The sequence below is a fragment of the Geodermatophilus sp. SYSU D01105 genome (assembly GCF_054050095.1).
Genome location: NZ_JBJGYR010000005.1, coordinates 57,315 through 170,181, shown reverse-complemented (window position 1 = coordinate 170,181; position 112,867 = coordinate 57,315). Strand labels below are relative to the sequence as shown.

Here is a 112,867-nt window from a genome sequence, read left to right as displayed (position 1 = left end):
TGCGCCCCGGCCTGACCCCCTCACGCGAAGGAGCCCTGATGTCCTCCCTGTCCCCGGCCGCGCTGCTCGACGTCGTGCAGCGCCCCGGCCGGCCCCCGCAACTCGACGTCGACGGTGCGGGGAACCCGGCCGGCTGGGTCGCCGCCCACCGGGACGCGTTGCGTGCGGCCGTCACCGAGCACGGCGCCCTGCTCGTCCGCGGGCTCGGGCTGCCCGACGCCGGCACGGTCGCGGCCGTCTCCGACCGGCTGTCCGACCGCCTGATGCCGGAGCTGGAGGCGTTCGCGCCCCGCGAGCCGGCGACCGGGGGCGTGTACTCGGCGACGCCGTGGCCGGCGAACCAGCAGATGTGCATGCACCACGAGCTCAGCTACGCCCAGCAGTTCCCCGGCCTGCTGCTCTTCGCCTGCCTGACCGCCCCGACCACGGGCGGGGCCACCGGCCTGGCCGACGCGCCCTCGGTCCTGGACGCGCTGCCGGCGGACCTGGTCGCGCGCTTCGAGCGCGAGGGCTGGCTGCTGGTGCGCAGCTACACCGACGAGATCGGCGCCTCGGTGGCCGAGGCCTTCGGCACCGACGACCGGGCCGCGGTGGAGGCCTACTGCCGCGCGCAGGACATCGAGTTCGAGTGGCAGCCCGACGGCGGCCTGCGCACCCGGCAGCGGCGCAGCGCCGTCCTGCGGCACCCGGTCACCGGCCGGCGCTGCTGGTTCAACCAGATCGCCTTCCTCAACGAGTGGACCCTCGCCCCCGAGGTCCGCGAGTACCTCGTCGACTTCTACGGTCCGGACGGGCTGCCGTTCACCACCCGCTTCGGCAACGGGGACCCCATCGGTGAGGACGTCGTCGCGCTGCTCAACGAGGTGTACGAGGCGGCGGCCGTCCGGGAGCCGTGGCAGGACGGGGACCTGCTGCTGGTCGACAACGTGCGCACCGCGCACGGGCGGGAGCCCTACGAGGGCCCGCGCGAGGTCCTCGTCGCCCTGGCCGACCCGATCCGCCGCTCCGAGGTCGACGGGAGCAGCCGGTGACCGCCGCCGTCCCCCCGTTCGCTGTGGTGCCGGGGGCCCAGGTCAGCGGGGTCCTCCAGGGCCGGGAGAAGCAGGTCGTCGAGCTGGTCGAGGCCACCTACCGGCTGCACGGGGCCGGGGACTCGGTCAACCCGCCGTCGTACTTCCTGCGCTTCCCCGACCGGCCCAGCGCGCGGATCATCGCGCTGCCCGCCTCGATCGGCGGCGACATCCGCGTCGACGGGCTGAAGTGGATCTCGAGCTTCCCGGAGAACGTCGCCGCGGGGATCCCGCGGGCCTCGGCGGTGCTGATCCTCAACGACCACGACACCGGCTATCCGTTCGCGTGCATGGAGGCCTCGGTCATCAGCGCGACACGGACCGCCGCGTCGGCGGCGTCGGCCGCGGACTGGCTCAGCCGCGGCCGGCCCCGGCCGACCCGCGTCGGGTTCTTCGGCGTGGGGCTGATCGCCCGCTACATCCACACCTTCCTCGCCGGCACCGGGTGGTCGTTCGACGAGGTCGGCGTGTTCGACCTGTCCCCCGACAGCACCGCCGGGTTCACCGCCTACCTGGACGCCGCCGGCACCCCCGGCCGGGTCACGGTCCACGACAGCGCCGAGGAGCTCATCCGCGGCAGCGACCTGGTGGTGTTCGCGACCATCGCCGGGGAGCCGCACGTCACCGACCCGTCCTGGTTCGACCACTGCCCGCTGGTGCTGCACGTGTCGCTGCGCGACCTGGCGCCGGAGGTCCTGCTGCGCTCGGTCAACGTCGTCGACGACGTCGAGCACTGCCTCAAGGCCGACACCTCGCCGCACCTGACCGAGCAGCTCACCGGCAGCCGCGACTTCCTCGCCGGGACGCTCGCGGAGGTGATGGAGGGGCGGGTGGAGATCCCGGCGGACCGGCCGGTGGTCTTCTCCCCGTTCGGGCTCGGCGTGCTCGACCTCGCCGTGGCCAAGCACGTCTACGACGAGGTCGCACGCTCCGGCGAGCTGCGGGTGGTGGACGACTTCTTCTCCGAGCTGCGTCGGTACGGATGAGACTGCCGGGCCGGGGGGTCGCCGCTCTGGCCGCGGGCGGCCTCCGGCCCGGCGTGTGCCAGGTGTGGTGGGCGTCGACGGGCGACCTGCGGCCGCAGCACGACGCCCTCCTCGCGCCCGCGGACCTGGAGCGGCGGGCACGGCTCGCGGAGGACGACGACCGGCGGCACAGCACCATGGCCGCGGCGGTGGTCCGCGCGGTCCTCGGCACCGCCCTGGGCGTGTCCCCGGCCGGCCTGGTGGTCGACCGCACGTGCCCGGGGTGCGGGCGCCCGCACGGTCGGCCGCGGCTGCCGGCCCTCCCGGACCTCGGCGTGTCGGTGACGCACTCGGCCGGCTGCGTCGCCGTCGCGGTGCTCCCCGGCGGCGCGGTGGGCATCGACGTCGAGGAGGTCGTCCGGCCCGGCACCGACCTGGACGAGCTGGCCGGCGTCGTCCTCGCCCCGGAGGAGCGGGCCGAGCTCGCCCGGGCACCGCTCGGCTACCGCCACCGGGCGTTCACCACCTGGTGGACCCGCAAGGAGGCCCTCCTCAAGGCCACCGGCGAGGGGCTGGCCACCCCCCTGGAGACCGTCGTCCTCTCCCCGCCGTGGACGCCCGCACGGGTGCTGCGCTGGAGCGGGACCGGCCCGGCGTGGCTGTCCGACCTCCGCCCGCCCGCGGGTCTGGCCGGGGCCCTGGCCGGCCTCGGCCGTCCGCCCGTCGCGATCGAGGAGCGGGACGCCGGCCCGCTGCTGGATCAGACCAGCCGGCGACTGTTCGGCGCGACCACGCGCAGCCAGCGGTACCCGTAACCGTCGACGGCCAGCTCCACCCCGCCGTCCTCCCCGACCCGCTCCTCGCCCGGCTGCAGGAGGTCCACCAGGCGGTGGTCGGGGCCGCAGTCGGCCAGCGTCAGGGGGACCTTCCGCGGCTCGGGCCCGACGTTGTGGACGGCGACCAGCGTGCCGTCGTCCCAGCTGCACAGGTGGGCCAGCACCGCCGGGTGCGGCTGGTCGAGGACCGTGAAGGTGCCCCAGCCCAGCTCGGGTGACTCGCGGTACCGCCGGATGAGCAGCTTGAGGAACGACAGCAGCGAGTCCGGGTCGTGCCGCTGGTCGGCGACGTTGACGAACTCCGGGGCGAAGCCCCCGTCGACGACGGGGCCGGGGAGCCGGTCGGGGGCGGCCGTCGAGAAGCCGCCGTTGGGGCCCGAGGTCCACTGCATCGGCGTCCGGACGGCGAGCCGGCCCTCGGCGTCGAGGTCCTCCCCCATGCCGATCTCCTCGCCGTAGAAGAGGACCGGGGTGCCCGGCAGGGAGAACAGCAGGCTGTAGACCATGCGGACCCGCCGCGGGTCACCGTCCAGCATCGGCGGGAGGCGGCGGCGCAGGCCGCGGCCGTAGACCTGCATCCGTTCCTCGGGCCCGAACGCGGCGAAGACCTCCTGGCGCTCCTCGTCGCTGAGCTTGTCGAGGGTCAGCTCGTCGTGGTTGCGCACGAAGGTGGCCCACTGGCTGTCCGGGTTGACCGCGGGCCGCTGGACGAGCGCGGTGGCCAGCGGCCCGGCGTCCTCCCGGGCGAGGGACAGGTAGAGCGCCTGCATGCCGACGAAGTCGAACAGCATGGTCAGCTCGTCGCCGTCGGCGCCGCCGAAGAACTCCACCTGCTGCTCGTGCGGCAGGTTCACCTCGCCCAGCAGGATCCCGTCGCCGGTGCGGCGGCCGAGGAAGGAGCGCAGCGCGCGCAGGTACTGGTGCGGGTCGGGCAGCTCCCCGGCGTCGTCCGGCTCCACCTCGAGGAAGAAGGGGACGGCGTCGACGCGGAAGCCCGACAGGCCCAGCTGCAGCCAGAAGCCCATGATCTTGGCGACCTCGTCGCGCACCCGCGGGTCGGCCACGTTCAGGTCGGGCTGCTCCTTGTAGAAGCGGTGCTGGTACCACTCGCCGGTCGGCTCGTTGAAGGTCCAGGTGCTGTCCTCCTGGTCGGGGAAGACGACCTGGCCGGAGGTGTCCGGCGGCTCGTCGTCCCGCCAGACGTAGAACTCGTGGAACGGCGAGTCCTTGCTCTGCCGGGCCTGCTCGAACCACGGGTGCCGGACCGAGGTGTGGTTGACGACGAGGTCGGCGATCACCCGCATGCCGCGGTCGTGGGCCGTGCGGATGACCTCGACCAGGTCGCCGTGGGTGCCCAGCCGCGGGTCCACGCCGTAGAAGTCGGTGATGTCGTAGCCGTCGTCGCGCTCGGCGGTCGGGTAGAAGGGCATCAGCCACAGGCAGGTCACGCCGAGGTCGGCGAGGTGGTCGATGCGCTGGGCGAGGCCGGCGAAGTCGCCGCAGCCGTCGCCGTTCCAGTCCAGGTAGGTCTCGACGTCGAGGCAGTAGACGACGGCGGTCTTCCACCAGAGATCGCTCGTGTCGGTGATCCGCATGCCGGCGTCCCTACCGCAGTTCCGCCTCCGGGTCGACCCAGGCCTCGTTGACCAGCTGGAACAGGACGTGGTCGCGCCACTCCCCGGCGATGCGCAGGTAGCGGGGAGCGAGCCCGAACCGCTCGAAGCCGTTGCGCTGGAGGACCCGCTGGGAGGCGAGGTTGTCGACGAGGGTGCCGGCCTCCAGCCGGTGCAGGCCGGCCTCGCCGAACGCGACGCGCACCATCGCGGCGACGGCGGCCGTGGCGACGCCCCTCCCGTTGACCTCCTCGGCGACCCAGTAGCCGAGGGTGCCGGACTGCAGGGGCCCGCGGACGACGTTGGTCACCGAGATCCGGCCGACGACCTCGCCGTCGAGCACGATCACGGCCGGGATGACGGTGCCGGCCTCGGCCTGCTCGAGGAGGCGGGCGGTGTCCCGGCGCTGGAACTCCTCCGTGCCGTACTCGTCGGGGCGTGGCGGGCTGGTGGGGGCGAGGAACGCACGGTTGGCGACGAGCAGCCGGGTCAGGGCCGGGACGTCGTGGTCGGTCAGGGGGCGCACGGTCACGGCCACGCCGACGCACCCCAGGCGGCTCCGGTGCTCACTCGCCGAGCGCCTCCAGCCGGACTGCCACGCGCACGCGGGCCTCGGCGAGCCCCGGGAGGCCGGACCACGCGTGGTGGTTCAGCAGCGCGGCCACCTGTCGCAGCTCGGGAGCCGACATCGCCTCACCGGTGTTGACCCGCCGGATCACGTCGTCCACCTCGGTCATGCCGCCCCGTCCCCCCGCCGTGGCCGCGCACCACGGTGTGCGCGGCCCGCCTCCTCTTCGACGTGTGGGGCGCGGGCGGATGCAGGCGGTGGCGGTGGCGTCGGTGTGCCGCGCGGCCGGGTCCATCGGGGGGCCGTGCTCCCGGGCGGTCAGGGCAGGACGGCGGGTTGCGGCTCCTGGTGGGGGCGCAGCGGCTCGGCCGGGCCCGGCGGGTCGATGGCCACCGCTGGGGCGGGGGCGGTGACGTCGAGCTGGGGCAGGACGTGCTCGCCGAAGGCGTCGAGGAAGCCGATCTGCTCCTTGCCGACGTGGTGGAGGTAGATCTGGTCGAAGCCCAGCTCGACGTACTCCTGGAGCCACGCCACGTGCTGCCCCAGGTCGGCGGAGATGCGCACCGCCTGTCCGACCGCCTCCGGGGTCACGTGCGCGCTGGCCTGGTCGAAGGCGCGGGTCGTGTCGAGGTCCCAGCACAGCGGCGGCGGAAAGACGTTGCTGCGCCACTGGTCGTGGGCGATGGCCACCGCGCGGTCGGCGTCGGGGTCCCAGCTGACGTGGACCTGGAGGGTGAGCGTGCCCTGCCCGCCGGCGTCGCGGTACTCGCTGATCACCTCGCGGAGGGTGTCGTGCGGCTGGTTGATGGTGACCAGGCCGTCGGCCCACTCCGCGTGCCGGCGGGCGGTGGCCGCGGTCACGGCGGGCGCGATGAGCGCCGGCTGCTGCTCCGGCAGGGTCCAGATGCGGGCCCGGTCGACGGTGACCAGCCCCTCGTGGCTGACCTCCTCCCCCGCCAGCAGCGCGCGGATGACGTCGACGCACTCGCGCAGGCGGGCGTCCCGGATGTCCTTGCGCGGCCAGACGTGCCCGGTCACGTGCTCGTTCATGGCCTCCCCCGAGCCCAGGGCGACCCAGAACCGGCCGGGGAACATCGCCCCGAGGGTGGCGATGGCCTGCGCGACGATCACCGGGTGGTAGCGCTGGCCCGGGGCGTTGACCGCGCCGAAGGGCAACCCGGTGGTGGCCAGCGCGGCGCCGAGCCAGGACCACGCGAAGCCGGAGTGCCCCTGCCGCTCGTTCCACGGCTCGAGGTGGTCGGAGCACATCGCGGCGGTGAACCCGACCTGCTCCGCGTGCTGCACGGCGCGCAGGAGGTCCGCGGGGTGCACCTGCTCGTGCGAGTTGTGGAAGCCGATCACCGTCATGCGCGCCCCACTACCCCCGTGCTCAGGCGCTCTACCAGCGCCCTCCTCCTGCGGCGCGTGCTCGGTCGCAGGTGGTGGATGCCGAGCCTCCCGTCGAGACCCAAGCACGCTCGACCGGACCGGCCCGAGGCGTCGGGCGTGCCGCTCCTCTTCGTCGACCGGGCCGGCCACGCCCGTCCGGCCTCGCGGCGTGGGTATCGCCGCGAGGCCGTGGACGTGTCGCGCCGTCGGGTCAGAAAGGTGGGGGGTCGTCGGTGGGGTCGGGTGCCGGTGGGGGCTGGGGTGGGGGTCCGGCCAGGACGCGGGGGCCGGTGAGGGGCAGGGCCGGTCGCAGGCCGGGTGGGCGGCTGGTCCGGGTGATGCCGCTGGGGGTGGTGACGGTCAGGACGCCCTCGGCGGTGAGGGCGTAGAGCCAGCCGCGGGCGTGGGTCTTGAGCCGGTGGTGGCGCCGGCACAGGCAGCACAGGTTCGCGCAGGCGGTTGCGCCGCCGCGGGGTGCGGGAGGACGTGGTCCAGGTCGGCCCAGCCGGCGGTGTTGGCGCAGCCGGGATGGCGGCAGGTGCGGTCGCGGGTGGTCACCCACCTCCGCTGGGCGGCGGTGGGCGGGTAGGCGCCGGTCGGCGGCGGTCGGTCGAGCACCGGACATCCGCAGCCGGGATCGCCGGTGGTGGCGTCGGCGTCGGGGTGGGTGGGGCAGCGGCGGCGGGCCAGCCGCTCGGCCTCGCGGTGGGTGGTGGTGGCCAGCAGCGCGCCGCCCGGGCCGGTGATCGCCACGGTGAGGGAACCGCCGGCCGGTGCCTGCAGGCCGCCGGGGCAGATCGCGTCCAGCTGGGTGAGCAGCTCGCGCAGGTGGGCGGCGGTGATCGGCTGCCCGTCCACCTCACCGACCCGTGCCGGCACCGACCCCCGCGCCGCGAAGCCCGCCGAGGCGTCGTGGGCAGGAGATCGGGCGGGGGTGAGCGCATCGAGCGGTGCGGTGATCGTCAGCTGCGCGCCCACCGGGTCGCGGTCCTCCCAGGGGCGCAGCACCAGATCGGCCAGCGCGCCGACCCGCAGCATCCCCAGCGGCCGCTCGTCGCCGGCCTTTGCGCGGCGCGGGCCGCGCCGTCGAGCACCTGCCGGCAGGCCGCGGCCAGCTCGTGCGGCATGGTGGCCACCAGCTCCGAGACCCCGTCACCGACCGGGCGGACGGCCACGTTCGCCCCCCGCGCGGCATCGGCCCGACGGCGGTCGGCCGCGGCGGCGTCCCGGGCGGCCAACTCCGCGGCCACCGCCGCCTTCAGCCGGCGCACCGACAGCTCGGCGGCGTGCGGCAGCACCGCGGCCTCCACCGCGGCCAGGATGCGCGGATCGGTGGCCCGGGCCTTCCAGCCCAGCTCCGCGGCGATCGCCCGCGCCCGCGGCCAGTCCAGCCGCCCCTCGGCCAGTGCGGCGCGGGTGGCCGGCAGCACCTCGGTCAGCGCGGCCGCCTGGTCGATCAGCGTGCTGGCCGCGGCGCGGGAGGTGTTGAGCACCAGCGCCAACTCGTCGGCGAAGAACTCCGACACACCCTCGGGCCGGCCCGGCCCACCCCGCTCCCCGGCCGCCGCACCCGGCTGGCCGGGCTTCCGGTCGTAGGTGTCGGGGCGGTCGGCGGCCAGCCCGGCGATCAGATCGAGTTCGTAGGCGGCCAGCATCGCCTTGAGCTGCTGCAGCCGCTGCAACTCCAGCGCCTTCTCCTCCGCCGAGCGCGCATGAACGGGCAGGGCGTCGGACAGCTGCACCGGTACCGGATCCACCGGCACCCCGGCAGGCGGCTCCAGCAGCGCGACCATCAGGCCGACTCCGAACCCGCTGCCTCCGAACACACCCCGAACCTAGGCCGCAGGTACGACACTTCCAGGCCCCTGAACAGCACAGATACAGAAGAACCCACCGCGACCGAGGCCCAGCGCCGGCCAAGGACCGGCACTCCCGGCGAGCTCTCGCACGAGCACCGACCGCGAACGAGCAGGAGCCCGGAATCCTCAGGCCTGCAGCCACCTCGGCACGGGCCAGGGGCCGGCACCGACGCGAGCCCTGCCTCAGCGCAGGCCGGCCACCGCCGGTCACGCGAGCAGGTCCGCCACCCGGGCCGGATCGGTCCCCACGTCCAGGTGCGCGCCGCTCCCATCGCCCCGCACGTCCCACCCCCGGGCCCGCGCCGCCGCGGCGTCCCGGTCGCACGCCGGCGAGAGCTGCACGTACCGGACGTCCCTGCCGGCCACCGGTCGAGCACCGGGACGGCGACGTCGAAGAAGTCGGCCGGCAGTTCGTGGCCCTCGGCGAGGATCGCGGCCCGCACCCGCTGGTCGGGCAGCAGACCGGTCATCGCGTCGGGGCCCCACCACGTCGTCCAGTCGGCGATCCGCCCGTCGCGCACCAGGGGCGCCACCGCCTCCCGGATCTCCGGAGGCCACTCCCCCGACGGCCCGGGGCACCACGGCGTCCAGCCACACGGCCCGGACGGCGCGCGCGGCGGCAGCGACCGCGGTGAGGACCATCCCCGCCCCGGAGAACCCGACGACGACGTCCGCCGGACCGGCCTCGGCTGCTGACGCGACCCGGCGCTCCGGCCACCCGGGTGCCGTCTCCACCGTGGCGCGCAGGTCCGGCACCGCGAGGGTCCCTCCTCGCCGGCGCAGCTCCGCAGCCAGCGGCGCGAGCACTGCCGGTCCGAGGAGCGGCGGGTGGACCAGCAGCCAGGTCGTCACCCTGGTCACTCCGCCGCGCGGAGGGCGCGGATCCACCACTCGACCGCGGGCACAGACGGCTCGAACCGCGCCCACCCGTTGAGGACGCCGAGCAGCTGCCAGTAGCGCTCGACGCGGGCGTCGGTGAACGTCGCCAGCCGGTCGGCGAGCTCCTGGCGGCGGCCCGGGACGGTCGGCCGCCCCTCCGACAGCCAGGTCCGCGACCAGCGCCTCGGCCTCCGGCGTCCTGGGCAGCACGTCCGACGCCAGCGCCCGCCGTCCCAGCAAGACCATCCGTGCGGCGTCCACCCCGGTCGCGTCCGGGTCCTCCGGCGTGGCCGCCGCCCCCGCCACCGCCATCTCGCGGACCCGGTCGGCGAAGGCCGGGTCGGCCACCAGCCGCGCCAGCTCCAGCCACGCACCCACCTGCTCCGGCGTCGGGTCCTCGGGCAGCTCGGCGGGCAGCGTCCGCATGCCGGCGGCGATGCCGGCGCCGGGCGCGTCCTCGGGCACGCCAGCGAACGCCCGCGCCACGAAGTCGTCGATCAGCTGCTGCCGCTCCCGGGCCGAGAGCGCCGCCAGCTCGTGCACGATCCTCATCTCCTCCGTCGTCGTCCCCGCCGTCGCCACCACGCGCGGCAGGGTGCGGCGCAGCCGCAGCAGCCGGATCTCGGCGGCCAGCGCGCGCACGTGCTCGTCAGCCACCTCGGCCACCGTCCGGCGCCGGGCCAGCAGCTCCCGGACCGCCGGCAGGCCCAGCCCCAGCTGCCGCGGCGTGCGGACCAGGTCCTGGCGGGCGACCGCCGCCGCGTCGTAGAGGCGGTAGCCGCCGGCCGACCGCGTCGGCGGGTCGACCAGCCCCTCGTCGGACCAGAACCGCACGGTGCGCACCGGGACACCGAGCCGGCCGGCCGGCCGGCCGATCGCGAGCGCGTCGTCGTCCATGGCGCCACCCTGCACCTCCAGTCGCTGGAGGGTCCGCAGCGAGAGCGGCACCACTCCGCAGCTGCTGTGTGGGCCGGGGGTGCGCTGGGGAGTATCGGGACGTGACGCGCACGCCGACGACGGACGAGTGGGGCATCGACGCCAGCTGGCTCGACGCCCTCGACGAGGAACACCAGGTCGCCCAGGCCACGATCGATCGACTCCGGGAGGTGATCGGTGCCCCACCGGCCGACCTGGAGGACCGCGCGCCGATCGTGGCCCGCCCCGGCGACGCGCTGGAGGTGGACGAGGCGGAGGTGACCCTCGAGGACGGCTCCACCCGGCACGTCGACGGGGAGCTGCCCGAGGACTTCCCGCTGGGCTACCACTGGCTCCAGGTCCCCGGCGGGCACCGCCGGCGGCTGATCGTCTCCCCCGGCCGCTGCTGGCTGCCCGACGAGCGCGCCTGGGGCTGGGCCGTGCAGCTCTACGCCACCCGCAGCCGCGCGAGCTGGGGCATCGGCGACCTCGCCGACCTGCGCGCCGTCCGGGAGATGGCGGCGAGCCAGGGGGCCGGCTTCGTCCTGATCAACCCGCTGCACGCCGTCGCCCCCACGCCGGGCCAGGAGGCGAGCCCCTACCTCCCGGCCACCCGCCGGTTCCGCAACCCGATCTACCTCCGCGTGGACGAGGTGCCCGGCGCCGACCGGGTCGACGCCGAGGCGGACGCCGGCCGTGCGCTCAGTGACGGCGACCTCATCGACCGGGACGCGATCTGGGCCCGCAAGCGCGAGGCGCTGCGCCGCGTCTTCGACGCCGCCGGCCGCGACGACCCCGCCTTCCCCGACTGGTGGTGGCACCAGGGCCAGAAGCTGCAGGACTGGGCCACCTGGTGTGCCCTCGCCGAGGTCCACGGCGGGGACTGGCACACCTGGCCCGAGGAGCTGCGTGACCCCCGCAGCGAGGCCGTCGGCCGGTTCGTGGCCGAGCACGAGCGGGACGTCGCCTTCCACGCCTGGCTGCAGTGGGCGCTGCACCTGCAGGTGGAGCGGGCGACCGAGGGCATGACCGTCATCCAGGACCTGCCCATCGGGGTCGCCGGTGGTGGCGCCGACGCCTGGACCTGGCAGGACGTGCTCGCCGACGGCGCCTCCGTGGGCGCGCCGCCGGACGCCTTCAACGCGCAGGGCCAGGACTGGGGCTCGCCCCCGCTGGTCCCGTGGCGGCTGCGGGCTGCGGACTACGAGCCGTTCGTGCAGTCCATCCGCGCCACGATGGCCGGCGCCGGGGGCCTGCGCATCGACCACGTCATGGGCCTGTTCCGGCTCTGGTGGGTGCCGCGCGGCGAGAGCCCCGCGGACGGCGCGTACGTGCGCTACCCGGCCGAGGACCTGCTCGACATCGTCGCGCTGGAGAGCTCCCGGGCGCAGGCGGTCGTCGTCGGCGAGGACCTCGGCACCGTCGAGGAGGGCGTGCGCGAGGCGCTGGCCGACCACGGCATCCTCAGCTACCGGCTGCTGTGGTTCGAGGAGGACGACCCCGCGCAGTGGCCCGAGACCGCGATGGCCGCCGTCACCACCCACGACCTGCCCACCGTGGCCGGCCTGTGGACCGGGGCAGACGTGGAGGAGCAGCGGGAGCACGGCACCGGCACCGACGAGGAGCTCGAGCAGGGCCGCGAGTCGCTGCTGGAGAAGCTCTCCGGCGTCCGGAAGAACGCCAAGCCCGAGACCGCGGTGAAGCGGGCGCACGAACTGCTCGCCAGGGCGCCGTCCCTGCTGCTGTCGGCCACCCTGGACGACGCCCTCGCCGAGCGGCGCCGCCCCAACATGCCGGGCACCACCGACCGGCCCAACTGGTCGCTCCCCCTGCCGGTCCCGGTGGAGGACCTGCCCGACCACCAGCTCCTGCAGACGGTGGCCCGCACCCTCGGCGACGCCGTCTCCGGCCGGTCCTGACCCCTGACGGCGGGCGCTCCGCGCGCACGACGCGGAGCGCCCGCCGCCGCCTCCTGTCGAACAGGCGTTCGACCTCGTGCGACACTCCCGGGGTGGCTGGCGGCATGCACCCCGGGCGGTCGGGCCGCTCCCTCGGGGAGCGGGCGGCCTCCTCCGGGGTCCCCCCGCCGCAGCCGTCCCGCTCGGCGACGCCCGGGCGCGGGGAGGGCCGCGGGCGGCACTGCTGGGTGCACGACCCGCCCGGCGCGCCCGGGGTGTGGCCCGGGCTGCTGGTCGAGTGGCGGCAGGGGGAGGGTGGCTGGCAGGGCCGGGTGGCCTACGCCGTGGCCGGTCCGCACGGTCCGGTCCTGGTCGAGGGCTGGGTGCCGGCCGCGCTCCTGGAGCAGCGCTGATCACGGGTTACGGCGGGAGCGGGCTGGCTATGGCTCCGGGGAGCGACATCCCCGACGAAGCGGAGAACCCCATGAGCGAGCCCGACCGCCCCACGCTGGACGACGTCATGGACACGACGGAGTCCGCGCCCCGCGACCGCCAGCAGCACGCGGGGGGCTACGACCGGCCCAACGACGACGCCCTCCAGCACCGCACCGAGCAGGAGCGGCAGCTGGTCGACTCCGACGACGCCGACCCGGCCGGCGCGGAGCAGCACTCCGCCACGGACTAGGTCATCGCCGGCCGGGTGCCGTCCCCTGGGAAGGAGACGCAGTGACCCGTCTCGTCCCGGGGGACGTCGCCTGCTGGGTGCTCAAGTCCACCCGGCCGCCCACGGCCATCGACCCGTCGTGGCGGGCGAGGGCGAGCCGCACCCTCACCCGCTGCCTGCGCCGCTCCTACCGGCTGGACCTCATGGGCCCCGGCCAGGCCTGCCTGCTGTGGGTCAGCGGCCGCACCGAGCCCGGCGTGCACGCCGTCGGGGAGCTGACCGGGGAACCCGAGGAACGGGACGGCGGCCCGGTGGTCGCCGTCCGGCTCGCCCGGCTGGCCGTGCCCGTGCCGCGGGCCGACCTGCTCGCCGACCCCGCCGCCCGCGACGCCGAGGTCCTGCGCATGCCCGCCGGGAGCAACCCCTCCTGGCTCTCGCCCGGCCAGCTCGCCGCCGTCGTGGCGCACCTCCCGCCCGGCGTCCACCCCCGGGCGGGGCTGGGACCATGGCCTCCGTGACTCCCACCCGCCACCGCCGGGGCGCGATCGCCTGGCTGCTGACCCTCCAGTTCTTCGTCGTCGAGACGGTCGTGCAACTGCAGGCCACCGGGTACTCGCGTGCCGACGACCTGATCAGCGACCTCGGCACGGCGTTGTCCCCCGCGCACCTGCTGATGAACGCCTCCTTCGTCGTGCAGGCCCTGCTCATCGGGGTGGGCGCCTGGCTGCTGCGCCCGGCGCTGACCGGCGCGGGGGGCAGGGCGGCGCCGGTGCTGCTCGGCGCGGCGGCCGTCGGGGTGCTCCTCGTCGGGGTGTTCCCCCGGGACGGCCAGGCGGCCCTGCACGAGGCCGGGGCCGGGCTGTACCTGGTCGGCGGGGGGATCGGGCTCATCGCCCTGGCCTACGCCGTCCGCCCGAGGTCGGAGGCCCTGGGGACGACGCTGGCCCTGCTCGGCCTGGTCGGCACGGCGATGACGGTCTTCTTCGTCGCCGGGATCACCGAGTACCTCGGCGAGGGGGGCACCGAGCGGGCCGCCGCCTACGTGCTGCCGCTCGGGCTCGCGCTGGCCGGCGGCGGCCTCTGGCTCCTGCGGGACCGCCCCCGGGCCGAGCGGGCGGGGAGGCCCTCCCGCCGCGAGCTGCGCGAGCAGGAACGGGCGGCGCGCGCCGAGCGCGACCGACAGCGGGACGCGGCCCTGGAGGCCGCGGCGTCACGCACGGAGGCGTCCCGGCCGGCGCCCGCAGCCGACCTCGACGACGACTTCGACCCCGACGACCCCTGGGCCTCGCCCGGCCGCCGCGGCTGAAGGAGGACCCCCGGGGGGTCGCCCGTCAGCCGGCCGCCGGCTCGAAGCGCAGCACGTCCTCGACCGGACGGCGGCCCGAGTGCGCCGTGCCCGCGGTCGAGGGGTAGCCCATGCGCAGGAGCATCTGCGGATGGCCCACCAGCGACAGCCGGCCGCGCATCCGGGTGCGGGTGGACGGCCAGTCCAGCGCCTGGGTGAGGGGTGAGGCGGCCACCCCCTCGGTGGTCGCGAGCAGCAGCAGCCGGCCCAGCGCCTGCCCGGCCAGCAGCCACGCCGTCCGGTCGTCGTTGTCGGTGCCCAGCAGCAGGACCGTGGGCCGCTCCACGGCGGGCGGCGGCGCGTCGGCCGCGCCCTCCGGCAGGAACGCCGAGTGCCGCCCCCGGCTGCCGACGACGAAGTCACGGATCAGCCAGTTCGACGGCCGGGTGGCCGGGTCCTCGCTCAGGACGGCGTCGACGGGGACGCCGTCCAGCGCGGTGGGGTCGGTGCGCACCCAGCGCTCCAGCTCGGCCACGTACTCGGGGTCGCCCTGCTCGATCTCCTCGGCCCGCGAGATGAGGAAGACGGTCGCGACCTCCTCCTCGGACTCGGTGATCTGCTTGACCCACACCCCGAGCCGGCCGGCGTCGGACTGCATGCGGTCGACCAGGTCGGCCGGGACCGCGCGCGGGAGGAACGGCGCCCGCTCGGTGTGCCGCCGGCCGATCGCCTCGGCCAGCGCGCGGTCCTCCGCCGTCCTCTCGCGGGAGGCCCCCACCCGCACCGTCGCCAGGTGGTCGGGGTCGTCGTCGTCGGGCAGCAGCTCGACCTCGGCCTCGACCCCCGAGGCGCGCAGGGCCACCGCGGCGAACTCGACCGCCACGCCGCAGCTGATCACCTGCTGGCGCCCCGTCGGGTCGAGGACCGGCAGCGCGCGGTCCCGGTCCAGGTGCACCTGCAGGTGCTCGGGCGTGGCGGCGAAGCGCCAGGGCTGGGTGTTGTGGATCGAGGGCGCCCGGATGGCGGCCGCCACGACCGCGGTCCAGTCCTGTTCGTCCATCGGTGCACCTCCGCTGCGGGGTCGGCCGCCCGGCGCGGGCGTCCCCGTCCTGCCTACCCCATCGCCGTCCGGGACCGCACCCGGCGTCCGCAACGGGGCCCCACCGCGGAACCGGGCCCTGCCGACCCCCCGCGCCGCCCCGGTGGTCGGGGAAGATGAGGGCATGAGCGCCCCAGACCCCGGACGGCCCCCACGCGTGCTGGTCGGCTACGACGGTTCACCGAGCTCGGTCAACGCCATCGAGGCGGCGGCCTGCCTCGTGCCGTCGGCCTCGGCCACGGTCCTGCACCTGTGGGAGCCCCCCTTCACCTCCCCGGAGCTGCGGCAGCGGCTGGCCGGCCGCGCCGGGCACCTGCAGGCCCTCGGTGACCTGCTCGAGAAGGAGGGCCGCGCGGAGGCCGACCGCCTGGCCCGCAACGGCGTCTCGCTGGCGCGTGCCGCGGGCTGGGACGCCGAGCCGCTGGTCAAGCGGACCTTCGGCGGCGACGGCTACCAGTTCGCCCGGACGGCGGAGGAGCAGGGCACCGACCTCGTCGTCGTCGGCACCCGGGGTCTCGGCGGCATCCGCGCCGCCCTCGGCAGCGTCTCGGAGCTGGTCGTGCACGTCAGCCCGGTGCCGGTGCTGGTGGTCCCCTACCCGCTGACCACCGTCGAGTGGTCCGCGGCCGCCTCGGGCCCGGTGATGGTGGGCACCGACGGCTCGCCCGGCGCCCAGGAGGCCATCGCCGCCGCGCGCCGTCTGTTCGCCGGTCGCGAGCAGCTGCTGGTCGCGGTCGCCGAGCCGGGCGACGGCCCCGGACCGACCGCGCCCGACGGCGCCGAGCTGTTGACCGTGCCCTGTTCCGGCCGTCCCGGCAGCGCCCGGGCCACGGCCGCCACGCTGGCCGAGACCGCGGCGCACCGCGGCGCGGCGGTCGTCGTCGTGGGCAGCCGGGGCCGGTCGGCCAGCCGCGAGCTGCTGGTCGGCAGCGTCCCCCGAGCCCTCCTGCACTGCGCCCACCGGCCGGTGCTCGTCGTCCCCCCTGCCCCCGCTCCGGAGGCCTGAGCCGGACCGCCCGCTGACCGGGCGAGGGCCCTCCCGCGCCACGCGGGAGGGCCCTCGCCCGCGCCCGGGGTCGGCTGCCGGCGAGTCGCCGGCCGGCGCGGACGACGGCCCCCGCGTGTTCGGCGGGGTCAGACCGCCGCACCCGCCTCCTGCGGGAGCGGGGCCGGGCGGACCCGGGCGCAGTGGCGGGCCAGTGCGACACCGGCCAGGCACACCGCGCCCCCGACGACGGCGAGCGCCGGCGGCACCTCGTCGAGCAGCAGCCAGCCGAGCGCGATCACCAGCGGCGGCACCAGGTAGGTGGTGACGGCCAGCGTGCCCGCGTCCGTGCGGGCCAGCGCGTACGCCCACGTGCTGAACGCCAGCGCCGTCGGGACCACGCCCAGGTAGACCATCCCGGCGACCGACCCGGCCGGCGCGGCTGCGAGCTCACCGGCGAGGGTGCCGGCCCACGGCAGGCAGCACAGCGCGCCGATGCCGCAGGCGGTGAGCGTGACCTGCAGGGGCGGCAGCCGGCGCAGCACCGGCTTCTGCGCGACCACACCCGCGGCGTAGGTCAGGGCCGCCACGAGGCAGAACAGCACGCCCACCGGGTCGGCGTCGGCCCCACGGGTGGCCAGCCCGATGAGCACCACCCCGGCGAAGGCGACGGCGATGCCGGCCAGCAGCCGGCGCGGGAACCCCTCTCCCAGCAGCAGGCCCGCGAGGACGGCGATGAGGATCGGCCCGATGTTGACCAGCATCGCCGTGGTCCCGGCGTCCAGGTGCTGCTCGGCGGCGTTGAGCGCCACGTTGTAGACGCCGAACCAGCCCACGCCGCAGACCGCGAGCAGCCCCCACTCCCGTCCGGTCGGGGCCACCCAGCGGCGGACGGAGACCGCCCACAGCAGCGCGAGGACCGCCGTCCCGACGGCCAGCCGGCCCAACGCCAGCGCCCCGGGGGAGAGGTCGGCACCGACGCCGCGGATCCCGACGAAGGCCGACGCCCACGCCAGCAGGGTCGCGGCGACGGCGGCGAGGACGGGCAGCGGGGAGCTCTTCACGCGCCGACCCTAGGGCCGGGCACCGCCCCCGATCCGGCGGTTCCCGGACGCCGTCCTCCTCGTTGCGGGATCGGGCAGGAACGCCGCGGTCGGTCAGCCCCGGAGGTGTTCCCCGTACGTGCGCCGGCCGCGGTCACCGCGGGTGGGCAGCGCCGCGCCGTCCCGGAAGGCCGACGACAGCCGCCCGGGGACCGGCGTGGCGACCACGCGGGCATTGGGCTCCCGCGCGGCCGCCCAGGCCCGTGCCATCTCGGCGGCGGTCAGCTCCTCGGGCCCGCCGTACTCGACCACGTCCCCCGCCGGCGACCCGGTGGCGACCGCGGCGGTGTACTCGGCGGCCTCCGCGACGTCGACCGGCTGGGCCCGCCAGCCCATGGGCACCGGCAGCACCGGTCCGCGCTTGGCGGTGGACAGCAGCTCGTCCACGAAGTCGTGGAACTGGGTGATCCGAAGCAGCGTGACGGGCAGCCCCGAGGCCATCAGCACCTGCTCGGCGGCGAACTTGGCGTGGTAATAGCCGTAGGGGATGCGGTCGACGCCGACGATGGAGACGAAGACCAGGTGGCGCAGCCGATCGCGGTCGACGGCCTGCACCAGGCGCCGCGTGCCCGCGACGTCGGCCTGCCAGTAGTCCCCCCGCGCGTCGCTGGCCGCGTGCACGACCACCTCCGCGCCCGCCAGGGCCGCCGGCAGGTCGCGGCCGGTGGCGAGGTCACCGCGCACCCCGCCGGGCCCGGTGCCGCGGCGGGACAACTGCCGCACCCGGTGGCCCGCGCCCTGCAGCCGCTCGACGACCCTCCGGCCGAGCCGCCCGGTTCCTCCCGTCACGAGAACGTCCATGCCCGCAGTCTGGCCGGACCGGTTCGTCCCGCGCACGCGGCGCGCCTGCACCTTCCGTATCTCACATGCGAGATACTCCCGAGGTGACCGCTCTCGACCCGGCTCCCCCCGACACCGCGAGCGCCCCGGCGCACGAGTCCAGCGCCAGTCCCCCAGCGCACGAGTCCAGCGCCAGCACCCCGGCGCACGAGTCCAGCGCCAGCACCCCGGCGCACGAGTCCAGCGCCAGCACCCCGGCGCACGAGTCCAGCGCCAGCACCCCGGCGCACGAGTCCAGCGCCATGCACCGCATCGGGCTCCTCGTCCGCGACGCCCGCCGCCACCACGGGCTCACCCAGCAGCAGCTCGCCGACCGCCTCGGCACCAGCCAGAGCGCCATCGCCCGCATCGAGCAGGGCGGCCAGAACCTCACCCTCGACCTGCTGGGCCGGCTCTCCGAGGCCCTGGAGCGCGAGCTGTTCAGCGTCGGCCCCGCCGGCCCCACCCACCTGCGGGTCACCGGTGGCGCCCCGCTGCGCGGCCGGGTCACGGTGAAGTCCTCGAAGAACGCCGCCGTGGCCCTGCTGTGCGGCGCGCTGCTCAACCGCGGCCGGACGACGCTGCGCAACGTGGCCCGCATCGTGGAGGTCGAGCGCATCCTCGACGTGCTGCGGTCCATCGGCGTCTCGGCCACCTGGGACGGCACCGGGCGGGACCTGACCCTCCAGGTGCCCGACGAGCTGGACCTGGCCGGCATCGACGCCGACGCCGCCCGCCGCACGCGCAGCATCATCATGTTCCTCGGCCCGCTGCTGCACCGCGCCCCGCGCTTCGACCTGCCCTACGCGGGCGGGTGCGACCTGGGCACCCGCACCGTGCAGCCGCACATGATCGCGCTGCGCCCGTTCGGCCTCGAGGTGGAGGCGCGCGCCGGCGAGTACCACGCGACCGTCACGCCACCGACGACCGCCGACCGCACGATCGTGCTGACCGAGCGCGGGGACACCGTCACCGAGAACGCCCTGCTGGCCGCCGCCCGCACCGACGGGACGACGACCATCCGCAACGCCAGCTCCAACTACATGGTCCAGGACCTCTGCCTGTACCTGCAGCTGCTCGGCGTCGGCGTCGAGGGCCTGGGCACCACCACCCTCGTCGTCCGCGGGAAGCCGGTGCTCGACGCCGACGTGGACTACACGATCAGCGAGGACCCGGTGGAGGCGATGAGCCTGCTCACCGCCGGCATCGTCACCGGCTCGGAGCTGACCGTCGAGCGCGCGCCGATCGAGTTCCTGGAGATCGAACTCGCCGTCCTCGCCGAGATGGGCCTGCGCTACCGCCTCTCCCCCGAGTACGTCGCCGACAACGGGCACACCCGCCTCGCCGACGTCACGATCTCACCGTCGGAGCTCCTGGCGCCCATCGACAAGATCCACCCGATGCCGTTCCCGGGCCTCAACATCGACAACCTGCCCTTCTTCGCCGTCATCGCGGCGGCCGCCGGCGGGTCGACGCTGATCCACGACTGGGTCTACGACAACCGGGCGATCCACCTGTCCGACCTGACCCGCCTGGGCGCCGACGTCCGCCTGCTCGACCCGCACCGGGTGCTGGTGAGCGGGCCGACCCGGTGGTCGAGCGCGGAGGTGGTCTGCCCGCCCGCGCTGCGGCCGGCGGTCTGCATCCTGCTGGCGATGCTCGCGGCCAAGGGGACCTCGGTGCTGCGCAACGTCGACATCATCGCCCGCGGCTACGAGCAGCTCTACGAGCGCCTGGTGGAGATGGGCGCCCGCATCGAGGTCTTCCACGACTGAGGCGGGGTGCCAGGGCACGGCTCCCCGCGCCCTGGCACCCCGCTTCAGCGTTCCTGGTCCGTCGGGCGGACCAGCACCTCGTTGACCGCCACGTGCGGCGGCTGGCTGACCACGTAGAGGATCGCCCGGGCGACGTCGTCGGACTGCAGCGTGCGCATGCTCTCGGCCATCCGCCGGGACTCCTCGCGGGCCTGCGGCTGGGTGATGTGGCTGGACAGCTCGGTGGCCACCGCGCCGGGCTCGACCAGCGAGACGCGGACCCCGCGGGCGGTCACCTCCTGGCGCAGCGACTCGCTGAAGGCGTTCACCGCCCACTTGCTGGCGTTGTAGACCCCGGCGCCCTTGCGCGCGGTCCGGCCCGCGACGCTGGAGATGTTCACGACGTCGCCGGAGCCCTGCTCGAGCATCCCGTCGATCGCCGCGTGGGTCATGTAGAGGACGCCCATGACGTTGGTCTGCACCATCCGGCGCCAGTCCTCGGGGTCGGCGCCCACGATCGTGCCCAGCAGCATCACGCCGGCGTTGTTCACCAGGACGTCGAGCCCGCCGAGCTCCTCGCGGGTCCGTCGGACGGCGTCGGCGCACGCGGCCTCGTCGGTGACGTCGAGGTCGAGGGCCAGCACCCGGGCGCCGTCGTCGCGCAGCTTCCCGGACAGCGCGTCCAGGCGGTCACGACGCCGGGCACCGAGGGCGACGGCGGCACCGGCCTGCGCCAGGGCGAGCGCGGTGGCCTCGCCGATGCCGGACGACGCGCCGGTGACCAGCGCGACCTTGCCGGCGAGCGGGCGGGCGGCCTCGGTCATGCGTTCTCCCCCCTCCGGGCCGCCGGGTGCGGCCCGGACCCCAGCCTCCCCGATCCGGACGCCCACGGCGCGCGGAGGGATCAGGCGAGCCGGACGCCGAAACCGCGGACGGCCAGCCGGAGCAGCACCGGCCCGGGCCGCAGCAGGTCGCGCACCCGGGCCGCGGCGGCGTCCTCCAGCTCGGCCACCCGGCGGGCGTAGTCGTCGGGCCCCCGGCGCCGGGCGCGGTCCAGTTGGGCGGCGTTGGCCCACACCTTCCGCCGGGACTCGCGCAGGAACACCTGGCTGGCCGTGCGGTTGGCCGGGGACAGCAGCCGGTCGACGACGGTGCGGCGGCCGCCGGCCCGGTGCAGCTCGGCGTCCTCCACGGCCACCCGGGCGGACAGCACCCGGTCGATCCGCCCGTGGTCGCGCCGCCGCCGGTCGAGCACCTCGGGGTCGGCGAAGTCGGCCGGCGGGATGACCCGCACCAGCGACTGCGGCAGGTCGTAGTTGATGTGCGCGTTCATGCCCAGCAGGACGTGCGCCTCCGGCGGCAGACCGGGCCGCGCGCCGAAGGCCAGGCGCCACGGGCGGGGCGGTGCGGCCGGGTCGCGGCGGTGGGCGGCGAGCGCGTCGAGGTAGAGCCCCGCGAAGTCGACGTCCCACTCCTCGACCCACGCCGGGTCCTCGAACTCGCCCCCGCGGATCGCCGCGGCGACCGCCTGCGTGGTGCGCAGGTAGACGCCGTGGAAGAAGCGGGCGGGGTCGCGGTCGGCCTCCAGGGGCGCCTGCAGCTCGGTCATCCGGCCGATGAGTGCCGCCACGCTCGTGCCCACGCCGCAGACCCTGGCGGGCTCAGATCAGCGCGTCCAGCCCTTCGTCCGGGGGCAGCCCCAGCACGGCGTCCACCGGCGGCCGGTGCGGCTGGTCCAGGCCGCGCATCCGGGCGGCGTGCAGCGCCAGCAGCAGGTTCAGTCGCAGGGTCGGGTCGGTCGTGAAGGGGCCGAGCAGCCGCTCCAGCTTCCCGATCCGGTAGCGCATCGTGTTGTAGTGGAAGTGCAGCCGCCGGGCGGACTCCGCGACGTTGAGGTTGGTCTCCAGGAGCACCCGCAGCGTCTCCCGCAGGTCGGCGGAGTCCGGGTCGGCGGCGTCGGCCAGCGTCCCCAGCACCTCGTCGACGTAGTTGCGCAGCTCGGTGCTGTCGGGGATCAGCGACAGCAGCCGGAACACCCCCAGCTGGTCGAAGTGCGTGACCGCCTGCGACCCGTGGATCTCCTGTCCCACGCTCAGTGCCCGGGAGGCCTGCTGGTGGGCCTCCCCCAGCGCCGACAGCGACCCGGCCGGCCGGCCGATGCCGGTGCCCAGCACCCGGCCGACGCGGCGCACCCGGGCGTTGACCCGCGAGGTCACCGCCGACACCAGCGAGGAGATCTCGTCGGGCGTCCGCCCGTCCAGCGGGAGCACGGTGACGATCTCGGTGGACAGCCCGGCGACCGCCGCGCCGGAGACCTCCGTCTCCAGCGCCGAGCGCCAGCCGTCGGCCAGCCGGTCGAGGACGTCGAGGGCACGGGTCGGGTCGGCCTGCGGGTCCGCAGCGGTCTCGGTCGCGGTCACGAGGACGACGACCGGCCCGTCCAGCCGCCAGCCGAACGAGCGGGTCTGCGCCAGCGCCCGCTCGGTGTGCCGCAGCGACCCGGCGACCAGCCGGCGGACCAGGTCACCCTGGAACCGCAGCTCGACCGAGTGCACCGCCTGCTGCCGGATCACCGAGAGGGCCGAGACCACCGCCGCGCGCTCGAGCACACCGCCGGCGCCGACCATCATCGGCCCGCTCCGGTGGACGGCGACCAGCCAGCCGTGCCGCTGGTCGCCGGCCATGATCGGGGCGACCGCGTACTCGCCGACGCCGCCGGGCAGCTCGTGGTGACCGGGGACGAGCAGGATGCCGTCGGCCGGCGAGAGGTCGGCGTCGGCGAGCACGTCGGCGGGGGTCACCACGGTCTGGTCGGCGCGCAGCCCCGACAGCCGCCGCGAGGGCGCCATGAGCGCCAGCTCGTCCTCGGCCTCGGCGTCCAGCAGCCACAGCCAGTCGCTGATCTCGGACACGTCCTCGGCCGGCCCCGCGGTGGTGACGATCTCCCGGTCGGGTCCCAGACCCAGGACGGCGGCGCCCTCCAGGGCGTGCGCCAGCTGCTCGGTCACCTCGGCCAGCCCGCCACCGCTGAGCGCGACGTCGATGAACTGGTCGTGCATGCGGTAGGAGAGCGCCAGCGCCTCGCTCTGCTTGCCGACGACCGCCCCGAGCACCTCGGAGACCAGCTCCTCCGGTCGCGCGCCCGCGGGCAGCGCCAGCACCGGGAACGACCGCCGGTCGGCCTCGGCGAGCACCTCGTCGGGCACCGGCGCCGGACCCTCGCTGCGCCGGAACGCCAGGCCCGCGGTGCCCATGGAGTCCAGCCGCTCGACCAGCGCGCGGCAGTTCGCGGCGTCGGCCTGCGGCAGCCGGGCCCCGAGGACGACGAGGACGTCGGGCCCGGCCAGGGCCAGGGGGTCGGCCGGGTCGTCGACGACCATGTGCCGCAGGACCCGGTCCAGGCCCCGGGCGCCTGCCACGACGTCGGTACCCTCCAGGGCCGGCAGCTGCAGGGCCTCCTCGAGGGTCAGCCCCATGCGCTCCAGCCAGCTGGGCCGCTCCGGGCGGTTCTCGGTCACCGGCGCCTCCGCTGCCGACAGGTGGCGACGAACCGGAGTCGCGCCGTTACGTTCAGTTCGAGCGATTGGCGTGGCCTCACTCCGGGTCACGGCATCCACTGTTCCAGTCGCCCTTCCCTCTGGCCATACCACGGCATCCTGTCAGGAGTGCCTGGACCAACGACCCCATTCTTGGCGACTTCCGCCATACAGGGGCATGCGACGCGCCGCTTAGGTTCGACTCCCGGATCCATTCCGCCCGCTGGATGGTAGGCCGACCACCGCACCGCGGTGCCGCCGAGTCCCTCCGGCGGAGGAGCGGGACCGGGCGGGGGGTCTCGAGCCGACGGTTCCTCCCGTTGCTCCCACGGTGAAGAGGCCACCATGCGCACCATCGACGAGACCGCCGGCTCGGGCGACACCCGTCCCGGAGCCCCGACCTCCCCGCGCGGCCGCGCCGCACAGGCCGGAGTGCCGACCATCCCCCTCCCCCGCGAGTCGGCCCAGGCGACCGCCCGCACCGCGCGCCCGGCACGAGCAGCAACGGCGGTCCCCGCCTCCGCCAGCACCGGTGTCGCGGCCCTGCTCCGCGGCCCGGTCCGCCCGGCGCGGGTGCTGATGAGCGTCCCGGCCGCGGTCTACCTGCACGTCCCCGGCGAGCGCGGGGGTGACGTCGTCGGGGTGCTCACCAGCGACGCGGCCCGCTTGCCGCTGGGGTGTGTCCTCTTCCGCCCGAGCAACGGCCGCCCGCTGGTGGCCCTGCCCAGTGACGCACCGGCCGAGGTCGGCGGTGGCCGGATCGTCGTCGGCGACCTCGCCGTCAGCGCGGCCGCGTGGTGGGATCCCCACCCCCGGCTGCCCAGCCCCCGCCCCGCACTGCTCCCCGAGGGCGTCCGCCAGCTGCGCAACGCGCTCTACGGGGAGGGCGTCCCGCACAGCGCGTTCACCCTGCCCGGCCTGCCGGCCGGTCCGGGCGGTCCGCTGGCCGCGCTGCGCGGCGCCGTCCGCCGGGCCGACCTGGACGCCGCCCTGCGCACGGCCGCCCGGCTGGTGGGCCTCGGCCCGGGGCTGACCCCGGCCGGGGACGACGTCATGGCCGGGACCATGGCCGGTCTGGTGCTGCTGGGCCACCCGGCCGCGGAGCGGTTCGCCGCCGGCGTCTACGCCCTCGCCGCGGGGCGCACCACCGAGCTGTCGCGGGCGCTGCTGCGGCACGCCGCCGCCGGGCGGGTCAGCGGCGAGTACGCCGCCGTCCTGCACGGCCTGGTCGGCGAGCGGCCGCTGGGCCCGGCGATCGCGGGCCTGCTGGCCACCGGCTCCACCAGCGGGCGGGCCATGGCGCTGGGGCTGTGCACCGCCATCGACCTGGTGGACCGCACCACCCGCCAGCGCTGAGCGAGCCCTGACCTGGGAGGTCGGACCCGTCGCGGGGCCCGGAGGGCTCCCGACGGGTCCTCCCTCAGATCCGGCAGGCGTGGATGCTGGTGACCAGGATGGCGCGGGCGCCGAGCTCCCAGAGCTCGTCCATCACCCGGTTGGTGTCGGTCTGGGCGACCATCGCCCGCACCGCCGACCAGCCCGCGGTCTGCAGCGGGCTCACCGTGGGGCCCTCCAGGCCGGGGGTCAGCGCGGTGGCCTTCTCCAGCAGCTCGTTGGGGCAGTCGTAGTCGAGCATCACGTACTGCCGGGCCACCAGCACACCGCGCAGCCGGCGGCGCAGCTGGGCCACGGCCGGGATCTCCTCGGCCCCGGCCCGCCGCACCAGGATCGCCTCGCTGGTCAACACCGGCTCGCCGATGATGTGCAACCCGGCGGCCCGCAGCGTCGTCCCGGTCTCCACCACGTCGCACACGGCGTCGGCGACACCCAGCCGGCACGCGGTCTCCACCGCGCCGTCGAGCTTCACGACACCCGCGCGGATGCCCTTCTCGTCCAGGTAGCGCTGCAGCAGCACCGGGTAGGCGGTGGCGATCCGCTTGCCGGCCAGCTGCTCGACGGTGGCGATGTCGGACTCCACGGGCGTGGCGAACCGGAACGACGACCGGCCGAAGCCCAGCGGCATGACCTCGACCGCGGCCGCTCCCTCGCCGTCGGCCGGGGCGGTCTCCAGCAGCATGTCGCGGCCGGTGATGCCGACGTCCAGCGTGCCGGCGGCCACGTACACGGCGATGTCGCGCGGGCGCAGGTAGAAGAACTCGGTGTCGCTGTCGGGGTCGTAGACGGCGAGGTCCTTGGTGCTGCGCCGCTGCCGGTAGCCGCTCTCGGCGAGCATGGCGGCCGCGGGCTCACTCAGGACGCCCTTGTTCGGCACGGCGATGCGCAGCACGGGGGTCTCCTTCGGTCGGTGTGTCTGCCCTCCTGCCGGGTCCCGCCGCGAGCCTGCGAGCGGTGGGGCGCAGGAGGGTCCTCGTTCAGAGGGTGGCGGCGTCAAAGGTGCGCGTAGACGTCGTCCAGCGTCAGGCCGCGGGCCAGCATGAGGACCTGCACCCGGTAGAGCAGCTGGCTGATCTCCTCCGCCGTCCGCTGCTCGCCCTCGTGCTCGGCGGCCATCCAGGACTCCGCGGCCTCCTCCACGACCTTCTTGCCGGCCGCGTGCACGCCGTCGCGGACCGCCGTGACCGTGCCCGAGGCGGGGTCACCGGCGGCCACCTTGGCGGCGAGCTCGGCGAACAGCGAGTCGAAGGTCTTCACGCCCGGCCCCCGTCCGCGGCGGGGGTGACGGAGAAGCCGGTGGGCCGGGAGGGCCCCCGCAGCGAGCGGAGGGTGAGCGCGGTGGCCAGCGCGGCGATCGCCGCCTCCCAGCCCTTGTCCTCCGCGGAGCCGGGCAGCCCGGCGCGGTCGCGCGCCTGCTCCTCGGTGTCGCAGGTGAGGACGCCGTTGCCGACCGGCGTCCCCGCGTCGAGGGCCACCCGGGTCAGGCCGGCGGTGACCGCGTCGCAGACGTACTCGAAGTGCGGCGTCCCACCCCGGATCACCACGCCCAGGGCCACGACGGCGTCGTGCCGCTCGGTCAGCGCCTGGGCGACCACCGGCAGCTCGACCGCACCCGGCACCCGGGCGACGGTCGGCTCGGGGACGCCGGAGGCGACGGCCGCGGCGATCGCACGGTCCAGGAGCGCCCCGGTGAGCTCCGCGTGCCAGGTGGTCGCGACGATGCCGAGCGTGAGGCCCGCGGCGTCGACCGGCTGCGCCTGGGGTGCGCCCGTGCCACTCACAGCTGCTGCTCCCGCTGGCGGAGGGGCACGTCGGTGCCGGGGACGGTGGGGACGTCGGCGGGACCGGACTCGGTCTCGGGCTCGATGATGTCGAGGAGGTGGCCCATGCGGTCGCGCTTGGTGCGCAGGTAGGCGAGGTTCTCGGCGGTGACGTGGCTGGGCAGCGGCACGCGGCCGGTGATCTTCAGGCCGTAGCCCTCCAGCCCGGCGCGCTTGGCCGGGTTGTTGGTCAGCAGCCGCATGGTGTGCACGCCCAGGTCGACCAGGATCTGCGCGCCGGTGCCGTAGTCGCGGGCGTCGGCGGGCAGGCCCAGGTCCAGGTTGGCGTCGACGGTGTCCACTCCGGCGTCTTGCAGCTGGTAGGCCTGCAGCTTGTGCAGCAGGCCGATGCCCCGGCCCTCGTGCCCGCGGATGTAGAGCACCACGCCGCGGCCCTCCTGGGCGACGGCGGCCAGCGCGGCCTGCAGCTGCGGGCCGCAGTCGCAGCGCAGCGAGCCGAACACGTCTCCGGTCAGGCACTCGGAGTGCACCCGGACCAGCACGTCCTCACCGCCGGAGATGTCGCCGTAGACGAAGGCCACGTGCTCGCGCTCGTCGTAGGAGGAGCGGTAGCCCACCGCGGTGAACAGCCCCGGAGCCAGCGGCACCGCGGCCTCGGCGACCCGCTCGACGAGCTTGTCGAACCGCTTGCGGTAGGCGATCAGGTCCGCGATCGACACCAGGCACAGGTCGTGCTCGTCGGCGAAGACCCGCAGCTCCTCTCCGCGCGCCATGCCGGTCGGGTCCTTCTCGCTGACCAGCTCGCACAGCGTGCCCGAGGGGCGCAGCCCGGCCAGCACCGCCAGGTCCACCGCGGCCTCGGTGTGCCCGGGCCGGCGCAGCACGCCGCCGTCGCGGGCGCGCAGCGGCACGATGTGCCCGGGCCGGGCCAGCTCGGCCGAGGTCGTGTCGGCGCCGGCCAGCAGCCGGATGGTGTGCGCCCGGTCGGCGGCGGAGATGCCGGTGCTCACCCCCTCCCGGGCGTCGACGGTGACGGTGTAGGCCGTGCCCCGGCGGTCCTGGTTGACCCGGTACATCGGCGGCAGGTCCAGCCGGTCGGCGTCGGCCTCGGTGACCGCCACGCAGATGTAGCCCGACGTGTAGCGCACCATGAACGCCACCAGCTCCGGGGTGGCCAGCTCCGAAGCGAAGATCAGATCGCCCTCGTTCTCCCGGTCCTCGTCGTCCATCACCACCACCGGGCGGCCGTCCTTGACCGCCGCGATCGCGGCCTCGATGGTGTCCAGGCGCAGCGTGGACTCACTCACCGGCGTGCTCCCAACAGGCGTTCCACGTACTTGGCGACCACGTCGACCTCCAGGTTGACCGGGCTCCCCGGAGGCACCGAGCCGAGCGTGGTCTCGCGCAGGGTGGTGGGGATGAGGCTGACCTCGAACCACGGCTCGGGGTCGTCGACCGCGCTGACCGCGCTGACCGTGAGGGAGACGCCGTCGACCGCGACGGACCCCTTCTCCACCACGTAGCGGGCCAGCTCGGGCGGCAGCGAGACCCGGACGACCTCCCAGTGCTCGCTGGGGGTGCGGGTGAGGACGGTGCCGACGCCGTCGACGTGGCCCTGCACGAGGTGGCCGCCGAGCCGGGTGTGCGGGGTCACCGCGCGCTCGAGGTTCACCGCGTCACCGCCGGCCAGCGCGCCGAGGCTGCTGCGCCGGAGGGTCTCGGCCATCACGTCGGTGCTCCAGACGCCGTCGGCTCCGTCCACGCCGGTGACGGTGAGGCAGACGCCGTTGACCGCGATCGAGTCACCCAGTGCCACCCCCTCCAGCGCCCTGCGCGCGCGGATCCGCAACCGGGCGGCGTCCTGCTGGTCCTCGCGGACGAGCAGGGTCCCGATCTCCTCGACGATCCCGGTGAACACGATCAACTCCCTCCGGTCGCGGCCGGGCTGTCCGCGGACCGACCTGCCCCAGTGTGCCGGTCGGCGCGCAGCCGCATGCCGACGTCCCCGCCCAGGAGGGTGACGTCGACCAGCGACAGGGTCAGCGCGTCGCCGATCGAGGTGATTCCCAGGTCCCCGACCAGGCACGCGCCGGCACCCAGCAGCTTCGGCGCGAGGTGGACGACGGCCTCGTCGACCAGCCCGTCGCGGAGGAACGCCGCGGCCAGGGTCGGGCCGCCCTCCAGCAGCACTCGCCGCACGTCGCGGTCGAACAGCTCGGCGAGCAGGGCGCGCGGGGTGGCGGCGGCACTGACCAGCGTCGGGGCCGCGCCGTCGCGCACGCGGGCGGTCGCCGGCAGCCGGCCGCGGCGGTCGAGGACCACCCGCAGGGGCTGCCGGTCGGCGTCCCGGCCGTCGGCGTCGCGGACGGTGAGCTGCGGGTCGTCGGCCAGCGCGGTGCCCGAGCCGACCACGACCGCGTCGCAGGTGGCGCGCAGGCGGTGGACGGCGGCGCGGGCCTCGGGCCCGGTGACCCACCGGCTGCTGCCGTCGGCGGCGGCGACCCGGCCGTCGAGCGTGCCGGCGGCCTTCCAGACCACGTGCGGCCGGCCCTGCCGGACGCCGGTCAGCCACCCGGCCAGCGCCCCCTCCTCCGCCCGGTCCTGCTCGACGCCGAGCACGACCTCCACCCCGGCCTCGCGCAGCCGCCGGGCACCGCCCCCGGCCAGCGCCGTCGGCTCCGGGACGGCGACGACGACGCGCGCGACGCCCGCCGCCAGCAGGGCGTCGGCGCACGGGCCGGTGCGGCCGGTGTGCGCGCACGGCTCCAGGGTGACGACGGCGGTGCCCCCGCGGGCCCGGTCGCCGGCCGCGGCCAGGGCACGGACCTCCGCGTGCGGGCCACCGGGCGGGGCGGTGGCCCCCTCCCCCACCGGCGTCCCGTCGGCGGCCAGGACGACGGCACCGACCGGCGGGTTGGGGCTGGTCGTGCCCAGGACGCCGTCGCCCAGCTCGCGCGCCCGCGCCATGGCGGAGAGCTCGGCCGCCGAGACGCTCATCCCTGCTGCGCCGCGGCGGCCTGCGCGCGGAGGCCGGCGATGGCGCGGACGGGGTCGTCGGCGCCGTAGACCGCGGAGCCCGCGACGAAGACGTCGGCACCGGCCGCGGCCGCCTGCTCGATGGTGTCGGCGTTGATGCCGCCGTCCACCTCGACGAGCAGGGTGAGGTGCCCGGTGTCGACCAGCTCGCGGGCGCGGCGCACCTTGGGCAGCACCTCGGCCATGAACTCCTGGCCGCCGAAACCGGGCTCGACGGTCATGACCAGGAGGGTGTCGAAGTCCGGGAGGACCTCGAGGTACTCCTCCAGCGGGGTGGCCGGCTTGAGGGCGAGACCGGCCAGCGCCCCCGCCGCGCGGATGTCGCGGGCGACGGCGCGCGGGTCGGCGCACGCCTCGGCGTGGACCGTGACGTTGCGCGCGCCGGCCTCGGCGTAGCCGGGAGCCCAGCGGTCGGGGTGGTGGATCATCAGGTGGCAGTCCAGCGGCACCGGGCTGACCGCCTGCAGCGCCTGCATGACCGGGAGGCCGAAGGTCAGGTTGGGCACGAAGTGCCCGTCCATGACGTCGAAGTGCAACCAGTCGGCGTCCTTGACCCGCTCGGCCTCGTCCGCCAGCCGGGCGAAGTCCGCCGACAGCAGGCTGGGCGCGATCATCGGGGTGCGGGACACGTCTGCCGAGTCTAGGCGGGGGCGAACCGCCCTCCGCCCCGGGAGCCGATCACCGCCGGGCGCGCGACCGCCGCACCCACAGGCCCCCGGCCACGGCGGCGACCACGAGCACCCCCAGGCCGACCAGCCAGCCGGTGGCGACGCCGCCGTCGTCCTCCTCGGCCGCCGCGGGGGTGGTGGCCGGGGCGGCCGCCGTCTCCGCCGGCGACGGCTCCGGCGTCGGGGACGGGGTGGGCTCGATCGCGGGGGTCGCCGGCGCCGGGGCGCCCGGGGCCACGGTCAGCACCGGCGCGGGCTGCTGGGGCTCCGGCGCGCCGGGTGCGGCCTGCTCGATCCAGGCGTCCTCGGCACCGTCGGCGTAGCGCTGGATGGTGGGGAAGGCCAGCTCGGTGACCTCGAAGGGCAGTTGGGTGACGGTGACCGCGAACTCGGCGTCCTCGCCGGGTGCCAGGGGCGGTCCGCCGACCTCGAAGCCGTCCGCGGTGGGGGTGAGCGTCCAGCCGACCGGGCCGGAGGCGAGCGAGACGGTGGCCGGGTCGATGCCCTCGGGCAGCCGCGTGCGCAGGCCGGCGACCCCGGACGGGTTCTCGGCCGCGGCGGCGAAGGTCACGGTGACCGGCCCGGTGCCGGCGGTGGCGCCGGGCGCGCTCACCTCGACGTGGGCGGCCGCCGTCCCGGTGCCGGCTGCGAGCAGGACGGCGGCCAGGGCGCCGGTGGCCAGGGAACGGCGCACGGCCGCGCTGCGGGTCCTCACGGCGCTGTAGTCGTCCTCCCGGCGCCGCTGGTTCCCGGACCCGGCCCGCGCCGGCACTCAGTCCCGGTCGGGCAGGGCCACCCACTCGGCCCAGGTGAGGTCCCGGCCCACGTAGCGCGGACGGCGCAGCGGCCAGCGCTCCGCGATCCACCGGGGCACGAACTCGTCGAGGGCCCGCTCCACCTCGGTGCCGACGAGCCCGTCGACGACCCACCAGGAGACCTCGGCGTCGGCGTCCCCGGCCTTCTCCGGCGGGTCGATGTAGACGCAGCCGAGCAGCCGGGTCTCGGCCTCGTCGTGCAGCGAGTAGTTGAAGCTCTCGTGGGCCTCGATCTCGGCTTCGTGGCGGGCGAGGTCGGCGCGGTCCTGCTCGCGGGTCATGGTGGCCGGTGGCCAGCCCCAGGCCTCGCCGTAGATGGACCAGAGCCGCTCCTGGCAGGCCATGACGACCGGGAAGTCCAGGTCGACGTCGGCCTCCCGGATGGGGCGCAGGTGGTGGCCGGTCGGCAGGTCGGCACGCAGCGGGTGGACGAAGTCGTCGGGCAGCCAGGGCACCTGCGGACGGTAACCGCCCGGACTACCGGAACGCGGGAGTACCACGGCGGGGGTGGCCGGTCCTAGCCTGACCCCCGTGGGACGCACTCCCCGGTTCCCCGGCACCGGCCGGATCTCGGTGGCGGCCTCCGTCACGCGCTTCACCGTCGCGGGCGTCGTGGCGACCCTCGCGCTGTCCCTGCTCATCGCGGCCCTGTCCCGGCGCGCGGGGGACGAGCAGGGCGTCCGGTCGGCCGAGCGCGTCGCCCGGGTCGTCGGCCACGGGGTGGTGGCGCCGCTGCTGACCCCGGAGCTGCGAGCCGGCGACGCCGACGCCCGGGCCCGGCTGGAGACCGCCGTGGCCGCCGCCGCCTCCTCGGGTCCGGTGACCCGGATCGAGGTCCTCGACGGCCGGGGACGGGTGCTGTGGTCCGACGAGCCGCGGGTCGTGGGCGAGGTCGTCCCGCTGGACCCCCTCGAGCGCGACGCGCTCGAGCACGAGACCGTGGCCTCGCACGTCGCCGACCTCAGCGCACCCACGAACCGCTTCGAGTCCCCCGACCGCGCCCTGCTCGAGGTGCACGTGGGGGTCCGGGACGCCGGCGGGCGGCGGCTGCTGGTCAAGGTCTACCAGGGCTACGACGTGGTGCAGGAGTCGGCGCGGGCGGCCTACATGCGCTTCGCCCCTGCCTCCCTGGGCGCCCTCCTCCTGCTGCAGGCGGTCCAGATCCCCATCGCCTGGCACCTCGCCCGCCGGCTGCGCCGCCACCAGGAGGCCGAGACCCGGCTGCTGCAGTCGGTGGTCGACGCCTCGGAGGACGAGCGCCGGCGGATCGCGGCCGAGGTGCACGACGGCGTCGTGCAGGACCTCACCGGTCTCACCTACGACCTCGACGTCGCCCGGCTCCACCCCTCCGGCGCGGACCCGGAGCTGGTCGCGCGCACCGCCGAGCGGGTCCGGCACAGCGTGACCGAGCTGCGGTCGCTGCTGGTCGACCTCAACCCGCCGCGGCTGCCGGAGGCGGGGCTGGCCCCCGCGCTGGCCGTGCTCGCCGAGGGACTGCAACGGGAGGGTCTGCAGGTGCAGCTGGACGCCGAGGCCGCCGAGGACCTCCCGGAGCCGGTCGCCTCGCTGCTCTACCGCGCCGCGCTCGAGGCGCTGCGCAACGTCCGGTCGCACAGCGGGGCCACGCGGGTCTCCGTCCTCGTCACCCGGACGCCGACCGAGGCGGCGATCGCGGTCGACGACGACGGCCGCGGGATGGACCGCGTGGGCCTGGCCGCCAGCAACGTCCACGGCCACCTCGGGTTGCGCACCCTGGAGGACCGCCTGCTGGCCGCCGGCGGGGCCCTCACCATCTCCAGCGCGCCGGGCGCGGGCACGCGGGTCCTGGCCCAGGTCCCGCTCGACGACTCGGGCCCCCTGCACCGCGGCGCGGCGGCCTCCGACTCCGTGGGGGTGGTGCGGTGATCCGCGTGCTGGTGGTCGACGACCACACCGTCGTCCGCCGGGGACTGACCCACCTGCTGGCGACGACCGACGACATGGAGTGCGTCGGGGAGGCGGCCGACGGGGACCAGGCGGTCGAGATGATCGCCGAGCACCGGCCCGACGTCGTGCTGCTGGACCTGTCCATGCCCGGCTCGGACGGCGTCTCGGTGATCCGCCGGCTGCGCGCGGCCGGCGACCCGACCCGGGTGCTCGTGCTGACCTCGTTCAGCGACGCCGGGCTGGTCCTCGACGCCGTCTCGGCCGGCGCGGACGGCTACCTGCTCAAGCAGAGCCGGGCCGAGCAGATCCTCGACGGCGTCCGGACCGTCGCCACGGGCGGCGCACCGGTCGACCCCGCCGTGGCCAGCTCGCTGCTGCGCGACGTCCGCGACCGGGGGGCGCCGGCCGTGCCGCTGACCGATCGCGAGGCCGAGGTGCTCGAGCTGATCCGGCTCGGGTACCCCAACCGGCTCATCGCCCGCCGGCTGGCGATCAGCGAGCGGACCGTCAAGGTGCACGTGACGCACATCCTCCAGCGCATCGGCGTCACCGACCGCACGCAGGCGGCGCTGTGGGCCGAGCGCAACCTGCGGACGACGCAGCGCTGACCGGGCCTCAGCCGGTGCGGCGCAGCAGCGCCATGAACATCGCGTCGGTGCCGTGCCGGTGCGGCCACAGCTGCCCGTACCGCCCGCGGGCGACCCCGGGGACGCCGGGGAACAGCGGGGCGACCGGGAGCACCTCGACGTCGTCCCGGGCGGCCGCGGCGTCGACGACGGCGACGGTCTCGGCCGTGTGCGGGGAGCAGGTCACGTAGGCCAGCACCCCGCCGGGCCGCACCGAGGCCAGCGCGCTGGTCAGCAGCGCCGTCTGCAGCTCGACCAGCGGGGGGACGTCCTCCGGCGTCCGCCGCCAGCGGACCTCGGGGCGGCGGCGCAGCGCGCCCAGCCCGGTGCACGGGGCGTCGAGCAGCACGCGGTCGAAGGAGCCCGCCGCCCACGACGGGCGGCGGCCGTCGGCGACCAGCACGTCGACGTCGTCCTCGTCGCGCAGGGCCTGCCGGACCAGCTCGGCGCGGTGCGGCGACCGGTCGGCGGCGGTCAGCCGCACACCCGCCGGGCGCACCGCGGCCAGCAGGGCGGCCTTGCCGCCGGGGCCGGCGCACACGTCCAGCCAGGCGGTGTCGGGTCCCTCCAGCGGCGCGCGGGCGAGCAGCAGCGCGGCCAGCTGGCTGCCCTCGTCCTGGACGCCGGCGGTCCCAGCGCGGACCGAGGGCACCCGGCCGGGGTCGCCGCTGCCCAGCCGGACGGCGTGCGGCGACCACGGCCCCGGCGTGCCGCCGGACTCCTCGGCCAGCCGGTCGCGGGCCACCCGGCGGGCCACGAGGTGCACCTCGGGCGCGGCGTCGTCGGCGAGCAGTGCGGCCTCGAGCTCGTCGTCCCCGCCGAGCGCCTCCCGCCAGGCCCGCACGATCCAGCCCGGGTGGTCGGTGGCCAGGGCCAGCCGCCGCTCGTCGTCCCCACCGAGCCGGTCGAGCCAGGCCGCGCGGTCCCCGCCGGCGGCCACCTTGCGCAGCACCGCGTTCACCAGCCCGGAGGGGCCGGCGCCGACGATCGCCCGCGTGAGGTCGACGGTGGTCGCGACCGCGGCGTGGGCGGGGACCCGCAGGTCGAGCAGCTGGTGGGTCCCGAGCCGCAGCAGGTCCAGCACCCGCGGGTCGAGGTCGGCCAGCGGGCGGTCCACCAGCCCGGCGAGGACCGCGTCGAGGGTCCCCGTGGCGCGCAGGGTGCCGTAGGCCAGCTGGGTGGTGAAGGCGGCGTCGCGCGCGCCGAGCTGCCGCTCGCGCAGCAGCTGGGGCAGCAGCAGGTTGGCGTAGGCCTGGCGGGAGGAGACCGCGTCCAGGACGTCGTAGGCGGTCAGCCGTGCGCCGTCGAGCTGCGGCCGGGGTGCCCGCCGTCCGTCGCGCCGTCCCGGCCGGGGCCGGCCGGGACGGCGCGGAGGGTGGCTCACGTGCCGACCTGCTCGCCCGGGGCCGGCCGGGCGCCGCGCGCCCAGTCGACGGCCGGGAGCAGCCGCTTGCCGGCCGGCTGCACCTCCCCCAGCCGGACCGCGCCGGAGCCGGTGCCGACCAGCACGCCCGTGGGACCGACGGACAGCTCGCCCGGCGAGAGGCCGAGGGAGGTCGGCAGGGGCTCGACCGGGCCGAGGCGGAGCCGGTCCCCGCGCCAGGTGGTCCACGCGCCCGGCGCCGGGGTGACCCCCCGGACCCGGCGGTCGACGACGTGCGCGGGCAGCGCCCAGTCGACCCGCGCGTCGGCCGGCTCGATCCGCGGCGCCAGGCTCACGCCCTCGGCCGGCTGCGGCTGCGGCTCGAGCGTGCCGGCCGCGATGCCGTCCAGCGTGGCCAGCAGCAGCCGGGCACCGCTGTCGGCCAGCCGGCCGAGCAGGTCGCCGGCGGTGTCCCGCGGCGCGATCGGCTCGGTGACCACGCCGTAGACCGGCCCGGTGTCGAGGCCGGCCTCGAGGCGGAAGGTCGAGGCCCCGGTGACCTCGTCGCCGGCCATGATCGCGTGCTGCACCGGCGCCGCTCCGCGCCAGGCCGGCAGCAGGGAGAAGTGCAGGTTGACCCAGCCGTGCCGCGGCAGGTCCAGCGCCGCCTGCGGGACCAGCGCGCCGTAGGCGACGACCGGCGCGCAGTCGACCGCGAGGCCGGCCAGCCCGTCGAGGAACTCCGGGTCGCGCGGGCTGCGCGGCTGCAGCACCGGCACGCCGGCGGCGTCGGCCCGTTCGGCGACCGGGGAGCGGCTCACCCTCCGGCCGCGCCCGGAGCGGGCGTCGGGGCGGGTGAGGACGGCGACGACCTCGTGGGAGGAGTCGAGCAGCAGGTCCAGGGCGGGGACGGCGACCTCCGGCGTCCCGGCGAAGAGGAGCCTCAGTGGGGGCTCACCTCCACGCGCGGCACCCAGGCCGGCACGCCGGTCCACTCCGCGGCGGCGATCTCCGCCAGGGCGGCCGCGCGGGCGGCGTCCGCGAGCCGGTCGACGAACAGCACGCCGTCGAGGTGGTCGACCTCGTGCTGCACCGCGCGGGCCAGGAGGTGCGAGCCCTCGACGCGCAGCGGCTCGCCGTGCAGGTCGAACCCGGTGGCGGCCACGTAGAGGTGACGGCGGCAGTCGTAGGCGAACCCCGGGATGGACAGGCAGCCCTCGGGCCCCTCCTGGAACTCCTCGCCCACCGCGGACACGACCGGGTTGACCAGGTGGCCCAGCTCGCCGTCGACGTGCCAGGTGAACACGCGCAGGCCGACGCCGATCTGCGGAGCGGCCAGCCCCGCTCCCCCAGCGGCGAGCATCGTGTCGGTCAGGTCGGCGACCAGCCCGCGCAGCTCCTTGTCGAAGTCGACGACGGGCGCGGCGGGGGTCCGCAGGACCGGGTCGCCGTAGAGCCGGATGGGGGTGACGCTCACCGGTCGATCGTAGGCAGGGCCCGCCGCACCCCTCGGACGGCGGCCCGGGTCAGCCGCCGACGAGCGCGCCGGCGGGCAGGGACGGGTCGGCCCAGCTCGGCCACGGACGCGTCTCCTCGGCCCCCGCGTGGACGGCCAGCTCGGCGATGGCGGTCGCCACGTCCGGTCGCCGGGCGGGGTCGGGGTCGGTGAGCCGGTCGACGACCGCGGCCACGCCTGCGGCGCCATCGGCGGCGGGGTCCAGGATCCTGCGCAGGGTCGCCCCGACCCCGTAGACGTCCAGCGCCGGCGTCACCGGGAGGCCGGTCGGGTCGCCCACCTCGGGTGCGGTGTAGCCGTCGGTCCCGACCCGCTCGCCTGGGCGGAGCCGGGACCCCAGTCGCCGCGAGGAGCCGAGGTCGACCAGTCGCGGGCGGCGGTCGACGAGCAGCACGTTGAACGGGTCGACGTCCAGGTGCACCAGGCCGCGGGCGTGCAGGGCGCGCAGCGCCCCGAGGACGAGGACGCCCAGCCCGGCGGTGTCCTCGGCGGGGAAGGGACCGCCCTCGGCGAGGCAGTCGCCCAGGTCGGGCCCGTCCAGGTACTCGACGGCGATGAACGGTTGCCCCGCGTCCCGGCCGTCGTGGAGCAGGCGCGGGACGGCGGGGTGCAGCAGGCGGGTCAGCGCCCGGACCTCCCGGTGCAGCGCGGTGGCGTGCTGCGGCTGCCACCCGGGGCGCACGGTCTTCACCACGGCCGGCGCCCAGAGGTCGACCGACCAGCACAGCCACGTCTCCCGGCGGGCACCGACCGCCAGCCGGGTCCAGGCGAGGTGCCCCGGGACCAGGGGGTCCCCCGGCGCGGGGTCCCACACCGGCCGGCCGTCGCGCCGGGCGGTGGTCACCGGCACCGGGTTCGGGTCCATCGTCGCTCCCTCATCGGCGCCCGGGAGCCGTCCCACCGGAGCCGGTCCGGTGGGACGGCCCTCCCCACGGCTCAGTCGCAGTCATCCCAGTCGTGGCGGTCGTAGTCGTCGTCGTGGTCGTCCCAGTGGTCGTGCTTGTCGTGGGTCCACGTGTCGGTGTCGTCGTGGTCGTGGTGCCGGCGGACGGTCACCTCGCCGACGACGCGGCGGAAGGTCGTCATGGTCGTTCACCTCCTCTCGACGGTCTCGTGGGCTGCGGCGGGGACCAGCACCTGACCCCCGTCGTCCTGTGCGGCGGGCGGCCGCGGGCGCGGGGCACCGTTCCCGGATCGGTGCCGCGCGGGTCGGGCCTCGCCGGTGGCGGCACTGCGCGCCGGCTGGGGGGCGCCCGCGGTCCGGGGGACGGGGCGGGGCCGCAGGGGGCGTACGTGCACCGTCCGGTCGGCGATGGCCGCCAGGACCGGGTCGTGGGTGACCAGCAGGACCGTGCGGTCACGTGTGGCGTCGCGGATGGCGCCGACCACCTGCCGCGCGGCCTCGGCGTCCAGCGACGTGGTGGGCTCGTCGAGGAGGACGACGGGCGCGGTCGAGACCACCGCGCGGGCGAGCGCCACGCGGCGGCGCTGGCCGCCGGAGAGCAGGACCCCGCTCTCGCCCAGGGGGGTGTCGTAGCCCTCCGGCAGGGCGGAGGCGAACTCGTCGACCCAGGCGGCGCGGCCGGCGGCGAGCACCTCGGCACGCGTGGCGGCCGGGTTCCCGAAGGCGATGTTCTCCGCGAGGGTGGCGTCGAGCAGCCACGGGTCCTGCGGCACGAACGCCAACTGCCGCCGCAGGTCCACGGTCGAGAGCTCCCGGACGTCGACGTCGTCGAGGAGCACCCGCCCCGCGTCGGGGTCGTAGAGCCGCAGCAGCAGGGCGAGCACCGTGCTCTTGCCCGCCCCGCTGGGCCCGAACAGGCAGACCGTCTCGCCGGCACGGACGGTGAGGTCCAGGTCGCGCAGCACCGGGCGGTGGGGGGTGTACGAGAAGGTGACCGACTCGAGGCGGATGCCCTCGCGCACCGCCGGGACCGGCGCCGGCGACGCCGGTTCGGGCACCACCTCCGGGCAGGCCAGCACCTCCTGGATGCGCTGGGCGCTCGCGTTGGCCTTGGCCTGCACCCCGACCAGCCGCACGAGGCTGCGCACCGGGGACTGCAGCTTGCCGAGGTAGGACAGGACGACGAGCAGCTGTCCCGTGGTCAGCGCGCCCGCGCGGACCTGGATGCCGCCGGCGACGAGCACGATGCCGGCCCCCAGCGCGAGCAGGACCCCGGGCACGGGCCCCCAGCGCGCCTCGACCACCGCGGCGCGGGTGGACGCGGCGACGGCCTGCTCGTTGGGGCCGCCGAACAGCTGCCCGGCCCGGTCCAGGCGGCCGAACGCCTGCACGGCCCGGACGTTGCGCAGCAGGTCCGTGGCCACGGCCGAGAGCCGCCCCGAGGCCTCGCGGGCCTCGCGCGTCGCCGCCCGGACCCGGCGCCGCTGGCTCAGGGTCAGCCAGACCAGCACGGGCAGGACGACGAGACCCAGCCAGGCCAGCGACGGGTCGACGGTGAACAGCAGCACCAGTGAGCCGGCCAGGAGCAGGACGTTGGGCAGCAGGGTGGTGAAGGTCGCGACCACCGCGTCGGTCACCCGGCCGACGTCGGAGGTCAGCCGGGAGACGACCTCGCCGGTGCGCATCCGGTCGTGCCAGCGCAGCGAGAGGGTCAGGGCCCGCCCGAAGAGGGCCGCGCGCAGCGCCCCGCCCATCCGCGTGGACGCCCGCATGGCGCTCGACCAGGTGGTGACGTCGAGGACGGCGTTGGCGGCCGACAGTCCGACCGTCGCCGCCCCCGCGGCCACCAGGAGCCCGACCGGGCCGAGACCGGACAGGACCGCGGCCGGCCCGGTGAGCGGGCGCCCACCCAAGCCGTGGTCGACGGCGAGGGCCAGCGGCCACGGCGACAGCAGCGACGTGGCGACCTGCCCGGCGGCCGACCCCGTGGCCAGGGTCAGCCGGCCCGCCTGTGGCCGGACGAAGGGTGCCGCGACCCGCAGGGCCCCGGGGGGCCGCGGAGCAGCGTGCGCCGGCATGCGGACCAGCCTGAGCCGCTTCGAGGTGGAGTATCCATCCGTCCCTGGGCGTACACCGTTGGTCCCCGGCGCGCGGGAGAGCAGAGGCCGCACCGCGGACACCCATTCCGAGCCGGATGAGTCTTATCCTCTGCGACGTGATCCAGATCACGTCACGGCGGGTGGGGTGGCGGGCGGCGCCCCGGCCGGTCCCCGTGGGGGTGGTCTCCCGGATGGTGGCCGCCGGGTCGCCGTCGTGATCCGCGTCCTGGTCGTCGACGACCACGCGGTCGTCCGCCAGGGACTGATGAGCCTCCTCGAGGAGGGCCCGGACATGGAGTGCGTCGGGACGGCGGGGGACGCTGACGGCGCGCTCGACCTGACCGAACGGCTCCGGCCCGACGTCGTCATGCTGGACCTGTCCATGCCGGGGCAGGACGGCATCAGCGTGATCCGCTCCCTCCGGGGGCGCGGCGACTCCGCGCGGATCCTGGTCCTCACCTCGTTCGGGGAGGGCTCACGGGTCCTCGAGGCCCTCGACGCCGGCGCCGACGGCTACCTGCTCAAGCACGCCTCGGCCGAGGCGATCCTCGACGGCGTCCGCGCCGTGGCCGCCGGGGGCGGGCCGATCGACCCGCAGGTCGCCCCGTCGGTGATCGCCGCGCTGCGCGACCGCGGCCAGACCGAGCTGCTTACCGACCGGGAGCGCGAGGTCCTCGAGCTGCTCCGCCAGGGACACCCCAACAAGGTCATCGCCCGCCGGCTGCGCATCGCCGAGGGCACCGTGAAGACCCACGTGACCCACATCCTGCAGCGAGTGGGCGCCGCCGACCGCACCCAGGCGGCCCTGTGGGCCGAGCGCCACCTCCGTCCCACGCGGCACGAGGAAGGGAGCTCCTGATGTCCCGGAGCGCCCCGACCGGCCGTCGGGCCCCCGGTCCTGCCCAGCTCCCTCCCGACAGCCGGCACCGGATGGTGGTGGTCGGGCGCGCGGCAGCGGCTCCCCGGCCGCGCCACCGCTGGTCGGGGATCGTGCGGGTGACGGCCGGCACGCTCACGATCGCGGGGGCCTTCCTGCTGGTCGTCCTGGTCGGCACCTGGACCGGCCTGTCGCTCGTCGACGGGCCGCGGGTCCCCGGCCGCCCCCCGGTCCCCCAGGCGCTCCCGCCGCCCCAGGACGACCCGCCGCCCGCCGAGGCCCTCGGCACCGGGGAGCACCTCCCGCCCCCGCCACGCGTCCTGCCGGTCGACCCCACCGCGCCGTCCGGGCGGGCCATGCTGCCGGCCGCGGCCACCCGGGAGCGGGCCGTCGGCGTGGCTCCTCCCGACCGCGGTGACCGCGCGATCGCGGTCGCCGCCCAGGTCCCGGCGGCGTCGGCTCCCGTGGCCGGACCGCCGCCGGTGGCGGCGTTCGCCCCGGTCGACCGCCCCTCGGCCACCGCACCCACGCCGGCACCTCGCCCCACCGACCCCGCCGCACCCGCCCCGGTCGCGCCGGGACCCGGTGCCCCGCCGCCCGCCGTCGCCCCGGAGCCCGCACCGGTCCCCCCGGCGGACACCGCGACCCCACCCGACACCGCGACCCCGGCCGACACCGCACCTCCGGCCGACACCGCACCTCCGGCCGACGCCGCACCTCCGGCCGACGCCGACCGGCCGGCCGCCGCCCAGCGGAGCCCGGCGACGACCGACCCCGGCGCGCCCGGTCCCGAGCGGGAGGCCGACCGCGACCGGCACGGCCAGCGCGACGGGGAGCACGACGCCGACGGGGAGCGCGACCGCGACGGCGAGCACGACCGCGACGGCGAGCACGACCGCGACCGGCACGGCGACGGCGACGGGAAGGGCGACGGGAAGGGCGACGGGAAGGGCGACGGGAAGGGCGACGGGAAGGGCGACGGGAAGGGCCACGAGGAGGCCGACCGCGACCGGGAGCGGGACCGCGACGGGCACCCCGGCGGTCACGGGCACCACGACGTGGGCCGGCACGCCGACGGCGACCACGAACCGTCCCGCCCGGCTCGGCCCGCCCAGGGCCCAGCATGTGGCGGCGACGAGCCGTGCGCGCCGGCGCGCCCGGCGGCTCCCGCCGCGCCCACTCCGGCCGTGGAGACCCCCGCCGAGGCCGCTCCCACCGGGGACGCCGCCGCCGAGGTGCCTGCTCCGGCGTGACCGCCGCCCGGCCCCGGGCTCAGACCAGGTCGAGCGGGTCGAGCTGCACGCGCACGTGCTCCGGCGCCTTCTTCGCGCTGCGGACGCCCTGCACCTCGGCCAGCGCGTGCGCCAGCGCCACTCCCTCCGCGCGGGGCACCCGCACCAGGTAGCGCTCCCGCTCGCCGTCCTGACCGGGACGCGACGGCTCGGGCACCGGCCCCAGCAGGTCGGCGTCGGCCGGGAGGCGCGCGGCCTCCAGGAACTCCGCCAGCGCGTGCGCCGTCCCCGACAGCGCGGCCATGCGGGTCACCGGCGGGAAGCCCAGCGCCCGCCGGTCGGCCAGCTCACGGTCGGCCAGCCAGGCCGGGTCCCACCGGACCAACGCCTGGACGACGGGGTGCGCGGCGTCGGCGGCGACGACGACCTGCCCGCCGGCCGACGCGGGACGCACCAGCGTCGCCGCGTTCACCCAGCGGCGGAGGGTCTCCTCCCCCGCGCGCAGGTCGGCGCGGCCGAGCAGGGCCCACGAGTCCAGCAGCAGGGCCGCCCCGTAGCCCCCCTCGGCGACCGGTTCGGCGCCCGGTGTGGCGACGACCAGCGCCGGCCCCCCGGGCACCGACGCCAGCACGCCCGAGCCCCGCCCGGAGACCCGCACCGCCGCGCCGGGGAACGCGCGGCCCAGCTCCTCGGCGGTGCGGGCGGCGCCCACGACCGACGCGCGCAGCTTGGTGCCGTGGCAGTGCGGGCAGTCGAAGGTCGCCGCCGGGCGGGCGCACCAGCGGCAGGCCGGCACCCGGGAGCCGCCCGGGCCGGGGGTGGGGGCGATCCCCAGCGGCCCGGAGCAGACCGCGCAGCGGGCCGGGGCGCGGCAGCGGTCGCAGGCCAGCCCTGGCGCGTACCCGGCGCGGGGCACCTGCACCAGCACCGGGGCGCCGTCCGCGAGGGCCTGCCGGGCGATGCGGTGGGCCAGGCTGGGCAGCCGGGCGGTGCGGGCCGCCGGGTCGCGGGCCAGCTCGGCGTCGGCCCCGAGCGCCTGCACCCGCGGCATGGCGGCCCGCAGGGTGGCGCGGTCGGCGACCAGCTCGTGCGCCCAGCGGCTCTCGACGAGCAGCTGCGCCTCCGCGGTACGGGCGGTGGCCGCGACGACCGCGGCGCAGGAGGCCAGGTGCGCGCGGTGCACGAGGACGTCGCGCGCGTGGGCGTAGGGCGCCCGCGGTTCGGCGTGCAGGTCGTCGCCGTCGTCCCAGATCGCCACCAGGCCCAGGTCGGCGACCGGCGCGAAGGCCGCGGCCCGTGCCCCGAGGACGACCCGGGCGGTGCCGCGGACCGCGTCGAGGAAGCGCCGGTAGCGGGCGTCGGGCGCGGCGTCGGCACGGAGCACGACGAACGACCCGCGGGGCAGCCGCTGCTCCGCGGCGGCCGCCAGCCGGTCGAGGTCGCGGCCGTCCGGCGCCACGACCAGCGCGCCGCGGCCGCCCGAGAGCGCGGCCTGGCACAGCTCGACCAGCCGGGCCGGCCAGTCCTCGCCGGGCAGCGCCGTCCAGACCGCGCGGGCCGGCCGGCCCTCGGCGACGGCCGTCAGCAGCGCCGGACCGGCCGGGTACCGCGCGAACCCCGCCGGGTCGGGTGCGGCCGGGGGCGGCGGGGGCTCGGCGGCGGGCCGCTTCTCCGCGGCGGCGCGGCGCGGCGGCACGGCCAGCCGGAGCACGTCGGTGACCGTGCCGCCCCAGCGCTGCGCGACCGAGCGGGCCAGGGCGAGCACCTCTGGGGTGAGCACCGGCTCCGGCGAGACGAGCTTGGCCAGCGGCGCGAGCTTCCCGCCGTGCTCGCTGGTGTCCCCGAGCTCGACGACGAACCCGTCGACCAGCTGGCCGGCGAAGCGCACCCGCACCCGGCAGCCGGCCCGGACCTCCCCTGCCCCCTCCTCGGGGACGGCGTAGTCGAACGGACGGTCCAGGTGCGCCAGGGGCACGTCGACGACGACCCGGGCCACCATCGGGGTGCGGGCGCCCGGGTCGTCAGGGGTGGGCCGGGTCAGCGGGAACTCCGTTCGACGCGGGGAGGGGCCACCCGAGTGTCGGGGCCGGTACCGACAGCGGTGTGCGCCCGGGCGCGCTCCGCCAGCGGAACGCGCCACGGGCGCACAGCACCGACCCGACCGGCACCGCTCCCCGCGGGTCCACGTGGGGCGGCGGCCCCGTCCTGAGGCTCACCCCCAGCTCGCTCGCGAGGGGTGAGGAGGGCGGGGTCCTCCGTCAGACCCCCGCGGCCGAGCGGAGAGCGTCGACGCGGTCCAGCCGCTCCCACGGGAGCTCGACGTCGGTGCGACCGAAGTGGCCGTAGGCGGCGGTCGGCGCGTAGATCGGCCGCAGCAGGTCCAGGTCCCGCACGATCGCGCCCGGGCGCAGGTCGAACACCGCACCGATCGCCTTCTCCAGCACGTCGTCGGTGACCGCGCCGGTGCCGAAGGTCTCGACGAACAGGCCGACCGGGTGGGCGGCGCCGATGGCGTAGGCCACCTGGACCTCGCAGCGGCGGGCCAGGCCCGCGGCGACGACGTTCTTGGCGACCCAGCGCATCGCGTAGGCGCCGGACCGGTCGACCTTCGACGGGTCCTTGCCGGAGAAGGCACCGCCGCCGTGGCGGGCCATGCCGCCGTAGGTGTCGACGATGATCTTGCGGCCGGTCAGCCCCGCGTCGCCCATCGGGCCACCGATGACGAACTTGCCCGTGGGGTTCACCAGCAGGCGGTAGCCGTCGGTGGGCAGGCCGAGGGCGGCCAGCTCCGGCTCGACCACCAGCTCCTGGACGTCGGGGGTGAGCAGCTGCTCGATCGAGATGTCCTCGGCGTGCTGCGAGGAGACGACGACCGTGTCGACGCCGACCGGCCGGTCGTCCTCGTAGACGACGGTGACCTGGGTCTTGCCGTCGGGCCGCAGGTAGGGCACCGACCCGTCCTTGCGGACCGCGGACAGCCGCCGGGACAGCCGGTGGGCCAGCGCGATCGGCAGCGGCATCAGCTCGGGGGTCTCGTCGGTGGCGTAGCCGAACATCAGCCCCTGGTCGCCGGCGCCCTGGCGCTCGATCTCGTCCTCGGCCGTGCCGGAGGTGCGCGCCTCGTAGGCGGTGTCGACGCCCTGCGCGATGTCCGGGGACTGGGAGCCGATCGAGACGCTGACCCCGCAGGAGGCGCCGTCGAACCCCTTGCGGGAGGAGTCGTAACCGATCCGGAGGATCGTCCGGCGGACGATGTCGGCGATGTCGACGTAGCCGGCGGTGGTGACCTCGCCGGCGATGTGCACCTGGCCGGTGGTGATGAGCGTCTCGACCGCGACCCGGCTGCGCGGGTCCTGCTCGAGCATCGCGTCGAGGATCGAGTCGCTGATCTGGTCGGCGATCTTGTCCGGGTGGCCCTCGGTCACCGACTCGGACGTGAAGAGACGGCGTGGCACTCGGGGCTCCTGTCGTTCGGGAACGGATGGGCCCTGCCGCGGGGCAGGGGCGTGAGGTGAACGGTACCGGCGGGCGACGGCGGCCGGGCGGCGCACCGTCAGGAGGCTCAGGGCAGCCGCGGGGCGACCACGGTCCAGATGCCCGCCGCGACGGCGTCCTTGCCGCCCTGCGGGACGTCGGTCGCGGTCCCGTCCGCGGCCAGCACGACCGCGGCGTTGTCCGGGCGGCCGAAGACCTGCCCGCCGGACACGTCGTTGACCACGAGCAGGTCGCAGCCCTTGCGGGCGAGCTTGGCCCGGGCGTGGGTGAGGACGTCTCCCTCGTCGTCCCCGGTCTCGGCGGCGAAGCCGACGACGAGCTGGCCGGACCGGCGCTTGGTGACCAGCTCGGCGAGCACGTCGGGGTTGCGCACCAGCGGCACCGCACCGGGTTCGGCGGCGCTGTCCTTCTTCAGCTTGGTGCCGGCGACCGTCGCCGGGCGGAAGTCGGCCACCGCGGCGCTCATCACGACGACGTCGGCGTCCGGCGACTCCGCGAGCATCGCGGTCCGCAGCTCCTCCGCCGTCCCGACCGGCACGACGCGGACGCCGAACGGGGCGGGGAGGTCGACGTTGGCCGCGACCAGCACCACCTCCGCGCCGCGGGCGGCGGCGACCCGCGCCAGCGCCCAGCCCTGCCGCCCCGAGGATCGGTTGCCGAGGTAGCGGACCGGGTCCAGCGGCTCACGGGTGCCGCCGGCGCTGACCACCACCCGCCGTCCGGCGAGGTCGGGGGCCAGTGCCGCGGCGCCCTCGGTGAGCACCACGCCGGCCAGGGCGGCGATGTCGGCCGGCTCGGGCAGCCGTCCCGGGCCGGAGTCGGGGCCGGTCAGCCGGCCGACGGCCGGCGGGAGCACGATCGCCCCGCGGCGGCGCAGGGTGGCGACGTTGTCCTGGGTGGCCGGGTGCAGCCACATCTCGGTGTGCATGGCCGGGGCGAAGACGACCGGGCAATGCGCGGTGAGCAGCGTGGCGGCGAGCAGGTCGTCGGCCCGCCCGGCGGCCGCGCGCGCGAGCAGGTCCGCGGTGGCCGGCGCGACGACGACCAGGTCGGCGGTCTGCCCGATGCGCACGTGGGCCACCTCGTCGACGTCGGACCAGACGGTGGTCGTCACCGGGTTGCCCGACAGCGCCTCGAAGGTCGCCGCGCCGACGAAGTGCAGCGCCGACGGTGTCGGGACGACCCGGACGTCGTGCCCGGCCTCGGTGAACGCCCGCAGCAGGAGAGCTGCCTTGTAGGCGGCCACGCCCCCGCTGACGCCCAGCACGATCCTCGCCATGCGCCCATCCTCCTCACACGACGAGACACCCGGCACCTGCCGGGTGTCTCGTCACCAGTTCGGGGCCCCGCGACGGGGTGGACCGGGGTCCTCGTTCAGTTGTCGCCGGCGGTGTGGGTGAGCAGGCCCTCGTTGATCTCGCGCAGGGCGATCGAGAGCGGCTTCTCCTGGGGGGCGGTGTCGACCAGCGGGCCGACGTACTCCAGCAGGCCCTCGGAGAGCTGGCTGTAGTAGGCGTTGATCTGCCGCGCGCGCTTGGCGGCGAAGATCACCAGGCCGTACTTGCTGCTGGTGCGCTCGAGCAGCTCGTCGATCGGCGGGTTGGTGATGCCCTCGGGGGCGGGTGCGACTCCGGACACGGGCGGGCGTGCTCCTCAGATCGTTCGGCGGGAGTGCGGACGGCGCGACCGGCGGGCCCGCTACTCGTGGGCGCCGCTGCTCGGGACGGGGCCGGGCGACGGCGCAGTCAGCAATCGTACCAACTCGTCCGCGGCCCGGGCGACGTCGTCGTTGACCACGACCACGTCGAACTCCCCTGCGGCGTCCAGTTCGGCCTGCGCGATCGCCAGCCGCCGCTCCTGCACCGCCGGCGGCTCGGACCCGCGGCCGGCCAGCCGGCTCACCAGCTCGGCCCACGACGGCGGGGCGAGGAACACCAGCTGCGCACCGGCGTCCCGGGCCCGGACCTGACGCGCGCCCTGCAGCTCGATCTCCAGCAGCGCGGGCGCCCCGGTGGCGAGTCGCTCGCGCACCGGGGCGACCGGCGTGCCGTAGCGGTTGCCGGCGTACTCGGCCCACTCCAGGAGCCCGTCCTCGGCGATCAGCCGGTCGAACTCCGCGTCGGAGAGGAAGTGGTAGTGCACCCCGTCGACCTCACCGGGGCGAGGCCGGCGGGTGGTGGCCGACACCGACACCCACACGTCGGGGTGCCGGCGCCGGACCTCGGCCACGACCGTGCCCTTGCCCACCCCCGACGGTCCGGAGAGCACGGTCAGCCGCGCCGGGGTGCGGTCCTCGGCAGCACTCGCCACTCGTCGTCGTCCTCGACCTCCGGGTGCCTCGTCGTGCGGGTCAGCCCTCGACGGAGACCTGCTCGGCGGCGACCTTCTCGCCACCGAACTCCGCTTCGAGGGCCTTGCGCTGGTTGGCACCCAGGCCACGCACCCGGCGGGTCGGGGAGATCTCGAGCCGCTCCATGATCTTGGCAGCCCGTGCCTTGCCCACTCCCGGCAGGGACTCCAGGACCGCGGAGACGCGCATCTTGCCGATGACCTCGTCGGTCTCGCCCTGGCGGAGGACGTCGCCGACGGTGGCGCCCTTGCTCTTGAGCCGCTCCCGCAGCTCGGCACGGGTCTTGCGGGCCGCGGCCGCCTTCTCCAGTGCGGCGGCGCGCTGTTCGGGGGTCAGGTCAGGAAGGGGCATGGTGCGACCCAATCGTGTCGTCGCCGGCTCGCGTCTCGACCGGCGGGCTCGGTGCGGTGTCGGGGCCAGGCTCTCTGCTGAGCCTGTCGGCCAACCTAGTTCCCGGTATATGTGCAGGTCACGCCCTTCTGAACCACACGATTCCAGCAATCGGTGACCTGTCGTTCACCGTCCGTTGCCCATCGTCGTGACCGTCCGCTATCAGTGCAGGTCGGCCGGGGTCTCCCACCCGGACGATCCGCACGGGATTGCGGACGATCCTGTCCGACACACCGGTGGCGACACGCCGACGAGCCCCGGAAACCGCAGGTCCGCGCGGGGGGACACGGCCGTTGCGCGAGTCAACGGGTCAGCTCGGGCGCCGCTCGGCCGGCCGGGTGCCCGACCTCCGGCCGAGCACCCAGCCGGCGACCCCGGCGAGGACGAGCAGGCCCAGGACGACCAGGCCCGCCCCGGCGGTCAGCCAGGGGAGGCCCGCCTCACCGGGCGAGCTCGGCGGCCCAGCGGTCGGCCGCGGCCCGCAGCGCGGCCGGGTCGGGGCCGGCGGCCAGGACGTCCCGGGAGACGGTGGGGACGACGGCGACGTCCGCCCCGAACAGCCGCCGCAGGTCGGCGACCGAGCCGCCCTGCGCGCCGAGCCCCGGGGCGAGCACCGGCCCGCCCAGGCCGGTCAGGTCGACGTCCAGCGAGGGCAGCGTGGCGCCGACGACGACCCCGAACGAGCCGGTGGCCGCGCCGAACCGGCTGCCCAGGTCGCGGACCGCGGCGACGTCGGGCAGCGGGTCGCCGACGACCCACCCCGGGGTGTTCCAGGCGCGGACGGTGTCGACGACGACCTGCGCGACCGACCGCTCGCCCACCAGCGCGTGCTGCAGCGTCCCGGCGTCGGGGTTGGAGGTGCGGGCGAGCACGAACAGCCCGCCCCCGTGCTGCCGGGCGGTGTCGACGGCCGGCTGCAGCGACCCCGGGCCGAGGTAGGGGCTGACCGTCAGCGCGTCGGCGTACAGCGGGTGCCCCGGCCGGAGGTGGTCGGCGTAGGCGTCCATCGTCGAGCCGATGTCGCCGCGCTTGGCGTCCAGCAGCACCAGGGCCCCCGCGGCCCGGGCGCGGGGGACGGCGTCCTCCAGCACGGCCAGGCCGCGGGAGCCGTGCCGCTCGTAGAAGGCCACCTGCGGCTTGAGCACGGCGACCGTGCCGGCCAGGGCGTCGACGACCGCGTCGGTGAACCGGGCCAGCCCCTCGGGGCTGTCGGGCAGCCCCCAGCGCTCCAGCAGCGGCACGTGCGGGTCGATGCCCACGCACAGCGGACCGCGGGCGGCGACGGCGTCGGCCAGCCGCTGACCGAACGGCGCACTCACGAGGGCACCTCTCCGCCGCGCGGCAGCGTCTCCCCCAGCGCGGCGATGCAGTCGCGGGCCAGGTACGGGTCGGCGAAGGCGCCGGACGCCGACTGGACCGCGTCGGCGCCCGCGGTGAACAGCGCCTCGAACGAGGCCGCGTCGGTCACCCCGCCCATCGCCAGGACGTCGAAGTGCCGGCCACCGGCCTCGCGGAGAGCGACCAGCCGCCGGGTGAAGTCCAGCGCCGAGTCGCGCACCGCCACCCCGGACAGCCCGGCCAGCTCGCGGCCGGGGAAGGTCGCCGCCCCGTCGCTGCGGCGGACCCGGCTCTGCAGCGTGTTGATGCCGGCGACCCCGTCGACGAGCGGTGCGATCCGGGGCACGAGCGCGGCCAGGCGCGCCTCGTCCAGCCAGGACAGCTTGGCCACCAGCCCGGTGCGGTCGTCCAGCGCCCGCCGCGCGGCCTCGACGACGGCGACCGTGGCGTCGGCGTCCAGGCACAGCGGCGGCTTCACCCCCGACGCCGTCCGGCCCAGGGTGTTCGGGCAGGAGAGGTTGAGCTCGACGACGGGCGCGCCGGCCTCCTGCGCCATCGCCGCCGTCCGGGCGAAGTCGGCGGCCAGGGCCGCGAGCCCGGCGCCGTCGAGGTCCTCCCCCATGACGCTGACCAGCAGCAGCTGGTCCTCGTCGAGCACGGCCAGCGACCGCTCCAGGTCGGCCATCCACTCGTCGGGGGCCGGCGAGGGCACGCCGAAGGAGTTGACCGTGCTGACGTCCGGGGAGCCCGGCTCGACCCAGTCCCACGGGTCCGCGGTCACCTCGGCGGCCGCGCCCGGCGGGAGGCTCGCGGTCTCCCGCGCGGCGAAGACCCAGTTGGGCTGGGCGTTGGGCTCGTGGGCGCGGCTGCGGACGGTCTTGTAGGTCAGGACGCTGTAGCCGCTGCGGGCGTGGTGGCGCACCCACTCCTCGCCGCCGTTGAGCACGCACGCCGGCACCCCGATCGGGAAGCCGACCGCGCGCCCGAGCACCCGCCACCGCCGCCCGGCAGCCACCGGCCGCTCCGGCAGGCGCGGACCCAGCGGCGTGGTCAGGTTGTCCCGGTAGGAGCCCAGGACGTCGTAGGCCGGCGTCCGCACCCCGGCAGCCGCCAGCACCCCGGCGTGCCCGGCGAAGAACAGCACCCGGCCCAGCAGCGGCAGGTCGTCGTCCCCGGTGTCCCCGGACGCCAGCCGGGCCGCCAGCCCGCGCGCCGCCGAGGCCAGCGCGTCCAGCTCCGGCTGCGGCGGTCGCGCGAACCGGGTGACCCCGGCCAGGAACGCGTCGGGCAGCCCGTCGACCAGCCCGCGCGCCACGAGGTCGTCGCGCACCCGGCGGGCGGCCCCGACCGGAGGTGCCGCGGTCACGACCGGGCGGCCGGGGCGGCGGCGGTCAGCGCCGCGTGGACCTCCTGCAGGCTGCGGACGCCGACGTCCCCCTCCCGCAGCGCCTCGATGCCCTGCACCGCGGCCGCCAGCCCCTGCACCGTGGTGATCGACGGGATCCCGGCGGAGACGGCGGCGGTGCGGATCTCGTAGCCGTCCAGCCGCGGCCCGCTGTTGCCGGGCGACCCGAAGGGCGTGTTGACCACGATGTCGACGTCCCCGGCGAGGATCCGCTCGACCACGTTGCCCGGGCCCTCGCTGAACTTGCCGACCACCTCGCAGTCCACGCCGTTGCGGCGCAGCACCTGCGCGGTGCCGGAGGTCGCCAGCACCCGGAAGCCGAGGTCGGCCAGCCGCTTGACCGGGAAGATCGCCGAGCGCTTGTCCCGGTTGGCCAGCGAGACGAAGACGGTGCCCTCGACCGGCAGCGAGCCGTACGCGGCGGCCTGCGACTTGGCGAACGCCGTCCCGAAGCCGGTGTCGAGGCCGATGACCTCGCCGGTGGACTTCATCTCCGGCCCGAGCACGGTGTCGACGTTCTGCCCCTCGACGGTGCGGAACCGGTGGAAGGGCAGCACCGCCTCCTTGACCGCGATCGGCGCGTCCGCCGGCAGGTCCGCGCCGTCGCCGGTCGCGGGCAGGACGCCGGCCGCGCGGAGCTCGGCGACGGTCTCCCCCACCGCGATGCGGGCCGCGGCCTTGGCCAGCTGGACGGCGGTGGCCTTGGAGACGAACGGCACCGTGCGGCTGGCCCGCGGGTTGGCCTCGAGGACGTAGAGGATGTCGTCCTTCACCGCGTACTGGACGTTGAGCAGCCCGCGGACGCCGATCCGGGCGGCGAGCTGCTCGGTGGCCCGGCGGATGCGCACCAGGTCGGTGGCCCCCAGCGTGATCGGCGGCAGCGCGCAGGCGGAGTCACCGGAGTGGATGCCGGCCTCCTCGATGTGCTCCATGACGCCGCCGAGGTAGAGCTCGGAGCCGTCGTAGAGCGCGTCGACGTCCACCTCGACGGCGTCCTCGAGGAAGCGGTCGACCAGCACCGGGTGCTCGGGGCTGACGTCGGTGGCCTTGGCGATGTAGGCCTCGAGCGTGGCGTCGTCGTAGACGATCTCCATGCCGCGCCCGCCCAGCACGTAGGAGGGCCGGACCAGCACCGGGTAGCCGATGCCGGCGGCGATCCCCCGCGCCTCGGCGAACGTCGTGGCCGTGCCGTGCTTGGGGGCGAGCAGCCCGGTGTCGGCCAGCACGCGGGAGAACGCGCCGCGGTCCTCGGCGGCGTCGATCGACTCCGGCGAGGTGCCCAGCACCGGGACGCCGGCGTCCTTGAGCCGCTGGGCCAGCCCCAGCGGGGTCTGCCCTCCGAGGGTGCAGATGACCCCGGCGACCGGGCCGGCGGCGCGCTCGGCCTCGACCACCTCGAGGACGTCCTCGAAGGTCAGCGGCTCGAAGTACAGCCGGTCGGCGGTGTCGTAGTCGGTGGAGACCGTCTCCGGGTTGCAGTTGACCATCACCGCCTCGTAGCCGGCGTCCTGCAGCGCCTGGACGGCGTGCACGCAGGAGTAGTCGAACTCGATGCCCTGGCCGATCCGGTTGGGCCCGGAGCCCAGGATCAGCACGGCCGGCTTCTCCCGCGGCTCGACCTCGGTCTCCTCGTCGTAGGACGAGTAGTGGTAGGGCGTCCGGGCGGCGAACTCGGCGGCGCAGGTGTCGACGGTCTTGAACACCGGCCGGATGCCCAGCCGCCAGCGGAGGCTGCGGACGCCGTCCTCACCGGCCAGCTCGGGGCGCAGCGCGGCGACCTGCCGGTCGGACAGGCCGTGCCGCTTGGCCCGGCGGAGCAGCTCGGGGGTGAGCGCCGGGGCGTCGCGGACCTCGGTGCCGACCTCGCGCACCAGCGCGATCTGGTCGACGAACCACGGGTCGAAGCCGCTGGCCTCGGCGACCTGCTCGACGGTCGCCCCCGCCGCGAGCGCCTGCTCGGCGAGGTGCAGCCGCCCGTCGACGGGGGTGCGCAGCCGCTCGAGCAGCTCGGCAGCGTCCGCGTTCGCACGGTCGGGGCCGGTCCAGAAGCCGGCGACCTTGGTCTCCGTCGAGCGCATCGCCTTGCCCAGCGCCTCGGGGAAGTTGCGGCCCATCGCCATGACCTCGCCGACGCTCTTCATCGTCGTGGTCAGCCGCGGGTCGGCGCCGGGGAACTTCTCGAAGGCGAAGCGCGGGATCTTCACGACGACGTAGTCCAGCGCCGGCTCGAAGGAGGCCGGGGTGACGCCGGTGATGTCGTTGGTGATCTCGTCGAGGGTGTAGCCGATGGCCAGCTTCGCGGCGATCTTGGCGATCGGGAAGCCGGTCGCCTTGGAGGCCAGTGCGCTGGACCGGGAGACCCGGGGGTTCATCTCGATGACGACCAGGCGCCCGGTCTCCGGGTGGACGGCGAACTGGATGTTGCAGCCGCCGGTGTCCACGCCGACCTCGCGCAGCACCGCGATGCCGACGTCGCGCATCCGCTGGTACTCGCGGTCGGTGAGGGTCATCGCGGGGGCGACGGTCACCGAGTCGCCGGTGTGCACCCCCATCGCGTCGATGTTCTCGATCGAGCAGATGACGACCACGTTGTCGCTGCGGTCGCGCATCAGCTCCAGCTCGAACTCCTTCCAGCCGAGCACCGACTCCTCGATGAGGACGGTGTGCACCGGGGAGTCGGCCAGCCCGTGACCGGCCATGCGGCGCAGCATCGGCTCGTCGGTGGCGATCCCCGAGCCCAGCCCGCCCATGGTGAACGAGGGCCGGATGACGACCGGGTAGCCGACCTCGGCGGCGGTCGCCAGCGCCTCCTCGACCGTGGAGCACACCGTCGACCGGGGGGCGTCGGCGCCGATCGAGCGGACGATGTCCTTGAACGCCTGCCGGTCCTCGCCGCGGTTGATCGCGTCGACGTCGGCGCCGATGAGGCGGACGCCGTACCTCTCCAGGACACCGTTCTCGTACAGCCCGATGGCGATGTTGAGCGCCGTCTGCCCGCCGAGGGTGGCCAGCAGCGCGTCCGGGCGCTCCTTGGCGATGACCTTCTCGACGAACTCCGGGGTGAGCGGCTCGACGTAGGTGGCGTCGGCGACGTCCGGGTCGGTCATGATCGTGGCCGGGTTGCTGTTGACCAGGCTCACCCGCAGCCCCTCGGCCTTGAGCACCCGGCAGGCCTGGGTGCCGGAGTAGTCGAACTCCGCGGCCTGGCCGATGAGGATCGGCCCGGAGCCGATCACCATCACGTGGTGGATGTCGTCCCGCTTGGGCATCAGTGGGCCTCCCCCGTGCTGTGCGTGACCTGCGGCGGCGGGCCACCGGCCCGCGCCTCCCCGGTCCGGGCGCTGTCCATGAGGTCGACGAAGCGGCCGAACAGCGGCGCGGCGTCGTGCGGGCCGGCGGCGGCCTCGGGGTGGAACTGGACGCTGAACGCCGGGACGTCGAGGCAGCGCAGCCCCTCGACGACGTCGTCGTTGAGGCCCACGTGGCTGACCTCGACCCGGCCGTACGGGGTGTCGGTCGGCCGGTCCAGCGGTGCCTCGACCGCGAAGCCGTGGTTGTGGCTGGTCACCCGGACCGTGCCGCTGACCCGGTCGAGCACCGGCTGGTTGAGGCCGCGGTGGCCGAAGCGCAGCTTGTAGGTGCCCAGGCCCAGGGCCCGGCCCAGGATCTGGTTGCCGAAGCAGATGCCGAACAGCGGCCGGCGCGCGTCGAGCACCCCGCGCACGGCCTCGACCGCGTAGTCCGCGGCGGCCGGGTCGCCCGGTCCGTTGGAGAGGAAGACGCCGTCGGGGCCGGCGGCGAGCAGGTCCTCGGCGGTGGCGGTGGCCGGCAGCACGTGGGTCTCCACGCCGAGCTCGGCCAGGTGCCGCGGGGTGGCGGTCTTGATGCCCAGGTCCAGGGCGGCGATGGTGAACCGCCGCTCCCCCACGGCCGGGACGACGTAGGGGTCGTTGGCCGTCACCGCCGGCGCCAGGTCCGCGCCGGTCATGCTCTCCGAGGCCCGCACCCGGGTCAGCAGCTCCCCGGCCGAGAGGCCCTCGCTGCTGATCCCGGCGCGCATCGCGCCGCGCTCGCGCAGGTGGCGGGTCAGCGCTCGGGTGTCGACCCCGCTGATGCCGACGACGCCCTGGGCGACCAGCTCGTCGTCCAGGCTGCCGGTGGCCCGCCAGTTGGCCGGGCGACGGGCGGGGTCGCGGACGACGAAGCCGGCCACCCACATGCGGCGGCTCTCGTCGTCCTCGTCGTTGACCCCGGTGTTGCCGATGTGCGGCGCGGTCATGACGACGATCTGGCGGGCGTAGCTGGGGTCGGTCAGCGTCTCCTGGTAGCCGGTCATCCCGGTGGCGAACACCGCCTCGCCGAGCGTCGTCCCGACCGCGCCGTAGGCCTCGCCCCGGAACGTCCTGCCGTCCTCGAGGACGAGCAGTGCCTCACTCACTTCTGTGCCTTCCCGTCCAGAACGGTCGGCGTCCCCCGCAGGAACGTCGCGACCACCCGGCCGGGGAGCTCCCGGCCGGCATAGGGGCTGTTGCGGCTGCGGCTGGCCAGCGCGGCCGGGTCGACGGTGGCCCGGGCAGCGGGGTCGAGCAGCAGCAGGTTGGCCGGCTCGCCGGGGGCGAGCGGGCGGCCGTGCCCGTCCAGGCGCCCGATGGCGGCCGGGCGGGCGGACATCCGGTCGGCGACGCCGCGCCAGTCGAGCAGGCCGGTGCCGGCCCCGTCCCCCAGCACCATCGTGTCGATCACCACCGACAGCGCCTGCTCCAGCCCGAGCATCCCGGGCCGGGCCTGCGCCCACTCGCACTCCTTGTCCTCCACGGCGTGCGGGGCGTGGTCGGTGGCGACGGCGTCGATCGTGCCGTCGGCCAGCCCCGTCCTCAGCGCCTGCACGTCGGCGTCGGTCCGGAGCGGCGGGTTGACCTTGAACACCGGGTCGTAGCCCTCCGCGCAGGCGTCGGTGAGCAGCAGGTGGTGCGGGGTGACCTCGGCGGTGACCTGCACGCCGCGTGACTTGGCCCAGCGGAGGATCTCCACCGAGCCCGCCGTCGAGACGTGGCAGACGTGCAGGCGCGCACCGACGTGCTCGGCGAGCAGCACGTCGCGGGCGATGATCGCCTCCTCCGCGGCCGCCGGCCAGCCGGTGAGGCCCAGGCGGGCCGACCGGTCCCCCTCGTGCATCTGCGCGCCGACGGTCAGCCGCGGCTCCTCGGCATGCTGGGCGACGACGCCGTCCAGCGCCTTGACGTACTCCAGCGCCCGGCGCATGAGCGCGGGGTCGGCCACGCAGTGCCCGTCGTCGGAGAACACCCGGACCCGCGCGGCGGAGTCGGCCATGGCGCCGAGCTCGGCCAGCCGCTCGCCGGCCAGCCCGACGGTCACCGCCCCCACCGGGACGACGTCGACCAGCCCGGCCTCCTGGCCGAGGCGCCACACCTGCTCCACGACGCCGGCGGTGTCGGCGACCGGGTCGGTGTTGGCCATGGCGTGCACCGCGGTGTAGCCGCCCAGCGCCGCGGCCCGGCTGCCGGTCTCGACGGTCTCGGCGTCCTCCCGGCCGGGCTCGCGCAGGTGGGTGTGCAGGTCGACCAGGCCGGGCAGCGCGACGAGCCCGGCGGCGTCGACGACGTCGGCGCCGGGGACCGACAGCGACTCGCCGATCGCGGCGATCCGGCCGTCCTCCACCAGGATGTCCGCGGCGTCCTCGCCGTAGGGCCGGGCCCCTCGGATGAGCAGGGTCATGAGGGGGCGCCTCCCAGCAGCAGGTAGAGCACGGCCATGCGCACGGAGACCCCGTTGCCGACCTGCTCGACGATCGTGGAGCGGACGGAGTCGGCCACCTCGGCGGCGATCTCCATCCCGCGGTTCATCGGGCCCGGGTGCATGACGATCGCCTCGTCGCCGAGCACCGCCATCCGCCGGGCGTCGAGGCCGTAGCGGCGGCTGTACTCCCGGGCGCTGGGGAAGAACGAGGCGTTCATCCGCTCGGCCTGGACCCGCAGCATCATCACCACGTCGGCCTTGGGCAGGACCGCGTCGAGGTCGTAGGAGACCTCCGCCGGCCAGCTCCCCACGCCCACCGGCAACAGGGTGGGCGGGGCGACGAGGGTGACCTCGGCGCCGAGCGTGTGCAGCAGCCACACGTTGGAGCGGGCCACCCGGCTGTGCAGGACGTCGCCGACGATGGCCACCCGCACGCCGTCGAGCCGGCCGAGCCGGTGCCGGATCGTGTAGGCGTCGAGCAGGGCCTGCGTGGGGTGCTCGTGGGTGCCGTCCCCGGCGTTGACGACGCTGCCCCGGACCCAGTGCGCCAGCCGGTGCGGCGCACCGGAGGCGCTGTGCCGGACGACGACCGCGTCGGAGCCCATCGCCTCCAGCGTCAGCGCGGTGTCCTTGAGGCTCTCCCCCTTGGAGACGCTGCTGCCCTTGGCCGAGAAGTTGATCACGTCGGCCGAGAGCCGCTTGGCGGCCAGCTCGAAGGAGATGCGCGTCCGGGTGGAGTCCTCGTAGAAGAGGTTGACCACCGTGCGCCCGCGCAGCGTGGGCAGCTTCTTGACCTCGCGCCCGGTCAGCGCCTGCTCGATCTGGGCGGCGGTGTCCAGGACCAGGGTCGCGTCGGCGCGGTCGAGGTCGGCGGCCTCCAGCAGGTGCCGCTTCACGCTCTGCTCCCCTGGTCGGCTCCGCGGTCGCTCCGCTCCTCGCTCGCAGAGCTCGCTGCGATGCTCACTCCCCGTCGCCCTCCCGGCTCCTCCGTGATGAGCACCTCGTCGGCGCCGTCCACCTCGGTGAGGTGGACGCGCACCTGCTGGGTGCGGGAGGTGGGCACGTTCTTGCCCACGTAGTCGGCGCGGATCGGCAACTCCCGGTGGCCGCGGTCGACCAGGACGGCGAGCCGCACCGCCCGCGGCCGGCCCAGGTCGCGCAGCGCGTCGAGCGCGGCCCGCACCGAGCGGCCGGAGTAGAGGACGTCGTCGACGAGGACGACCAGCCGGTCGTCGATGCCGGCCTCGGGCAGCGTCGTCGGCTCGAGCGCACGGACGCCGCGCCGTCGCAGGTCGTCGCGGTAGAGGGTGATGTCCACGGTGCCGACGTCGACCGCCGTCCCGGTGAACGCCTCGATGCGGGCGGCCAGCCGGCGGGCCAGCGGGGCGCCGCGGGTGGGGATGCCGATGAGGACGACGTCGGAGAGGCCGCCGTCCGCGGCGTCGGGGCTGGCCGAGGCGGCACGCTCGATGACCTGGTGGGCCATCCGGTCGAGGACGCGGGCCACGTCGGCGGCGGAGAGCAGTGCCGTGGCGGGTGCGCCGGCGGACGCCGGTGCCGCGCCGGGGGCAGGCTCGGGTGAACTGGCCATGAGGCCTCCTTCCCCGCCTCACGGGACGGGTCGTTAAAGGAGTGGTCGGACCGCGCCCGACGGTACTGCACGACCGGATGTGACCCGCATCGCGGCCGGGTGGGCCACGATGTGGGGCCGATCCACCCGGAGGAGTGTTCTGGTGTCGCCGATCCCGCTCGACCAGTACGCTCCGTGACGACAACTCGCCCACGACGACGCACAGTGAGCAGGAAGCGATGAGCACCGACTACTCACGGGCCCTCGGTGCCCGGCTCCGCGCCATCCGCAACCAGCAGGGGCTCTCGCTCCAGGGAGTCGAGGACAAGTCGCACGGCCGCTGGAAGGCCGTCGTCGTCGGCTCCTACGAGCGCGGCGACCGCGCGGTGACCGTGCAACGCCTGTCCGAGCTGGCCGTGTTCTACGGCGTGCCGGTCTCCGAGCTGCTGCCCGACCCGCGGCCGAGCTCGGCGGTCACCTCGACGACGAAGATCGTGCTCAACCTCGAGTCACTGGGCTCACTGCCCGCCGACGAGGCCGGCCCCCTGGCCCGGTACGCCTCGACCATCCAGGCCCAGCGGCACGACTACAACGGCAAGGTCCTGTCCATCCGTGCGGAGGACCTCAAGTCGCTGGCGATCATCTACGACATGAGCCCGGACGAGCTGACCAGCCGGCTCATCGAGTGGGGGGTCCTCTCCCCCGGCATGGAGAGCGTCGTCGGCTTCGGCGGCGACGAGGACGAGGACGAGGTCAACCCGAACTGGGAGCGCCGCCGCACCCCGCGCTGAGAGCCGCCCCGTCCCCGGGACGGGCCCGGACGCGCGAGAGGCCCCCGACCGACGGGTCGGGGGCCTCTCGCGCGTCCGGACACCCTCGGCGGGGAGCGGCCCTCCGCATTGGGGAGTGAGAACTGTCAGCAGGGCGCCCTAGCGTCGGGGTGTCGCGCCGAACTGCGAGGAGCCCGCCATGTCCCTGCCCGACCCGGTCCTCACCAGCCTGGACCGGGACCTCCTGCTCGCCGCCCGCCGGCGGGCCGCCCTGCGCCGCGCCCAGCGTCAGCGGTCCGCCGCCCGGCTCGCCGCGATGCTGGTCGCCGCCGGCCCAGGCACCGACCTGCGGGGCTGAGTCTGCCGTGGCGGCACGCCGGAGTGCGCGCACGCTGCCGACGGTGTGCCGACGGGCTCAGCTGGTGGGCACCTCACTGTCGAGGATGGCGCCCAGCACGCCGTTGACGTAGGCCGGCGAGTCGTCGGTCGACAGCGCCCGGGCGAGCTCCACGGCCTCGTCGATCACCACGGGGTCGGGCACGTCGGCCACCCAGAGCAACTCGAAGACGCCCATCCGCAGGATCGCCCGGTCGACGTCGGGCAGCCGGTCGATCGACCAGCCGCGGGCGTGCCGGTCGATCAGCTCGTCGATGCGGGACGCGTGCTCCACGACGCCCTCGACCAGCCGGACGGTGTGCTCGTTGACCGGCGGATGACCGGCGGCCACCTCCTCCGCCAGCTGGTCCAGCGCGCTGCGGCCGCGCAGGTCGGCCGCGTACAGCACGTCGACCGCGCGCTTGCGCGCCTTGGTCCGGGCAGCCATCTGGCGGTGCGTCAGTTGGCGCGGCCGAGGTACCGGCCGTCGCGGGTGTCGACCTTGAGCCTGTCGCCGGTGTTGACGAACAGCGGCACCTGGATCTGCGCCCCGGTCTCCAGGGTGGCGGGCTTGGTGCCACCGGTGGAGCGGTCGCCCTGCAGGCCCGGGTCGGTGTGCTGCACGACCAGCTCCAGGGTCACCGGGAGCTCCACGTAGAGCGGGGTGCCCTCGTGGACGGCGACGACGACCTCGGTGTTCTCCAGCAGGTAGTCCGCCCCGCCGCCGACCGTCTCGGCCGGCACGTGGATCTGGTCGTAGGTCTCGCCGTCCATGAAGACGTAGTCGGTGCCGTCCTTGTACAGGTACGTCATGTTCCGCTTGTCCACGGTCGCGGTGTCGACCTTGGTGCCGGCGTTGAAGGTCTTGTCGACGACCTTGCCCGAGAGCACGTTCTTCAGTGTGGTGCGGACGAACGCGCCGCCCTTGCCCGGCTTGACGTGCTGGAACTCGGTGACGGTCCAGAGCTGGCCGTCGAGGTTGAGGACCATGCCGTTCTTGAGGTCGTTGGTGGTAGCCATCTAGAGAACCAGCAGTTCCTTGCTCGTGAGGGTCAACAACTCCGGCTCGTCGTCCGTGACGACCAGCGTGTCCTCGATCCGGACACCGCCGTGGCCGGGCAGGTAGACGCCGGGCTCCACGGTGACGGCCATGCCGGCGGCCAGCGTACCCGCGCCGAGCTGGCCGATGCCCGGCGCCTCGTGGATCTCCAGCCCGACGCCGTGGCCCAGGCCGTGGGGGAAGTGCTCGCCGTGGCCGGCCGCGGCGATGACGTCGCGGGCCGCCGCGTCGACCGCGACCACGTCGGCGCCGACGGCCAGCGCGGCCCGGCCGGCCGCCTGGGCGGCGGCCACCAGCTCGTACACCTCGCGCTGCCAGTCGGCCGCGTGCCCGAGGACGAGGGTCCGGGTCATGTCGGAGTGGTACCCGTCGACGGTCGCGCCGAAGTCCAGCTTGAGGAAGTCGCCGGACCGCAGCTCGGTGCTGTCGGGGCGGTGGTGCGGGATCGCGGAGTTCGCGCCGGCGGCCACGATCGTCTCGAAGGACGGCGCCTCGGCGCCCATCGCGAGCATCCGGGCGTCCAGCTCCCGGCCGACCTGCAGCTCGGTGCGGCCCGGGCGCAGCGCCCCCTCCGCGGCCAGCTCGGCCAGCGCGGAGTCGGCCACGGCGCACGCCCGCCGCAGTGCGTCGATCTCGTCGTCGTCCTTGACCGCCCGCTGCCCCTCGACGGCCCGGCGGATGGAGGCCAGCTCCGGCACGGTGCCCCCGGCGGCGGTGGCGGCGAGCACGGCCTCGAGCGCGTGCAGCCCGTCGACGGTCAGGTGGTGGCTCTCGTAGCCCAGCCGGCCGGTGCCACGCCGCACCGCCTCGCGGGCCAGCGCGGCGACCGTGTTGCGGTCCACGTGCAGCTCGACGTCGGGCACCTGGACACGGGCCTGGGTGGTGTAGCGGCCGTCGGTGCCGAAGACGTCGCCGCCGTCGGTGCGCAGGAGCAGCGCGCCGTTGGAGCCGGTGAAGCCGGTCAGGTAGCGGACGTTGAGCAACTCGGTCACCAGGACCGCGTCGAGCCCCCGCTCGGCGGCCGTGGCCCGCAGCGCCTCGCGCCGCGCGGCGTGGTTCACCGTGCCCCCCGTCCGGCTCCCCGCCTCACCGGATCCCCCGGGCCACGAGCCACTGCAGCGCCAGCACGTACCCCTGCACGCCGAGGCCGGCGATGACGCCGTCGGCCACCCGCGAGACGTAGGAGAGGTGCCGGAACTCCTCCCGCTTGTGGATGTTGGTGATGTGCACCTCGACCAGCGGGCCGTTCAGGGCGGCCAGCGCGTCGTGCAGGACGACGGAGGTGTGCGACCAACCGCCCGGGTTGATCACCACGGCGTCCCCGGCGTCGGAGGCGGCGTGCACCCAGCCGAGCAGCTCGCCCTCGGAGTCGGTCTGGCGCACCCGCACCTCGACGCCGAGGTCCCGCCCGGTGCCCTCGAGCAGCTCCACCAGCTCGGCGTAGGTCGTCGTCCCGTACTTGTCCGGCTCGCGCAGGCCGAGCCGGCCGAGGTTGGCGCCGTTGAGCACCTGGATCGTCACGCTTCCTCCGCCACTGCGGCCCACGCCGCGTCGAGCCAGGCCTGGTCCGGGTCGGCCAGGATCCGCGGGTTGCCCAGCCCGTCGAGGACGACGAACCGCAGGGACGCCCCGCGGGCCTTCTTGTCCACCCGCATGACCGACTGCAGCCGCGCCCAGTCGCCGGCGTAGGTGGTGGGCAGCCCCATCGCGGCGACCAGCTCCCGGTGCCGGGCGACCTCGGCCCGGGTCAGCAGCCCCGCCTGGCCGGCCAGCTCGGCGGCGAACACCAGGCCGACGGCGACCGCCTCGCCGTGCCGCCAGGCGAAGTCCTCGACCCGCTCGATGGCGTGGCCGAGGGTATGGCCGTAGTTGAGGAACTCGCGGCGGCCGGTGTCGAAGAGGTCCTCCCCCACCGCGTCGGCCTTGACCTGCACCGCGCGCTCGATGAGCTCGGCGGTGTCCCGGCGGCCGGTGGGGTCCTCCTCCAGCAGGTCCAGGATGGTGCCGTCGGCGATGAAGCCGCACTTGACCACCTCGGCCAGCCCCGCGCGGAACTCGGCCTCCGGCAGCCCGGCGAGGACGTCGGTGTCGGCCAGCACCCCGGCCGGCGGGTGGAACGCCCCGACGAGGTTCTTCCCGGCCGCGGTGTTGATGCCGGTCTTCCCCCCGACGGCGGCGTCCACCATGCCCAGCAGGCTCGTCGGCAGGTGCACCACCCGGACGCCGCGGACCCAGGTGGCGGCCAGGAAGCCGGCCAGGTCGGTGACCGCTCCCCCGCCGACCCCCACGACGGCGTCGGACCGGGTCAGGCCCAGGCGGCCGAACTCCTCCCAGGCGCGCGCGGCGACCTCGGCGGTCTTCGCGGCCTCGCCGTCGGGGACCACGATCGCCTCCGCGGCGACGCCCGCGGTCTGCAGCGTCTCCACCGCCGCGCCGGCGAGCGCGGCCAGTGGCGGCGCGTGGACGACGACGGCCCGGGCGGTGCCGGCCAGCAGCAGTCCCAGCTCGGCCTGGGCCCCGGGCCCGATGACGACGTCGTAGGGCGTGCCGCCCGCGACCGTCACCCGCCGCCACGTGATCGGTGCCCTGCCGGCGGCTGCTCCGCCCGCGCTCACGACGTCGTCCGGGAGCGCAGCGCGGCCGCGACGTCGGCGATCACGTCACCGGGCTCGCGCCCGCCGGTGGGGACGGTGAGCGTGGCCACCTCCTGGTAGAGCGGAGCCCGGGCCAGCAGCAGGTTGCGCAGCGTGGCCCGCGGGTTCATGCCCAGCACCGGGCGGGTCCGGCCGAGTCCGACCCGCTCCGCGGCGGAGGCCAGGTCGACGTCGAGCCAGACCACCGTGCCGCCGGACCGGCCGTAGCCGACCAGCAGCTCCCGGGTCGGGGCGCTGAGCACCGCACCCCCGCCGAGGGCCAGCACCCCCGCGTGCGCGGCGAGCGCCCGGGCCACCGCCTGCTCCTCCAGCGCGCGGAAGAACGGCTCTCCGCGCTCGACGAACAGATCGGCCACGGTCTGCCCGGTGACGTCCTCGATGTCGGCGTCGGTGTCGCGGAACGGGACGCCGAGCATCCCGGCGACCGCCGTGCCGACCGTCGTCTTGCCCGACGACGGCGGCCCCACGAGGACCAGGACGGGGACGCTCATCGGACGGCGAGGGCGTCGAGGTAGGCCCGGGCGTTGCGCCGGGTCTCGGCCACCGAGTCGCCACCGAACTTCTCCAGGGCGGCGTCGGCCAGGACGAGGGCGACCATCGCCTCCATGACGACGGCGCCGCGCGGCACCGCGCAGGCGTCGCTGCGCTGGTTGATGGCGACCGCCGGCTCCCCGGTGGCGACGTCGACGGTGGACAGCGCCCGCGGCACCGTCGAGATCGGCTTCATCGCCGCGCGGACCCGCAGCACCTCGCCGTTGGTCATGCCGCCCTCGATGCCGCCGGCGCGATCGGTGGTCCGCTGGACCCGGCCGTCGGCGAGCACGATCTCGTCGTGGGCGACCGACCCGCGGCGCCGCGCGGTCTCCAGCCCGTCACCGACCTCCACCGCCTTGACCGACTGCACGCCCATGAGCGCGGCGGCCAGCCGGGAGTCCAGCCGGCGGTCCCAGTGCACGTGGCTGCCCAGGCCCGGCGGCAGGCCGTGGACGACGACCTCGATCACCCCGCCGAGGGTGTCCCCGTTCTTCCGGGCGTCGTCGACCTCGGCGACCATGAGCGCGCTGGTCTCCGGGTCGGCGCAGCGCACCGGGTCCTCGTCGATCCGCGGGTTGTCCTGCGGGCCGGGCACGATGCCGTCGGGCGCGACGACCGGCCCGATGCCGACCACGTGGCTGACGACCTCGGCGCCCAGCGTCTGGCGCAGGAACGCCCGCGCGACCGCACCGAGGGCGACGCGGGCGGCGGTCTCCCGCGCGCTGGCCCGCTCGAGCACCGGGCGGGCGTCGTCGAAGCCGTACTTCTGCATGCCGGCGAGGTCGGCGTGGCCGGGACGCGGCCGGGTGAGCGGCGCGTTGCGCGCCTGCCCCGCGAGCACCTCGGGGTCCACCGGGTCGGCCGACATCACCGTCTCCCACTTGGGCCACTCGGTGTTGCCGATCTGGACGGCGATCGGCCCGCCCTGGGTGACGCCGTGGCGGACCCCGCCGGTCAGCGTGACGACGTCCTGCTCGAAGGACATCCGCGCGCCGCGGCCGTGACCGAGCCGCCGACGGGCCAGGTCGACGTCGAGGTCGGAGGTCTGGACCCGCACGCCGGCGGGCAGGCCCTCGAGGATGGCGGTGAGCTGCTGGCCGTGCGACTCACCGGCGGTCAGCCAGCGCAACATGCCCCGGATTGTGCCAGCCGGGTTCCCCGGCCCCGCCTAGGCCAGCGGCAGCGGGGCCTCCAGCGCCAGGGCGAGCACCGCACCGACCAGCAGCGGCGGCCCGAACGGCAGGGCGGTGCGCCAACCCGCCCGTCGCGTGGCCACCAGCGCCAGTGACACCGCCGCACCGGTGAGCAGGCCGAGGAACACCCCGGCCAGCAGGGCACCCCAGCCCACCCAGCCGAGCACCAGACCCAGCAGGCCGAGCAGCTTCACGTCGCCGAAGCCCAGCCCCTGCGGCGAGGCGAGCGCCCCCAGCGTCGCCAGGCCGAACGCGACCGCGGCCGCCAGCACCGCCCGCAGCAGCGCCGGCCACGTGCCGAGGACGGCGGCGTCGGCCAGCAGGGCGGCGGTGACCGCCGCGCCGGCCGGGAAGGTGACCCGGTCGGGCAGCCGGTGGACGGCGAGGTCGACGCCGGCCAGGACGATCCCGGCCGCGGCGGCCCACGCCAGGCCGACGGTGGCCGGGCGCACCCCGGACAGGGCCAGCACCCCGGCGAACGCCGCACCGACCAGCAGGCAGGTCACCCCGGTGCGCACCGGGCCGGCCGCGGCAGCGTCGTCCCGGGAGGCGAGGCGGACCGTCAGCCGCGCCAGCCACGGCCCGAGCACCAGCGCCGGGACGACGGCCAGCGCTCCGACGGCGAGCGCAGGGAGCTCCGTGGCCGGCACGGGGGTCAGCGGGCGTCGAGCGCCGCGCGCATCGCCTCGATCGGCGCGGGGTGCCCGGTCATCAGCTCGACCTGCGCGGTGGCCTGCCAGAAGAGCACCTCGAGACCGCCCACCACGGTGCCCCCGGCCGCCAGGACGCGGGTCGCCAGCGGCGTCGGCCAGGGGTCGTAGAGGACGTCGAGGACGGTCTGCCCGGCCCGCCAGGGCAGCTCCGACACGACCGGCTGCCCGCCGACGGGCACGGTGCTCACCACGACGTCGGCGTCCACGACGGCGCCCTCCAGGGAGCGCACCGTCGTCGGCACGCCCAGGGTGTCCAGGACCCGCAGCACGTCGAACGCGCGCGCGGGCTCCCGGACGACGAGGTCCACGTGCTCGGCGCCCAGCGAGGCCAGCGCGACCGCGGCGGCGGCCGCGGTGCCCCCGGCCCCGACGATCGCCGCCGGGCCCACCTGCTCGACCCCGGCGAGCTGCAGGGCCATGCCGATGCCGGTGACGTCGGTGTTCTCCGCCCGCCAGCCCTGCTCGCACCGGATGAGGGTGTTGGCCGCGTGCAGCAGCCGCGGCAGCGGGTCGACGACGTCGGCGGCGTCCACCGCGGCCTGCTTGCAGGGCATGGTGACCGAGAAGCCCCGCCACTCCTCGCCGAGCCCGGCCAGGAGGACCGGGAGGTCCTCCGCCCCGATGTCCAGGGCGTCGTAGGTCCAGTCGGTCAGCCCCAGCGCGGCGTAGGCCGCCCGGTGCAGCAGCGGGGACAGCGAGTGGCCCACGGGACGGCCGAGGACCGCCGCGCGCCGGGGAGGGGTCGGGGGCGCCGCCGTCCCCCCGTCAGCCACCGCAGCCGAGGCCGGCGCTGGCGCAGCGCTCGCGGGCCGCCTGGAACTCGGCGTAGTCGGCGGTGAAGAAGTGCCGACCGTCCTGGGACTCCAGCACGTAGTACAGGAGGTCCCCGGTGGTGGGTGCCAGGGCAGCCTCGAGGCTGGCCTCACCCGGGGAGCTGATCGGCGTCGGCGGGAGGCCGGGCCGGGTCCGGGTGTTGTAGGGGCTGTCGGTCTGCAGGTCGTCGACGGTCAGCTCGTTGCCGTTCTTCTGCAGGCCGTAGGCCAGCGTGGCGTCGATGCCGAGCGCGATGCCCTGGTCGAGCCGGTTGTAGACGACCTGGGCGACGTTCGCCCGCTCCTCGTCGAGCCGGGTCTCCGACTGCACCATCGAGGCGACGGTGACGATGTCGTGCACCGACCGGCCGGCGGCCGCGGCCCGCTGCTCGAGCTGCATGCCGTTCGCCGTCTCGGTGAACTCGCCGACCATCGCGCGCAGCATGTCCACCGGCTCGTCGTCGGGGGTGAAGTCGTAGGTGGCCGGGAAGAGGTAGCCCTCCAGCGACCCGTTCGCGTAGGCCGGCAGGCCCAGGGCGGCGGGGTCGGCGGCGGCCGCCTGCAACTCCTCGACCGGGGTCTGCGTGGCCTCGGCGAGCCGCTGCAGGACCGCCTGGACGGTGAAGCCCTCGGGGATGGTCACCCGCGAAAAGAGCCGGGTGGCCGGGTCGAGCAGCAGGTCGAGGGCGGCCGCGCCGCTCATCTGCGACCGCATGGCGTAGACGCCGGGCTGGATGCCGGTCGCCGCGGGCTCGGACTCGGCGGCCTCGACGAAGGGGCCGACGGAGGCGATGACGCCGTCGTCGACGAGGGTCCGGGCGATGTCGCTGAGGGTGTCCCCCACCGCGATCCGCACCTCGACGCTGCCGGTGCCCTGACCGGCGAAGTCCTCGCTGGGCGGGTTGACCAGGTTGATCAGCGCCTTGCCGCCGAAGACGATGCCCGCGACCAGGCCGCCCAGCACGACCAGCGACAGGATCGCGGCCAGCGGGCTGCGCCGCCGTCCGCGGCCCGAGCGCCGTCCGCGGCGGTCGCCGGGGTCCTCGTCGTCGTCCCGGCGGTGCCGGGAGCGGCGCGGCTCCTCGGCCGCGGAGGCGCCGATGACGTCCAGGCCTCCGGTGGAGTCGTCGTCGTCCCAGCCGTGCAGGTCCAGGCGGGTGGCGTCGGTGTCGTCGTCGTACGGGTCGCCGGGCACCGCCGGCTGGACGCCGAGGGGTTGGGCGACGGTCTGGTCGTCGTCGGGGTGCACGTCGGTGCGCCGCCGCATGCGCGACCAGGTGCCCGCCGGCCGCGGCGGGAGGTCCGGCAGCGGAGCCGACGGGTGGCCGGCCCCGGCCTCCTCCTCGCGCGGCACGCTCCGGCCGGGCGGGCGGGGCATGCCCCTGCCGTCACCGGGCGGGGGCAGCGGCCCGGTGCTCCGGTCCTCCGGCAGGCCGGCGCGCGCTCCCGGGGCGCGCACGGCGGACGTCATGGCGTGCCGGCGTGCCGCGTCGCTCCGGGAGGGCACGCCCGTCGTCGGCCGGGCCGGCTCCCCGGCCGGTCCGGAGCGCGGCATCGAGGCCATCCACGCCGTGGCGGGGACCCCGCTCGGGAAGTCCGGGGACGCGTGCCGACCCCGCCGCGGGGGCGGGGTCGGGTCGTTCACGAGCGCTCCCGCTGGGCGTCCAGATAGGCCTGGAGGATGACCACGGCGGCGGCCTGGTCGATCACGGGGCGCTGCTTCCGGCTGTCGAGACCGTTCGCCCGGAGGGAACTGGCTGCGGTCACGGTGGAGAGCCTTTCGTCGACGAGGTGCACGGGCACGGTGCCGATCCGCCCGGCGAGTGCCCGAGAGTAAGCACGCGCCTCCCGCGCCGACGCGCCCGACGCACCCGAGAGGTGCCTCGGCTCTCCCACGATCACCTCTGTCACCTCGTGTTCCACCACGAGGTCGGCGATGCGGTCCAGGTCGGACTCGTCGCGCCGGCGCTGGACGGTCTCCAGCGGGCTGGCCAGGGTGCCGGTCGGGTCGGAGATCGCCACGCCCACCCGCACCGTGCCGACGTCGATGCCCAGCCGCCGGCCCTGCTTCGGGCGCCGCGGCGGGATCGGCAGGCCGCCCGGCAGCCCACCGGACAGGTCGATCTGCGCCGTCTCGTGCCGCACCGGCGGGAAGCCGGCGGACAGGTCGATCGCCTCGGTGCTGTGCTGCCCGGGCTGCTGGGGCGGGGCGGGCCGCGGTCGTGCCGGGGGCACGGCCGGCCGGTTCACCGGCCGCCGGCCCACCGGACCGGTCTCGTCGGGGCGCTGGTCGGGCACCTCGCTCACCTCCCTGCGGCGGTCGCGACCGCCTGTTCGCCGGCCTGCAGGGCCGCTGGGATGCCCGCGGGGTCGGTACCGCCCCCCTGGGCCACGTCCGCCTTGCCGCCGCCCCGGCCGCCGACCGGGGGCGCCGCCGCGCGGAGCACGTCGTTGGCCGACAGCCCGCGCGCCTGGGCAGCCGGGTTGAGGGCCGCCACGAGAGCCACCTTGCCCGCCGACTCCGAGGCGAGCAAGACCACCGCCGGACGGTCGGCGGGCAGCCGGCCGCGGACGTCGAGGGCCAGCGTGCGCAGGTCCCCGCCGGCCAGGCCGCCGGGCGAGCCGGTGACCACGGCGACCCCGCCGACGTCCCGCGCGCCGGCGGCGAGCTCGCCCGCCGCGGCGAGGGTCTGCTGGGCGCGCAGCTCGGCGAGCTCCTTGTCGACGTCGCGCAGCCGGGCCAGCATGCCGCTGACCCGCTCGACCAGGGTGTCGGTCGGGGTCTTGAGCACCTCACCGAGCTGCCGGACCAGGTCCCGCTCGCGGGCGAGGTAGCGGAAGCCCTCCAGCCCGACGGCGGCCTCCACCCGGCGCGACCCCGACCCGACCGAGGACTCGCCGGTCAGCGCGAGCGTCCCGATCTGGGCGCTGCCCTGCACGTGGGTGCCACCGCACAGCTCGCGCGACCACGGGCCGCCGATCTCCACGACGCGGACCTGCTCGGAGTAGGTCTCCCCGAACAGGGCCAGCGCCCCGATCGCCTGCGCCTCGGGCAGCGTCATGTAGCTGGCGGTGACCGTGTGGTCGGCGCGGACGGCGGCGTTGGCGACGTCCTCGATGTCGTGCCGCTGCTGCTGGGTGAGCGCGCCCTGCCAGGCGAAGTCCAGCCGCAGGTACCCCGGGCGGTTGTAGGAGCCCGACTGCAACGCCTGCGGGCCGAGCACCTGGCGCAGGGCGGCGTGGACCACGTGGGTGCCCGAGTGCGCCTGGCAGGCCGACAGCCGCCACTCACGGTCGACCTCGGCGACCAGCTCGGCGCCCTCGCGCAGCTCCCCCTCCAGCACGCGGACCTGGTGGGCGACCAGGCCCTTGACCGGCCGCTGCACGTCGAGCACCTCGGCGCGGCCGCCGTCCCAGGTCAGGACGCCGGCGTCGGCGACCTGGCCACCGGACTCGGCGTAGAACGGCGTGCGGTCGAGCACCACGCGGGTGATCTCGCCGGGACCGGCCGGGACGACCTCGGCGCCCTCCTCCGCGGCGAGGTCGGAGACGAGGCCGAGCACGCGCGACTCGGTCCGCAGGGTGTCGTAGGCCCGCCAGTCGGTGGGGCCGTGGTCGGCGAGCAGCCGGCGGTAGGCCAGGACGTCGACCGACCCGGTCTTCTTGGCGCGGGCGTCGGCGCGGGCGCGCTCGCGCTGCTGCTGCATGAGCGCCCGGAAGCCGTCCTCGTCGACGGTGACCCCCTGCTCGGCGGCCATCTCGAGGGTGACGTCGATCGGGAAGCCGTAGGTGTCGTGCAGCGAGAACGCCTGCTCCCCCGACAGGGTCGGCGTCCCGGCCTCCTTGGCGCGGGCGACGGCGGTGTCGAACAGCGTCGTCCCGGCGGTGAGGGTGCGCCGGAAGGCCTCCTCCTCGGCGTAGGCGACGCTGGAGATGCGCGCGAAGTCCGTCTCCAGCTCGGGGTAGCTGGCCTTCATCGCGTCCCGTGAGACCGGCAGCAGCTCGGGGAGGGTGGCCTCGTCGACGCCGAGCAGCCGCATCGAGCGGACGGCGCGGCGCAGCAGCCGGCGCAGGATGTAACCGCGGCCCTCGTTGCCCGGCGTCACGCCGTCCCCGATGAGCATGAGGCCGCTGCGGACGTGGTCGGCGACCACGCGCAGCCGGACGTCGTCCTCGTGCTCCCGGCCGTAGGTCACGCCGGCCAGCTCGGCGGCGCGGCGCAGCACCGGCGCGACCTCGTCGATCTCGTAGAGGTTGTTCACCCCCTGGAGCAGGTAGGCGACCCGCTCCAGGCCCATGCCGGTGTCGATGTTCTTCTTCGGCAGGTCGCCGACGATGCGGAACTCCTCCTTGCTCCGCACGTCGTCGAGCTCGTACTGCATGAAGACGAGGTTCCAGATCTCGAGGAACCGGTCCTCGTCGACCACCGGTCCGCCGTCCTGCCCGTGCTCGGGGCCGCGGTCGTAGTAGATCTCGCTGCACGGGCCGCCCGGGCCGGGTTGGCCGGTGTGCCAGTAGTTGTCCTTCAGCCCGCGGCGCTGGATGCGCTCGTCCGGGAGTCCGGCGATGCGCTTCCACGCGGCCGCCGCCTCGTCGTCGTCCAGGTAGACGGTGACCCAGATCCGGTCGGGGTCGAAGCCGAGCCCGCCCTCGGCGACCGATCCGGTGATCAGGTCCCAGGCGTGCTGGATGGCCCCCTCCTTGAAGTAGTCGCCGAAGGAGAAGTTGCCGTTCATCTGGAAGAACGTGCCGTGGCGGGTGGTCTTGCCCACCTCCTCGATGTCGAGGGTGCGCACGCACTTCTGCACGCTGGTGGCCCGCGGGTACGGCGCCGGCTCGCGGCCGGTCAGGTACGGGATGAACGGGACCATCCCGGCCACGGTGAACAGCAGGGAGGGGTCCGGCGAGACCAGCGAGGCGCTGGGGACGACGGTGTGGCCGCGCGCGGCGAAGTGCTCCAGGAAGCGGCGGCGGATCTCGGCGGTCTGCATGTCCTACTCGGTCGGAGAGGGCGGGACGGTCGGCCCCGCGGGCGGGAAGGGGGTCAGCGGTCGGCGGCGTGCGCGCCCCGGCGCACGGGGAGCTGGGCCGGGCCGCCGTCGGGCAGCGGGGCGTCCAGGCCGGTGCCGGCGCGCAGCTCCTGCTCCCGCGCGGCCGCGGCGGCCCGGACGTCGGCCCCGAACTCGCCGATCGCGTCGGCGAGGTCGCGCAGGCCCTCCACGAGGGCACCGGCGATCCCCTGGGGCGTCATCTTCTCCGCCGCGCGGGAGAGCTTGCGGACGAGGAGGGCGCCGATGGTGACGCCCATCGCGAGCCAGAACAGCCGGCGCATCAGGCGGCCCGCCGGGCGGCGCGGCGGGCGCGCCGCGCGTCCTTGTCGCGCTGGGCGGCCTCGGCGATCGCCTGGCCCTCCCGCTTCTTCCTCGCCGCGCTGCGGACGCCGTAGCTGAACGCGGCCACCTTGATCAGCGGGCTGCCCAGCGTGGCCGCGACGACGCTGGTGAGCGCGGCGACGTTGCTGGAGACGTTGGCGGCGTTGCCGGTGATGTCGTCGACCCGCTCCAGGTTGCTGTTGACGTGCGCGACCGTCGTCGACGCCTGGCTGAGGATCGGGGCGCTCTGCTCACGCGTCTGGCGGATGGTGAGGGTCGCCTCGTCCAGCGTGCGCCCCAGCTTGAGGATCGGGACGGCGAGCAGCACCACCAGCAGCACCAGGGCCAGCGCTGCGATCAATCCGGCCCACTCTCCTGCGGTCACGCGCGGGTCTCCTGTTCCTCGGCTGTCAGGTCCGGAACCGGGCTGCGCCCGGGGCTCCCGGAGGGCGTCGGGCCCGGCGTGGTCACAGTAGTCGCGGCCGCGGGCCGCCGTGCCCGCACCGCCGGAGCCCCGCGGCCGCGCCGCGACGGTGCCGTCGGTCCGAGCGCGCGCCCGCCGCCGGCGTCCAGCGGCCGCGCCGGACGATGCCGTCGGTCAGACCCCGCGCTGCGGGCTGCCCGTGCTGCGGTGCTCCCGGGGCTGTCGTCTGACGATCGCCCGCAGCTTCCCCAGACGCGCCGCGATCGGGCCCTCGGCGCCGCGACTGGTGGGCCGGTAGTAGTCGCGGCCGACCAGCGCGTCCGGCGGGTACTGCTGCGGCACGATCCCGTCGGGCGCGTCGTGCGGGTAGCGGTAGGTCGCGCCGTGGCCGAGTTTCTTCGCCCCCGCGTAGTGGGCGTCGCGCAACCCCGGCGGCACCGGCCCGCCGAGGCCGGCCCGCACGTCGGCGACGGACTCGCTGATGGCCACGGTCACCGCGTTCGACTTGGGCGCGGTCGCCAGGTGGACGACCGCGTGCGCCAGCGGGAAGTGCCCCTCCGGCATGCCGATGAAGGCGACCGCATCGGCGGCGGCGACGGCGGTCTGCAGCGCCGTCGGGTCGGCCATGCCGATGTCCTCGCTCGCGGAGATGACCAGCCGGCGGGCGATGAAGCGCGGGTCCTCCCCCGCCTCCACCATCCGCGCGAGGTAGTGCAGGGCGGCGTCGACGTCGCTGCCGCGGATGGACTTGATCAGCGCGCTGGCCACGTCGTAGTGCTGGTCGCCCTGCCGGTCGTAGCGCACCGCCGCCTGGGCGACCGCCGTCTCGAGGGTCGCCAGGTCGATCTCGGGCAGCTCGGCCGCCAGCGCGGCACCCGCGCCGGACTCCAGTGCCGTCAGCGCCTTGCGCCCGTCGCCTCCGGCGATGCGGACGAGGTGCTCCTCGGCCTCGGCGCTCAGCGTGACCGCGCCGTCCAGGCCGCGGTCGCTGGTCAGCGCGCGGCGCAGCAGGGTGCGGACGTCGTCGTCGGACAGCGGCTGCAACGCCAGCACCAGCGAGCGGGAGAGCAGCGGGCTGACCACGGAGAAGAACGGGTTCTCGGTGGTCGCGGCGATGAGGCTGACGATGCGGTCCTCGACCGCGGACAGCAGCGAGTCCTGCTGGGTCTTGGAGAAGCGGTGCACCTCGTCGATGAACAGCACCGTGCGCCGGCCGGCGTAGGTGAGCTCCCGCTTCGCGGCCGAGATGACCGCGCGGACCTCCTTGACCCCGGAGTCCAGCGCCGACAGCTGCACGAACTGCCGCTTGGTGGCCAGCGAGATGACGTGCGCCAGCGTGGTCTTGCCGGTCCCCGGCGGGCCGTAGAGGACCAGCGACATGGGCTCGTCGGCCTCGACCAGCCGCCGCAGCGGCGAGCGCGGGCCCAGCAGGTGCTGCTGGCCGACGACCTCGTCCAACGACCGCGGCCGCATGCGCACGGCCAGCGGCGCGCCCGGGTCGACCCCGGCCGCCTCCGCAGGCGCCTCGTCGAACAGCGAACTCACGGCGTCCCCGGTTCGCTCCCGCGGGGCGCTCCGCTCCTCGGTCGCTGGGTCACGGCTCGCCTCCGCGGTCGCTCCGCTCCTCGCTCGCAGGGCTCGCTGCGGTGCTCACTCCCTGTCGGCTCGCGCGCTCGCTGTCGGGCTCACGCCCCTGTCCGCTCACGCTTGCGAACGCTACCCGCGGGGCACGACACCTCCGTGCAGCAGCGACGCATCGGAGACCAGACCGTCAGCGCCATCGGCCTCGGGGCGATGCCCCTGTCCACCAAGACCGACCGGCCGTCCCACGAGGACGCCGTCGCCACGGTCCACGCCGCGCTCGACGCCGGCGTGACGCTCATCGACACCGCCGACGCCTACGCCCGCGACGAGGCGGAGTTCGGGCACAACGAGTCGCTGGTCGCCGACGCGCTGCGGTCCTACGGGGGCGACACGTCGTCGGTGCTGGTGGCGACCAAGGGCGGGCACACCCGGCGCGGTACCGACTGGGAGCTCGACGGGTCACCGGCCTACCTGCGCACGGCCTGCGAGGGGTCGCTGCGCCGGCTGGGGGTGGAGGCGATCGGCCTGTACCAGTACCACCGGCCCGACCCCGACACGCCGTGGGAGGAGTCGATGGGCGCCCTGCGCCAGCTCGCCGACGACGGCCTGGTGCGCATGGTCGGGATCTCCAACGCCGACATCGCGCAGATCGACGTCGCCCGCTCGATCGTGGGCCCGGCGCTGGTCAGCGTGCAGAACCAGTTCTCCCCCGGGTGGCGGTTCTCCGCCGACGAGGTGGCGCACTGCGCCGCGCACGGGCTGGCGTTCCTGCCGTGGAGCCCCTTCGGCGGGGTGTCAGCGGCCGGCTCGCTCGACGACACCGCGCCGGCGTTCGCCGAGGTGGCCGACGAGCTGGGCGTCTCGGTGTACCAGGTGGCGCTGGCCTGGCACCTGGCGCAGGCGGAGGTGGTGATCCCGATCCCCGGGGCGTCGCGCCCGGCGTCGATCGTGGACTCCGCGGCCGCCGTCCACGTGCAGCTGACCCCCGACCAGCTCTCCCGCCTCGACGCCTGAGAGCCGTCGGGCCCTCCCGCTCCTCCCCCGTGGGCGGGACGATCGCGGCACGACCGGCTCCCGAAGGGATCACGGACATGTCCGCACCCCCGTTCCGCGTCCCGACCAGCACCGGCCGGCTGGTCGCGGGGCAGGTGATGCGCCCGCCGGTGACGACGGTCGAGCGCAGCGCCCACGTCGCCGCGGTGGCGTACCTGATGAAGAAGTCGCACGACAACGCACTCGTGGTCATCAGCGACGACGCCCAGCGCCGGCCGATCGCGGTGATCTGCGACGGCGACGTCACCCAGGCCGTCGCGGACGGGCGGGACCTCGAGGAGACCCGGATCACCGATCTCCACCTCGCCGAGGTCGTCGCGTTCACGCCGGACACGCCCGTCCCGGAGGTGGCCGAGCGGATGCTCGAGACCCACGTCGCCTACGCCCCGGTGGTGGAGGACGGGCGGCTCGTGGGCCTGGTCGACCTGGCGGTGGTCTGCGGGGCGCTGCTGCTCGACCGCCGGGCGCGCGGCCTGCCGGACGACGAGGTGTAGCCGCCACGCCCGCTGCACCGGCGGGCGGGACGCCGCTCAGCCGGCCGAGGGGGCCGGACGGCGGCGCCCGGCCAGCAGGACGGCGAGGAACACCGCCCCGACCACGGCCACCACCCACGGGAGCAGCTGCCGGACCAGCGGGGACGCCGACAGCCAGAACACCTGCTCGGCGCCGGCGAGGGCGTCCCCGAGGCCACGGGGCAGCCCCACCCCCGGTCGCAGGGAGGGCTCCAGGTAGGTCACCGCCGTCAGCGCCGGGCCGACGAACCAGGCCACCAGCAGCACGACCGGCCAGAGCGCCAGACGGGCCGGCGGCCGCACGCCGGCGGCGACCAGCGCCCCGGCGAGCGCGGCCGCCTGTCCCCAGACCGCGAGCGTCCCGACCGTGCTCAGCGCCTGCAGCGGCAGCACCGCCAGGACGACCGACGTCAGCCACCCCGGCAGGACCCCCGCGACCACCCCGAGCGCCACGCCGGCGCCCGGCCGTCCCAGCACCGCGAGGGAGCCCAGCCCCCACGCCAGCAGGGTGGTCCCGACGACGACCGCGCTGAGTGCGGTGAGCACGCGCTGGTCAGCGTCGAAGCCCGAGCCCCGGCCGGCCCAGGCGACCGACTGCGTCAGGCACACCACCACCGCCAGCGCCGTCCCGCACCCGGTGGCCAGCAGCGCCCGACCCCCGGACCCCGGCCGCGCGAGCAGGCCGGCCAGCCCGGCCAGCACCCCGCCCGCGACGGCCCCGAGCACCAGGGCGGTGAGCAGGGCGGCCCGCAGCGGGAGCGCCAGCGGCGCCGCCCGCCCCACGCCGTCCAGCAACCAGGGCAGGTACCCGACCACCCACCAGGCCAGCGCGGCGACCGGCACCAGCGCCCACGCCGGCGAGGGGGCGATCACCTCAGCGGCCGAGGACCTCGCGGAGCGCGCCCAGGATCAGCGTGACGGTGTCGGGGCGGGCGTTGTGGCCCATCAGCCCGATCCGCCACACCGTGGCCGCGTACGCCCCGACGCCCCCGCCGATCTCCACGTCGTAGCGCTCCAGCAGCTCCTTGCGGACCGCCGCGGAGTCCACGCCCTCGGGCACGCGCACCGTGGTCAGCTCCGGCAGCCGGTGCCCCTCGGCGGCGAACAGCTCCAGGCCCATCGCCTGCAGCCCCTCGTGGAGCAGCCGGCCGGCCTCGGCGTGCCGGGCGTGCACCGCGTCGAGGCCCTCGGCGAGGATCCGGCCCAGGCCCGCGTTCAGCGACACGACCATCCCGGTCGGTGCCGTGTGGTGGTAGGTGCGGCCACCGTTGCCGGCCGCCTCACCGGCGTACCCGCCGAGCATGCCCAGGTCGAGGTACCAGCTGCGCGGCTGCTCGATCCGCCGCTCCCAGGCGCGGTCGTTGATCGTGAACGGGGCCAGGCCGGGAGCGACGCCCAGGCACTTCTGCGAGCCGGAGTAGGCCAGGTCCACGCCCCACTCGTCCAGGCGCACCGGGATGCCGCCCAGCGAGGTCACGCAGTCGGCCAGCAGCAGCGCGTCGCCCTTCCCGGCGGCCAGCGGCTCGAGGTCGGACAGCACGCCGGTCGAGGTCTCGGCGTGGACGGCGGCGATCAGCTTCGGCGACGGGTGCGCCGACAGCACGCGGTCGGCGTCGATGGGCCGGCCCCACTCGTGGTCGACCCGGACGACCTCGGCGCCGCACCGCGTGGCGACGTCCACCATCCGCTCGCCGAACAGGCCGTTGACCGCGACGACGACGACGTCACCGGGGCCGACGGTGTTGACGAAGGCCGCCTCCATGCCCGCGGAGCCGGTCGCCGACAGCGGCAGGGTGCGCCGGTTCGCCGTCCCGAACACCTGGCGGAGCCGGTCGGAGGTCTCGTCGAGGACGCCGAGGAAGACCGGGTCGAGGTGGCCCAGCAACGGCTGGGCCAGGGCGACGGTCGCCTCCGGGTAGGGGTTGGAGGGACCGGGTCCGAGCAGGGCGCGGGCACGCAACGGCATGCGCGCAACCTACCGGCGGACTGTGACCGGGCTCGCTACGGGCGGATGGACACGTGTGTCGAGGTCGGGCCGGGGGCGCCCGGCTCGGCCGGCAGCGGCGGCTCCTCGGGCTCCGCGTCGATGCCCGCCTCCTTGCGCTGCGCCTCGGTGATCGGGGTCGGCGCGCCGGTGAGCGGGTCGAAGCCGGCACCGGTCTTGGGGAAGGCGATCACCTCGCGGATGGAGTCCACGCCGGCCAGCAGGGCGGTCAGCCGGTCCCAGCCGAGGGCGGCGCCGGCGTGCGGCGGCGGGCCGTAGGCGAACGCCTCCAGGAAGAACCCGAACCGCTCCCGGGCCTCCTCGCGGGACATGCCGAGGGTCTCGAACACCCGCTCCTGCAGGTCGGGGTCGGCGATGCGGACCGAGCCGCTGGCCAGCTCGTTGCCGTTCACCACCAGGTCGTAGGCGTCGGAGAGGGCGCCGGCCTTGTCCTCGGCGAACCGGTCCCGCCACTCGGGGGTGGGCGAGGTGAACGGGTGGTGCATGAACGTCCAGTCGCCGTCCTCGGTCTCCTCGAACATCGGGAAGTCGACGACGAACAGGAACGACCACGAGCCCGGCTCGATCAGCTCCAGCCGGCGGGCGATCTCGTTGCGGGCGGCACCGAGCAGCTCCTGCGAGGACCGCCGCTGCCCCGCTGCGAAGAAGACGCAGTCGCCGGGCTGCGCGCCGACCGCCGCGACCAGGCCCTCGCGCTCGCGGTCGGAGATGTTCTTGGCGACCGGCCCGCCCAGCGTCCCGTCCTCGGCGATGGTCACGTAGGCCAGGCCGCGCGCCCCCCGGGACCTCGCCCAGTCCTGCCAGGCGTCGAACGCCCGCCGCGGCTGCGACCCGCCGCCGGGCATGACCAGGGCGCCGACGTAGGGCGCCTGGAAGACCCGGAACGGCGTCTCGGCGAAGTAGGTGGTCAGCTCGGTGAGCTCGAGGCCGAACCGCAGGTCGGGCTTGTCCGAGCCGAAGCGGTCCATCGCCTCGCGGTAGCTCATCCGCGGGATCTCGGGCACCTCGTGGGCGGCCAGCTCCCGCCACAGCGCCCGGACGACGTCCTCGACCACGGCCAGGACGTCGTCGCGCTCGACGAAGCTCATCTCGAAGTCCAGCTGGGTGAACTCCGGCTGCCGGTCGGCGCGGAAGTCCTCGTCGCGGAAGCACCGGGCGATCTGGTAGTAGCGCTCCAGCCCGCCGATCATCAGCAGCTGCTTGAACAGCTGCGGGGACTGCGGCAACGCGTACCACTTGCCCGGCTGCAGCCGGACCGGGACGACGAAGTCCCGCGCCCCCTCGGGCGTGGAGCGGGTGAGGTTCGGGGTCTCCACCTCGACGAAGCCGTGCTCGGCCATGACCCGCCGGGCGACGCGGTTGATCTCGCTGCGCAGCCGGAGGGTCCGCGCGGGGCCCTGCCGACGCAGGTCGAGGTAGCGGTACCTGTAGCGGACGTCGTCGGACGCGGCCTGGTCGGTCTCGATCGGGAACGGGAGCGGGGCCGCCGGCGACAGCACGCGCAGCTCGGCGGCCGCCACCTCGATCTCGCCGGTCGGCAGCTCCGGGTTCTCGTTACCCTCCGGCCGCCGGCGCACCTCGCCGGTGACCAGCACGCAGAACTCGTTGCGGAGCGCGTGCGCCTCCTCCTCGCGGACGACGACCTGGACGTACCCGGAGGCGTCGCGCAGGTCGACGAAGACCACGCCGCCGTGGTCGCGGCGGCGGGCGACCCAGCCGGCGAGGGTGACGGTGGAACCGGCGTCGGACGCGCGCAGCGTGCCGGCGTCGTGGGTGCGGAGCACTTCAGTGCCTTTCCAGGGAGGGGGTCACCAGCGGTCGTGCACGGAGGCGCGGATGCGCTCGTCGTACACGCGCTCGAGGTCGGCGAGCTGGGTGTCGGTCAGGGGCGGGAGCGAGGCCGCGGCGACGTTGCCGCGGACCTGCGCGACGGTGCGGGCGCCGGGGATGACGGTGGTGACCCCGGGCTGGTCGATGACCCACCGCAGGGCGAACGCCGCCGTCGGCGCGTCGCCGGCGATCTCGGCGACCTCGCGGGCGGCGGCGACGCCGACATCGAAGGGCACACCGGAGAAGGTCTCCCCGACGTCGAATGCCTCCCCGTGCCGGTTGAAGTTCCGGTGGTCGTCGGCCGGGAAGGTGGTCGACTCGTCGTACTTCCCGGTGAGCAGGCCGCTGGCCAGGGGCACCCGCGCGAGGATGCCGACGCCGGCCTTCGCCGCGGCGGGCAGCAGGTCCTCCAGCGGCTTGCGCCGGAAGACGTTGAGGATCACCTGGATGGACGCGACCCCCGGGTGCTCGAGCGCGGTCAGGCCCTCCGCGACGGTCTCCACCGAGACGCCGTACGCGGCGATCGCCTGCTCCTCCACGAGCGCGTCGAGGGTGTCGTAGACCCGCTGGTCGCTGTAGACCGCGGTCGGCGGGCAGTGCAGCTGCACCAGGTCGAGGGTCTCGACGCCGAGGTTGCGCCGGGACCGGTCGATCCACGCGCGCAGGTTCTCGGGCGTGTACTGCGCGGCCTCGAACGGGTCGGCGCGCCGGCCGGCCTTGGTGGCCACGAACGGCCGCTCCGACCGGGCGACCAGCGCCCGGCGGATGCGCTGCTCCGAGCGCCCGTCGCCGTAGACGTCGGCGGTGTCGAGCAGCGTCACGCCCGCATCCAGCGCGGCGTCGAGGACGTCGGCGGCCGCGTCGTCGTCGACGTCCCCCCAGTCACCGCCCAGCTGCCACGTGCCCAGGCCGACGACGCTGACGTCGGCTCCCGTCCGCCCGAGCGGTCGCTGCTCCATCCGAGAACTCACTCCCCCACCGTCGCACGCCTCACGGCATCGAACAGGTCGGCCACCGGGACCGCGGTCTGCTCACCGGTGCGCAGGTCCTTGAGCTGGCCGACGCCGTCAGCGAGGTCGCGCTCGCCGATGACCACCGCGTGGGAGGCGCCCGACCGGTCGGCGGCCTTCATCGCGCCCTTGAGCCCGCGGTCGCCGTAGACGGTGTCGGCCGAGATCCCGGCCGCCCGCAGCCGCCCCACCAGTTGCACCGCGAGCCGCTTGGCCTCGGCCCCCAGCGGCACCACGAACGCCTGCACCCCGGGCGTCGCGCCGACGTCGAGCCCCTCGGCCTCCACGGCGAGCAGCGTGCGGTCGACGCCGACGGCGTACCCGATGCCCGAGACGTCCGGACCGCCCAGCGCCGCCGACAGCCCGTCGTAGCGCCCGCCCCCGCCGATCGCCGACTGCGCGCCCAGCCCGTTGTGGACGAATTCGAAGGTGGTCTTCGTGTAGTAGTCCAGGCCGCGGACGAGCCTGGGTGCCTCGGTCCAGGTCACGCCGAGGTCGGTGAGGTGCTGGCGGACGGCGTCGTAGTGCGCCCGGGTGGAGTCCGACAGGTGGTCGACCATCAGCGGGGCCTCGTCGAGCTGGGCCTGGACCTCGGGCCGCTTGTCGTCGAGCACCCGCAGCGGGTTGATCTCCGCCCGGCGCCGGGTCTCCTCGTCCAGGTCCAGCTTCTCCAGGTAGGCGACCAGCTCCTCCCGGTACTGCGGCCGGCAGGTCGCGTCGCCCAGCGAGGTCAGCAGCAGCTCGAAGTCGGTGAGGCCGAGGTCCCGGAACCCCTGGACGCCCAGCGCCACCACCTCGGCGTCCAGCGCCGGGTCGTCGACGCCGAGGGCCTCCATGTCGACCTGCGTGAAGTGCCGGTACCGGCCGGCCTGCGGGCGCTCGTACCGGAACGCCGAGCCGACGGTCCACAGCTTGACCGGCAGGGCGCCGCCGTACAGCCGGTGCTCGATGAAGGCCCGCATCAGCCCGGCGGTCAGCTCGGGGCGCAGGGTCAGCGAGCGGCCCCCGCGGTCGTCGAAGGTGTACATCTCCTTGGTCACGACGTCGGTGGACTCCCCCACCCCGCGGGAGAAGACGGGCGTCTCCTCGAACACCGGCGTCTCGACGTAGCCGTACCCGGCCCGCCGCAGCGGCGCGGTGAGGGCGTCGCGGACGGCCAGGAAGCGCGCCGACTCCGGCGGCAGGGTGTCGAAGGTGCCCTTCGGCGCCCGCATGATCTGGTCGCTCACAGTGTCACGGCTCGCTCCGCTCGCAGGTCCGCACCGCTCCTCGCTCGCTGTCCCCCGCGAGCGGGAGGTGCCCCCAGCCCGCGGCGATGCTCACTCACAGGCCTCTCCCCCGGGGAGCCGGGCCCGCACCCGCGGCGGCCTCGGCCAGGTACGGGTTGCTCGCGCGCTCCCGCCCGATCGTCGTCGCCGGCCCGTGCCCGGGCAGCACCACGGTCCGGTCGTCCAGCGGCAGGACGACGTCGCGCAGCGAGCGCAGCATCGCCTCCCACGACCCGCCCGGCAGGTCGACCCGGCCCACGGACCCCGCGAACAGGACGTCGCCGGCCAGCAGCCCGGGCGCCTCCCCCAGGTCCAGGGAGAACACCACCGACCCCTGGGTGTGGCCCGGGGCGTGGCGCACCGTGAGCTCCACCCCGGCCAGCGACAGGACGGCGCCGTCGTCGAGCGGCAGCACGTCGGCGGGGTCGGGCAGCCGGACGCCGGTGATCAGCGGGGCCAACTGGGGACCGTGCCAGGCCACGGGGTCGGCGAGCATGCCGTTGTCATCCGGGTGCAGGTAGGCGGGGATGTCGTAGCCGTCGCAGACCGGCAGCACCGAGAAGGTGTGGTCGAGGTGGCCGTGGGTGAGCACGACGGCGACCGGCTTGAGGCCGTCGTCCGCCAGCATCCGGGCCAGCGGCTCGACGGCGTCCATCCCGGGGTCGACGACCACGCACTCCTGCCGCGGACCGGAGGCGACCGCGTAGCAGTTGGTGCCGAACGCGCCGGCCGGGAACGAGCGGATGAGCACCCGTGCAGGTTACGCGGGGCCCCGTCGCCGCTCCGGGGCCTTCCGGCTGCCAGGGGTCGGCCAGGTTCGCCGCCTAGACTCGCGGATCGACCAGCGGTGCGTGGGCGCGCGCGCAGGCCGCCTGCCGCGCCCCGCCGCAGCAGCCGTCCCGTTCGAGGAGTACCACCGTGCCGACCAACAAGCAGCGGCGGCAGGCCGCCCAGCGACGCCTGCAGCGCCAACTCGAGCGCCGGGCCGAGCTGGCCCGCAAGCGCCGCCGCAACCTGCTGATCGGGGTCACCACGGTGGCGGTGCTGCTCGTGGTCGGCGCGGTCTGGCTGATCACCGGGATCGGCGGCGACGACACCGACAACGCGGCCGCGGACCCGACCACCGCCGCGCCCACCACCCCGGCCGTCGTCGACGGCAGCGACGGGACCTGCGACTGGACCCCCGCCGACACCGCCAGCAACCCCGACCTCGAGGCGGACTCCGGCACGCCGCCGCCCGAGGTCAACCCGACCGGCACCACCCCGGTCACCATCACCACGAACTTCGGCGCGATCGGGATGACCCTCGACAACGCCAACGCCCCGTGCGGGGTGGCGAGCATGGCCTACCTGGCCCAGCAGGGCTACTTCGACGGGACGATCTGCCACCGCGAGACCGACGGCGAGGGCCTCAAGGTCCTGCAGTGCGGCGACCCCAGCGGCACCGGCCGCGGCGGCCCGGCCTACCAGTTCCCCACCCAGGTCACCGGCGACGAGACCTACCCGCGCGGCACGGTGGCCATGGCCAACAGCGGGCAGGGCTTCGACGGCAGCCAGTTCTTCCTCGTCTACGGGGACAGCCAGCTGCCGCCGAGCTACACCGTCCTGGGGACCATCGACGAGGCCGGCCTCGCGGTGCTCGACACCATCGCCGCCAACGGCAACGACGGCGCCAACGGCCCGGGCGACGGCGCGCCGACCCAGGAGGTCCGCATCGAGTCCCTGACGGTCGCCGCGTGAGGTCGCGGGCGGTCGCCGGCCTCGCGGGGACGGCGCTGGCCCTGGCGGCCTGCTCGAGCGGCGGCACCGGGGAGACTGAGCCCCCGGGCTCGGCCGGCGGCTCGGGTGGCGGCGGGACCGCCGCCTCGGGCGCGGTGACGACCTGCGACTGGTCGGACACCCCCTCCGGCAACCCCTACCTCATCGAGGTCGAGCCGCCGGACGACGAGGTGCCCGCCGAGGGGACCACCGACCTGGTGATGTCGACCAACCTCGGCGACCTCACCCTCACCCTCGACCAGGAGCGCACCCCCTGCGCGGCCGCGAGCCTGGTGCACCTCGCCGAGGCGGGCTTCTTCGACGACTCCCCGTGCCACCGCGAGGTCGACAGCGCGGGCCTCCAGGTGCTGCAGTGCGGCGACCCGACCGGGACCGGCGCCGGCGGCCCCACGTACACGTTCCGCACGGAGGTCACCGGGGAGGAGACCTATCCGCGCGGCACCATCGCGATGGCCAACAGCGGGCAGGGCTTCGACGGCAGCCAGTTCTTCCTCGTCTGGGGCGACAGCCAGCTGCCGCCGGACTACACCGTCGTGGGCACGGTGGACGACGCCGGGCTGGCCGTGCTCGACGTCGTCGGGGCCAACGGCAACGACGGCTCGCTGGACCCCAGCCCGGGCGGCGGCGCGCCGAGCGTGCCGGTCACCATCGCGTCGATGACCGTCGCCTGATGCGGCCGCGCGCCCGGTCGCTCGCGGTGCTCGCCACGGCCGCCCTCGCCGGGTGCACCAGCGCCGTCGAGGCCTCGCCCGCACCGGCTCCCGAGCCGGCCACGCTGCAGAACACCCGGGTGGCGCAGTACTCGGCGGGACAGCAGCACGTGCCGGGGGACGTCGACTACGCGGAGAGCCCGCCGGTCGGCGGCCCGCACGACCCGGTGTGGGCCGACTGCACCGGCAGCGTGTACGCCGTGCCGATCCGGCCCGAGAACGCCGTCCACTCCCTCGAGCACGGCGCGGTCTGGATCACCTACGACCCCGAGCTCCTGGCCCCGGACGACGTCGAGGCGCTGGCGGCCGCCGTGCGGGGGACCTACGGCCTGGTGCTCTCGCCGTACCCCGGTCTGGGCACCGCCGTGTCCCTGCAGGCGTGGAACCACGCGCTGCGGCTCGACGACGTCGAGGACCCCCGGCTGGTCGCGTTCACCCGGCTGCTGACCGGCAACGCCGAGAACACGCCCGAACCCGGCGCCCCCTGCGACAACCCGGCCTTCCTCACCGCCCCCCGCACCGACTGAACGCAGGCTGCTCATCGCCCGGACTCCGCGATGGCCCCTGCAGGGCCCCGCTGCGAGCCTGCGAGCGGTGAGGGCAGCGGTCCTCGCTCAGGCGGTGACGCGCTCCACGTCGAAGACGCCGTCCACGTTGCGCACCGTCTGCAGCACCGCGCCCAGGTGCGCGGGGTCGGCGAGCTCGAAGGTGAACCGGCTGACGGCCACCCGGTCGCGGCTGGTCTGCACCGACGCGGAGAGGATGTTGACCCGCTCGTCGGCCAGCGCCTTGGTGACGTCGGACAGCAGCCGGTGCCGGTCGAGGGCCTCGACCTGGATGGCGACCAGGAAGACCGAGCCGGGCTGGCTGGCCCACTCGACCTCCACCAGGCGCTCGGGCTTGCGCTCGAGGTCCGCGGCGTTGGTGCAGTCGGTGCGGTGCACGCTCACCCCGCCGCCGCGGGTGACGAAGCCGAGGACGTCGTCCCCCGGCACCGGCGTGCAGCACTTGGCGAGCTTGGCCCACACGTCGCTCATCCCGTGGACGACGATGCCCGGGTCGCCGCCGGCCGGGCGCCGGTGCGCCGGGCGCCGCATGGGGATGGTGGTCTCGGCGATGTCCTCGACCGCGCCCTCGGAGCCGCCCAGGGCCGTGATCAGCTTCTCGACGACCGAGGAGGCCGAGATCTGGTTCTCCCCCACCGCCGCGTACAGCGCGGTGACGTCGGCGTAGCGGAGGTCCTTGGCCAGCGTCGACAGCGCCTCACCGCCGAGCAGCCGCTGCAGCGGCAGCCCCGCCTTGCGCATCGCCCGGGTGAGCGCCTCCTTGCCGGCCTCGACGGCGTCCTCGCGGCGTTCCTTGGTGAACCACTGACGGATCTTGGTGCGCGCCCGCGACGAGCCGACGAAGGACAGCCAGTCCTTCGACGGGCCGGCCGTCGGCGACTTCGACGTGAACACCTCGACGACGTCGCCGTTGTTGAGCGTGCTGTCCAGCGAGACCAGCGCCCCGTTGACCCGGGCACCGATGCAGCGGTGCCCGACCTCGGTGTGCACCGCGTAGGCGAAGTCGACCGGGGTGGAGTTGCCCGGCAGGCTGACCACGTCGCCCTTGGGCGTGAAGACGAAGACCTCCTGCGGGCCGAGGTCGTAGCGCAGGGTCTCCAGGAACTCGCCGGGCTCCTGCGCCTCCCGCTGCCAGTCCAGCAGCTGGCGCAGCCACAGCATGTCGTCGGGCGACCCGGTCTTGGCGCCCCCGCCGAACTCGCCGGCGGCCGGCCTGCCGCCCGCCCGCGCCTTCTCCTTGTACTTCCAGTGCGCGGCGATGCCGTACTCGGCGGTGCGGTGCATGTCGTGGGTGCGGATCTGCAGCTCGACCGGCTTGCCCTGCGGGCCGATCACCGTCGTGTGCAGCGACTGGTACATGTTGAACTTCGGCATCGCGATGAAGTCCTTGAACCGGCCCGGTACCGGCTGCCAGTGCGCGTGCATGATGCCGAGCGCCGCGTAGCAGTCACGGACGGAGTCGACCAGGATCCGGATGCCGACGAGGTCCCAGATGTCGGCGAAGTCGCGGCCGCGCACGATCATCTTCTGGTAGATCGAGTAGTAGTGCTTGGGCCGGCCGGTGACGACCGCCTCGATCTTCGCGGCCTTGAGCTGCTCGGTCACCGCCGAGGTCACCTCGGCGAGGTAGGTGTCCCGGGACGGCGCGCGCTCAGCGACCAGGCGCACGATCTCGTCGTACCGCTTCGGGTACAGCGTGGCGAACGCGAGGTCCTCGAGCTCCCACTTGATGGTGTTCATGCCCAGCCGGTGGGCCAGCGGGGCCAGGATCTCCAGCGTCTCGCGCGCCTTCTTCTCCTGCTTCTCCGGCGGGAGGAAGCGCAGCGTGCGCATGTTGTGCAGCCGGTCGGCCAGCTTGATGACCAGCACCCGGGGGTCGCGGGCCATCGCCACGATCATCTTGCGGATGGTCTCGGCCTGCGCCGCGTCACCCAGCTTGACCCGGTCGATCTTCGTGACGCCGTCCACCAGGTGGGCGACCTCCGGGCCGAACGCCTCGGTGATCGACTCCAGCGTCTGACCGGTGTCCTCCACCGTGTCGTGCAGCAGCGCGGCCACCAGCGTGGTGGTGTCCATCCCCAGGCCGGCCAGGATGGTGGCCACGGCCAGCGGGTGGGTGATGTAGGGGTCCCCGCTCTTGCGCTTCTGCGAGGCGTGCGCGGTCTCGGCGACGTCGTAGGCCCGCTGCAGCAGCGCCAGGTCGGCCTTCGGGTGGCTCTGCCGGTGCAGCGCCGCGAGCGGCTCCAGCACCGGCCGGACGATGCCGCTGCGCTGCCCGGCGACGATCCGGCGGGCCAGCCGGTCCCGGACCCGGCGCCGGGGCGCGCCGGCCGGCTCCTGCTCGCCCGGCGGCTCGGCTCCGACGTCGTCGGGACGGCGGACGACCGGACGACTCGGCAGGGGCGGGCGCTCGGCCCCGCCCGGCGGAGCCTGCGTCCCGGCCCCTGCGGGGAGCGCCGGGGCGTCAGCCCGTGCAGCAGCCACGTTCGTGGCGGCGTCGGGGCCCATGGCGACTCCTGCAGGCCGGAGGAGGGACGACCCTCCCCATGCTAGTCGGGCGGAGCGCCCCCGCGTCCCGACCGGCCTGGTCATCTCCCTCTCAGGTGGTCCAGAGGGCGTGCACGGCGTGCGGCGCGAGCCGCTGCCGGCCCCCCAGCGCGGCGAGCTCGACGACGACCGACACCGCCACGACCACACCGCCGAGCTGCTCGACGAGAGCGATCGCCGCGCCCAGCGTGCCCCCCGTGGCCAGGACGTCGTCGACGACCAGCACCCGCTGACCGGGCCGGATGGAGTCGGTGTGCAGCTCGAGGGTGGCGGTGCCGTACTCCAGCTCGTACTCGGCCGCCACCCGCTCGCGGGGCAGCTTGCCGGCCTTGCGCACCGGGACGACCCCGACCCCGGCGTCGAGCGCGACGGCCGCGGCGAGCAGGAACCCGCGCGCCTCCACGCCCACGACGAGGTCGAAACCGGGGTCGGAGTCGCCGTCGGCGAGCGCGGCGGCGCGGGGGTCGACCAGCGCGGGCGCCGCGAGTCCGTCGATCATCCGCCGGAAGGCCGGCCCGTCGGCGAAGACGGGGGTCAGGTCCCGGAACAGCACGCCCGGCTCGGGGTGGTCCGGGACGTCGACGGTCAGCTCGGCGATCAGCTCGTCCAGGGGCCGTTCGGCCGCCGGCTCGACGGTCACCGTCGCTTCTTCCCGCCGGAGGGACGGCCCGGCCGCTGCGGGCGCGCCCCCGGACGGGGTGCCGACGTCGCGCCGCTGCGCGGTTCGGGACGCACGGACTCCGGCGACTCGACCACGACGTCGGCCGCGGCCGGCCCGAGCTCCGCCTCGCGCTCGGCGACGGCGACCCCACCGCCGCGCCGGGCGGTGCCACCGGCACGACGGGCGCTGGCGACCGGGGCGCGCCCGGCGGTGACCCGAGCCCCGCCCTGCCGCGCCTGCGCCGAGCGCCGGGCGAGCACGCGCTTGCGCAGCGCCTGCACCTCCGGCTCGCGCTCCTTGAGGTCGGCCACGATGGGCGTGGCCAGGAAGATCGAGGAGTAGGTGCCCGCGGCCAGGCCGACGAAGAGGACCAGCGCGAGGTCCTTGAGCGTGCCGACGCCGAGCAGGCCGGCGCCGACGAACAGCAGGCCGGCCACCGGCAGCAGCGCGATGACCGACGTGTTGATCGACCGCATCAGCGTCTGGTTGACCGCGAGGTTGGCGGCCTCGCCCCAGGTCATGCGGGCGCTCTTGGCCAGGTCGCGGGTGTTCTCGTCGACCTTGTCGAAGACGACGACCGTGTCGTAGAGGGAGAACCCGAGGATGGTGAGGAACCCGATCACCGTCGAGGGGGTGACCTCGAAGCCGACCAGCGCGTACACCCCGGCGGTCACCACGATGTCGTGCACCAGCGCCGCCATGGCGCCGACGGCCATCTTGGGCTGGAAGCGCACCGCGAGGAACAGCACCACCGCGACGAAGAAGACCGCCAGCGCGATGAGCGCCTGGTCGGTGATGTCGCGGCCCCACTCCGCGCTCACCGCCTCGGGGCTGACCTGCGACGGGTCGATGCCCACCGCGCCGGCGACCGCGTCGACCACGGCCCGCTCGGCGTCGGTGTCGAGGGCGCCGGTCCGCAGCAGCACGGTGTCGCCGCCGACCACCTGGGCGCTGGCGACGTCGGCGCCCGCGTCCTCGGCCGCCGTCCGCACCTCGCTCAGCTGCGCCTCGCTGCCCGGCAGGCGGAAGCTGTTCCCCCCGGCGAAGTCGATGCCGAAGTTGAAACCCCGGAAGACGATCGCGGCGATGCACAGCAGCACGACCACCGCGGTGATGCGGTAGATCAGCCGGCTGCGCCCGACGACGTCCAGCCCGGCCTCGCCGTTGTAGAGCCGGTGGGCCAGGGAGGCCCGGCGGCCGGGGCGCCCGCGGCCGGCGTCCCCCTCACGGGGCAGGCCGGCGTCGACCAGGGCGTCGTCGTCGGCGGCCGCCGCGGCGTCCCGCGCGGCGGAGCCGGCGTCCTGCACCTCGTCCGAGTCCGTGCCCAGCGGCAGCTCGTCGTCTGCGCGACGGGGGTCGCGGCCGCTCATGAGTCGCTCCTGTCCTGCGCGGTGCTGCCCGATCCGCTGCCGGCGCCGACCAGCTCACGCCGGTCGGAGGGCCGACGGCCCCCGGCGGGCCGGCCCGGGCGGTCGAGGCTGCGGCCCAGCCCGGAGAACCGGCTGCTGCCGAAGGACCGGAAGCGGGCCAGCACCGCCATCAGCGGGTGGGTGAAGAGGAAGACGACGACCAGGTCGAGGACCGTCGACATGCCGAGGGTGAACGCGAAGCCCTTCACGTCGCCGATCGCCAGGACGTAGAGGATCGCCGCGGCCAGGAAGCTGACCGCGTCGGCCGACAGGATGGTGCGCCGGGCGCGCACCCAGGCGCGCGGCACCGCCGACCGGAGCGTGCGGCCCTCGCGGATCTCGTCCTTGAGCCGCTCGAAGTAGACGACGAAGGAGTCCGCGGTGATGCCGATCGACACGATGAACCCGGCGATGCCGGCCAGGCTGAGCGTGAAGCCGATCTGCCGCCCCAGCAGCACGAGGACGGCGTAGACGACCACCGCCGACAGCAGGAGGCTGGCGATCATCACCAGGCCCAGGAGCCGGTAGTAGACCAGCGCGTAGACGAAGACCAGCGCGATGCCGATGGCGCCGGCGATGAGGCCGGCCTGCAGCTGTTCCTCGCCCAGCTCGGTGGAGATCGACTGCGCGGTGGCCTGGGTGAAGGTCAGCGGCAGGGCGCCGTAGCGCAGCTGGTTGGCCAGCTGCTCGGCCTCCTCCTGCGTGAACTGCCCGGTGATCGTCGTCTGCCCGTTGATGGCGCCCTGGATGGTGGGCGCGGAGACCACCCGGCCGTCGAGGGTGAACGCGACGTTCTTGCCGATGTTCGCGGCGGTGTAGGTCGCCCAGGTCTCGCGGCCGGTGGAGTTGAAGTCCAGCAGCACGACCCACTCGCCGGTGGCCTGCTGGGTGCCGGCCTGGGCGTCGACGATGTCGGTGCCCTCGAGGATCGCCGGGCCGAGCAGGTACTTGAACTGGCCGTCCTCCGAGCAGGCCGCGACGTGGTCCTCGGACCGGTCGACGGCGGCCACGGGGTCGGTGGTGTCGCAGGTCAGCGTGGCGTACTCCGCCTGCGCCTGCTCGAGGGTCACGGCCGGGGCGTCCGCGTCCGGGATCGACGGGTCGGCGACCGCGCCGTCGGACGGGGTGGCCGCGTCGGTGGGCGCGGCGGCGTCCGTCGGCGCAGCCGGGTCGGTCGGCGCCGCCGGGTCCGAGGGCGTCGTCCCGTCGGTCGGCGCGGCGCTGTCCTCGGCCGCCGGCGTGGCCGGCTCCGGGCCGGAGAGGACCGGGCGGAACCGCAGCTGCGCGGTCTGGCCCAGCTCCCGGGCCTGGTCGCCGTCGTCACCGGGGACGGAGATGACGATGTTCGAGTCGCCCTCGGTGACCACCTCGGCCTCGGCCACGCCCAGGCCGTTGACGCGCTGCTCGATGATCTGCCGCGCGAGCTCGAGGTCCTCGGGGGCGGGTGCCTGCCCGTCCGGGGTGCGCGCGGCGAGGGTGACGGTGGTGCCGCCCCGCAGGTCGAGCCCGAGCTGCGGGGTGCGGGTGTCACCCGTGAAGAAGATCAGGCCGTACAGGACGGCGATGACCAGCACGAACGCGCCGAAGTACCGGCGCGCAGGCAGCTGACGCTGGGCCACGGGAGGGCGACCGCTCAGTGCGTCCGGTCGGCCGGGCCACCGTCGGCCGGGCCGCCGGTGTCGTCGCCCGGGACGGCGGGGCCGGTCTCGGCGGGCCCGGCGACGGCCGGCTTGCGGACCTCGAGGATGGCCTGCCGGGCGAAGGTCACCACGACCCCGGGGGCGATCTCGAGGTCGACGGTGGTGTCGCCCAGGGCGACGACCGTGCCGTGCAGCCCGGCGGTCGTCATGACCGGGGTGCCCGGGGTCAGCGACTCCTGCATCGCTCGGGCCTGGGCCTGCATCCGCTTGCGCTGCCGGGCCGGCAGGACGATGAGCAGGACGAAGGCCAGGGCCAGGAGGACGAGCGGGAAGTACTGCTCCACGACAGATGTGCCTCTCTACCGCGCGGCGTTCCGCGGTGGGGTGCGGCCCGGGACGGGACCGCTCGGGTACGGCGGCTGTGGCGCGCCGCGACATCCGCGTGCAGCGACCGGGCGGGACGCGCGCGGCCGCGGCCGGACGAGTTGCGCGCCAGCGCTCCGCAGTCTAGGCGTCGAACAGCGTCTCTGACGACGACCCAGGGGCGGGTGGGTCTGCTGTGACCCTCCCGAGGGGGATGCCACCCCGCGGCAGCGGCTGGCCCAGGTGCTGCCACGCGGCCTCGGTGGCGACCCGGCCGCGCGGCGTCCGGGCCAGCAGGCCCGCGCGCACGAGGAACGGCTCGCAGACCTCCTCGACGGTGTGCGGCTCCTCCCCCACCGCGACCGCGAGCGTCGCGACGCCGACCGGCCCGCCACCGAAGCGCATCACCAGCGCCTCCAGGACGGCGCGGTCGAGCCGGTCCAGCCCGAGGTGGTCGACGTCGTAGAGGGCCAGCGCCGCCTCGGCGACCTCGCGGGTCACCCGGCCGTCGGCACGGACCTCGGCGTAGTCGCGCACCCGGCGCAGCAGCCGGTTGGCGATGCGCGGCGTCCCCCGGGAACGGCCGGCGATCTCGGCCGACCCCTCGTCGGTCAGCTCGACGCCCAGCAGCGCCGCGCTGCGGGCGAGCACCCGCTGCAGCTCGGCCGGCTCGTAGAACTCCATCTGGCCGACGAAGCCGAACCGGTCGCGCAGCGGGCCGGTGAGCAGGCCGGCCCGGGTCGTGGCGCCGACCAGCGTGAACGGGTTGATCTCCAGCGGGATGGCGGTGGCGCCGGGGCCCTTGCCGACGACGACGTCGACCCGGAAGTCCTCCATCGCCATGTACAGCAGTTCCTCGGCCGGCCGGGCGATGCGGTGGATCTCGTCGATGAAGAGGACGTCGCCGGGGCCGAGGTTGGACAGCATCGCGGCGAGGTCGCCCGAGCGCTCGATCGCCGGGCCGCTGGTGATCTTCACCGACGTGCCGAGCTCAGTGCCGATGATCAGGGCGAGGCTGGTCTTGCCCAGCCCGGGCGGGCCGGAGAGCAGCACGTGGTCCGGCGGCCGGCCGCGCCGCTTGGCGCCCTCCAGCACCAGTTCCAGCTGCCGGGCCACCTTGGGTTGGCCGATGAAGTCGTCCAGGGAGTGCGGCCGCAGGGCCGACTCGACGACCCGCTCCTCCTCACCGGCCTGGGCCGACACCGAGTAGTCCCGCCCCGGGCCGGCGTCGGCGGCCGACAGCCCCCGGTCGAACGGCGTGCTCACGGCCTACCCAGCAGCCGCAGGGCCTGCCGCAGCAGCACCGCCACCTCGACCGAACCGGTCGCCGCGACCTGCTCGTCGGCGATCGGCGCGAGCTGCCCGACGGCGCTCTCGGCCTCCTTGCCGGTCCAGCCCAGGCCCACGAGGGCCGAGGTGAGCTGGTCCCGCCAGGGCGCGACCGGCGTGACCGGCGGCAGGCCGGCAGGCGCCGGCGCGCCGTCCAGCTGCGTGTCGGTGCTCGTGGACCCGAGCCGGTCGCGCAGCTCCAGGATCAGCCGCTCGGCGCCCTTCTTGCCGATGCCGGGGACCTGGGTGAGCGCCTTGACGTCGGCCATCGACACCGCGCGACGGACCTCCCGCGGCGGGTGGATGGCCAGCACCGCCTGGGCCAGCCGCGGACCCACGCCGTTGGCGGTCTGCAGCAGCTCGAACAGCTGGCGCTCGTCGTCGTCGGCGAACCCGTAGAGGGTCAGGGAGTCCTCGCGCACGACGAGGCTGGTCGACAGCCGGGCGTCCTCCCCCACCTGCAGGCGGGCGATGGTGCCGGGGGTGCACTGCACCGACAGCCCGATGCCGCCGACCTCGACCACGGCGCCGTCCGGCGACACGGCCGCCACGCGGCCGCTCACACTCGCGATCACCGGGACACCCCCGTCCAGCGCGGCAGCGTCGTGGACCGCACGGGGGCACCGATGCCCCCGGCCAGCGCGGCGTGGCGCAGCCGCTGCTGCGCGGGCCCCCGCCAGGCATGGCAGACGGCGAGCGCCAGCGCGTCGGCGGCGTCGGCGGGCTTGGGCGGGGACGACAGCCCCAGCACCCGGGTGACCATGAGGGTGACCTGCTCCTTGTCGGCTCGGCCGCTGCCGGAGATGGCGGCCTTGACCTCGCTGGGCGTGTGCCAGGCGACCGGCCGGTCGGCCTGCGCCGCGGCGAGTGCCGCGACGCCGGCGGCCTGGGCGGTGCCGGTGGCGGTGCCCTTGTTGTTCTGGGTGAACACCCGCTCGATCGCCACGACGTCGGGCCGGTGCTCGCGCAGCAGCGCGGTCACCGCGGTGTGCAGCTCCAGCAGCCGCAGCTCCAGGTCCAGCTCGGCGGCGGTGCGGACGACGCCCACGCCCACCGCCGCCGGGCGGGCGCCGGGACGCCCGTCGACCACGCCCCACCCGCACCGGGTGAGGCCCGGGTCGATGCCGAGCACTCGCATGGCCGCGCCTCCCGATGACCGAACTGGTGTTCGACCGAGGTTAACCGCCCGGGACGACGACAGGACGCAACACGCCCACGGTCCCACTCGGCCACGCCCGGGCGGCCCCGTCCAGAGGCTCGCCGCGAGCCTGCGAGCGGTGAGGAGGACGGGGTCCTCCAGCCGACCTCGTCCACGCGTCGTCCTCCGCCCCGGTCGGCTCCTCGCTCGCTGGCGCTCGCTGCGATGCTCCCGGCGGCGTCACCCGACCTTCTCGAGCACCTCGTCGGAGACGTCGTAGTTCGCGTAGACGTTCTGCACGTCGTCGCAGTCCTCGAGCGCGTCGATGAGGCGGAACACCTTGCCCGCCGCCTCCTCGTCGAGCTCGACGGTGACGCTCGGCAGGAACCCGGCCTCGGCCGAGTCGTAGTCGATCCCGGCGTCCTGCAGCGCGGTCCGGACGGCGACCAGGTCCGTGGGCTCGCTGACCACCTCGAAGGAGTCGCCCTGGTCGCGGACCTCCTCCGCGCCGGCCTCGAGCACCGCCATGAGGACGCTGTCCTCGTCGACGCCGTCGGCCTTGGGGACCACGACGACGCCCTTGCGCGAGAACAGGTAGGAGACCGAGCCCGGGTCGGCCATCGAGCCGCCGTTGCGGGTCATCGCCGTCCGCACCTCGGAGGCCGCGCGGTTGCGGTTGTCGGTGAGGCACTCGACCAGCACCGCCACGCCGGCGGCCGCGTAGCCCTCGTACATGATCGTCTGCCAGTCCGCGCCCCCGGCCTCCGCCCCCGAGCCGCGCTTGACGGCGCGGTCGATGTTGTCGTTGGGGACCGAGGACTTCTTGGCCTTCTGGATGGCGTCGTACAGCGTCGGGTTGCCCGCCGGGTCCCCACCGCCCACCCGGGCCGCGACCTCGACGTTCTTGATCAGCTTGGCGAAGAGCTTGCCGCGCTTGGCGTCGATCGCGGCCTTCTTGTGCTTCGTCGTCGCCCACTTCGAGTGGCCGCTCACGGCAATCCCCTCTCGTCCCCGGCTGCAGCGCCGGCCCTCTCGGCCAGGTGGCGGCGGACGATGTCCGCGAACAGCGCCTGCACCCGGCGGTCCCCGGTCGGTTCGGGGTGGAAGCTGGTGGCCACCGGGGTCCCCCGGCGGACGGCGACGATCCTACCGGCGGCCGCTGCGCCGACGACCCGGACGAGGACCTGCACGTCCCCGGCGGCCTCGTGCACCCCTGGTCCACGGGCACGGGGACGGGGCTACGGCCCGGCCGCCCGGCGGGAGCTCCACGCCAGCAGCCGCTCCAGGGGGCCCCGTCCCAGCTGCAGCCGCCACACCGTGGCCACCACCAGCGCGGTGACCGTGAACCGCACCCACAGCCCCCAGTCGTCCGAGGATGCGACGCCCAGCAGCCAGATGGCCACGATCTGCGCGGTGTAGACCGACAGCGCCATCGCGCCCACCGCGGCCACCGGGTGGGTTGGCCGGGGCGCGAGGTCGGCCAGGACCAGGCAGACGCCGATCACCGCGACCGCCACCCCGGCGGAGCCGACGACCTCGAACGGCGTCCCGCTGTGCGGCTCGGCGCCGGCGAACCAGGCCGGGTCCCACTCGCCGGAGCGGCCGAAGCCCAGTTCCATCCCGGCGAACCGGCGCCCCGGGCCGGCCAGCCGGGCACTGAGCCACCCGCCGCCGTAGCCCAGCACCGCGGCGAGCGCGCCGCCGGCGACCAGGCCCGCCCGCGCCCGGGCCGCGCGCAGGTCCAGCCGGCCGACGGCGAGCCCCACCAGCACGAACGCCAGCCAGACCAGCGCCGGGTAGTGGCCGGTGACCAGCAGCCAGACGAACGGGCCGCGCTCCTCGTGCCGGGCGGTGGCGAACTGGCCGACGGCCAGGACGACCGGCGGAGCGGCCAGCGCGACGACCCCGGCCCCGAGCAGCAGCCGCCGCGGCGACCAGCGCAGGAACGGCAGCGCCAGCACGAAGAGGACGGCGTAGACCTCGAGGATGATCGCGACGAAGGTGTCCAGCAGCTCCAGGACGCCGCCGATGGCGAACACCCACGCGGCCCGGACGAGGACGCGCGTGCGGGCCCGGGCCAGCTCGCGGCCGGGAGCGGGGACGGCGCCGCCCGACAGCAGGGCGATCGAGATCCCCGCGAGCGTCGCGAAGAGGATCGACGAGCGCCCGTCGACCACCACGCCCCAGGTCCCGGGGTCCCAGGTCAGCTCCCCGGTCCGGCCCAGGTGGGCGCCGAACATGCCCAGGACGGCGAGCCCCCGCGCGACGTCGAGACCGGCGACGCGGCGGGGCAGGCCGGGCAGCCGTCGGTCGGCCGCGCGCTCCTGCTCCAGGGTCACGGCGCGAGGGTAGGTGCGGTCCCTGGGATCGTGCCGGACCGCGGGCGACGCACCACCCGGCCACCGCCGCTCAGGACCGCGGCCGTCCGCCACCGGCGGCGCTGCTGGTGACCTCCCGCAGGCCGTCCTCGATGTCGAAGAAGCGGGGCGCCGGGCGGGCGGCGTGCAGGCGCAGCAGCCCCGTCAGCCGGCGGCTGCGCAGCAGGTGGGTGTCGCGCACCGCGTCGTTGTAGAACCGCCGCGCCAGCCCGATCCGGGTCGCGGTGCCGTCCAGGTCGGCCCGCAGCGCGACCGGCACGCCCGGCAGGTCGGCCGGGAGGTCCCGCAGCTCCCGGCCCAGCGCGTTCTCCGCGAGCTCCCGGTCGCCGGCGTGCGGGGCGCGCGCCTCGCGGGCGGCCGCCGACAGCCGGGCGGCCCGCTCCTCCCCCACGGCGGCGGCGTGGTCGCGGGCCAGCTCCGCGGCCAGCCCGGCCCGCCGCTGCAGCTGGGTGTCGAGAGCGGTCCAGGCCCGGGCGACACGCACCTCCAGGCGGCGCAGCCGGGTCAGCGTCCAGCCCGCCCACAGCGCCAGGAGCACCACGACGGCCGCGACCGCGAGCAGCAGCCAGACGTCGGGGGTCACGGCGGGTCAGGCTAGCGCTGCACCCACCGGCGCAGGGTCGACCGCGGCGGGGCGTCGTCCGTGTCGTCGTCGGCCACGTCCGGCAGGTCGGCCAGGCCGTCGTCGGACTCCTCGGCGGTGACCTCCCCGGATCCGGGCAGGACGACGGTCTCGTAGACGTCGAGGATCCGGCGGGCGATGACCGACCAGTCGTAGGCCGCCGCGGCCTCGCGCCCGGTCGCCGACAACCGCGCGCGGCGCTGCGGGTCGGCGAGCAGGTCCGACAGCGCGCGGGCCAGCGCCCGGGCGTCGCCGCGGCGCACGAGCACGCCCGCCGCGCCGTCCTGCAGCACCTGGGCGAACGCGTCGAGGTCGCTGGCGACGATCGGTGCCCCCGCGGCCAGCGCCTCGATGAGGATGATCCCGAAGGACTCCCCCAGGAGGTTCGGCGCGCAGTACACGTCGACCGACCGGAGGAGGGCGGCCTTGTCCTCCTCCGACAGCTCCCCGAGCAGGGAGACGTGCGGCCGCAGGTCGTCGCCGAGCTGCTCGTACACCGCGTCGGGGTCGCCGCGCCCGGCGATGAGCAACTGGGCGCCCGGGTGCCTGCGGACGACGGTGCGCATGGCCTCGAGCAGGACCGGCAGGCCCTTGCGCGGCTCGTCGTAGCGCCCGAGGAAGCCGATCGTGGGGCCGTCGACCCCGCGGGTGTGCCCGGGCAGCGTCGGGCCCTCGGCGAACGCGGCGACGTGCACGCCGTTCGGGATGATGACCGCGTCCCCGCCCAGGTGCTCGACCTGCACCCGGCGGGCGAAGTCCGACACCGCGATCCGCCCGGTGATCTTCTCCAGCCACGGCCGGATCACCGGGCCCCACGCGGCCAGCCACTTCGACCGCGTGGTGGCCGCGTGGAAGGTGGCCACGATCGGGCCCTTGGCGATCATGCACACCAGCAGCCCGATCGACGGCGGCGCCGGGTCGTGCACGTGGACGACGTCGAAGTGGCCCTCCCGCAGCCAGCGGCGCACCCGCGCGGCCGACACCGGCCCGAACTGCACGCTGGCCATCGAGCCGTTGTACGGGACGGGGACGGTCCGCCCGGCCCAGGTCACGTGCTCGGCGGGCAGGGACTCCTCCCGCTCGGCGGGGGTGAGCACCTCGACGTGGTGGCCCATCGCGCGCAGCGTCTCGGCCAGGTCGCGCACGTGGTACTGGACGCCGCCGGGGACGTCCCACTGGTAGGGGCAGACCAGCCCGATGCGCATCAGCGCCGCTCCGGAGGGGGGTCGGGCGGGACGTCGGACCAGATCCGGCCGAGCATGTGCCAGTCCTCCGGACGGCGGGCGATGCTCTCGGTGAAGGCGTCGGCGACCCCCTGCATCGCGGCGCCGATGCGGTCGCGCAGCCGGCCCGGCCCGTCGACGGGGACCTCGGGGAAGACGTCGAAACGCCAGCCCCGCTCGGTGAACGAGCAGAACGCCGGGTGCAGGGCCGCGCCGGTCTGCGCGGCGAGCAACGCCGGCCCGCTGGGCAGGGTCGTCGGGCGGCCGGAGAACTCCACGGGGACGCCGCCGGCGCCGAGGTCCCGGTCGGCCACCAGGCAGGTCCACCCGCCGCCCTCGACCCACTCGCGCAGCACGGTCGAGCTCGGGCGCGGCCCGCCGGTCAGCGGGACCACCCGCATCCCCAGGGACTCCCGGTACTCCAGGAAACGGCGGTACAGCGACTCCGGCCGCAGGCGCTCGGCGACGGTCATGAACGGCCCGCCGAGCCAGTCGGTCAGCCACACCCCCGCGGCGTCCCAGTTGCCGCTGTGCGGCAGCGCCGCGATCACGCCGCGGCGCTCGCTGCGGGCCTTCTCGAAGTGCTCCACGCCGGTGTGCACGGTGCCGGCGACGATCCGCTCGCGGGACAGCCGCGGCAGCCGGAACGCCTCCTGCCAGTAGCGGGCGTAGGAGCGCATCGCGCGCGTGGTGAGCTCGTCGAGCTCCGCCTCGGACAGCCGCCCCCCGGTGACCACCCGCAGGTTGGCGCGCAGCTGGCGGACGCCCCTCCCGCCCCGCGCGGCGGCCCAGCGCCCCGCCGCGTCGAAGGCGCCCCGGGCGACCGGCTCGGGCAGCCGCTGGACCGCACCCCAGCCCGCCGCGAAGCCGAGGTCGGTCAGCCGGGCACCGACCCGGGAGGGCAGCGGCGGGCGCCCGGTTCCGGCGGACGGGCCCGGCGCACCGGGGGCCGGCGCCGCGGGCGCGGGACCCACCGCGTCGCTCACGGGGCGGCGCCCGGCGGGGGCGGGGACGGCGGCGACGACGGGAGGGCCCGGCCGCGGCCCTGCCGGTGGACGGCGGCGAACCGCTGCCCCACGGTGACCGCGCTGCCGACCAGCAGCACCCACAGCGCGACGTGCACCGCGTACGGGATGCCCAGCCCGCTGAAGCCGGTGCCGACCAGCACGAGGATCAGCCGCTCGGTGCGCTCGACGATGCCCACGTCGCAGCGGAGCCCGACGCCCTCGGCCCGCGCCTTGACGTAGGAGGTCAGCACCCCGAGCACCAGGCACAGCAGGGCCAGCAGCACCAGGAGGCGGTTGTCCCCCTCCCCGGAGAACCACCACACCAGCGCGCCGAAGATCGCCGCGTCCGCCGCCCGGTCGCCGGTGGAGTCCAGCACCGCGCCGAACACCGAGCCACCGCCCCGGGCGCGGGCCAGCGCGCCGTCGAGCATGTCGAGCAGCACGAACACCGTCACGGTGAACGCGCCCCAGAACAGGTGCCCGGTGGCGATCAGCCCGGCCGCGCCGGCGATCGCGCCGAGCGTGCCGACCAGGGTGACCGTGTCCGCGGTGACCCCGGCCCGCAGGAGCCCGGCCACCACCGGCGCCCAGAACCGCCCGACAGCGGCACGGGCGTTGACGCCGAGCATCAGTCCCCCCGGACCGGAGCGGACCGGTCGGCGTCCGGCCAGTGCGCGGCCAGCAGCGAGCGGGTCTCGGCCAGCACCTGGGGCAGCACCCGGGTCAGCCCGATGACCGGCATGAAGTTGGTGTCCCCGCCCCAGCGCGGCACGGCGTGCTGGTGCAGGTGGTCGGCGATGCCGGCGCCGGCGACCGAGCCCTGGTTCATGCCGATGTTGAACCCGTGCGCCCCGGACACCGAGCGGACCACCCGCATCGCCGTCTGGGTGAACCGGCCGAGCTCGACGACCTCCGGCTCGGTGAGGTCGGTGTAGTCGGGAACGTGCCGGTAGGGCACGAGCATCAGGTGGCCGGCGTTGTACGGGTAGAGGTTGAGGACGGCGTAGACGGTCTCCCCGCGCGCCACGACCAGCCCCTCCTCGTCGCTCATCTGCGGGATGAGGCAGAACGGGCAGTCGTGGGCACCGGTCGGCTTGCCCTCGCCCCGGATGTAGGCCATCCGGTACGGCGTCCACAGGTGCTCGAAGACCGTCGCCGGGCCGCCGTCGTCGGCGGAGACGGCGACCCGGTAGCTCTCCTCCGCGCCCGTGCTCATCCGGTCACCAGCGCATCGGCGGTCGGGTCGACGTTGGCCCGGCCGGCCACCCACGCCGCGATGGCGCTGACCGCCTGCGCGACGGGCACCCCGTTGTGCTGGCTGCCGTCGCGGAAGCGGAAGGAGACCGCGCCGGCCTCGGCGTCGGTGGCCCCGGCGATGAGCACGAACGGCACCTTCTGCTTGCTCGCCGTGCGGATCTTCTTCTGCATCCGGTCGTCGGAGTCGTCGACCTCCACCCGGATGCCCCGGGCGCGCAGCTCCAGCGCGACGTCGCTGAGGTAGCCGACCTGCTCGTCGGTGACCGGGATCCCGACGACCTGCACCGGCGCCAGCCACGCCGGGAAGGCGCCGGCGTAGTGCTCGGTGAGGACGCCGAAGAACCGCTCGATCGACCCGAACTTCGCGGAGTGGATCATCACCGGCTGCTGCCGGCCGCCGTCGGGCGTCGTGTACTCCAGGCCGAAGCCCGCAGGCTGGTTGAAGTCGTACTGGATGGTCGACATCTGCCAGGTGCGGCCGATGGCGTCGCGGGCCTGCACCGAGATCTTCGGTCCGTAGAACGCCGCCCCGCCCGGGTCGGGGACGAGCTCCAGACCGGTCTCCTCCGCCGCCTCCTCGAGCACGGCGGTGGCGAGGGCCCACTGCTCGTCCGACCCGACGAACTTGGCCTGCTTCTCGGGGTCGTCCCCGCGGGTGGACAGCTCCAGGTAGTAGTCGTCGAGGCCGAAGTCGCGCAGCAGGCCGAGGACGAACGCCAGCAGGTGGCGGACCTCGCCGGGCGCCTGCTCGGGCGTGACGTAGCTGTGCGAGTCGTCCTGGGTGAGGCCGCGCACGCGGGTGAGGCCGTGCACCACGCCGGACTTCTCGTAGCGGTACACGGTCCCGAACTCGAAGAAGCGCAGCGGCAGCTCGCGGTAGGACCGCCCGCGCGACCTGAAGATCAGGTTGTGCATGGGGCAGTTCATCGCCTTGAGGTAGTACTGCGCGTTCTCCAGCTCCATGGGCGGGAACATCGTGTCCGCGTAGTACGGCAGGTGGCCGGAGAGCTCGAAGACGTGCGCCTTGGTGATGTGCGGGGTGCCGACGTAGTCGAACCCCTCCTCGATGTGGCGCTGCCGGACGTAGTCCTCCATCTCCCGCTTGACCACGCCGCCCTTGGGGTGGAACACCGCGAGCCCCGAGCCGATCTCGTCGGGGAAGCTGAACAGGTCCAGCTCCACGCCGAGGCGGCGGTGGTCGCGGCGCTCGGCCTCGGCCAGGTGCTCCAGGTACGCCTTGTGCGCGTCCCTGCTCTCCCACGCGGTGCCGTAGATGCGCTGCAGCTGCGGGTTCTTCTCGCTGCCCCGCCAGTAGGCAGCGGCCGACCGGGTCAGGGAGAACGCCGGGATGGTGGAGGTCCGCGGCAGGTGCGGGCCCCGGCACAGGTCGGTCCAGACCAGGTCGCCGGTGCGCGCGTCGCGGTTGTCGTACATGGTCAGCTGGGCGCCGCCGACCTCCACGTCGGCACCCTCGGCCGCCTCGCCTGCGCCGCCCTTCAACCCGATCAGCTCGAGCTTGTAGGGCTCGTGTGCCAGCTCCGCCTGCGCGTCGGCGTCGCTGATCTCGCGGCGGGAGAAGTACTGGCCGGCCTTGACGATCTCCTGCATCCGCTTCTCGAGGGCCTTGAGGTCCTCGGGGGTGAACGGTCGCTCGGGGTCGAAGTCGTAGTAGAAGCCGTTCTCCACCGGCGGGCCGATGCCCAGCCGGGTACCCGGGAAGAGGTCCTGCACGGCCTGGGCGAGGACGTGCGCCGTCGAGTGCCGGATGACCGCGCGCCCCTCCGGGCTGGCCGCGGGCACGGGCTCGACCTCGGCGTCGGCGTCGGGCACCCACGCCAGGTCCTTGAGGTCACCGGTGGCCACGTCGCGGACGACGACCGCGCCGTCGGGGCCCTTGAGCGGCACCCCGGCCTCCTTGAGCGCGTCCTGGGCCGTCGTCCCGGCCGGCACCCGGACGGGACCGACGGTGGTGGGCGAGGGCGGGGTCGACACGAGAGCGCTCCAGAGGTCGATCGGATTGGCCCCCCGAGCCTAGTGCGCCGCGGGGGGCGCCCCCGGACGACGGCCGGTGCGGTCCCGGCCGGTCACGCGGGGAGGAGCTCGACGGGGTCGCCCGCGCGCACGGTCCCGGGACGGCGCACCTCGGCGTAGACGCCCAGGCAGTGCTTCGGCGTGCGGGTGACCTGCAGCTCGGCCGGGCCGACGCGCAGCACCCGTCCCACCCAGGCCCGTTCGTCCTCCCCCTCGGGCAGGTCAAGCAGCAGGTTGGCCCGCGGGTCGTCGGCCGAGCAGCCGGGTGGCACGTCCCCCTCGGCGGCGCGGTGGACCGCCGCCCGGCTGACGAGGTGCACGGCGGCCGCGTCGACCTGGGGCGCGTCGGCCCGCTCCAGTCGCACGGGGCGGCCGAGGACCTCGGTGAGGGTGATCGTGTCGGCCTCGGTGTCCCCGGTGGCGACCACGCCGGCCATGTCGGGGCTCTCCTTGACCGTCACCCGCTCCCCCGTCGTGGCGTCGACGACGGCCCACACCCGGTCACCGACGAGGCCTCCCGCCCCGACCTCGGCCTCGCGGACGGTCCGCCCACCCAGGCTCTTGACCGGGTAGACGCTCACCTGCACGACCCTGCCGACCGCGTCGCTCACACGTCCTCCTCGCCGGCCCTCGTCCCCCGCGTCCGGGCGCCGCTGGCCGTCACCCGGCCCGCCCGCCGCTCAGGCGACCGTACGGCCCCCCGGCGTGCGGCGGCGGAGCCGGCGGAGCTGCGCGTCGAGGTAGGGCCGCGCCCGCCGCTGCCCGCCTTTCCGGGCGATGGCCGCCTCCAGCGCGGTCAGCGCCCGCGCCAGCCGGGGCGCGTCGACCGGCCAGCGGCGCCGCCGGCACTCCTCCAGCCAGTCGACCGGGCTGCGGTGACCGCGCTCGGCGTTGCACCGGCCGCAGGCGGCCACCTCGTTCTCGATCCACGACGGGCCGCCCTTCACCCGCGGGACGACGTGCTCGGTGGTGGGCCGCACCAGACCCCCGAGCTCCCGGCCGCACCAGGTGCAGGTCGCCCCGTCCCGCTCGAGGACGACGGCCAGCCGCTCGGCCCTCCCGGGCGCCCGCGGACGGACCGGCTCGGGGTCGGGCGGGCGCCGGCGCGGGGACATCTCCCCCATCGTCCTCCTCCGCGGACCGCGGCGGGGCCGATCGCGAGAGGCCCGGCCCGCTGTCCGCGGACCGGGCCTCTGCCGGGAGTGGGCGATACTGGGTTCGAACCAGTGACCTCTTCGGTGTGAACGAAGCGCTCTACCACTGAGCCAATCGCCCGTGCGTCCCCCATTGTGCCAGACGGTCACCGCCAGAGCGGCACCCACCCCGGGACCCAGTCGGGGACGCCCATCACGTGCAGCGTGACCACGAGGACCCCGTAGACGAAGGCCGCCGTCGCCGCCGCGACCGCCAGCCGCACCCAGACCGGCTGCCGCCCCAGCCAGTCGGTCCAGCGCTTGACGTGCTGCTTGGTGAACTCCAGCAGCCGCTCGGCCCAGAAGAACTCCGTCGCCAGGACGAACAGGCCGGCGATGACGGTGAGCCACCCGGGCCCCGGGAGCGGGATGGTCGCCAGGCCGACGGCGACGATCAGGCCACCGACGATGCCGACGCCCAGCCGGTAGGTCGAGTCGACGGTGCGGCTGCCGGCCAGCCGGCGCCGCCACCGGGCCTCGGCGACCCGCTCGCGGAGGCTGCGGAAACCGTCGTCGTCGAAGTGCGCCCTCAGCTGCTCGGGCGTCTGGTGGTGGTGCCGCGCCCGTTCGGGCTGCACCGTCTCCGGACCGGTCAGTTGGTCACCTCCCCGCGAGCGACGAGCTCCGTCGGGGCCGACGGAGCCGAACGACCGGACTCGAGGCTGATCCCGTAGGCGGTGAAGTCGTCGGGGCCGGTCGTCGCGGAGCCTACGGCGCGCAGGTCCATCCGTGGGCGGATGACGTCGAACGTGCCCAGCGCCACCGGCGCGTCACCGCCGAGGCCCCACACCACGTAGGTCTGCTCCCGGGCGTCGTTGACCGACAGCCCGTGGGTCACCACCTGGACCTGGCCGCTGCGCGCGACGACGGTGGCCACCGGCGAGCCGTCGTCCCCGGACAGCGGCGTGACGGTGGCCCGCCCCGGGGTCAGCAGCGCGTCGAGCACCCGGCCCTGCTCGGCGACCGCACCCTGCGCCTGGTCGCGGGCCGAGCTGAGGACGACGTTCCACGTGCCGAGGGCGAGGATCGCCGCCACCGCCGCGGCCACCAGGGCGTTGGGCACGACCCGCCGCCACGGGGTCGGGGGTGCGCTGCGTGCCGCCGGGACGGGGACGACGAGGTCGGGGACCCCGTCCGCCGGCCGGCCCGGGTCGGCGGGCGCGGGCGGCTCCTCGGCGACCGGCGCCGGCGTCGCCTGCTCGGTCGCCTCCACCGCGGCGCGCAGCCGGGCGCGCAGCCGCTCCGAGGGCTGCACGGGGGGCAGCTCGGTCGCCAGCGCCCCCATCACCTCCGCGGTCTCGGCGACGGTGTGCCGGCAGCGGGCGCACTCCGGCAGGTGTGCCGCGACGAGGGTCTCCTCCTCGGGTTCGAGGGCGTGCAGTGCCCAGCCGACGGCCAGCTCGTCGAAGTGCTCGTGGTCCCCGCGCCGCGGCGCGGCGCCCCGGGCCTCGTTCACCGGCTCGGACCCTCCACGCGGGCGGCTCCGCTGAGCGCCCCGCCCCGGGAGCTGCCACCCAGCTCCTCCCGGAGCCGGCGCACGCCGGCGAGCATCCGCGTCTTGACGGTGCCGAGCGGGGTGGCGGTCAGGGCCGCGACCTCCCGCTGGGTGTACCCGCCGTAGTAGGCGAGGGTCAGCGCCTCGCGCTGCGCCGCGGACAGGGTGCCCAGCGCGGCCCGGACGCGGTCGGCCACCACCCGCGCCCAGACGTCGTCCTCCACGTCGCGGGTCGCCGTGGGTTCGGTGAGCGTCAGGTCGTCGGCCACCCGGCTGCGCCGGCGCCGGTGGGCCTCCTCCCGGCGGACGGCGTCCACGGCCTGGTGGTGGACCAGCGCCATGAGCCAGGCGGGGAGGCTGCCGCGGTCACGGTCGTAGGCCCCGGGATCCCGCCAGATCCCGAGGAACACCTCCTGGACGACGTCCTCGGCCAGCGCGTCGTCCGCCAGGACGCGCCGGGCGAGCGCGAAGGCGGGGCGGCTGAACCGGTCGTAGAGGTCCTCCAGGGCACCCCGGTCCCCCGCGCGCACCCGCAGCAGCAGGTCGGCGTCCCGGGGGTCGTCCCCGCCCCGCCGTGGCGGACGGCTCACGGCGACCATCGTCACACGCGTCGGCCACGCCGGGGAGAGCGCGCGGTTCAGGACGGCCCGGAGCGGGCACCCATGGCCTGACACGCCCGGGGGGACCGCGGCGTGACCTCGCTCAGGAAAGGTCGTTGTTGGGAACATGACCAGCCGCTCGACGCCCGGGTACACCTGCCCCACGACCCTGCACCTCGTCGGACCGCAGTCCTGGACCGAGGTGCCCGCGGTGTTGTCCTACGAGGTCCGCGACCCGTTCGCGGTCCGGATCACCTTCGGCGACGGGGACGCCACCGACGACGAGGGCATCGCCTGGCTGGTCGGTCGCGAACTGCTCCGGGCCGGCCTGGATCGGCCCGCCGGGGACGGCGACGTGCGGCTGTGGCCGTCCCGGACCTCCGGCGACGTCCTGTTCCTCCACCTGCGCGCGCCCTCGGGCGAGGCGCTCTTCGAGGTCTCCCGCGGCACGGTGGCCGGGTTCCTGCGGCTGACCGAGAACGTCGTGCCCGTCGGCGAGGAGTCCTCCGTGCTCGACGTGGACGACGAGCTGACCGCCCTGCTGTCCAACGGCGGGGCCGACCCGAGCGGCCGCTGACCCCACGGGGGGACCCCCCTGAGACGCCGTCTCCGGGTCCTGTATTGTTCTCCCTGTACGACAGCAACGCGGACGTGGCTCAGTTGGTAGAGCATCACCTTGCCAAGGTGAGGGTCGCGGGTTCGAATCCCGTCGTCCGCTCGGAACCTCGGGCGCTGGTCGCGAGACCGGCGCCCGTGTGTGCGGTGGAGTGGCCGAGAGGCGAGGCAACGGCCTGCAAAGCCGTCTACACGGGTTCAAATCCCGTCTCCACCTCGGCGTCTCGCCGAGCGCGGTGAGGCGGAACGGGCGATTGGCTCAGTGGTAGAGCGCTACCTTGACACGGTAGAGGTCACTGGTTCGAACCCAGTATCGCCCACAACGAGAGAGGCCCGGGTCGGACGACCTGGGCCTCTTCGCGTCCCCGGACCCGGTCAGCCGAGCGCCGGCGCCACCCGCTCGGCCCAGAAGCGGTCGACCTGCGCCTCGAGGTCCTCCGGCGTGCCGCTGTTGTCCAGGACGACGTCGGCGACGGCGCGGCGCTGCTCGTCGGTGGCCTGGGCGGCGATGCGCGCGCGGGCGTCGTCCTCGCCGAGCCCCCGCTGCAGGAGCCGCCGGACACGGGTCTCCAGGTCCGCCTCCACCACCAGCACGAGGTCGTAGGACGCCGCCTGGCCGGTCTCCACCAGCAGCGGCACGTCCTGCACCACGACGGCGTCGGCCGGCGCCTCGGCGACCAGTTCGGCGGCCCGGGCCCGCACCAGCGGGTGGACGATGCCGTCGAGCCGGGCCCGCGCCTGCGGGTCGGCGAAGACGATCGCCGCGAGGGCGGGCCGGTCCAGGGCTCCCTCGGCGGTCAGCACGCCGGGCCCGAACGCGTCGACGACGGCGGAGAGCCCCGCGGTACCCGGCGCGACGACCTCGCGGGCGATGCGGTCGGCGTCGACGATCCGCGCGCCCCGGGCGGCCAGCAGCCCCGCCACGGTGCTCTTGCCCGATCCGATCCCGCCGGTCAGCCCGATGCGCAGCACGCACGGACAGTAGCCAGCACGCCAGGGCCGATCACGGACGGGTAACACCCGCCCGTCCTGCCCGGCGCGTCGCTCCAGTCACACGCGTCCCGTGGACAACTCTGTCCTCGGCGCACTTCCCCGCCGAGAGAGGCAGAACCGACCATGTCCCGATCCGCCCACGCGGCTCCCTCGTCGGCCCCCGTTGCTGTCCGCCGGGGCCCCGGTCGACACCGGCTGGACCGCCCCACCGGCGTCCGGTGCACCGACCTGCCGGCCGTGCGTGAGCGACTGGAGCGCAACGCCGGCGTCCGCCCGCGCAACGCGTTCATGCGCTGGCTGTCGGCCACCGCGCCGGCCGGCCGGCACACCTGGCAGTTCCTGGCCAACACCGGCGGGCGCCCGCGTACCGCGTTCGCGATCATCCTGAGCCTGTAGCAAGGTCCCACCTGCCCCGGCCGGCCCGGCCTCGTGCGGGGTCCCGCCGCGAGCTCCGCGAGGGGCGGGGGCAGGGGGTCCTTCGACTCGTCCCTCCAGGGGATGGGAGGGACGACCGAGGCCGGGGACCCCGCGGGGACCCGGGCCTCGGCCTCAGGTGGTGCAGCTGCGCTCAGCCGAGCGCGGTCACTCCCCGCCGGCGAGCTTGGCCCGCAGCGCGGCGAGCGCCTCGTCGCTGGCCAGCGTGCCGCCCGAGGTGTCGCTCGGGGCCGCGTCGCCACCGCTGGAGTAGTTGCCGCCGGCCGCAGCCTCGGCGTCGGCCTCCTTGGCGGCCGCGATCTGCTTGCGGTGCGCCTCGTAGCGAGCCTGGGCCTCGGCGTACTGCCGCTCCCACTCGTCGCGCTGCGCCTCGAAGCCCTCGCGCCACTCGCCGGTCTCCGGGTCGAAGCCCTCGGGGTAGATGTAGTTGCCCTGCTCGTCGTAGGACGCGGCCATGCCGTAGGCGGCCGGGTCGAACTGGTCCTCGTCGCCGATGACGCCCTCGTTGGCTTGCTTGAGCGACAGCGAGATCCGGCGCCGGTCGAGGTCGATGTCGATGACCTTGACCAGGATCTCGTCGCCGACCTGCACGACCTGCTCGGGGATCTCCACGTGGCGCTCGGCCAGCTCGGAGATGTGCACCAGACCCTCGATGCCCTCGTCGACGCGGACGAACGCACCGAAGGGCACCAGCTTGGTGACCTTGCCGGGCACGACCTGGCCGATCTGGTGGGTCCGGGCGAACTGCCGCCACGGGTCCTCCTGCGTCGCCTTCAGCGACAGGGAGACCCGCTCGCGGTCCAGGTCGACGTCGAGGACCTCGACGGTGACCTCCTGGCCGACCTCGACGACCTCCGACGGGTGGTCGATGTGCTTCCAGGACAGCTCGGAGACGTGCACCAGGCCGTCGACGCCGCCCAGGTCCACGAACGCACCGAAGTTGACGATCGAGGAGACGACGCCGGTGCGGACCTGGCCCTTGGCGAGCTTGTTGAGGAACTCGCTGCGGACCTCGGACTGGGTCTGCTCCAGCCACTGCCGGCGGGAGAGGACGACGTTGTTGCGGTTCTTGTCGAGCTCGATGATCTTGGCCTCGAGCTCGCGGCCCACGTAGGGCTGCAGGTCGCGGACGCGGCGCATCTCGACCAGCGAGGCGGGGAGGAACCCGCGCAGGCCGATGTCGAGGATGAGGCCACCCTTGACGACCTCGATGACGGTGCCGGTGACGACCTCGTCGGCTTCCTTCTTCGCCTCGATCGTGCCCCAGGCGCGCTCGTACTGGGCGCGCTTCTTGGACAGGATCAGGCGGCCTTCCTTGTCCTCCTTCTGGAGGACGAGGGCTTCCACCTCGTCGCCGACGGTGACGACCTCGTTGGGGTCGACGTCGTGCTTGATGGACAGCTCCCGCGAGGGGATGACGCCCTCGGTCTTGTAGCCGATGTCCAGCAGCACCTCGTCCCGGTCGACCTTGACGATGACGCCTTCGACGATGTCGCCGTCGTTGAAGTACTTGATCGTCTGGTCGATCGCGGCGAGGAAGTCCTCCTCGGTGCCGATGTCGTTGACGGCGACCTGGGGGGTGCTGTTCGGACGGACCTGGGTGGAGGTCATGTGGTCGAGTGCTCCGGACGGGGGATGAGAAGGGACAGGACGACCCGCGGCCGGGTGACCGCGGGGAGCGGGGAGACCGGCGCGCGCCGACCCCCGTTGGGGACAGCACAGACAGACCTCTGGCGCATTCCCATGCTACTGACGTCCGGAGGGACGGGTCCACCTGGGTCGGCACCCGTCTGACGCCACCTGCGGCGTGTCACGATCGGCGTGTCATGAACGGTCGCCCGCCACCCCCCGGTCTCCCCCTCGCCGAGGACGGCTACCCGGCCCCCGGCGGGGTGACCCGGCGTCCCTCGGGCGCCGCGGAGTCCGCCCGGGCCAACCGCCGCTGGTGGGACGCCGCGGCGCCGGCCTACCTCGCCGAGCACGGCGCCGACCTCGGCGACGCGGACTTCCTGTGGTGCCCGGAGGGGCTGCGGGAGGGCGACGCGCACCTGCTCGGGGACGTCGCGGGCCGCCGGGTGCTGGAGGTCGGCTGCGGATCGGCGCCCTGCTCGCGCTGGCTGCGCCGCGCCGGCGCCGACGTCGTGGCGCTGGACCTCTCGGGCGGGATGCTCGCCCGCGCGGCGGAGCTCAACCGGTCCACCGGCATCGCCGTCCCCCTGGTGCAGGCCGACGTCGGGGCGCTCCCGCTCGCCTCGGCGAGCGTGGACGTGGCCTGCTCGTCCTACGGCGGGCTGCCCTTCGTCGCCGACGTCGAGGACGCCCTGGCCGAGGTGGCGCGGGTGCTGCGGCCGGGTGGCCGCTTCGTCGCGTCGGTGAACCACCCGATGCGCTGGCCGTTCCCCGACTCCCCCGACCCCGGGGACCTGCGCATCGTCTCGTCCTACTTCGACCGCACCCCGTACGTGGAGACCGACGACGACGGGCGCGCGGTCTACGTCGAGCACCACCGCACGGTCGGCGACTGGGTGCGCGCCGTCGTCGGCGCGGGGTTCGTGCTGGCGGACCTGGTCGAGCCGGAGTGGACGCCGGGCCGCACCCAGGAGTGGGGCCAGTGGTCACCGGCCCGCGGAGCCCTCGTCCCGGGCACGCTGATCCTGGTGTGCACGAAGACCGCCCCACCCGGGCGTTGACGCGGCACCCTCACCCTCGACCCCAGGTCGACGGTGAGACCTCACCAGGGGTCGCCGTCGCGCCAGTCACAGGCCAGCTCACCGTCGAGGTCCAGCGGCGCCGGTCCCGGCAGGACGTACACGGAGCCGTCGTCGTCCGGGGTGCGGCGCAGGCCCGCAGGGGTGAGCACCGCCGTGGGGCCCCGCCAGGCCTGCCAGCCGCGGGCGGCGTAGAGCGCGGCGCCGTCGTCGGTGGCGCTGAGGGCGCCGGCGTCGTACGCGCGGCGGACGACGGCCTCGAGCTGGTCCATGACCGCCGACGCGACGCCCCGGCGCCGGTGCGGGGCGGCGACCGCCACGGCCTCGACGTAGCCGACGCGCAGCGCCCTCCCCCGGTGCAGCAGCCGGCGCTGGACGACGGCACCGTGGCCGACGAGCCGACCGCCGTCGAGCACGAGGGCGTGCACGCCGCCGAGCGCGTGCTCCCAGTCCTCGTCGGTGAAGTCGCCCTCGAACGCCTCGTCGAGGAGGGTCCGGGCCGCCGCGAGGAGGTCGTCCGGCAGCTGCGCGGTGTGCGCGACGGTGAGGCCCCGGGGCCGGGCGGGTGCGGCTGGTCGGGCGTCGGTGTCCGCCATCAGTGCGCGGCGGCATCCCAGCTGGCACCGAAGCCGACGGAGACCTCCAGCGGCACCGAGAGGCGGGCGGCGCCGGCCATCTCGCGGCGCACCAGTGCCTCCAGCGCCTCCCGCTCCCCCGGCGCGACCTCGAGCACCAGCTCGTCGTGCACCTGCAGCAGCATCCGGGAGCGCAGCCCCTCGGCGGCGACGGCCTTCTCCACGTTCAACATGGCGACCTTGATGACGTCGGCCGCCGAGCCCTGGATCGGGGCGTTGAGCGCCATCCGCTCGGCCATCTGGCGCCGCTGCCCGTTGTCGCTGGTCAGGTCGGGCAGGTAGCGGCGCCGGCCGAGCGTCGTCTCGGTGTAGCCGGTCTGCCGGGCGTCGTCGACGACGCTGTCGAGGTAGTCACGGATGCCGCCGAAGCGCTCGAAGTAGGCGTGCATCTGCTCGCGGGCCTCCTCGGTGGAGATCCGCAGCTGCTGGGAGAGGCCGTAGGCCGACAGCCCGTAGGCCAGCCCGTAGCTCATGGCCTTGATCCGGCGGCGCATCTCCGGGTCGACGTCCTCGATCGGGATGTTGAACGCCCGGGCGGCGACGAAGGAGTGCAGGTCCTCCCCGGACGTGAAGGCCTCGATCAGGCCCTCGTCCCCGGAGAGGTGGGCCATGATCCGCATCTCGATCTGGCTGTAGTCCGCCGTCATCAGCGACTCGTAGCCGGAGCCGACGACGAACGCCTGCCGGATCCGGCGGCCCTCGGCGGTGCGGATCGGGATGTTCTGCAGGTTCGGGTCGGTGGAGCTCAGCCGGCCGGTCGCGGCGATCGTCTGCTGGAACGTCGTGTGGATGCGCCCGCCGTCGTCGACCATCGGGATCAGGCCGTCGATGACCGTGCGCAGCCGGGTGACGTCGCGGTGGCGGAGCAGGTGCTCGAGGAACGGGTGACCGGTCTGCTCGAGCAGCCAGGTGAGCGCGTCGGCGTCCGTGGTGTAGCCGGACTTGATCTTCTTGGTCTTCGGCAGGCCCAGCTCGTCGAAGAGCACCGCCTGCAGCTGCTTGGGCGAGCCGAGGTTCACCTCGCGGCCGATCACCGCGTAGCACTCGGCGGCCGCGGCCGCGACGCCCTCGGCGAACTCCCGCTGCAGCTCCTGGAGGAACTCCAGGTCGGCGGCGATCCCCCGCTGCTCCATGCGGGCCAGGACGAAGGTGAGCGGCAGCTCCATCGCGCCGAGCAGGTGGTCGCCGCCACGCTGGCCCAGCACCGACTCGAGCGCGTCGGACAGGTCGTTGACCGCGACGGCCTTGAGGACGTCGGCCGTGGCCGCCTCGCGGGCGAGGTCGGCCTCCGAGGGGCCCATCCCGTCGAGGGTCAGCTGCGACTCCTCGGCGGCGGCGTCCCTGAGCTCGCGGCGCAGGTAGCGCACCGCGAGGTCGCCGAGGTCGAAGGAGCGCTGGCCGGGCAGCGCGAGGTAGGCGGCGAGCGCGGTGTCGCTGACCACCCCCTCGAGCTCCCAGCCGCGCGCCCAGACGGCCAGCAGCGGCCCCTTGACCTCGTGGACCACCTTCGGCCGGGACGGGTCGGCGAGCCACGCGGCGAGCGCCTGCTCGTCGGTGACGTCGAGGTCGGGACCGAGGTCGACGAAGGTGGTGTGGTCGTCGGCGGCGGCCAGCGCCAGGCCGGTCAGCTCCCCGGTGCCCCGCCCCCACGTGCCGCGGAAGATGACGCCGGTGCGGCCGGTGGTGGCGTGCTCGTCCAGCCACGCCCCCAGCCCGCCCGCCGGCACCTCGTCGACGGCGACGTCGAAGCCGCCCTCCACCTCGGGCTCGGCGCTGCTGAGCGTGGCGAACAGCCGGTCCCGGAGCACCCGGAACTGCAGGTTGTCGAAGAGGGTGTGCACCTCGTTGCGGTCCCACGGCTGGACGGCGAGGTCGGCGGGCCCCACCTCGAGCGGCACGGCACGGTCGAGCTCGGTCAGCCGGCGGTTCTGCAGGACCGACGACAGGTGCTCGCGCAGCTTGTCGCCGACCTTGCCCTTGACGGTGTCGACCCGGTCGACGAGCGCGTCGAGCGACCCGTACTCGCGCACCCACTTGGCGGCGGTCTTCTCCCCCACGCTCGGGATGCTGGGCAGGTTGTCACTGGGGTCGCCCCGCAGTGCGGCGAAGTCCGGGTACTGGGCCGGCGACAGGCCGTACTTGGCCTCGACCTCCTCCGGGGTGAACCGGGTGAGGTCGGAGACGCCCTTGCGCGGGTACAGCACGGTCACGTGCTCGTTGACCAGCTGCAGGGCGTCGCGGTCGCCGGTGCAGATGAGCACGTCCATGCCCTGCTCGACGGCGGCCACGGTGAGGGTCGCGATGACGTCGTCGGCCTCGAAGCCCTCGGCGGTGATCACCGGGATGTGCAGGGCCGCGAGCACCTCCTGGATGAGGCTGACCTGGCCGCGGAAGTCCGTGGGGCTCTCCGCCCGGTTGGCCTTGTACTCCGCGTAGATCTCGCTGCGGAACGTCTTGCGCCCCACGTCGAAGGCGACCGCGAGGTGCGTCGGCTGCTCGTCGCGGAGCACGTTGATCAGCATCGACGTGAACCCGTAGACGGCGTTCGTCGGCTGCCCCGTGGTGGTGGAGAAGTTCTCCACCGG

114 protein-coding genes and 4 tRNA genes (2 of these 118 only partly in view) are annotated in these 112,867 nt (G+C 75.4%); 29 read left to right on the top strand and 89 right to left on the bottom strand.

The genetic code is table 11. The features are described from left to right. The 4 genes in view from ACI79I_RS06550 to ACI79I_RS06535 are tightly spaced (at most 23 nt apart) and all read left to right on the top strand, a layout consistent with a single transcriptional unit that may run on beyond the window. A protein-coding gene (locus ACI79I_RS06550) for a non-ribosomal peptide synthetase (protein ID WP_456991488.1) crosses the window boundary here: on the top strand, positions 1–15 show its 3' end. Its footprint begins 2,463 nt before the window's first position; the window shows 15 of its 2,478 coding nt (coding positions 2,464–2,478); its start codon lies off the left edge, out of view; its stop codon occupies positions 13–15. A 23-nt stretch (positions 16–38) separates the two neighbouring features. Further along, positions 39–1,031, top strand: a complete 993-nt coding sequence (locus ACI79I_RS06545; protein WP_456991487.1) for a TauD/TfdA family dioxygenase — start codon at positions 39–41, stop codon at positions 1,029–1,031. Next, positions 1,028–2,056, top strand: a complete 1,029-nt coding sequence (sbnB, locus tag ACI79I_RS06540; protein ID WP_456991485.1) for a 2,3-diaminopropionate biosynthesis protein SbnB — start codon at positions 1,028–1,030, stop codon at positions 2,054–2,056. The genes ACI79I_RS06545 and sbnB overlap by 4 nt, the downstream gene beginning before the upstream one ends. After that, entirely contained in the window at positions 2,053–2,850 is a 798-nt protein-coding gene (locus tag ACI79I_RS06535) for a 4'-phosphopantetheinyl transferase family protein (RefSeq protein WP_456991484.1), read from the top strand. Before sbnB ends, ACI79I_RS06535 begins: the two co-directional genes overlap by 4 nt. Here the strand turns inward: ACI79I_RS06535 and ACI79I_RS06530 are convergent. The 7 genes from ACI79I_RS06530 to ACI79I_RS06500 all read right to left on the bottom strand — a co-directional run bounded on the left by ACI79I_RS06530 (position 2,796) and on the right by ACI79I_RS06500 (position 10,076). Next, positions 2,796–4,466 (bottom strand): alpha-amylase family protein, encoded by a 1,671-nt coding sequence (locus ACI79I_RS06530; protein WP_456991482.1) that lies wholly within the window; start codon positions 4,464–4,466, stop codon positions 2,796–2,798. The two genes, ACI79I_RS06535 and ACI79I_RS06530, sit on opposite strands and share 55 nt — an antisense overlap. 10 nt (positions 4,467–4,476) lie before the next feature. After that, complete coding sequence (locus ACI79I_RS06525) at positions 4,477–5,022, bottom strand: GNAT family N-acetyltransferase (RefSeq protein ID WP_456991481.1); 546 nt, start codon at positions 5,020–5,022, stop codon at positions 4,477–4,479. A gap of 28 nt (positions 5,023–5,050) precedes the next feature. Beyond that, positions 5,051–5,221, bottom strand: coding sequence for a hypothetical protein (locus ACI79I_RS06520; protein ID WP_456991479.1), 171 nt, complete (start codon positions 5,219–5,221; stop codon positions 5,051–5,053). 149 nt (positions 5,222–5,370) lie between these two features. After that, entirely contained in the window at positions 5,371–6,420 is a 1,050-nt protein-coding gene (locus ACI79I_RS06515) for a TIGR03885 family FMN-dependent LLM class oxidoreductase (RefSeq protein ID WP_456991478.1), read from the bottom strand. Positions 6,421–6,801: 381 nt separating this feature from the next. Then, complete coding sequence (locus ACI79I_RS06510) at positions 6,802–7,419, bottom strand: hypothetical protein (protein WP_456991477.1); 618 nt, start codon at positions 7,417–7,419, stop codon at positions 6,802–6,804. Then, entirely contained in the window at positions 7,404–8,267 is an 864-nt protein-coding gene (locus ACI79I_RS06505; protein WP_456991476.1) for a DUF222 domain-containing protein, read from the bottom strand. Before ACI79I_RS06505 ends, ACI79I_RS06510 begins: the two co-directional genes overlap by 16 nt. 240 nt (positions 8,268–8,507) lie before the next feature. Next, positions 8,508–10,076, bottom strand: coding sequence for a MerR family transcriptional regulator (locus tag ACI79I_RS06500; protein WP_456991475.1), 1,569 nt, complete (start codon positions 10,074–10,076; stop codon positions 8,508–8,510). A 101-nt stretch (positions 10,077–10,177) separates the two neighbouring features. On the opposite strand from ACI79I_RS06500, the gene malQ reads away from it, so the two are divergent. From malQ to ACI79I_RS06475, 5 genes are all read left to right on the top strand, one after another. Then, on the top strand, positions 10,178–12,013 hold the full coding sequence (malQ, locus tag ACI79I_RS06495) for a 4-alpha-glucanotransferase (protein WP_456991474.1): 1,836 nt from the start codon (positions 10,178–10,180) through the stop codon (positions 12,011–12,013). 92 nt (positions 12,014–12,105) lie between these two features. Continuing rightward, positions 12,106–12,405 carry a hypothetical protein gene (locus ACI79I_RS06490; RefSeq protein WP_456991473.1) on the top strand — a complete coding sequence of 100 codons (300 nt, stop codon included), beginning with the start codon at positions 12,106–12,108 and terminating at the stop codon, positions 12,403–12,405. 71 nt (positions 12,406–12,476) lie between these two features. After that, a complete protein-coding gene (locus ACI79I_RS06485) occupies positions 12,477–12,677 on the top strand; it encodes a hypothetical protein (protein WP_456991472.1) in 201 nt (66 codons plus the stop codon). Between the two features lie 41 nt (positions 12,678–12,718). Then, positions 12,719–13,174 (top strand): hypothetical protein, encoded by a 456-nt coding sequence (locus ACI79I_RS06480; protein ID WP_456991471.1) that lies wholly within the window; start codon positions 12,719–12,721, stop codon positions 13,172–13,174. Next, complete coding sequence (locus tag ACI79I_RS06475) at positions 13,162–13,962, top strand: DUF998 domain-containing protein (protein WP_456991469.1); 801 nt, start codon at positions 13,162–13,164, stop codon at positions 13,960–13,962. The genes ACI79I_RS06480 and ACI79I_RS06475 overlap by 13 nt, the downstream gene beginning before the upstream one ends. Positions 13,963–13,987: 25 nt before the next feature. Here the strand turns inward: ACI79I_RS06475 and ACI79I_RS06470 are convergent, their stop codons facing one another. Next, positions 13,988–15,001: an Acg family FMN-binding oxidoreductase gene (locus ACI79I_RS06470; RefSeq protein ID WP_456991468.1), complete on the bottom strand. Its 1,014-nt coding sequence runs from the start codon at positions 14,999–15,001 to the stop codon at positions 13,988–13,990. A gap of 163 nt (positions 15,002–15,164) precedes the next feature. On the opposite strand from ACI79I_RS06470, the gene ACI79I_RS06465 reads away from it, so the two are divergent. Next, on the top strand, positions 15,165–16,046 hold the full coding sequence (locus ACI79I_RS06465; protein ID WP_456991466.1) for a universal stress protein: 882 nt from the start codon (positions 15,165–15,167) through the stop codon (positions 16,044–16,046). Positions 16,047–16,174: 128 nt separating this feature from the next. On the opposite strand, the gene ACI79I_RS06460 is transcribed toward ACI79I_RS06465, so the two are convergent. Both ACI79I_RS06460 and ACI79I_RS06455 read right to left on the bottom strand, forming a co-directional pair. After that, on the bottom strand, positions 16,175–17,089 hold the full coding sequence (locus ACI79I_RS06460) for a DMT family transporter (protein WP_456991465.1): 915 nt from the start codon (positions 17,087–17,089) through the stop codon (positions 16,175–16,177). A 93-nt stretch (positions 17,090–17,182) separates the two neighbouring features. Beyond that, positions 17,183–17,929, bottom strand: coding sequence for an SDR family oxidoreductase (locus tag ACI79I_RS06455; RefSeq protein WP_456991463.1), 747 nt, complete (start codon positions 17,927–17,929; stop codon positions 17,183–17,185). A gap of 83 nt (positions 17,930–18,012) precedes the next feature. On the opposite strand from ACI79I_RS06455, the gene ACI79I_RS06450 reads away from it, so the two are divergent. Further along, positions 18,013–19,722 (top strand): UDP-N-acetylglucosamine 1-carboxyvinyltransferase, encoded by a 1,710-nt coding sequence (locus tag ACI79I_RS06450; protein WP_456991462.1) that lies wholly within the window; start codon positions 18,013–18,015, stop codon positions 19,720–19,722. A 44-nt stretch (positions 19,723–19,766) separates the two neighbouring features. Here ACI79I_RS06450 and ACI79I_RS06445 read toward each other — a convergent pair whose 3' ends face one another. From ACI79I_RS06445 to ACI79I_RS06435, 3 genes are all read right to left on the bottom strand, one after another. After that, a complete protein-coding gene (locus ACI79I_RS06445) occupies positions 19,767–20,525 on the bottom strand; it encodes an SDR family NAD(P)-dependent oxidoreductase (protein ID WP_456991460.1) in 759 nt (252 codons plus the stop codon). Positions 20,526–20,605: 80 nt separating this feature from the next. Then, a complete protein-coding gene (locus ACI79I_RS06440; RefSeq protein WP_456991459.1) occupies positions 20,606–21,343 on the bottom strand; it encodes a DUF5995 family protein in 738 nt (245 codons plus the stop codon). A gap of 19 nt (positions 21,344–21,362) precedes the next feature. Beyond that, positions 21,363–23,219, bottom strand: coding sequence for a PucR family transcriptional regulator (locus tag ACI79I_RS06435; RefSeq protein ID WP_456991458.1), 1,857 nt, complete (start codon positions 23,217–23,219; stop codon positions 21,363–21,365). A 363-nt stretch (positions 23,220–23,582) separates the two neighbouring features. Between ACI79I_RS06435 and ACI79I_RS06430 the strand changes: the two genes are divergently transcribed. Next, positions 23,583–24,593 (top strand): DUF2877 domain-containing protein, encoded by a 1,011-nt coding sequence (locus tag ACI79I_RS06430; RefSeq protein ID WP_456991457.1) that lies wholly within the window; start codon positions 23,583–23,585, stop codon positions 24,591–24,593. 64 nt (positions 24,594–24,657) lie between these two features. On the opposite strand, the gene hisG is transcribed toward ACI79I_RS06430, so the two are convergent. The 9 genes from hisG to ACI79I_RS06385 form a co-directional block, all read right to left on the bottom strand. Continuing rightward, on the bottom strand, positions 24,658–25,524 hold the full coding sequence (gene hisG / locus ACI79I_RS06425) for an ATP phosphoribosyltransferase (protein WP_456991456.1): 867 nt from the start codon (positions 25,522–25,524) through the stop codon (positions 24,658–24,660). A 101-nt stretch (positions 25,525–25,625) separates the two neighbouring features. Next, positions 25,626–25,889 carry a phosphoribosyl-ATP diphosphatase gene (locus ACI79I_RS06420; RefSeq protein ID WP_456947889.1) on the bottom strand — a complete coding sequence of 88 codons (264 nt, stop codon included), beginning with the start codon at positions 25,887–25,889 and terminating at the stop codon, positions 25,626–25,628. After that, positions 25,886–26,413 (bottom strand): 6,7-dimethyl-8-ribityllumazine synthase, encoded by a 528-nt coding sequence (gene ribH, locus ACI79I_RS06415; RefSeq protein ID WP_456991455.1) that lies wholly within the window; start codon positions 26,411–26,413, stop codon positions 25,886–25,888. The genes ACI79I_RS06420 and ribH overlap by 4 nt, the downstream gene beginning before the upstream one ends. Continuing rightward, positions 26,410–27,720: a bifunctional 3,4-dihydroxy-2-butanone-4-phosphate synthase/GTP cyclohydrolase II gene (locus tag ACI79I_RS06410; protein WP_456991454.1), complete on the bottom strand. Its 1,311-nt coding sequence runs from the start codon at positions 27,718–27,720 to the stop codon at positions 26,410–26,412. Before ACI79I_RS06410 ends, ribH begins: the two co-directional genes overlap by 4 nt. Next, positions 27,717–28,331 carry a riboflavin synthase gene (locus tag ACI79I_RS06405; protein ID WP_456991453.1) on the bottom strand — a complete coding sequence of 205 codons (615 nt, stop codon included), beginning with the start codon at positions 28,329–28,331 and terminating at the stop codon, positions 27,717–27,719. Before ACI79I_RS06405 ends, ACI79I_RS06410 begins: the two co-directional genes overlap by 4 nt. Before the next feature lie 2 nt (positions 28,332–28,333). After that, complete coding sequence (gene ribD / locus ACI79I_RS06400) at positions 28,334–29,410, bottom strand: bifunctional diaminohydroxyphosphoribosylaminopyrimidine deaminase/5-amino-6-(5-phosphoribosylamino)uracil reductase RibD (RefSeq protein WP_456991452.1); 1,077 nt, start codon at positions 29,408–29,410, stop codon at positions 28,334–28,336. Then, a complete protein-coding gene (rpe, locus tag ACI79I_RS06395; protein ID WP_456991451.1) occupies positions 29,407–30,078 on the bottom strand; it encodes a ribulose-phosphate 3-epimerase in 672 nt (223 codons plus the stop codon). Before rpe ends, ribD begins: the two co-directional genes overlap by 4 nt. 49 nt (positions 30,079–30,127) lie before the next feature. Further along, positions 30,128–30,832, bottom strand: coding sequence for a DUF1775 domain-containing protein (locus ACI79I_RS06390; protein WP_456991450.1), 705 nt, complete (start codon positions 30,830–30,832; stop codon positions 30,128–30,130). A gap of 57 nt (positions 30,833–30,889) precedes the next feature. Next, entirely contained in the window at positions 30,890–31,387 is a 498-nt protein-coding gene (locus tag ACI79I_RS06385; protein ID WP_456991449.1) for a hypothetical protein, read from the bottom strand. A gap of 76 nt (positions 31,388–31,463) precedes the next feature. On the opposite strand from ACI79I_RS06385, the gene ACI79I_RS06380 reads away from it, so the two are divergent. Further along, on the top strand, positions 31,464–32,837 hold the full coding sequence (locus tag ACI79I_RS06380) for a sensor histidine kinase (protein WP_456991447.1): 1,374 nt from the start codon (positions 31,464–31,466) through the stop codon (positions 32,835–32,837). Then, positions 32,834–33,466, top strand: a complete 633-nt coding sequence (locus tag ACI79I_RS06375) for a response regulator (RefSeq protein WP_456991446.1) — start codon at positions 32,834–32,836, stop codon at positions 33,464–33,466. Before ACI79I_RS06380 ends, ACI79I_RS06375 begins: the two co-directional genes overlap by 4 nt. Positions 33,467–33,473: 7 nt before the next feature. Here the strand turns inward: ACI79I_RS06375 and ACI79I_RS06370 are convergent, their stop codons facing one another. From ACI79I_RS06370 to ACI79I_RS06345, 6 genes are all read right to left on the bottom strand, one after another. Then, on the bottom strand, positions 33,474–34,868 hold the full coding sequence (locus ACI79I_RS06370; RefSeq protein WP_456991445.1) for an RsmB/NOP family class I SAM-dependent RNA methyltransferase: 1,395 nt from the start codon (positions 34,866–34,868) through the stop codon (positions 33,474–33,476). Beyond that, positions 34,865–35,842, bottom strand: coding sequence for a methionyl-tRNA formyltransferase (fmt, locus tag ACI79I_RS06365; RefSeq protein ID WP_456991444.1), 978 nt, complete (start codon positions 35,840–35,842; stop codon positions 34,865–34,867). The genes ACI79I_RS06370 and fmt overlap by 4 nt, the downstream gene beginning before the upstream one ends. Continuing rightward, entirely contained in the window at positions 35,791–36,324 is a 534-nt protein-coding gene (def, locus tag ACI79I_RS06360) for a peptide deformylase (protein ID WP_456991443.1), read from the bottom strand. Before def ends, fmt begins: the two co-directional genes overlap by 52 nt. A gap of 49 nt (positions 36,325–36,373) precedes the next feature. Continuing rightward, entirely contained in the window at positions 36,374–37,228 is an 855-nt protein-coding gene (locus ACI79I_RS06355; protein ID WP_456991442.1) for a protein kinase domain-containing protein, read from the bottom strand. Between the two features lie 71 nt (positions 37,229–37,299). Beyond that, complete coding sequence (locus ACI79I_RS06350; RefSeq protein WP_456991441.1) at positions 37,300–37,449, bottom strand: hypothetical protein; 150 nt, start codon at positions 37,447–37,449, stop codon at positions 37,300–37,302. A 6-nt stretch (positions 37,450–37,455) separates the two neighbouring features. Then, positions 37,456–39,345 (bottom strand): ABC transporter ATP-binding protein, encoded by a 1,890-nt coding sequence (locus tag ACI79I_RS06345; protein WP_456991440.1) that lies wholly within the window; start codon positions 39,343–39,345, stop codon positions 37,456–37,458. 235 nt (positions 39,346–39,580) lie between these two features. Here ACI79I_RS06345 and ACI79I_RS06340 point away from each other — a divergent pair, with 235 nt between their 5' ends. Then, positions 39,581–40,225 (top strand): response regulator, encoded by a 645-nt coding sequence (locus ACI79I_RS06340; RefSeq protein ID WP_456991439.1) that lies wholly within the window; start codon positions 39,581–39,583, stop codon positions 40,223–40,225. Positions 40,226–40,362: 137 nt separating this feature from the next. After that, positions 40,363–41,496 carry a hypothetical protein gene (locus ACI79I_RS06335; RefSeq protein WP_456991438.1) on the top strand — a complete coding sequence of 378 codons (1,134 nt, stop codon included), beginning with the start codon at positions 40,363–40,365 and terminating at the stop codon, positions 41,494–41,496. 19 nt (positions 41,497–41,515) lie between these two features. Here the strand turns inward: ACI79I_RS06335 and ACI79I_RS06330 are convergent, their stop codons facing one another. The 13 genes from ACI79I_RS06330 to pyrR form a co-directional block, all read right to left on the bottom strand. After that, a complete protein-coding gene (locus tag ACI79I_RS06330) occupies positions 41,516–43,474 on the bottom strand; it encodes a primosomal protein N' (protein WP_456991437.1) in 1,959 nt (652 codons plus the stop codon). Between the two features lie 259 nt (positions 43,475–43,733). Beyond that, positions 43,734–44,930 (bottom strand): methionine adenosyltransferase, encoded by a 1,197-nt coding sequence (gene metK, locus ACI79I_RS06325; RefSeq protein WP_456991436.1) that lies wholly within the window; start codon positions 44,928–44,930, stop codon positions 43,734–43,736. Between the two features lie 107 nt (positions 44,931–45,037). Next, positions 45,038–46,249, bottom strand: a complete 1,212-nt coding sequence (gene coaBC / locus ACI79I_RS06320) for a bifunctional phosphopantothenoylcysteine decarboxylase/phosphopantothenate--cysteine ligase CoaBC (RefSeq protein ID WP_456991435.1) — start codon at positions 46,247–46,249, stop codon at positions 45,038–45,040. A gap of 95 nt (positions 46,250–46,344) precedes the next feature. Further along, on the bottom strand, positions 46,345–46,608 hold the full coding sequence (rpoZ, locus tag ACI79I_RS06315) for a DNA-directed RNA polymerase subunit omega (RefSeq protein ID WP_089305624.1): 264 nt from the start codon (positions 46,606–46,608) through the stop codon (positions 46,345–46,347). 60 nt (positions 46,609–46,668) lie between these two features. After that, on the bottom strand, positions 46,669–47,280 hold the full coding sequence (gene gmk / locus ACI79I_RS06310) for a guanylate kinase (protein WP_456991434.1): 612 nt from the start codon (positions 47,278–47,280) through the stop codon (positions 46,669–46,671). Between the two features lie 40 nt (positions 47,281–47,320). Beyond that, positions 47,321–47,671, bottom strand: coding sequence for an integration host factor, actinobacterial type (mihF, locus tag ACI79I_RS06305; RefSeq protein WP_456947867.1), 351 nt, complete (start codon positions 47,669–47,671; stop codon positions 47,321–47,323). 479 nt (positions 47,672–48,150) lie between these two features. Next, the gene (pyrF, locus tag ACI79I_RS06300; RefSeq protein WP_456991433.1) at positions 48,151–49,029 is read right to left on the bottom strand and encodes an orotidine-5'-phosphate decarboxylase; all 879 of its coding nucleotides are present in this window, start codon (positions 49,027–49,029) and stop codon (positions 48,151–48,153) included. Further along, entirely contained in the window at positions 49,026–50,414 is a 1,389-nt protein-coding gene (locus ACI79I_RS06295; RefSeq protein WP_456991432.1) for a dihydroorotate oxidase, read from the bottom strand. The genes pyrF and ACI79I_RS06295 overlap by 4 nt, the downstream gene beginning before the upstream one ends. Then, entirely contained in the window at positions 50,411–53,722 is a 3,312-nt protein-coding gene (gene carB, locus ACI79I_RS06290) for a carbamoyl-phosphate synthase large subunit (RefSeq protein WP_456991430.1), read from the bottom strand. The genes ACI79I_RS06295 and carB overlap by 4 nt, the downstream gene beginning before the upstream one ends. Further along, complete coding sequence (gene carA / locus ACI79I_RS06285) at positions 53,722–54,891, bottom strand: glutamine-hydrolyzing carbamoyl-phosphate synthase small subunit (protein WP_456991429.1); 1,170 nt, start codon at positions 54,889–54,891, stop codon at positions 53,722–53,724. The genes carB and carA overlap by 1 nt, the downstream gene beginning before the upstream one ends. Further along, a complete protein-coding gene (locus ACI79I_RS06280; RefSeq protein WP_456991428.1) occupies positions 54,888–56,189 on the bottom strand; it encodes a dihydroorotase in 1,302 nt (433 codons plus the stop codon). Before ACI79I_RS06280 ends, carA begins: the two co-directional genes overlap by 4 nt. Continuing rightward, positions 56,186–57,106 (bottom strand): aspartate carbamoyltransferase catalytic subunit, encoded by a 921-nt coding sequence (locus tag ACI79I_RS06275; protein WP_456991427.1) that lies wholly within the window; start codon positions 57,104–57,106, stop codon positions 56,186–56,188. The genes ACI79I_RS06280 and ACI79I_RS06275 overlap by 4 nt, the downstream gene beginning before the upstream one ends. Further along, on the bottom strand, positions 57,103–57,801 hold the full coding sequence (pyrR, locus tag ACI79I_RS06270) for a bifunctional pyr operon transcriptional regulator/uracil phosphoribosyltransferase PyrR (protein WP_456991426.1): 699 nt from the start codon (positions 57,799–57,801) through the stop codon (positions 57,103–57,105). Before pyrR ends, ACI79I_RS06275 begins: the two co-directional genes overlap by 4 nt. A gap of 218 nt (positions 57,802–58,019) precedes the next feature. On the opposite strand from pyrR, the gene bldD reads away from it, so the two are divergent. Together bldD and ACI79I_RS06260 are read left to right on the top strand one after the other, a co-directional pair. Continuing rightward, a complete protein-coding gene (gene bldD / locus ACI79I_RS06265; protein WP_091217936.1) occupies positions 58,020–58,571 on the top strand; it encodes a transcriptional regulator BldD in 552 nt (183 codons plus the stop codon). A gap of 178 nt (positions 58,572–58,749) precedes the next feature. Further along, positions 58,750–58,908 carry a hypothetical protein gene (locus ACI79I_RS06260; protein ID WP_456991425.1) on the top strand — a complete coding sequence of 53 codons (159 nt, stop codon included), beginning with the start codon at positions 58,750–58,752 and terminating at the stop codon, positions 58,906–58,908. Positions 58,909–58,965: 57 nt separating this feature from the next. Here ACI79I_RS06260 and nusB read toward each other — a convergent pair whose 3' ends face one another. From nusB to ACI79I_RS06185, 15 genes are all read right to left on the bottom strand, one after another. Beyond that, complete coding sequence (nusB, locus tag ACI79I_RS06255) at positions 58,966–59,373, bottom strand: transcription antitermination factor NusB (RefSeq protein ID WP_456991424.1); 408 nt, start codon at positions 59,371–59,373, stop codon at positions 58,966–58,968. 11 nt (positions 59,374–59,384) lie between these two features. Continuing rightward, positions 59,385–59,945, bottom strand: coding sequence for an elongation factor P (efp, locus tag ACI79I_RS06250; protein ID WP_456991423.1), 561 nt, complete (start codon positions 59,943–59,945; stop codon positions 59,385–59,387). Continuing rightward, entirely contained in the window at positions 59,946–61,046 is a 1,101-nt protein-coding gene (locus tag ACI79I_RS06245; RefSeq protein ID WP_456991422.1) for a M24 family metallopeptidase, read from the bottom strand. It abuts the gene before it with no gap. A 25-nt stretch (positions 61,047–61,071) separates the two neighbouring features. Then, a complete protein-coding gene (gene aroQ, locus ACI79I_RS06240; RefSeq protein WP_456991421.1) occupies positions 61,072–61,506 on the bottom strand; it encodes a type II 3-dehydroquinate dehydratase in 435 nt (144 codons plus the stop codon). Then, positions 61,503–62,549, bottom strand: coding sequence for a 3-dehydroquinate synthase (gene aroB / locus ACI79I_RS06235; RefSeq protein ID WP_456991420.1), 1,047 nt, complete (start codon positions 62,547–62,549; stop codon positions 61,503–61,505). Before aroB ends, aroQ begins: the two co-directional genes overlap by 4 nt. Positions 62,550–62,596: 47 nt before the next feature. Then, a complete protein-coding gene (locus ACI79I_RS06230) occupies positions 62,597–63,130 on the bottom strand; it encodes a shikimate kinase (protein WP_456991419.1) in 534 nt (177 codons plus the stop codon). Next, positions 63,127–64,305, bottom strand: a complete 1,179-nt coding sequence (gene aroC / locus ACI79I_RS06225) for a chorismate synthase (RefSeq protein ID WP_456991418.1) — start codon at positions 64,303–64,305, stop codon at positions 63,127–63,129. Before aroC ends, ACI79I_RS06230 begins: the two co-directional genes overlap by 4 nt. Before the next feature lie 36 nt (positions 64,306–64,341). Then, positions 64,342–65,016, bottom strand: coding sequence for a prepilin peptidase (locus tag ACI79I_RS06220; RefSeq protein ID WP_456991417.1), 675 nt, complete (start codon positions 65,014–65,016; stop codon positions 64,342–64,344). A gap of 5 nt (positions 65,017–65,021) precedes the next feature. Next, on the bottom strand, positions 65,022–65,852 hold the full coding sequence (locus ACI79I_RS06215) for a shikimate dehydrogenase (RefSeq protein WP_456991416.1): 831 nt from the start codon (positions 65,850–65,852) through the stop codon (positions 65,022–65,024). Beyond that, on the bottom strand, positions 65,845–67,269 hold the full coding sequence (gene mltG, locus ACI79I_RS06210) for an endolytic transglycosylase MltG (RefSeq protein ID WP_456991415.1): 1,425 nt from the start codon (positions 67,267–67,269) through the stop codon (positions 65,845–65,847). The genes ACI79I_RS06215 and mltG overlap by 8 nt, the downstream gene beginning before the upstream one ends. Before the next feature lie 263 nt (positions 67,270–67,532). Beyond that, complete coding sequence (gene ruvX / locus ACI79I_RS06205) at positions 67,533–68,189, bottom strand: Holliday junction resolvase RuvX (protein WP_456991414.1); 657 nt, start codon at positions 68,187–68,189, stop codon at positions 67,533–67,535. A 5-nt stretch (positions 68,190–68,194) separates the two neighbouring features. Beyond that, entirely contained in the window at positions 68,195–70,882 is a 2,688-nt protein-coding gene (gene alaS, locus ACI79I_RS06200) for an alanine--tRNA ligase (RefSeq protein WP_456991413.1), read from the bottom strand. Between the two features lie 53 nt (positions 70,883–70,935). Continuing rightward, on the bottom strand, positions 70,936–71,223 hold the full coding sequence (locus ACI79I_RS06195) for a hypothetical protein (RefSeq protein ID WP_456991412.1): 288 nt from the start codon (positions 71,221–71,223) through the stop codon (positions 70,936–70,938). Then, positions 71,223–71,648 (bottom strand): DUF948 domain-containing protein, encoded by a 426-nt coding sequence (locus ACI79I_RS06190; protein ID WP_456991410.1) that lies wholly within the window; start codon positions 71,646–71,648, stop codon positions 71,223–71,225. Before ACI79I_RS06190 ends, ACI79I_RS06195 begins: the two co-directional genes overlap by 1 nt. Before the next feature lie 213 nt (positions 71,649–71,861). After that, positions 71,862–73,232 carry a replication-associated recombination protein A gene (locus ACI79I_RS06185; RefSeq protein ID WP_456991409.1) on the bottom strand — a complete coding sequence of 457 codons (1,371 nt, stop codon included), beginning with the start codon at positions 73,230–73,232 and terminating at the stop codon, positions 71,862–71,864. Positions 73,233–73,427: 195 nt separating this feature from the next. Here ACI79I_RS06185 and ACI79I_RS06180 point away from each other — a divergent pair, with 195 nt between their 5' ends. Then, positions 73,428–74,285 carry an aldo/keto reductase gene (locus ACI79I_RS06180; protein WP_456991408.1) on the top strand — a complete coding sequence of 286 codons (858 nt, stop codon included), beginning with the start codon at positions 73,428–73,430 and terminating at the stop codon, positions 74,283–74,285. 77 nt (positions 74,286–74,362) lie between these two features. Then, positions 74,363–74,818, top strand: a complete 456-nt coding sequence (locus ACI79I_RS06175; protein WP_456991407.1) for a CBS domain-containing protein — start codon at positions 74,363–74,365, stop codon at positions 74,816–74,818. 36 nt (positions 74,819–74,854) lie between these two features. Here the strand turns inward: ACI79I_RS06175 and ACI79I_RS06170 are convergent, their stop codons facing one another. From ACI79I_RS06170 to ACI79I_RS06145, 6 genes are all read right to left on the bottom strand, one after another. Then, entirely contained in the window at positions 74,855–75,709 is an 855-nt protein-coding gene (locus tag ACI79I_RS06170; protein WP_456991406.1) for a hypothetical protein, read from the bottom strand. Between the two features lies 1 nt (position 75,710). Beyond that, positions 75,711–76,802 (bottom strand): pyridoxal-phosphate-dependent aminotransferase family protein, encoded by a 1,092-nt coding sequence (locus ACI79I_RS06165; protein ID WP_456991405.1) that lies wholly within the window; start codon positions 76,800–76,802, stop codon positions 75,711–75,713. A gap of 35 nt (positions 76,803–76,837) precedes the next feature. Beyond that, positions 76,838–78,625, bottom strand: a complete 1,788-nt coding sequence (gene aspS, locus ACI79I_RS06160; RefSeq protein ID WP_456991404.1) for an aspartate--tRNA ligase — start codon at positions 78,623–78,625, stop codon at positions 76,838–76,840. A 24-nt stretch (positions 78,626–78,649) separates the two neighbouring features. Beyond that, positions 78,650–79,630, bottom strand: coding sequence for an aldo/keto reductase (locus tag ACI79I_RS06155; protein ID WP_456991403.1), 981 nt, complete (start codon positions 79,628–79,630; stop codon positions 78,650–78,652). Between the two features lie 8 nt (positions 79,631–79,638). Beyond that, positions 79,639–80,910 carry a histidine--tRNA ligase gene (gene hisS, locus ACI79I_RS06150; protein WP_456991402.1) on the bottom strand — a complete coding sequence of 424 codons (1,272 nt, stop codon included), beginning with the start codon at positions 80,908–80,910 and terminating at the stop codon, positions 79,639–79,641. A gap of 94 nt (positions 80,911–81,004) precedes the next feature. Further along, positions 81,005–81,700, bottom strand: coding sequence for an MBL fold metallo-hydrolase (locus tag ACI79I_RS06145; RefSeq protein ID WP_456991401.1), 696 nt, complete (start codon positions 81,698–81,700; stop codon positions 81,005–81,007). A 167-nt stretch (positions 81,701–81,867) separates the two neighbouring features. Here ACI79I_RS06145 and ACI79I_RS06140 point away from each other — a divergent pair, with 167 nt between their 5' ends. From ACI79I_RS06140 to ACI79I_RS06130, 3 genes are read left to right on the top strand one after another with little or no spacing between them, the layout of a single operon-like run. Further along, positions 81,868–82,689 (top strand): peptidylprolyl isomerase, encoded by an 822-nt coding sequence (locus ACI79I_RS06140; RefSeq protein ID WP_456991400.1) that lies wholly within the window; start codon positions 81,868–81,870, stop codon positions 82,687–82,689. Beyond that, a complete protein-coding gene (locus ACI79I_RS06135) occupies positions 82,686–83,399 on the top strand; it encodes a peptidylprolyl isomerase (protein ID WP_456991399.1) in 714 nt (237 codons plus the stop codon). The genes ACI79I_RS06140 and ACI79I_RS06135 overlap by 4 nt, the downstream gene beginning before the upstream one ends. Next, complete coding sequence (locus ACI79I_RS06130) at positions 83,399–83,965, top strand: DUF3105 domain-containing protein (protein WP_456991398.1); 567 nt, start codon at positions 83,399–83,401, stop codon at positions 83,963–83,965. Before ACI79I_RS06135 ends, ACI79I_RS06130 begins: the two co-directional genes overlap by 1 nt. 87 nt (positions 83,966–84,052) lie before the next feature. On the opposite strand, the gene ACI79I_RS06125 is transcribed toward ACI79I_RS06130, so the two are convergent. From ACI79I_RS06125 to ACI79I_RS06015, 23 genes are all read right to left on the bottom strand, one after another. Continuing rightward, positions 84,053–86,512: a RelA/SpoT family protein gene (locus tag ACI79I_RS06125; RefSeq protein WP_456991397.1), complete on the bottom strand. Its 2,460-nt coding sequence runs from the start codon at positions 86,510–86,512 to the stop codon at positions 84,053–84,055. A 91-nt stretch (positions 86,513–86,603) separates the two neighbouring features. Next, positions 86,604–87,191, bottom strand: a complete 588-nt coding sequence (locus ACI79I_RS06120; RefSeq protein WP_456991396.1) for an adenine phosphoribosyltransferase — start codon at positions 87,189–87,191, stop codon at positions 86,604–86,606. Then, entirely contained in the window at positions 87,188–88,582 is a 1,395-nt protein-coding gene (secF, locus tag ACI79I_RS06115) for a protein translocase subunit SecF (RefSeq protein WP_456991395.1), read from the bottom strand. The genes ACI79I_RS06120 and secF overlap by 4 nt, the downstream gene beginning before the upstream one ends. Continuing rightward, entirely contained in the window at positions 88,579–90,240 is a 1,662-nt protein-coding gene (gene secD, locus ACI79I_RS06110; protein ID WP_456991393.1) for a protein translocase subunit SecD, read from the bottom strand. The genes secF and secD overlap by 4 nt, the downstream gene beginning before the upstream one ends. A gap of 14 nt (positions 90,241–90,254) precedes the next feature. Further along, complete coding sequence (gene yajC / locus ACI79I_RS06105; protein ID WP_456991392.1) at positions 90,255–90,605, bottom strand: preprotein translocase subunit YajC; 351 nt, start codon at positions 90,603–90,605, stop codon at positions 90,255–90,257. A 163-nt stretch (positions 90,606–90,768) separates the two neighbouring features. Further along, on the bottom strand, positions 90,769–91,890 hold the full coding sequence (ruvB, locus tag ACI79I_RS06100; protein WP_456991391.1) for a Holliday junction branch migration DNA helicase RuvB: 1,122 nt from the start codon (positions 91,888–91,890) through the stop codon (positions 90,769–90,771). Further along, on the bottom strand, positions 91,887–92,528 hold the full coding sequence (gene ruvA / locus ACI79I_RS06095) for a Holliday junction branch migration protein RuvA (RefSeq protein WP_456991390.1): 642 nt from the start codon (positions 92,526–92,528) through the stop codon (positions 91,887–91,889). The genes ruvB and ruvA overlap by 4 nt, the downstream gene beginning before the upstream one ends. Next, positions 92,525–93,091, bottom strand: coding sequence for a crossover junction endodeoxyribonuclease RuvC (gene ruvC / locus ACI79I_RS06090; protein ID WP_456919272.1), 567 nt, complete (start codon positions 93,089–93,091; stop codon positions 92,525–92,527). Before ruvC ends, ruvA begins: the two co-directional genes overlap by 4 nt. Before the next feature lie 240 nt (positions 93,092–93,331). After that, positions 93,332–94,084, bottom strand: a complete 753-nt coding sequence (locus tag ACI79I_RS06085) for a YebC/PmpR family DNA-binding transcriptional regulator (RefSeq protein ID WP_456947733.1) — start codon at positions 94,082–94,084, stop codon at positions 93,332–93,334. Next, positions 94,081–94,302 (bottom strand): hypothetical protein, encoded by a 222-nt coding sequence (locus ACI79I_RS06080; RefSeq protein ID WP_456991389.1) that lies wholly within the window; start codon positions 94,300–94,302, stop codon positions 94,081–94,083. Before ACI79I_RS06080 ends, ACI79I_RS06085 begins: the two co-directional genes overlap by 4 nt. Positions 94,303–94,329: 27 nt before the next feature. Then, complete coding sequence (locus ACI79I_RS06075; protein ID WP_456991388.1) at positions 94,330–95,430, bottom strand: heparan-alpha-glucosaminide N-acetyltransferase domain-containing protein; 1,101 nt, start codon at positions 95,428–95,430, stop codon at positions 94,330–94,332. A 70-nt stretch (positions 95,431–95,500) separates the two neighbouring features. After that, positions 95,501–96,052, bottom strand: a complete 552-nt coding sequence (locus ACI79I_RS06070; RefSeq protein WP_456991387.1) for a hypothetical protein — start codon at positions 96,050–96,052, stop codon at positions 95,501–95,503. 11 nt (positions 96,053–96,063) lie between these two features. Beyond that, on the bottom strand, positions 96,064–97,296 hold the full coding sequence (locus tag ACI79I_RS06065; RefSeq protein WP_456991386.1) for a glycosyltransferase family 4 protein: 1,233 nt from the start codon (positions 97,294–97,296) through the stop codon (positions 96,064–96,066). Then, complete coding sequence (locus ACI79I_RS06060; protein WP_456991385.1) at positions 97,296–98,300, bottom strand: phosphatidylinositol mannoside acyltransferase; 1,005 nt, start codon at positions 98,298–98,300, stop codon at positions 97,296–97,298. The genes ACI79I_RS06065 and ACI79I_RS06060 overlap by 1 nt, the downstream gene beginning before the upstream one ends. Further along, positions 98,297–98,950 (bottom strand): phosphatidylinositol phosphate synthase, encoded by a 654-nt coding sequence (pgsA, locus tag ACI79I_RS06055; RefSeq protein ID WP_456991384.1) that lies wholly within the window; start codon positions 98,948–98,950, stop codon positions 98,297–98,299. Before pgsA ends, ACI79I_RS06060 begins: the two co-directional genes overlap by 4 nt. Continuing rightward, positions 98,950–99,537, bottom strand: a complete 588-nt coding sequence (locus ACI79I_RS06050; RefSeq protein ID WP_456991383.1) for an HIT family protein — start codon at positions 99,535–99,537, stop codon at positions 98,950–98,952. Before ACI79I_RS06050 ends, pgsA begins: the two co-directional genes overlap by 1 nt. After that, positions 99,534–101,570 (bottom strand): threonine--tRNA ligase, encoded by a 2,037-nt coding sequence (gene thrS, locus ACI79I_RS06045; RefSeq protein ID WP_456991382.1) that lies wholly within the window; start codon positions 101,568–101,570, stop codon positions 99,534–99,536. The genes ACI79I_RS06050 and thrS overlap by 4 nt, the downstream gene beginning before the upstream one ends. A gap of 92 nt (positions 101,571–101,662) precedes the next feature. Further along, entirely contained in the window at positions 101,663–102,220 is a 558-nt protein-coding gene (locus tag ACI79I_RS06040; RefSeq protein WP_456991381.1) for an MOSC N-terminal beta barrel domain-containing protein, read from the bottom strand. Positions 102,221–102,289: 69 nt separating this feature from the next. Beyond that, the gene (locus tag ACI79I_RS06035; protein WP_456991379.1) at positions 102,290–102,733 is read right to left on the bottom strand and encodes an HNH endonuclease; all 444 of its coding nucleotides are present in this window, start codon (positions 102,731–102,733) and stop codon (positions 102,290–102,292) included. Between the two features lie 79 nt (positions 102,734–102,812). Next, a tRNA-Val gene (locus ACI79I_RS06030) sits at positions 102,813–102,884 on the bottom strand. A gap of 25 nt (positions 102,885–102,909) precedes the next feature. Then, positions 102,910–103,380 (bottom strand): TIGR02611 family protein, encoded by a 471-nt coding sequence (locus ACI79I_RS06025; protein WP_456991378.1) that lies wholly within the window; start codon positions 103,378–103,380, stop codon positions 102,910–102,912. A 14-nt stretch (positions 103,381–103,394) separates the two neighbouring features. Further along, entirely contained in the window at positions 103,395–104,258 is an 864-nt protein-coding gene (locus tag ACI79I_RS06020) for an anti-sigma factor domain-containing protein (protein ID WP_456991377.1), read from the bottom strand. Then, positions 104,255–104,896, bottom strand: a complete 642-nt coding sequence (locus tag ACI79I_RS06015; RefSeq protein ID WP_456991376.1) for a sigma-70 family RNA polymerase sigma factor — start codon at positions 104,894–104,896, stop codon at positions 104,255–104,257. Before ACI79I_RS06015 ends, ACI79I_RS06020 begins: the two co-directional genes overlap by 4 nt. A gap of 127 nt (positions 104,897–105,023) precedes the next feature. On the opposite strand from ACI79I_RS06015, the gene ACI79I_RS06010 reads away from it, so the two are divergent. From ACI79I_RS06010 to ACI79I_RS05995, 4 genes are all read left to right on the top strand, one after another. Then, positions 105,024–105,473 carry an SsgA family sporulation/cell division regulator gene (locus ACI79I_RS06010; protein ID WP_456991375.1) on the top strand — a complete coding sequence of 150 codons (450 nt, stop codon included), beginning with the start codon at positions 105,024–105,026 and terminating at the stop codon, positions 105,471–105,473. Positions 105,474–105,541: 68 nt separating this feature from the next. Further along, positions 105,542–105,614 (top strand) — tRNA-Gly (locus ACI79I_RS06005). A 43-nt stretch (positions 105,615–105,657) separates the two neighbouring features. Then, positions 105,658–105,728: transfer RNA gene (locus ACI79I_RS06000), tRNA-Cys, on the top strand. 31 nt (positions 105,729–105,759) lie between these two features. Next, a tRNA-Val gene (locus tag ACI79I_RS05995) sits at positions 105,760–105,831 on the top strand. Positions 105,832–105,886: 55 nt separating this feature from the next. Here the strand turns inward: ACI79I_RS05995 and coaE are convergent. Next, a complete protein-coding gene (gene coaE, locus ACI79I_RS05990) occupies positions 105,887–106,483 on the bottom strand; it encodes a dephospho-CoA kinase (protein WP_456991374.1) in 597 nt (198 codons plus the stop codon). A gap of 258 nt (positions 106,484–106,741) precedes the next feature. Between coaE and ACI79I_RS05985 the strand changes: the two genes are divergently transcribed. After that, positions 106,742–106,900, top strand: a complete 159-nt coding sequence (locus tag ACI79I_RS05985; protein WP_456991373.1) for a hypothetical protein — start codon at positions 106,742–106,744, stop codon at positions 106,898–106,900. Positions 106,901–107,086: 186 nt separating this feature from the next. Here ACI79I_RS05985 and rpsA read toward each other — a convergent pair whose 3' ends face one another. Next, positions 107,087–108,550, bottom strand: coding sequence for a 30S ribosomal protein S1 (rpsA, locus tag ACI79I_RS05980; protein ID WP_456948366.1), 1,464 nt, complete (start codon positions 108,548–108,550; stop codon positions 107,087–107,089). Positions 108,551–108,765: 215 nt separating this feature from the next. Here rpsA and ACI79I_RS05975 point away from each other — a divergent pair, with 215 nt between their 5' ends. Next, positions 108,766–109,629 (top strand): class I SAM-dependent methyltransferase, encoded by an 864-nt coding sequence (locus tag ACI79I_RS05975; RefSeq protein ID WP_456991372.1) that lies wholly within the window; start codon positions 108,766–108,768, stop codon positions 109,627–109,629. A gap of 41 nt (positions 109,630–109,670) precedes the next feature. On the opposite strand, the gene ACI79I_RS05970 is transcribed toward ACI79I_RS05975, so the two are convergent. Continuing rightward, positions 109,671–110,243, bottom strand: a complete 573-nt coding sequence (locus ACI79I_RS05970; RefSeq protein ID WP_456991371.1) for a GNAT family N-acetyltransferase — start codon at positions 110,241–110,243, stop codon at positions 109,671–109,673. Then, on the bottom strand, positions 110,243–112,867 hold the 3' portion of the coding sequence (polA, locus tag ACI79I_RS05965) for a DNA polymerase I (protein WP_456991370.1). 120 nt of this gene lie beyond the right edge of the window; 2,625 of the gene's 2,745 nt are visible here — the last part of the coding sequence; its start codon lies off the right edge, out of view — the gene reads right to left on this strand; its stop codon occupies positions 110,243–110,245. Before polA ends, ACI79I_RS05970 begins: the two co-directional genes overlap by 1 nt.

Bases quoted from the DNA above. Each gene is read 5' to 3' on its own strand.
- ACI79I_RS06545 (WP_456991487.1), top strand. From the start codon at position 39: ATGTCCTCCCTGTCCCCGGCCGCGCTGCTCGACGTCGTGCAGCGCCCC.
- ACI79I_RS06535 (WP_456991484.1), top strand. From the start codon at position 2,053: ATGAGACTGCCGGGCCGGGGGGTCGCCGCTCTGGCCGCGGGCGGCCTC.
- ACI79I_RS06530 (WP_456991482.1), bottom strand. From the start codon at position 4,466: ATGCGGATCACCGACACGAGCGATCTCTGGTGGAAGACCGCCGTCGTC.
- ACI79I_RS06520 (WP_456991479.1), bottom strand. From the start codon at position 5,221: ATGACCGAGGTGGACGACGTGATCCGGCGGGTCAACACCGGTGAGGCG.
- ACI79I_RS06515 (WP_456991478.1), bottom strand. From the start codon at position 6,420: ATGACGGTGATCGGCTTCCACAACTCGCACGAGCAGGTGCACCCCGCG.
- ACI79I_RS06500 (WP_456991475.1), bottom strand. From the start codon at position 10,076: ATGGACGACGACGCGCTCGCGATCGGCCGGCCGGCCGGCCGGCTCGGT.
- ACI79I_RS06485 (WP_456991472.1), top strand. From the start codon at position 12,477: ATGAGCGAGCCCGACCGCCCCACGCTGGACGACGTCATGGACACGACG.
- ACI79I_RS06475 (WP_456991469.1), top strand. From the start codon at position 13,162: ATGGCCTCCGTGACTCCCACCCGCCACCGCCGGGGCGCGATCGCCTGG.
- ACI79I_RS06470 (WP_456991468.1), bottom strand. From the start codon at position 15,001: ATGGACGAACAGGACTGGACCGCGGTCGTGGCGGCCGCCATCCGGGCG.
- ACI79I_RS06465 (WP_456991466.1), top strand. From the start codon at position 15,165: ATGAGCGCCCCAGACCCCGGACGGCCCCCACGCGTGCTGGTCGGCTAC.
- ACI79I_RS06455 (WP_456991463.1), bottom strand. From the start codon at position 17,929: ATGGACGTTCTCGTGACGGGAGGAACCGGGCGGCTCGGCCGGAGGGTC.
- ACI79I_RS06445 (WP_456991460.1), bottom strand. From the start codon at position 20,525: ATGACCGAGGCCGCCCGCCCGCTCGCCGGCAAGGTCGCGCTGGTCACC.
- ACI79I_RS06430 (WP_456991457.1), top strand. From the start codon at position 23,583: ATGCGCACCATCGACGAGACCGCCGGCTCGGGCGACACCCGTCCCGGA.
- ribD (WP_456991452.1), bottom strand. From the start codon at position 29,410: ATGAGCGTCTCGGCGGCCGAGCTCTCCGCCATGGCGCGGGCGCGCGAG.
- ACI79I_RS06355 (WP_456991442.1), bottom strand. From the start codon at position 37,228: ATGGACCCGAACCCGGTGCCGGTGACCACCGCCCGGCGCGACGGCCGG.
- ACI79I_RS06350 (WP_456991441.1), bottom strand. From the start codon at position 37,449: ATGACGACCTTCCGCCGCGTCGTCGGCGAGGTGACCGTCCGCCGGCAC.
- ACI79I_RS06345 (WP_456991440.1), bottom strand. From the start codon at position 39,345: ATGCCGGCGCACGCTGCTCCGCGGCCCCCCGGGGCCCTGCGGGTCGCG.
- ACI79I_RS06330 (WP_456991437.1), bottom strand. From the start codon at position 43,474: ATGGTGGCCCGGGTCGTCGTCGACGTGCCCCTGGCGCACCTGGACCGT.
- coaBC (WP_456991435.1), bottom strand. From the start codon at position 46,249: ATGGCGAGGATCGTGCTGGGCGTCAGCGGGGGCGTGGCCGCCTACAAG.
- mihF (WP_456947867.1), bottom strand. From the start codon at position 47,671: ATGCCCCTTCCTGACCTGACCCCCGAACAGCGCGCCGCCGCACTGGAG.
- carB (WP_456991430.1), bottom strand. From the start codon at position 53,722: ATGCCCAAGCGGGACGACATCCACCACGTGATGGTGATCGGCTCCGGG.
- ACI79I_RS06280 (WP_456991428.1), bottom strand. From the start codon at position 56,189: ATGACCCTGCTCATCCGAGGGGCCCGGCCCTACGGCGAGGACGCCGCG.
- pyrR (WP_456991426.1), bottom strand. From the start codon at position 57,801: ATGGCCAGTTCACCCGAGCCTGCCCCCGGCGCGGCACCGGCGTCCGCC.
- bldD (WP_091217936.1), top strand. From the start codon at position 58,020: ATGAGCACCGACTACTCACGGGCCCTCGGTGCCCGGCTCCGCGCCATC.
- ACI79I_RS06260 (WP_456991425.1), top strand. From the start codon at position 58,750: ATGTCCCTGCCCGACCCGGTCCTCACCAGCCTGGACCGGGACCTCCTG.
- nusB (WP_456991424.1), bottom strand. From the start codon at position 59,373: ATGGCTGCCCGGACCAAGGCGCGCAAGCGCGCGGTCGACGTGCTGTAC.
- efp (WP_456991423.1), bottom strand. From the start codon at position 59,945: ATGGCTACCACCAACGACCTCAAGAACGGCATGGTCCTCAACCTCGAC.
- ACI79I_RS06230 (WP_456991419.1), bottom strand. From the start codon at position 63,130: ATGAGCGTCCCCGTCCTGGTCCTCGTGGGGCCGCCGTCGTCGGGCAAG.
- aroC (WP_456991418.1), bottom strand. From the start codon at position 64,305: ATGTTGCGCTGGCTGACCGCCGGTGAGTCGCACGGCCAGCAGCTCACC.
- mltG (WP_456991415.1), bottom strand. From the start codon at position 67,269: ATGCCCCGCCCGCCCGGCCGGAGCGTGCCGCGCGAGGAGGAGGCCGGG.
- alaS (WP_456991413.1), bottom strand. From the start codon at position 70,882: ATGCAGACCGCCGAGATCCGCCGCCGCTTCCTGGAGCACTTCGCCGCG.
- ACI79I_RS06195 (WP_456991412.1), bottom strand. From the start codon at position 71,223: ATGCGCCGGCTGTTCTGGCTCGCGATGGGCGTCACCATCGGCGCCCTC.
- ACI79I_RS06175 (WP_456991407.1), top strand. From the start codon at position 74,363: ATGTCCGCACCCCCGTTCCGCGTCCCGACCAGCACCGGCCGGCTGGTC.
- ACI79I_RS06165 (WP_456991405.1), bottom strand. From the start codon at position 76,802: ATGCCGTTGCGTGCCCGCGCCCTGCTCGGACCCGGTCCCTCCAACCCC.
- ACI79I_RS06155 (WP_456991403.1), bottom strand. From the start codon at position 79,630: ATGGAGCAGCGACCGCTCGGGCGGACGGGAGCCGACGTCAGCGTCGTC.
- ACI79I_RS06130 (WP_456991398.1), top strand. From the start codon at position 83,399: ATGCGGCCGCGCGCCCGGTCGCTCGCGGTGCTCGCCACGGCCGCCCTC.
- ACI79I_RS06125 (WP_456991397.1), bottom strand. From the start codon at position 86,512: ATGGGCCCCGACGCCGCCACGAACGTGGCTGCTGCACGGGCTGACGCC.
- secF (WP_456991395.1), bottom strand. From the start codon at position 88,582: ATGAGCGGCCGCGACCCCCGTCGCGCAGACGACGAGCTGCCGCTGGGC.
- ruvC (WP_456919272.1), bottom strand. From the start codon at position 93,091: ATGCGAGTGCTCGGCATCGACCCGGGCCTCACCCGGTGCGGGTGGGGC.
- ACI79I_RS06065 (WP_456991386.1), bottom strand. From the start codon at position 97,296: ATGCGCATCGGGCTGGTCTGCCCCTACCAGTGGGACGTCCCCGGCGGC.
- pgsA (WP_456991384.1), bottom strand. From the start codon at position 98,950: ATGCTCGGCGTCAACGCCCGTGCCGCTGTCGGGCGGTTCTGGGCGCCG.
- ACI79I_RS06050 (WP_456991383.1), bottom strand. From the start codon at position 99,537: ATGAGCACGGGCGCGGAGGAGAGCTACCGGGTCGCCGTCTCCGCCGAC.
- ACI79I_RS06035 (WP_456991379.1), bottom strand. From the start codon at position 102,733: ATGGGGGAGATGTCCCCGCGCCGGCGCCCGCCCGACCCCGAGCCGGTC.
- ACI79I_RS06015 (WP_456991376.1), bottom strand. From the start codon at position 104,896: ATGGTCGCCGTGAGCCGTCCGCCACGGCGGGGCGGGGACGACCCCCGG.
- ACI79I_RS06010 (WP_456991375.1), top strand. From the start codon at position 105,024: ATGACCAGCCGCTCGACGCCCGGGTACACCTGCCCCACGACCCTGCAC.
- rpsA (WP_456948366.1), bottom strand. From the start codon at position 108,550: ATGACCTCCACCCAGGTCCGTCCGAACAGCACCCCCCAGGTCGCCGTC.
- ACI79I_RS05975 (WP_456991372.1), top strand. From the start codon at position 108,766: ATGAACGGTCGCCCGCCACCCCCCGGTCTCCCCCTCGCCGAGGACGGC.
- ACI79I_RS05970 (WP_456991371.1), bottom strand. From the start codon at position 110,243: ATGGCGGACACCGACGCCCGACCAGCCGCACCCGCCCGGCCCCGGGGC.